This window comes from Blautia acetigignens, assembly GCF_025566865.1.
GTDB classification, from domain to species: domain Bacteria; phylum Bacillota; class Clostridia; order Lachnospirales; family Lachnospiraceae; genus Blautia_A; species Blautia_A acetigignens.
The window spans coordinates 1-115,343 of sequence record NZ_JAOQJM010000007.1; the positions used below are offsets into that span (position 1 = coordinate 1).

General features: G+C 44.3%; 98 protein-coding genes, 2 pseudogenes and 1 riboswitch (1 of these 101 running past the window's edge). Of the genes and pseudogenes, 25 read left to right on the top strand and 75 right to left on the bottom strand.

Annotated features, from left to right (window positions below; all coding sequences use genetic code 11):
• From OCV70_RS09975 to OCV70_RS09985, 3 genes are all read right to left on the bottom strand, one after another.
• Positions 1-287: hypothetical protein (locus tag OCV70_RS09975; RefSeq protein WP_262579671.1), on the bottom strand; the 287-nt coding region annotated here is incomplete at its 3' end.
• A gap of 24 nt (positions 288-311) precedes the next feature.
• A complete protein-coding gene (locus OCV70_RS09980; RefSeq protein WP_195588183.1) occupies positions 312-2,729 on the bottom strand; it encodes an RHS repeat domain-containing protein in 2,418 nt (805 codons plus the stop codon).
• Positions 2,730-3,552: 823 nt separating this feature from the next.
• The gene (locus OCV70_RS09985; RefSeq protein ID WP_243280832.1) at positions 3,553-4,278 is read right to left on the bottom strand and encodes a C40 family peptidase; all 726 of its coding nucleotides are present in this window, start codon (positions 4,276-4,278) and stop codon (positions 3,553-3,555) included.
• A gap of 412 nt (positions 4,279-4,690) precedes the next feature.
• Between OCV70_RS09985 and OCV70_RS09990 the strand changes: the two genes are divergently transcribed.
• From OCV70_RS09990 to OCV70_RS10010, 5 genes are all read left to right on the top strand, one after another.
• Positions 4,691-6,517, top strand: coding sequence for a DUF885 domain-containing protein (locus OCV70_RS09990; protein WP_195588182.1), 1,827 nt, complete (start codon positions 4,691-4,693; stop codon positions 6,515-6,517).
• A 156-nt stretch (positions 6,518-6,673) separates the two neighbouring features.
• Complete coding sequence (locus tag OCV70_RS09995) at positions 6,674-8,140, top strand: CapA family protein (protein ID WP_021924555.1); 1,467 nt, start codon at positions 6,674-6,676, stop codon at positions 8,138-8,140.
• A gap of 349 nt (positions 8,141-8,489) precedes the next feature.
• The gene (locus tag OCV70_RS10000; protein ID WP_195588181.1) at positions 8,490-9,836 is read left to right on the top strand and encodes an SPFH domain-containing protein; all 1,347 of its coding nucleotides are present in this window, start codon (positions 8,490-8,492) and stop codon (positions 9,834-9,836) included.
• A gap of 89 nt (positions 9,837-9,925) precedes the next feature.
• Entirely contained in the window at positions 9,926-11,011 is a 1,086-nt protein-coding gene (locus OCV70_RS10005) for a TFIIB-type zinc ribbon-containing protein (RefSeq protein ID WP_021924553.1), read from the top strand.
• Positions 11,012-11,024: 13 nt separating this feature from the next.
• Positions 11,025-11,834: a TPM domain-containing protein gene (locus tag OCV70_RS10010; RefSeq protein WP_021924552.1), complete on the top strand. Its 810-nt coding sequence runs from the start codon at positions 11,025-11,027 to the stop codon at positions 11,832-11,834.
• A 138-nt stretch (positions 11,835-11,972) separates the two neighbouring features.
• Here the strand turns inward: OCV70_RS10010 and OCV70_RS10015 are convergent, their stop codons facing one another.
• Complete coding sequence (locus tag OCV70_RS10015) at positions 11,973-13,328, bottom strand: uracil-xanthine permease family protein (protein ID WP_021924551.1); 1,356 nt, start codon at positions 13,326-13,328, stop codon at positions 11,973-11,975.
• A complete protein-coding gene (locus tag OCV70_RS19750; protein WP_317259461.1) occupies positions 13,300-13,482 on the bottom strand; it encodes a DUF6783 domain-containing protein in 183 nt (60 codons plus the stop codon). Before OCV70_RS19750 ends, OCV70_RS10015 begins: the two co-directional genes overlap by 29 nt.
• On the opposite strand from OCV70_RS19750, the gene OCV70_RS19755 reads away from it, so the two are divergent.
• Together OCV70_RS19755 and upp are read left to right on the top strand one after the other, a co-directional pair.
• The gene (locus OCV70_RS19755) at positions 13,402-13,584 is read left to right on the top strand and encodes a DUF6783 domain-containing protein (RefSeq protein WP_317259466.1); all 183 of its coding nucleotides are present in this window, start codon (positions 13,402-13,404) and stop codon (positions 13,582-13,584) included. The two genes, OCV70_RS19750 and OCV70_RS19755, sit on opposite strands and share 81 nt — an antisense overlap.
• Positions 13,585-13,706: 122 nt before the next feature.
• Positions 13,707-14,336 carry a uracil phosphoribosyltransferase gene (gene upp, locus OCV70_RS10020; protein ID WP_117853043.1) on the top strand — a complete coding sequence of 210 codons (630 nt, stop codon included), beginning with the start codon at positions 13,707-13,709 and terminating at the stop codon, positions 14,334-14,336.
• Between the two features lie 72 nt (positions 14,337-14,408).
• On the opposite strand, the gene OCV70_RS10025 is transcribed toward upp, so the two are convergent.
• The 4 genes from OCV70_RS10025 to metG form a co-directional block, all read right to left on the bottom strand.
• A complete protein-coding gene (locus OCV70_RS10025) occupies positions 14,409-15,182 on the bottom strand; it encodes a TatD family hydrolase (RefSeq protein WP_021924549.1) in 774 nt (257 codons plus the stop codon).
• An 8-nt stretch (positions 15,183-15,190) separates the two neighbouring features.
• Positions 15,191-15,694 (bottom strand): MogA/MoaB family molybdenum cofactor biosynthesis protein, encoded by a 504-nt coding sequence (locus OCV70_RS10030; RefSeq protein ID WP_117852991.1) that lies wholly within the window; start codon positions 15,692-15,694, stop codon positions 15,191-15,193.
• Positions 15,691-16,185 carry a cyclic pyranopterin monophosphate synthase MoaC gene (gene moaC, locus OCV70_RS10035; RefSeq protein ID WP_021924547.1) on the bottom strand — a complete coding sequence of 165 codons (495 nt, stop codon included), beginning with the start codon at positions 16,183-16,185 and terminating at the stop codon, positions 15,691-15,693. The genes OCV70_RS10030 and moaC overlap by 4 nt, the downstream gene beginning before the upstream one ends.
• 101 nt (positions 16,186-16,286) lie before the next feature.
• Positions 16,287-18,245: a methionine--tRNA ligase gene (gene metG / locus OCV70_RS10040; RefSeq protein WP_195588175.1), complete on the bottom strand. Its 1,959-nt coding sequence runs from the start codon at positions 18,243-18,245 to the stop codon at positions 16,287-16,289.
• A gap of 655 nt (positions 18,246-18,900) precedes the next feature.
• Here metG and OCV70_RS10045 point away from each other — a divergent pair.
• The 4 genes from OCV70_RS10045 (at position 18,901) to OCV70_RS10060 (ending at position 22,805) form a co-directional block, all read left to right on the top strand.
• The gene (locus OCV70_RS10045) at positions 18,901-19,302 is read left to right on the top strand and encodes a Fur family transcriptional regulator (protein ID WP_195588174.1); all 402 of its coding nucleotides are present in this window, start codon (positions 18,901-18,903) and stop codon (positions 19,300-19,302) included.
• A gap of 116 nt (positions 19,303-19,418) precedes the next feature.
• Positions 19,419-19,964 (top strand): NADH peroxidase, encoded by a 546-nt coding sequence (locus OCV70_RS10050; protein ID WP_021924709.1) that lies wholly within the window; start codon positions 19,419-19,421, stop codon positions 19,962-19,964.
• A 206-nt stretch (positions 19,965-20,170) separates the two neighbouring features.
• Positions 20,171-20,243: riboswitch (Fluoride riboswitch) on the top strand.
• A gap of 53 nt (positions 20,244-20,296) precedes the next feature.
• Positions 20,297-21,493 carry a cation:proton antiporter gene (locus OCV70_RS10055; protein ID WP_195588173.1) on the top strand — a complete coding sequence of 399 codons (1,197 nt, stop codon included), beginning with the start codon at positions 20,297-20,299 and terminating at the stop codon, positions 21,491-21,493.
• A 112-nt stretch (positions 21,494-21,605) separates the two neighbouring features.
• Positions 21,606-22,805, top strand: coding sequence for an iron-containing alcohol dehydrogenase (locus OCV70_RS10060; protein ID WP_262579672.1), 1,200 nt, complete (start codon positions 21,606-21,608; stop codon positions 22,803-22,805).
• An 83-nt stretch (positions 22,806-22,888) separates the two neighbouring features.
• On the opposite strand, the gene OCV70_RS10065 is transcribed toward OCV70_RS10060, so the two are convergent.
• From OCV70_RS10065 to OCV70_RS10085, 5 genes are all read right to left on the bottom strand, one after another.
• The gene (locus tag OCV70_RS10065; protein WP_195588167.1) at positions 22,889-23,905 is read right to left on the bottom strand and encodes a D-alanyl-D-alanine carboxypeptidase family protein; all 1,017 of its coding nucleotides are present in this window, start codon (positions 23,903-23,905) and stop codon (positions 22,889-22,891) included.
• Between the two features lie 274 nt (positions 23,906-24,179).
• Positions 24,180-26,627, bottom strand: a complete 2,448-nt coding sequence (locus OCV70_RS10070; protein ID WP_243280831.1) for a glycoside hydrolase family 3 protein — start codon at positions 26,625-26,627, stop codon at positions 24,180-24,182.
• Positions 26,628-26,659: 32 nt separating this feature from the next.
• Complete coding sequence (locus OCV70_RS10075; protein ID WP_117852970.1) at positions 26,660-27,502, bottom strand: carbohydrate ABC transporter permease; 843 nt, start codon at positions 27,500-27,502, stop codon at positions 26,660-26,662.
• Positions 27,499-28,455 carry a carbohydrate ABC transporter permease gene (locus OCV70_RS10080; RefSeq protein WP_021924715.1) on the bottom strand — a complete coding sequence of 319 codons (957 nt, stop codon included), beginning with the start codon at positions 28,453-28,455 and terminating at the stop codon, positions 27,499-27,501. Before OCV70_RS10080 ends, OCV70_RS10075 begins: the two co-directional genes overlap by 4 nt.
• A gap of 92 nt (positions 28,456-28,547) precedes the next feature.
• Complete coding sequence (locus OCV70_RS10085; protein ID WP_470256012.1) at positions 28,548-29,873, bottom strand: carbohydrate ABC transporter substrate-binding protein; 1,326 nt, start codon at positions 29,871-29,873, stop codon at positions 28,548-28,550.
• Positions 29,874-30,076: 203 nt separating this feature from the next.
• Here OCV70_RS10085 and OCV70_RS10090 point away from each other — a divergent pair, with 203 nt between their 5' ends.
• Positions 30,077-30,817: a helix-turn-helix domain-containing protein gene (locus OCV70_RS10090; protein ID WP_195588165.1), complete on the top strand. Its 741-nt coding sequence runs from the start codon at positions 30,077-30,079 to the stop codon at positions 30,815-30,817.
• 80 nt (positions 30,818-30,897) lie between these two features.
• On the opposite strand, the gene OCV70_RS10095 is transcribed toward OCV70_RS10090, so the two are convergent.
• The 21 genes and pseudogenes from OCV70_RS10095 to sdaAB all read right to left on the bottom strand — a co-directional run bounded on the left by OCV70_RS10095 (position 30,898) and on the right by sdaAB (position 55,740).
• Positions 30,898-33,678 (bottom strand): GH36-type glycosyl hydrolase domain-containing protein, encoded by a 2,781-nt coding sequence (locus OCV70_RS10095; protein ID WP_195588164.1) that lies wholly within the window; start codon positions 33,676-33,678, stop codon positions 30,898-30,900.
• Positions 33,679-33,713: 35 nt separating this feature from the next.
• On the bottom strand, positions 33,714-36,131 hold the full coding sequence (locus OCV70_RS10100; protein WP_195588163.1) for a glycoside hydrolase family 94 protein: 2,418 nt from the start codon (positions 36,129-36,131) through the stop codon (positions 33,714-33,716).
• Positions 36,132-36,312: 181 nt separating this feature from the next.
• Positions 36,313-37,005: a 50S ribosomal protein L1 gene (rplA, locus tag OCV70_RS10105; RefSeq protein ID WP_173767444.1), complete on the bottom strand. Its 693-nt coding sequence runs from the start codon at positions 37,003-37,005 to the stop codon at positions 36,313-36,315.
• Between the two features lie 56 nt (positions 37,006-37,061).
• Positions 37,062-37,487, bottom strand: coding sequence for a 50S ribosomal protein L11 (gene rplK / locus OCV70_RS10110; protein WP_117852954.1), 426 nt, complete (start codon positions 37,485-37,487; stop codon positions 37,062-37,064).
• A 68-nt stretch (positions 37,488-37,555) separates the two neighbouring features.
• Positions 37,556-38,071 carry a transcription termination/antitermination protein NusG gene (gene nusG, locus OCV70_RS10115; RefSeq protein ID WP_117852952.1) on the bottom strand — a complete coding sequence of 172 codons (516 nt, stop codon included), beginning with the start codon at positions 38,069-38,071 and terminating at the stop codon, positions 37,556-37,558.
• 16 nt (positions 38,072-38,087) lie between these two features.
• Positions 38,088-38,312, bottom strand: coding sequence for a preprotein translocase subunit SecE (gene secE, locus OCV70_RS10120; RefSeq protein WP_117852949.1), 225 nt, complete (start codon positions 38,310-38,312; stop codon positions 38,088-38,090).
• Between the two features lie 25 nt (positions 38,313-38,337).
• On the bottom strand, positions 38,338-38,487 hold the full coding sequence (rpmG, locus tag OCV70_RS10125; protein WP_117853039.1) for a 50S ribosomal protein L33: 150 nt from the start codon (positions 38,485-38,487) through the stop codon (positions 38,338-38,340).
• Positions 38,488-38,842: 355 nt separating this feature from the next.
• Positions 38,843-39,829: an ABC transporter ATP-binding protein gene (locus OCV70_RS10130; RefSeq protein ID WP_117852947.1), complete on the bottom strand. Its 987-nt coding sequence runs from the start codon at positions 39,827-39,829 to the stop codon at positions 38,843-38,845.
• Positions 39,829-40,797: an ABC transporter ATP-binding protein gene (locus tag OCV70_RS10135; protein ID WP_117852945.1), complete on the bottom strand. Its 969-nt coding sequence runs from the start codon at positions 40,795-40,797 to the stop codon at positions 39,829-39,831. Before OCV70_RS10135 ends, OCV70_RS10130 begins: the two co-directional genes overlap by 1 nt.
• A 159-nt stretch (positions 40,798-40,956) precedes the next feature.
• Positions 40,957-42,537: an ABC transporter substrate-binding protein gene (locus OCV70_RS10140; RefSeq protein ID WP_262579674.1), complete on the bottom strand. Its 1,581-nt coding sequence runs from the start codon at positions 42,535-42,537 to the stop codon at positions 40,957-40,959.
• 157 nt (positions 42,538-42,694) lie between these two features.
• Positions 42,695-42,817 (bottom strand): annotated as a pseudogene (locus tag OCV70_RS19760) (DUF6783 domain-containing protein); the annotation flags it as partial.
• A 38-nt stretch (positions 42,818-42,855) separates the two neighbouring features.
• Positions 42,856-43,725 carry an oligopeptide ABC transporter permease gene (gene opp4C, locus OCV70_RS10145; RefSeq protein WP_021925640.1) on the bottom strand — a complete coding sequence of 290 codons (870 nt, stop codon included), beginning with the start codon at positions 43,723-43,725 and terminating at the stop codon, positions 42,856-42,858.
• A gap of 20 nt (positions 43,726-43,745) precedes the next feature.
• A complete protein-coding gene (locus OCV70_RS10150; protein WP_262579675.1) occupies positions 43,746-44,702 on the bottom strand; it encodes an ABC transporter permease in 957 nt (318 codons plus the stop codon).
• Positions 44,699-45,997 carry an L-cysteine desulfidase family protein gene (locus OCV70_RS10155; RefSeq protein ID WP_262579676.1) on the bottom strand — a complete coding sequence of 433 codons (1,299 nt, stop codon included), beginning with the start codon at positions 45,995-45,997 and terminating at the stop codon, positions 44,699-44,701. The genes OCV70_RS10150 and OCV70_RS10155 overlap by 4 nt, the downstream gene beginning before the upstream one ends.
• Positions 45,998-46,060: 63 nt before the next feature.
• Positions 46,061-46,798: an SDR family NAD(P)-dependent oxidoreductase gene (locus tag OCV70_RS10160; protein WP_021925637.1), complete on the bottom strand. Its 738-nt coding sequence runs from the start codon at positions 46,796-46,798 to the stop codon at positions 46,061-46,063.
• 17 nt (positions 46,799-46,815) lie between these two features.
• On the bottom strand, positions 46,816-48,750 hold the full coding sequence (locus tag OCV70_RS10165) for a thiamine pyrophosphate-binding protein (protein ID WP_186900828.1): 1,935 nt from the start codon (positions 48,748-48,750) through the stop codon (positions 46,816-46,818).
• Between the two features lie 15 nt (positions 48,751-48,765).
• A complete protein-coding gene (locus tag OCV70_RS10170) occupies positions 48,766-51,414 on the bottom strand; it encodes a LicD family protein (protein WP_262579677.1) in 2,649 nt (882 codons plus the stop codon).
• A 2-nt stretch (positions 51,415-51,416) separates the two neighbouring features.
• A complete protein-coding gene (locus OCV70_RS10175; RefSeq protein WP_262579678.1) occupies positions 51,417-52,748 on the bottom strand; it encodes an adenylyltransferase/cytidyltransferase family protein in 1,332 nt (443 codons plus the stop codon).
• A 32-nt stretch (positions 52,749-52,780) separates the two neighbouring features.
• Positions 52,781-54,004 (bottom strand): acyltransferase family protein, encoded by a 1,224-nt coding sequence (locus OCV70_RS10180; protein WP_262579679.1) that lies wholly within the window; start codon positions 54,002-54,004, stop codon positions 52,781-52,783.
• A gap of 106 nt (positions 54,005-54,110) precedes the next feature.
• Positions 54,111-54,992 carry an L-serine ammonia-lyase, iron-sulfur-dependent, subunit alpha gene (gene sdaAA, locus OCV70_RS10185; RefSeq protein ID WP_021925632.1) on the bottom strand — a complete coding sequence of 294 codons (882 nt, stop codon included), beginning with the start codon at positions 54,990-54,992 and terminating at the stop codon, positions 54,111-54,113.
• Positions 54,993-55,080: 88 nt separating this feature from the next.
• A complete protein-coding gene (gene sdaAB, locus OCV70_RS10190; RefSeq protein ID WP_117852923.1) occupies positions 55,081-55,740 on the bottom strand; it encodes an L-serine ammonia-lyase, iron-sulfur-dependent subunit beta in 660 nt (219 codons plus the stop codon).
• A 318-nt stretch (positions 55,741-56,058) separates the two neighbouring features.
• Here sdaAB and OCV70_RS10195 point away from each other — a divergent pair, with 318 nt between their 5' ends.
• From OCV70_RS10195 to glgD, 3 genes are all read left to right on the top strand, one after another.
• Entirely contained in the window at positions 56,059-56,289 is a 231-nt protein-coding gene (locus OCV70_RS10195; protein ID WP_243000239.1) for a hypothetical protein, read from the top strand.
• A 111-nt stretch (positions 56,290-56,400) separates the two neighbouring features.
• Positions 56,401-57,543: a glucose-1-phosphate adenylyltransferase gene (locus tag OCV70_RS10200; protein WP_117852920.1), complete on the top strand. Its 1,143-nt coding sequence runs from the start codon at positions 56,401-56,403 to the stop codon at positions 57,541-57,543.
• 1 nt (position 57,544) lies between these two features.
• Positions 57,545-58,660 (top strand): glucose-1-phosphate adenylyltransferase subunit GlgD, encoded by a 1,116-nt coding sequence (gene glgD, locus OCV70_RS10205; RefSeq protein ID WP_117852917.1) that lies wholly within the window; start codon positions 57,545-57,547, stop codon positions 58,658-58,660.
• Between the two features lie 111 nt (positions 58,661-58,771).
• Here glgD and OCV70_RS20165 read toward each other — a convergent pair whose 3' ends face one another.
• Positions 58,772-61,198 (bottom strand): HD domain-containing phosphohydrolase, encoded by a 2,427-nt coding sequence (locus OCV70_RS20165; protein ID WP_262579680.1) that lies wholly within the window; start codon positions 61,196-61,198, stop codon positions 58,772-58,774.
• A 279-nt stretch (positions 61,199-61,477) separates the two neighbouring features.
• On the opposite strand from OCV70_RS20165, the gene fliB reads away from it, so the two are divergent.
• Both fliB and OCV70_RS10220 read left to right on the top strand, forming a co-directional pair.
• Positions 61,478-62,623: a flagellin lysine-N-methylase gene (gene fliB, locus OCV70_RS10215; RefSeq protein ID WP_262579681.1), complete on the top strand. Its 1,146-nt coding sequence runs from the start codon at positions 61,478-61,480 to the stop codon at positions 62,621-62,623.
• A 63-nt stretch (positions 62,624-62,686) separates the two neighbouring features.
• Positions 62,687-63,289: a GNAT family N-acetyltransferase gene (locus OCV70_RS10220; RefSeq protein ID WP_117852908.1), complete on the top strand. Its 603-nt coding sequence runs from the start codon at positions 62,687-62,689 to the stop codon at positions 63,287-63,289.
• A gap of 16 nt (positions 63,290-63,305) precedes the next feature.
• Here the strand turns inward: OCV70_RS10220 and OCV70_RS10225 are convergent, their stop codons facing one another.
• The 10 genes from OCV70_RS10225 to OCV70_RS10270 form a co-directional block, all read right to left on the bottom strand.
• On the bottom strand, positions 63,306-65,111 hold the full coding sequence (locus tag OCV70_RS10225) for an amylosucrase (protein ID WP_173767458.1): 1,806 nt from the start codon (positions 65,109-65,111) through the stop codon (positions 63,306-63,308).
• A gap of 199 nt (positions 65,112-65,310) precedes the next feature.
• Positions 65,311-66,804 carry a glycoside hydrolase family 32 protein gene (locus OCV70_RS10230; RefSeq protein WP_021925623.1) on the bottom strand — a complete coding sequence of 498 codons (1,494 nt, stop codon included), beginning with the start codon at positions 66,802-66,804 and terminating at the stop codon, positions 65,311-65,313.
• Between the two features lie 71 nt (positions 66,805-66,875).
• A complete protein-coding gene (locus OCV70_RS10235; RefSeq protein ID WP_021925622.1) occupies positions 66,876-67,736 on the bottom strand; it encodes a carbohydrate ABC transporter permease in 861 nt (286 codons plus the stop codon).
• On the bottom strand, positions 67,736-68,617 hold the full coding sequence (locus tag OCV70_RS10240; RefSeq protein ID WP_021925621.1) for a carbohydrate ABC transporter permease: 882 nt from the start codon (positions 68,615-68,617) through the stop codon (positions 67,736-67,738). The genes OCV70_RS10235 and OCV70_RS10240 overlap by 1 nt, the downstream gene beginning before the upstream one ends.
• Positions 68,618-68,774: 157 nt before the next feature.
• Positions 68,775-70,037, bottom strand: coding sequence for an ABC transporter substrate-binding protein (locus tag OCV70_RS10245; protein WP_117852903.1), 1,263 nt, complete (start codon positions 70,035-70,037; stop codon positions 68,775-68,777).
• Positions 70,038-70,441: 404 nt separating this feature from the next.
• A complete protein-coding gene (locus tag OCV70_RS10250) occupies positions 70,442-71,428 on the bottom strand; it encodes a LacI family DNA-binding transcriptional regulator (protein WP_021925619.1) in 987 nt (328 codons plus the stop codon).
• A gap of 191 nt (positions 71,429-71,619) precedes the next feature.
• On the bottom strand, positions 71,620-72,162 hold the full coding sequence (locus tag OCV70_RS10255) for an HdeD family acid-resistance protein (RefSeq protein ID WP_262579682.1): 543 nt from the start codon (positions 72,160-72,162) through the stop codon (positions 71,620-71,622).
• Complete coding sequence (gene ftsH, locus OCV70_RS10260) at positions 72,159-73,988, bottom strand: ATP-dependent zinc metalloprotease FtsH (RefSeq protein WP_021925617.1); 1,830 nt, start codon at positions 73,986-73,988, stop codon at positions 72,159-72,161. Before ftsH ends, OCV70_RS10255 begins: the two co-directional genes overlap by 4 nt.
• Positions 73,985-74,434, bottom strand: a complete 450-nt coding sequence (locus OCV70_RS10265; protein WP_117852901.1) for a hypothetical protein — start codon at positions 74,432-74,434, stop codon at positions 73,985-73,987. The genes ftsH and OCV70_RS10265 overlap by 4 nt, the downstream gene beginning before the upstream one ends.
• 161 nt (positions 74,435-74,595) lie before the next feature.
• Positions 74,596-76,017 (bottom strand): aspartate ammonia-lyase, encoded by a 1,422-nt coding sequence (locus OCV70_RS10270; protein WP_021925615.1) that lies wholly within the window; start codon positions 76,015-76,017, stop codon positions 74,596-74,598.
• Between the two features lie 183 nt (positions 76,018-76,200).
• On the opposite strand from OCV70_RS10270, the gene OCV70_RS10275 reads away from it, so the two are divergent.
• Entirely contained in the window at positions 76,201-77,136 is a 936-nt protein-coding gene (locus OCV70_RS10275) for a LysR family transcriptional regulator (RefSeq protein WP_186900855.1), read from the top strand.
• Between the two features lie 36 nt (positions 77,137-77,172).
• Here the strand turns inward: OCV70_RS10275 and OCV70_RS10280 are convergent, their stop codons facing one another.
• From OCV70_RS10280 to OCV70_RS10290, 3 genes are read right to left on the bottom strand one after another with little or no spacing between them, the layout of a single operon-like run.
• Positions 77,173-77,709 carry a TetR/AcrR family transcriptional regulator gene (locus OCV70_RS10280; protein WP_173767420.1) on the bottom strand — a complete coding sequence of 179 codons (537 nt, stop codon included), beginning with the start codon at positions 77,707-77,709 and terminating at the stop codon, positions 77,173-77,175.
• Between the two features lie 33 nt (positions 77,710-77,742).
• Positions 77,743-78,345 carry a hypothetical protein gene (locus tag OCV70_RS10285; RefSeq protein ID WP_173767418.1) on the bottom strand — a complete coding sequence of 201 codons (603 nt, stop codon included), beginning with the start codon at positions 78,343-78,345 and terminating at the stop codon, positions 77,743-77,745.
• Positions 78,346-78,397: 52 nt separating this feature from the next.
• Entirely contained in the window at positions 78,398-78,928 is a 531-nt protein-coding gene (locus OCV70_RS10290) for a YwqG family protein (protein WP_173767416.1), read from the bottom strand.
• A 322-nt stretch (positions 78,929-79,250) separates the two neighbouring features.
• Here OCV70_RS10290 and OCV70_RS10295 point away from each other — a divergent pair, with 322 nt between their 5' ends.
• From OCV70_RS10295 to OCV70_RS10310, 4 genes are all read left to right on the top strand, one after another.
• The gene (locus OCV70_RS10295; RefSeq protein ID WP_117852862.1) at positions 79,251-80,906 is read left to right on the top strand and encodes a carboxylesterase/lipase family protein; all 1,656 of its coding nucleotides are present in this window, start codon (positions 79,251-79,253) and stop codon (positions 80,904-80,906) included.
• Positions 80,907-81,182: 276 nt separating this feature from the next.
• Complete coding sequence (locus OCV70_RS10300; protein ID WP_021925768.1) at positions 81,183-82,844, top strand: carboxylesterase/lipase family protein; 1,662 nt, start codon at positions 81,183-81,185, stop codon at positions 82,842-82,844.
• 252 nt (positions 82,845-83,096) lie between these two features.
• Positions 83,097-83,753 carry a thiamine phosphate synthase gene (gene thiE, locus OCV70_RS10305; RefSeq protein WP_021925769.1) on the top strand — a complete coding sequence of 219 codons (657 nt, stop codon included), beginning with the start codon at positions 83,097-83,099 and terminating at the stop codon, positions 83,751-83,753.
• A 10-nt stretch (positions 83,754-83,763) separates the two neighbouring features.
• Positions 83,764-84,423, top strand: coding sequence for an HAD family hydrolase (locus tag OCV70_RS10310; RefSeq protein ID WP_173768513.1), 660 nt, complete (start codon positions 83,764-83,766; stop codon positions 84,421-84,423).
• A gap of 41 nt (positions 84,424-84,464) precedes the next feature.
• On the opposite strand, the gene OCV70_RS10315 is transcribed toward OCV70_RS10310, so the two are convergent.
• The 9 genes from OCV70_RS10315 to OCV70_RS10355 form a co-directional block, all read right to left on the bottom strand.
• A complete protein-coding gene (locus tag OCV70_RS10315; RefSeq protein ID WP_173768511.1) occupies positions 84,465-87,698 on the bottom strand; it encodes an AAA family ATPase in 3,234 nt (1,077 codons plus the stop codon).
• Complete coding sequence (locus tag OCV70_RS10320) at positions 87,695-88,846, bottom strand: exonuclease SbcCD subunit D (RefSeq protein WP_173768509.1); 1,152 nt, start codon at positions 88,844-88,846, stop codon at positions 87,695-87,697. The genes OCV70_RS10315 and OCV70_RS10320 overlap by 4 nt, the downstream gene beginning before the upstream one ends.
• A gap of 69 nt (positions 88,847-88,915) precedes the next feature.
• Positions 88,916-89,836: a DUF4186 domain-containing protein gene (locus OCV70_RS20315; protein ID WP_330385716.1), complete on the bottom strand. Its 921-nt coding sequence runs from the start codon at positions 89,834-89,836 to the stop codon at positions 88,916-88,918.
• A 21-nt stretch (positions 89,837-89,857) separates the two neighbouring features.
• Positions 89,858-90,322: a hypothetical protein gene (locus tag OCV70_RS10330; protein ID WP_173768507.1), complete on the bottom strand. Its 465-nt coding sequence runs from the start codon at positions 90,320-90,322 to the stop codon at positions 89,858-89,860.
• A complete protein-coding gene (locus tag OCV70_RS10335) occupies positions 90,323-90,784 on the bottom strand; it encodes a DUF3990 domain-containing protein (protein ID WP_173768505.1) in 462 nt (153 codons plus the stop codon). It lies immediately after the preceding gene.
• A gap of 193 nt (positions 90,785-90,977) precedes the next feature.
• A complete protein-coding gene (locus OCV70_RS10340) occupies positions 90,978-92,141 on the bottom strand; it encodes an RNA-guided endonuclease InsQ/TnpB family protein (RefSeq protein WP_173768621.1) in 1,164 nt (387 codons plus the stop codon).
• On the bottom strand, positions 92,071-92,727 hold the full coding sequence (locus tag OCV70_RS10345) for an IS607 family transposase (RefSeq protein ID WP_195588310.1): 657 nt from the start codon (positions 92,725-92,727) through the stop codon (positions 92,071-92,073). The genes OCV70_RS10340 and OCV70_RS10345 overlap by 71 nt, the downstream gene beginning before the upstream one ends.
• Before the next feature lie 623 nt (positions 92,728-93,350).
• The gene (locus OCV70_RS10350) at positions 93,351-93,560 is read right to left on the bottom strand and encodes a hypothetical protein (protein ID WP_117852847.1); all 210 of its coding nucleotides are present in this window, start codon (positions 93,558-93,560) and stop codon (positions 93,351-93,353) included.
• A 299-nt stretch (positions 93,561-93,859) separates the two neighbouring features.
• A complete protein-coding gene (locus OCV70_RS10355) occupies positions 93,860-95,542 on the bottom strand; it encodes a phospho-sugar mutase (protein ID WP_195588308.1) in 1,683 nt (560 codons plus the stop codon).
• Between the two features lie 305 nt (positions 95,543-95,847).
• Here OCV70_RS10355 and thrH point away from each other — a divergent pair, with 305 nt between their 5' ends.
• Positions 95,848-96,453 carry a bifunctional phosphoserine phosphatase/homoserine phosphotransferase ThrH gene (gene thrH / locus OCV70_RS10360; protein WP_195588309.1) on the top strand — a complete coding sequence of 202 codons (606 nt, stop codon included), beginning with the start codon at positions 95,848-95,850 and terminating at the stop codon, positions 96,451-96,453.
• 86 nt (positions 96,454-96,539) lie between these two features.
• On the opposite strand, the gene OCV70_RS10365 is transcribed toward thrH, so the two are convergent.
• The 8 genes from OCV70_RS10365 to OCV70_RS10400 form a co-directional block, all read right to left on the bottom strand.
• A complete protein-coding gene (locus OCV70_RS10365; protein WP_117852839.1) occupies positions 96,540-97,538 on the bottom strand; it encodes a LacI family DNA-binding transcriptional regulator in 999 nt (332 codons plus the stop codon).
• Positions 97,539-97,677: 139 nt separating this feature from the next.
• A complete protein-coding gene (rbsD, locus tag OCV70_RS10370) occupies positions 97,678-98,079 on the bottom strand; it encodes a D-ribose pyranase (RefSeq protein ID WP_117852837.1) in 402 nt (133 codons plus the stop codon).
• Positions 98,080-98,147: 68 nt separating this feature from the next.
• Positions 98,148-99,194: an ABC transporter permease gene (locus OCV70_RS10375; protein WP_117852834.1), complete on the bottom strand. Its 1,047-nt coding sequence runs from the start codon at positions 99,192-99,194 to the stop codon at positions 98,148-98,150.
• Between the two features lie 19 nt (positions 99,195-99,213).
• On the bottom strand, positions 99,214-100,752 hold the full coding sequence (locus OCV70_RS10380; RefSeq protein ID WP_021925123.1) for a sugar ABC transporter ATP-binding protein: 1,539 nt from the start codon (positions 100,750-100,752) through the stop codon (positions 99,214-99,216).
• Positions 100,753-100,766: 14 nt separating this feature from the next.
• Entirely contained in the window at positions 100,767-101,354 is a 588-nt protein-coding gene (locus OCV70_RS10385; protein ID WP_021925122.1) for a DUF2291 family protein, read from the bottom strand.
• A gap of 85 nt (positions 101,355-101,439) precedes the next feature.
• A complete protein-coding gene (locus OCV70_RS10390; RefSeq protein ID WP_186900849.1) occupies positions 101,440-102,423 on the bottom strand; it encodes a D-ribose ABC transporter substrate-binding protein in 984 nt (327 codons plus the stop codon).
• Between the two features lie 329 nt (positions 102,424-102,752).
• Positions 102,753-103,643 (bottom strand): ribokinase, encoded by an 891-nt coding sequence (locus OCV70_RS10395; protein ID WP_117852827.1) that lies wholly within the window; start codon positions 103,641-103,643, stop codon positions 102,753-102,755.
• 180 nt (positions 103,644-103,823) lie between these two features.
• The gene (locus OCV70_RS10400; RefSeq protein WP_186901843.1) at positions 103,824-104,459 is read right to left on the bottom strand and encodes a Crp/Fnr family transcriptional regulator; all 636 of its coding nucleotides are present in this window, start codon (positions 104,457-104,459) and stop codon (positions 103,824-103,826) included.
• Between the two features lie 162 nt (positions 104,460-104,621).
• On the opposite strand from OCV70_RS10400, the gene OCV70_RS10405 reads away from it, so the two are divergent.
• Positions 104,622-106,412 (top strand): flavin reductase, encoded by a 1,791-nt coding sequence (locus tag OCV70_RS10405; protein WP_173768283.1) that lies wholly within the window; start codon positions 104,622-104,624, stop codon positions 106,410-106,412.
• Between the two features lie 49 nt (positions 106,413-106,461).
• Here the strand turns inward: OCV70_RS10405 and OCV70_RS10410 are convergent, their stop codons facing one another.
• From OCV70_RS10410 to OCV70_RS10425, 4 genes are read right to left on the bottom strand one after another with little or no spacing between them, the layout of a single operon-like run.
• Complete coding sequence (locus OCV70_RS10410; RefSeq protein WP_173768281.1) at positions 106,462-107,487, bottom strand: U32 family peptidase; 1,026 nt, start codon at positions 107,485-107,487, stop codon at positions 106,462-106,464.
• A gap of 36 nt (positions 107,488-107,523) precedes the next feature.
• Positions 107,524-108,357 (bottom strand): TrmH family RNA methyltransferase, encoded by an 834-nt coding sequence (locus OCV70_RS10415; RefSeq protein WP_195587818.1) that lies wholly within the window; start codon positions 108,355-108,357, stop codon positions 107,524-107,526.
• Entirely contained in the window at positions 108,354-109,763 is a 1,410-nt protein-coding gene (locus OCV70_RS10420) for a hypothetical protein (protein ID WP_207743321.1), read from the bottom strand. The genes OCV70_RS10415 and OCV70_RS10420 overlap by 4 nt, the downstream gene beginning before the upstream one ends.
• Positions 109,764-109,766: 3 nt before the next feature.
• Positions 109,767-111,935 carry an alpha-galactosidase gene (locus OCV70_RS10425; protein WP_195587822.1) on the bottom strand — a complete coding sequence of 723 codons (2,169 nt, stop codon included), beginning with the start codon at positions 111,933-111,935 and terminating at the stop codon, positions 109,767-109,769.
• 412 nt (positions 111,936-112,347) lie between these two features.
• Between OCV70_RS10425 and OCV70_RS10430 the strand changes: the two genes are divergently transcribed.
• Positions 112,348-113,187 (top strand): AraC family transcriptional regulator, encoded by an 840-nt coding sequence (locus OCV70_RS10430; protein ID WP_195587824.1) that lies wholly within the window; start codon positions 112,348-112,350, stop codon positions 113,185-113,187.
• A 49-nt stretch (positions 113,188-113,236) separates the two neighbouring features.
• On the opposite strand, the gene OCV70_RS10435 is transcribed toward OCV70_RS10430, so the two are convergent.
• From OCV70_RS10435 to OCV70_RS10455, 5 genes and pseudogenes are all read right to left on the bottom strand, one after another.
• The gene (locus OCV70_RS10435; RefSeq protein ID WP_021926119.1) at positions 113,237-113,416 is read right to left on the bottom strand and encodes a hypothetical protein; all 180 of its coding nucleotides are present in this window, start codon (positions 113,414-113,416) and stop codon (positions 113,237-113,239) included.
• Positions 113,413-113,673: pseudogene (locus tag OCV70_RS10440) on the bottom strand (hydrolase); the annotation flags it as partial. The gene OCV70_RS10435 and the pseudogene OCV70_RS10440, both read right to left, overlap by 4 nt.
• Positions 113,674-113,698: 25 nt before the next feature.
• Positions 113,699-113,926 carry a purine biosynthesis protein PurH gene (locus OCV70_RS10445; protein WP_186901830.1) on the bottom strand — a complete coding sequence of 76 codons (228 nt, stop codon included), beginning with the start codon at positions 113,924-113,926 and terminating at the stop codon, positions 113,699-113,701.
• A 216-nt stretch (positions 113,927-114,142) separates the two neighbouring features.
• Entirely contained in the window at positions 114,143-114,490 is a 348-nt protein-coding gene (locus tag OCV70_RS10450; RefSeq protein WP_186901829.1) for a molecular chaperone Hsp90, read from the bottom strand.
• A 145-nt stretch (positions 114,491-114,635) separates the two neighbouring features.
• A protein-coding gene (locus OCV70_RS10455) for a M20/M25/M40 family metallo-hydrolase (protein ID WP_195587826.1) crosses the window boundary here: on the bottom strand, positions 114,636-115,343 show its 3' portion. The gene runs 555 nt beyond the window's last position; only the last 708 of its 1,263 coding nucleotides appear in the window; its start codon lies off the right edge, out of view — the gene reads right to left on this strand; it ends in the stop codon at positions 114,636-114,638.

The following is a 115,343-nucleotide window of genomic DNA, read 5'->3' on the forward strand; positions in this document are numbered from 1 at the left end:
CTTTCCCCCCTTACTACCCCAATGTCTCCATAAGTAATCACTTCGAGCTCTTTCCATTTAAAATTCCTTTTTACTCCAAACCAAGATACGCTTCCCCCTTCTTGATTTAGTTCTACCATTCTTAAATGAGGTAAAATAGAAAAAAACATTAAACCAAATAAAAAAATAAGACAAAATATTATCCAAGGATTTTTCAAACTGATTGGAGGATATGCAAATGTCGCTATTATCAGAGGAATTAGTACAATTCCATCTGCAATAAATGGTTTTTTTGATAAAATTTTCATTCATGCCTCCAATCTGAATTACTTCTATACAGAATATGCATTAGAAGGTCTATAAGTTTTTTTAGGTCTTTTTTTCAAAACTCCAGCGGAAGTTTTCCAAATATTATAATTAACAGAAGTACCAGTTCTTCCATCAAAATACCGTCCTTGCCCTATCTTTTTTTCCCAATAATTTTGGGATACAGAATTAGAAACTCCAAGGGACACGCTGGCTGCAATCGAGCTTGCTCCAACCCCATAAGTTGCTCCCCATGCAATAGCTATAGACTTTTCACAAAACTCAGATGAATCTGCGAATCCAGTTAAATTACTTATAAATACTGTAGTCAGGAAAGCTGTACTAGCATTACCCACAGTAGCTAACACTGAGTCTCCTCTCTTATAACTGTAAACACCTGCATAAACAGCACTAATAACGCCCCCACCAATGGCACCTATTATTTTCAAAACAGCTGGTTTCTCTATGCTTCCTAAACCGCCAGCCACAGCACCAGCAAAGCCAGCAACAATCATATCTGTAACAGTATATTCCTGCCCTGTTACAGCAGCAGCTATGCCTCCCGCCAAAACATTCATAGCAGCTCCAATTACAGCTCCAACTACAATATCCCAGCATTGTCCATCGCCATCAACTCTCGTGATCGGATTATCATCACAGTATGTATACAGGTTCTTCTCACCCAGCATATCGAGATTGTCCCTTAAAACCTGTGTGTCATCCGCGCTGATGAACCTGCGGATCGCAGGATCGTAATAACGGCTGCGGCAGTAATATAGGCCGGTCTCCACGTCATAATAATATCCCTTATAACGGAACGGGTTTCTTGCTCCCACCTTGTCTTTTAAGGTTCCTTCAATCTTAACTACCTGTCCCCAGCTGTCATAGGTATATCTTACAACGACCTTTCCGTCCTTGTCAAGAAGACCGATGATGTCATTCTGGGCATTTCTAAGGTACATATAGATCTCACTCTCATAGGTCAGCGCGATCACGTTTCCTGAGGAATCATAACGGTACCAGAGCGTTTTCTCACTTCCTGTCCTCTCTGAGACAAGCAGGTCACCAGCATAGCACATCTGGGTGACAGCACCGTCCACAACTTTCTTGATCCGGTGTCCGGCATGGTCATAGGAATACTGGATATTCTTTCCATTTGATACTGATGCAAGGGCATTTCCCAATGTCCAGGTATACTTGGTATTTCCCTTTGTGAGCATGTTTCCGGATGCGTCATAAGTCATCGCAACGCCGTTCCATTTGACCAGTTTATCCTTCCATACAGAATCAAAGGTTCCTGTTTTTGTCACAGAGGCGGAAGCTGGAAGGGTTCCTGATGCATAGGCATATTCCTTTTCACTGACCAGGTTTCCTCCAATATCGTAAGCATAGGTGACTGTCTTGTTCAGGATCTGGTTGTTCTCACGGATCAGACGGTTCAGTTCGTCATACTGGTAAGCCACGGTTTTGGTCGTTCCACCGGATGCATTGGTATCGCTTACCTGATACTCGGTGATGTTCCCGTTCTGGTCATAGGCATAACCGTAATTGCTGCCTCCGACCTGCAGGGAAGACGGCAGGCCGTTTTCCCTGGTACCGCTGCTGCTGTATTCGTAGATCGCACCGCTGATGGCTGCAGGGGTATGCCACAGCTGGTTTGCAATACGCCCCAGCGGATCGTACTCTGTTGTCCGGTAATAATTCTTGGATGCAGACGCGGTGGTCTCCCTTCCGTCCTTATCGTAGCTGTAGGTTGTGGCAATTCCATAAACTCCTGCCCCATGATACATACGGGTCATATTATTATTGACATCATACGTATATTCATAGTAATTGTCCGCGTTATCCCTTGCACGCATCAGGCGGTCCAGGAAATCATAATCAAACTCATAGCTCTTTCCGGTCATATGATTGGTCACTTTTGCAAGGTTTCCACTCCGGTCATACACATATTCATTCAGCTTCTGCTCGCTGCCGGAAGCCGGCTTGTAATAGCTCAGGAGCACACGGTCCTGTCCATCATAGGTAAAACGGACAGAATCACCGTTTGCATAAGTGGTCTTCAGCAGGTTTCCGTTGGCGGCTTCGTATTCATACCCGATGATCTGTTTTCCTGCTGCAGATTCTCCTGTAAGGTTTCCGAATGCATCATACGCAAAACCATAACTGAACCCATTGTGGCTGATCCCGGTAAGCCTGTCCTTTGTATACGTATATGTATTTTTAACCGTACTTTTGGTTCCGTTCTGGGTCACATCATGGGAGACAGAAGAAAGACGGTTTGCACTGTCATAGCCATAGGACAGTTTATTTCCCCTGGCATCTGCCCCTTCTGAAAAATTATCCGTATTGTGCACAACAATGTATTCTGGATTATTTGTCTTGTAAGTATTATGATCTGATAGATAAGATGTGTTGATTTCCTTATTTTCACCTCTGATCAAAAAATACGCCGGGAAGCTGTTTTATATGGATGCAGAGGACGCGGAGCAGGAAATGAAGCTGGCATTTCCAGCGAGTATGTGATAGACTTTTATTGTCCATTTGGACCGCCTCCTTTGATTTTGAGTTTGGCTTGCGACACCATTCTCATCATATCACAGGAGGCTTTATTTTGTTATCCTCACCGCTTCCACCTACTCCATTCTCCCCAGCATAGCTGGGGGATTAGGCTTTTCATTTAGTTGTCTCACCACTATAAACTGTGAAGAGGCAGTCGGACTCATTCGAATACTGCCTCTCTCACAGCATTCTTTTTATCAGATAATTTATGTTTTATATGCCGAATTGTGATATTTCCCGTGAATATTCAATAATATTTTGATTTCAAAAAAGTCAATACCTTTTTCCCGATTTTTGTCGAAAAATCAATTTTCATAACAATAACCAAAACATTTGTTTCTCTCCTCATTATGTAAATCAACTCATCCACATGCTTTTCCATGTGGATAATGTGGATAACTTTGTGTATAACTTGATTTTTCAACGTTTTTCCAGATTTCAAAAAGTGGAAAACTTTTCCCACACAAATTCACCTATCCACATTTCAAAAAAGAATTTGTGCAATCTGCTAATTTCAACATATTTCGACACTCAACCCTTAAAAATATCGTATTTACAATATCCGGCAAAATACAGACAAATCCCACTTCCACACACATTTTTCCCCTGTAATAGTATGATAAAAAAAGGACCAGGAAATTCATCCCAGTCCTATAAGCGTATTTATTTAAACAGGCTCTGCCCAAAAGCAATGCCCCTATTTTTTTATTCCCCATAAAATCCGTCTGATTCAATATAAGTTCCCACACCAACGGGAGTTTCATAATCATAATTGGAAATCTTTATTCCGGACGCGGATGTGCTGGCGTGGATAATCTGTCCGTCGCCGATGTACAGCGCTACATGGCTGATTCCGCTTCCATAGAATACCAGGTCTCCCGGCTCCAGATCCGCTACTGACTTCTGAACGGACTGATAATACTGGTCTGCTGCCACTCTTGGTAAAGAATATCCAAACTGTGCAAACACAGACATTACAAATCCGGAGCAATCCGCACCGTTTGTCAGGCTTGTCCCGCCATAAACATAAGGATTTCCCTCGAACTGCAGAGCGAAATCCACAATCTGCGCTCTCAGTTCTTCCTCTGTTGGTCCACTCTGTGCCTCTTCCTCAGTTTCTGAGTTATCCACACTCTCCTCAGCAGAAACATCTGTATCCACATTTTCCGAGCTTACCTCTGCACCTGTATCAGCACTTACAGCAGTACCGCTCTCAACAGTTTGCTCCGCATTCTCGGAATCCACACTTTCAGCAGTCAGCTCTGCACTCTCGTCAGCATCCGCTTCCATTGCTGCCACAAATTCCTCTCCTGCCTTTTCCACCGCTTTCTTTGTTGCGGCAAATACCGCCTGTGGAAAAATCACCTGGGAACATACCGTTACACATACGGTCACGCCACACAGAATTTTCTTCATTTTATTTTTTAACATTCCTTCACCTCTCTAAACTAATAAACCATATTCTGGTACATCATAAATTTAGTAACCGCCGCAATGACTGGGCTCATTTTCCATATACCGCATTATCGCCGGTTCCCGCAACGCACTACAGCGACCTCCTGCATTCCTGCGATAATTGTTACATTTTTATTAAGTCTACGTAACAGATGTGTATAATATCACACAAAATTTCCCCCGTCAATTTTCACGCCCGCCGCATTGCCTCTCCCCTTTTCGTGAAATCCTCCAATCATTTCCACCCTTCACTTTTTTAATTTGGTAAATCCCACTACCACGGACACAAAATCCTCACACCTGAACCCCCAGCGGCCCAAATAAAGCGCATACTTTACCGAAAATCTCAATAATATAGTAAAAATCCCTCTGGCAGGGAGGATTCCCCATGTTCTCCACCCTCAAAAAACTGGCGCATTCCCGGCAAAAAGCCCTCGTGATTGCGGCCCTTTCCTTTATATTTTCCGCCTGCATCGTCTTTCCATGGCTCTCTCGCCATGTCATATCCGAGAACGCCCGCTTCGAAAATTTTACTGAGTCCATCTTCGAAAAAGAGGTCTCGGGAAATGCCCTGAATCTCCATTATTCCCTGGCCGATCCCGAAAAACAGGGCATCTCCCGTCCCCTCGCCTCCCTTGGCACCCTCTCCACCGACAACACCAGATCCATTGCCCAGTCCAGACAATACGAAGAAAAGCTGAAAACCTTTTCCACAGCCAAACTTTCCCCTGCAAACCGCCTGACCCTTGACATGCTCCTGCTCTACTACCACACCCAGGCCTTTCTTGGGGAACATTATCTTCTGGAGGAGCCCCTTGGCCCCAGCCTTGGCATTCAGGCCCAGCTTCCCGTCCTCCTGGCAGAATATAACTTCTATAATAATCAGGATATCACCGACTACCTGAATCTGCTCACCACCACAGGGGATTATTTCCAGAGCATTCTCGCCTTCGAGCGGGCAAAATCCGATGCTGGATTTTTCATGAGTGACGAAACCCTTGACCGAATCCAGACGCAATGCCGCTCCTTCATCCAAGATCCAGACTCCAATTACATGCTTGAAATTTTTTCCCAGAAACTAAAAGACTACGGAAAGCTTTCCGAAAAAGACCAGAAACAGCTGAACCAGGCACACCGCCAGATTCTCAAAGAAAAAGTCCTTCCCGCCTATCAGAAGCTGATAGAATGCCTGGAGCAGCTGCGCGGAACCGGAAAGAACTCTGGAGGCCTGGCCAATTTTTCCGGTGGAAAAGAATACTACCAATATCTCCTGCAAAGCAAAGTAGGCATCTATCTCCCTGTAAAACAGCTGGAGCAGCGTCTTACCCAGCAGCTTTCCGCAGACTCCAGGGAAATTTCCCTTCTATTAAAAAAATATCCGGATCTGTTTTCCCAACAAAGCCAGAATACAGACCTGCCTGCTATGGAACCCGAGACCATCGTAAATCTCCTTCAGGAAAAAATCCGACAGGATTTCCCGGAAACACCGGCTGTCGGCTTTGAAATCCGCACGGTACATAAATCTATGGAGGAATTTCTCAGCCCGGCTTTTTATTTGACACCGCCTATGGACACAGGCTCCCCGAACGTCATTTATATCAACAACGGCCGTTCTATCAGCAATCTGGAGCTTTTCACCACGCTGGCCCACGAAGGCTTTCCGGGGCATCTTTACCAGACTGTATATTTTGCCCGCCAGAATCCGGCGCACATCCGCTATCTTATTGACTCCGGCGGATACGTGGAGGGCTGGGCAACCTATGTGGAAAGTTACGCCTACGATTACGCCGCCCAGTATCTTTCCCGGGAAAATACGACGCAGGAATCCCAGAGGCAAGCTGCATCCGAAGCAATCCCCTCTGCTGCCCTTACTCGCGCCGCATGGCTGAACCGAAGCGTAAACCTGTGCATCTATTCCCTTCTGGACATTGGAATCCACTACCGTGGCTGGACTCCCTCGCAGGCAGCCCGCTTCCTGAATGCTTTCGGCATCCGGGATGCCTCCGCGATTTCGGAAATTTACCGATACATTGTGGAAACGCCCGCTAATTACCTGAAATACTACGTGGGATACCTGAATTTCCTGGATCTGAAAGAAGAGCAGCAAACGCTTCTTGGCGAAGATTTTGACCTGAAAGCATTTCACCAGCAGATTCTCGCCATTGGCCCGGTACAATTCCCGGTTCTAAAAAAATATATCAACCAGGCACTTTAGAGCGTGTTTGAAATAATCTTGCTGGTACACGAATTGTCAAACGCAAAGTCCTGTAACAATTTTTTAAAATTTTATGGAATACCTTCTTTCTTTAAGCATAATAGTTTGTTATAATAAACTCAAACTTTACAATTAATCATTCAAAGGACAGAAATTATGAAAAAAAGAGACGATCTTCCATTAAATTATAAAGAACGGCTGAATTCCAGGACCAGCTTCCTGGTGTCAGCAGCGGTTCTGGTTGTCCTGTGCCTGATTTTTAATCAGATGGACTACGCCATGATCCGTCAGCCCGCAGCCCAGGCGAAAAAAGCGGCAGAAGCCCAGAAACAAAAGGAAAAGGAAAACACAGTCGCTGCAGCGGAAACCACCACTGCCACAGTACTTGCAGTAGGCGACAACCTGGTTCAGCCAAGCCTTCTTTCCTCCGGCCAGTCCGAAAGCGGTGCCTGGAACTATGACAGCGTTTATGACAATCTCCGCTCAGACATACAGGCGGCAGATATTGCCATTGTCAATCAGGAAACACCATTTACCGCAAACCATGATGCCGTCAGCGGCACTGCCCCATATGCAACCCCAACCGAGATTGGCGACGCACTTGTAAATGCAGGCTTTAATGTGGTTACCTCTGCGACTGCACTGATCGATGACAATGGAACTTCCATGTTAGATGAAACCCTGAATTACTGGAATACCCTGCAGCCGGATGTCACCCTTGTAGGAATCCACGACAGTCAGACCAGTTCCGCGCCAAAGATTGTGGAGATAAACGGAATCAAGATTGCTTTCCTGGACTACACGTTCCCATCCTACAGCAGTCAGTCCGATTCCAGTCAGGACTCTGAAGAAGACACAGAAGGTACCGACACTGCATCCGCAGATTCCAGCACCGCTTCTTCCGGTTCTATGATAGATACCTTTAACACCACAGCCGTGGCAGCTGCCATCCAGACAGCCCGTGCATCTGCAGACTGCGTGATTTTCTCTGCAAACTGGGGCAAGACAGAAGAACCAATGCCTACCGAATATGAAAAAGAATGGGCGAACTTCCTGATGGAGCAGGGCGTAGATGTGGTAATCGGCACCAACCCTAACGTGCTTCAGCCATACGGATATCTTACCGATGACGCCGGACACAACATGCTGATCTACTACTCCCTGGGCAACTTTGTTACCGGACAGGAAACTTTGAAGCAGCTCCTTGGAGGCATGGCTACCTTTACCATCCAGAAAACTGTAGAAGGCGACCAGACCACCATTGAAATCCAGGATGCTGCCCTGACACCGCTGGTTATGCATTACAGCTATGACAATAAGGAATACCGACCATACAAGCTTTCCGAATACACAGACGCCCTGGCATCTGCTCACAGTGTCCGGGAATCCATCGGAGATGAATTTACCCTTGAGAACCTTCAGACCAAATATGACGAGATCATGTCCATGAACGTGACCCCATCCACCAAGACTACCCTTCTGGATGTCACCTTTGATTCTGACGGCAACATGTATGACGCTTCCGGCAACTATGTGGAGGATACCGATTCCATCACTTCCTCCCAATATTATCAGAACCTGAGCAGTTCTGGCGACAGCTCAGAAGATTCTTCCGAAGAATAAAAAATACCTAATATTAGTATTTCAAATGCAAAAAATCTACAGTACTATGCTTATAGGCTGTAGATTTTTTTCTACTGTTCACGAGTAATGTTCCGCGAGGTGTTTTTTGTGAACAAAGTTCACAGAAAACCCGAGACTTGCGGCGCGAAATCATGCAAAGCATGATTTCTGTGCATCGCGAAGCGCGTTGCTGGGCACGGAGTGAACAGTAACGATTTTTTTCTTTTTCCGTCTTATTATCACGAAAACCTGTCATTTTTCACATGTCGCTTATGTTTTCTGACAAAATCATATAAACTCTAAGTAAGAATATAGCCAGACCATATCAAAAAAGAAAGGGGTTACTATTATGGGACTTATTAAAGCAGCTCTTGGAGCAGCAGGCGGTACACTTGCAGATCAGTGGAAAGAGTTTTTCTACTGCGATGCCATCGACAATGACGTTCTGGCAGTGAAAGGCCAGAAACGCACCTCCAAACGCTCCTCCAACACCAGAGGAAACGACAACATCATCACCAGCGGCTCCGGAATCGCAGTTGCAGACGGACAGTGCATGATGATCGTAGAACAGGGCAAGATCGTGGATATCTGCGCAGAGCCTGGCGAATATACCTACGATGCATCCACAGAGCCCAGCATTTTTTCCGGCAATCTGGGCGATGCCATTATGAATACCTTCCACACCATCGGCAAACGTTTTGCCTACGGCGGTGACACAGGCAAAGACCAGCGCGTTTATTATTTCAATACCAAAGAACTGGTGGACAATAAATTCGGCACACCGAATCCGATTCCATTCCGCGTGGTAGATCAAAATATCGGTTTGGATATTGATGTATCCGTGCGCTGCAGCGGCGTTTATTCTTATCGCATTGCAGACCCGCTTCTCTTCTATTCCAATGTTTGCGGAAACTTCGAGCAGCAGTATGACAGAGAGCAGATCGAGAGCCAGCTGAAAACAGAGTTTATCTCCGCTCTTCAGCCAGCATTTGCAAGCATCTCCCAGCAGGGAATCCGTCCAAGCGCCCTTCCTGCCCATGCAATGGAGCTTTGTGATGCCATGAACCAGGCCCTTACCCAGAAATGGAGCCAGCTTCGCGGACTTGTGATCGTCTCTGTTGCCATGAACCCGATCACGCTTCCTGAAGAAGATGCCAAGATGATCAAAGACGCACAGCGTATGGCAATGCTGCGCAATCCTGCTATGGCTGCTGCCACACTTGCAGGCGCCCAGGCAGACGCTATGAAAACAGCAGCAGGCAATTCTGCAGGCGCTATGACCGGATTTATGGGAATGAATATGGCAAATATGGCAGGCGGCTTCAATACCCAGGATCTCTATAACATGGGACAGCAGCAGGCAGCCCAGGCACAGCAGGCGGCTCCTCAGAGTACTCCATCTGCCCAGCCTTCCGGTGATCAGTGGAAGTGCTCCTGCGGTGCTGTTGTTTCCGGCAACTTCTGCCCGGAGTGCGGCGCTAAGAAGCCTCAGGCTCCTGTAGCAAATACAAGCTGGACCTGTTCCTGCGGTGCTGTCAATACAGGCAAATTCTGCACCAACTGCGGTTCTCCAAAGCCTGCTATGAAGCCGCGCTACCGCTGTGACAAGTGCGGATGGGAACCGGCAGATCCCACCAATCCGCCGAAATTCTGCCCGAACTGCGGCGACCCGTTTAATGAGAACGACATTCAGTAACTGACCATATATGTCCCGTAAAAAGATGGGATACTCCCCAGACTCTTTTACGGGACTGATCCTATTTTTATCCGAGAGGAGATGAAATATTGTCCGATATCCTTGAATATAAATGCCCTTGCTGCGGCGGAGCCATTGAGTTCAACAGCAAGCTTCAGAAGATGAAATGCCCTTACTGCGACACCGAATTCGACATGGAAACCGTTAAGGAATTTAATGAAGCTGCCGCCAGCCAGCAGGCCGATGACATGACCTGGGAAAATGCTTCCGGCACAGACTGGAAGGAAAACGAAACTGACAAAATGTCCGTCTACGTATGCCAGTCCTGCGGCGGTGAGATCGTTGCGGACGAAAGCACAGGCGCTTCCAGCTGCCCGTTTTGCGGCAACCCGGTAGTAATATCCGGTAAATTCTCCGGTGACCTGCGTCCAGACTTTATCATTCCCTTTAAGCTGGACAAAAAGGCTGCCAAAGAAGGCCTGAACAAGCACCTTCACGGCAAGATCCTTCTTCCCAAGGTTTTCAAAAAAGAGAACCATATTGACGAGATCAAAGGCGTCTACGTGCCATTCTGGCTTTTTGACACAGACGCCACTGCAGATATCCGCTATCATGCCACCCGCACCCGTTTCTGGAGCGATGATGAGTATGACTATACGGAAACCAGCCACTACTCTGTTTTCCGCGCCGGAAATATCGGTTTCGACCAGATTCCTGTAGACGGCTCTTCCAAGATTGACAATGACCTTACAGAATCTCTGGAACCTTATGTAATTTCAGAAGCTGTAGATTTCCAGACACCTTACCTGGCAGGCTACGTTGCTGACAAGTACGATGTCTCCGCAGAAGAATCTGTAGAGCGTGCCAACCAGCGTGTGCGAAGAGCTGCGGAAGACGCTTTTCGCTCTACAGTAAACGGATATGACACCGTCACACCGGAAGATTCCCATATCCAGCTTCACGGGGGCAAAACCCACTACGCCTTGTTTCCTGTGTGGCTGCTTTCCACCACCTGGAAAGGAAATCATTATCTGTTCGGAATGAACGGCCAGACTGGCAAATTCGTTGGAAACCTACCTGTAGACAAAAGTATTTTTACCAAATGGCTCCTTGGTCTGACTGCTGGTTTTTCTGTAGCCGCCTATGTGATCGCATGGCTGGTTCATACATTATAAGGAGGGATGCGCCATGAAAAAACAATCTTTTGCAGTTATGCTGGCTGCCGCCCTCAGCGTGGGAAGCCTTTTTCCTGCTGCCCTGACTGTTCAGGCAGAGACCGATGATAATTACGAATTTCTTCCCAGGGTTTATGACGCGGCCGACCTTCTTACCGATGAGGAAGAGTCCCAGCTTCTTGACAGACTGGATTCCTTAAGTGAGGAATACGATTTTGACGTTGCAGTAGCTACGGTACAGTCCACAGACGGCGTGGCCATGAACAAATTTACCGACACCTTCTATGATGACAATTATTATGGACTAGGTGATGATTACGACGGCATCCTCTTTATGGTCAGCATTGGCGACCGGGAATGGCACATTACCACTCACGGCTATGGCATGACTGTTTTCAATCAGGATGGCCTGGATTATCTGAAAGAAAAGGTTCAGCCGGAATTAAAGGACGAGGACTTTGCCGGAGCCTTTAACGAATTTGCCGACCAGTGTGAGATGTTCCTGGAACAGGCAGCCACGGAAGAGCCATATGATGCTTCTACCCTTCCCAAAGAACCATTTTCTCTTATGTGGATTCCCATCTCCATTGCCATTGGCTTTGTTCTGGCACTGCTTTGTACCATGGGAATGAGGGCTCAGCTGAAGTCCGTGCGCAGCCAGGAAAGCGCTGTAGACTATGTGCGCAGCGGCAGCATGGATGTTACACGGTCAAACGATATTTTCCTTTACAACACCGTTACCCGCACGGCCAAGCCTAAGGATGACACCTCCGACACAGGCGGTTCCGACAGCAGCCACGGCGGCACAGGAGGAAGCTTCTAAAAATACATACGCTGTGCTGGCAGAGAACAGGCTTCCCGGCCAGCACCATACAAAAATCCTCCGCAAAAGTCCGATCATCATCCAGACTTTTGCGGAGGCTTTATAAAATTGTTATAATTACTGCTTATGTTTCTTTAATCAGTCGTCTTCATATTCTTCTTTTTTCTTTCCGCTCTCGAATACATAATCATTTCCCGGAAGAACTGCGTTCAGAACGATTCCAACGATTGCTGCCAGTGCAAGGCCTGTCAGAGTGATGTGAGCGCCTGCAATTGTAAAGGTAAGACCATCAGAAACACCCAGTCCGCATACCAGGATAACGGCTGTGATAACCAGGTTACGGGAACGTGTCAGGTCAACCTTATTCTCAACTACATTACGTACACCGACTGCAGAGATCATTCCATAAAGGATAAAGCTGATACCGCCGATGATTGCGGACGGAAGGGAGCTGATCACCTCTGCCATCTTAGGAATGAAACTGAGGATGACTGCATAAATAGCTGCCAGACGGATTACCTTCGGATCGTATACACGGCTCAGTGCAAGAACGCTTGTGTTCTCACCGTAAGTGGTGTTGGCAGGTCCGCCGATCAGGGCTGACAGGGAGGTTGCAAGTCCGTCACCAAGAAGTGTGCGGTGAAGTCCCGGATCCTCGATGAAATTGCGGTCAACAGTTGCGGATATAGCAGAAATATCACCGATGTGCTCCATCATAGATGCAATCGCGATAGGTGCCATTGCAAGGATTGCAGTGATATTAAATTTGCAGAGGAAGAATTTCGGAACACCTACGATCGGTGCGCTTGCAACGCCTGCAAAGTTCAGGATGGCGCTTCCGTCTGCATTTGTCATGCCCAGTGCATTCATGATCAGGGCAGCTGCATAGGATACCACAATACCCATCAGAATCGGAATGATACGGAACATGCCGGTTCCCCAGATATTGAAGAAAATAACAGTTCCAAGGGCGATCAGGGCAAGTACCCAGTTCTGGGAAGCATTGCTGATCGCGGATGGTGCAAGGCTAAGTCCGATGCAGATGATGATCGGGCCGGTTACAACTGGCGGCAGATAACGCATAACACGTTTTACGCCGATAGCTTTTACGATCAGGGCAAGTACCAGGTACAGAAGACCTGCTACAAATACACCGCCGCATGCGTATGGAAGCTTCTCTCCATAGGACATGTTTGCGAAAATTCCGGTATCAAGCTCTGCAACTGTAGCAAATCCGCCAAGGAATGCAAAGGATGAACCAAGGAATGCCGGAACCTTCAGCTTGGTAAGTACGTGGAACAGAAGTGTTCCGAATCCGGCGCAGAACAGGGTTACCTGGATGGATAAGCCTTCGCCGTGAAAATAGTTGTTTACCAGGATCGGTACCAGAATGGTAGCGCCGAACATGGCAAACATGTGCTGGAGTCCCAGAATCAGCATCTGCGGAATTCCCAGCTTCTTGGCATCATAAATGCCTTCTACTCTGAACTTCATAATAAAGCTCCTCCTTTTCCCTAGAGCGTGTTTGAAAAATCATTCCCGCAATCTGCACGCCCCACTTTGCGGTATATTTTGCCCGAATTCGGTTGCCGTAGCCCGCTACGGCGCCCTCATCCGGACAAAATCTCCCACAAATTGTGACGCACATCTTGCAGAAAGCCTTTTTCAAACACGCTCTAGTATTGGTATAAGAAACGCCAATACAACTTATACTAGTATAAGGGATGCGACAAGTTTTTACAATTATTGACTTTCTGCTTAAAGTGCGGTATCATTTTACCAGTATTCCCATAGGGGAGTTTGTTATTGCATAGGGCAATGACAAAGTTTAGCACACGACGGAGGTTTTTAATCATGTCAAATTTTTCAGATATGGACAATGTTTTTATTATGGATCATCCGCTGATCCAGCATAAGATTTCTATTCTCCGCAACAAAGAGACGGGAACAAATGAATTCCGTAAGCTTATTGAAGAGATTGCAGTTCTTATGGGTTTTGAGGCACTTCGTGATCTTCCGCTTGAGGATGTAGAGGTTGAGACTCCTATTGAGACTTGCAAGACTCCCATGATTTCCGGTAAGAAGCTGGCTGTTGTTCCTGTTCTTCGTGCAGGTCTTGGTATGGTGAACGGTATTACTACTTTGGTTCCTTCTGCCAAGATCGGTCATATTGGCCTTTACCGTGATCCTGTTACTCATGAGCCTCATGAGTATTACTGCAAGCTTCCGGATCCTATCGATCAGCGTCTGATCGTTATGGTTGACCCGATGCTGGCTACTGGCGGTTCTGCTATTGCAGCTGTGAATTTCATTAAGGAACATGGCGGCAAGAGCATTAAGTGTATGTTTGTGATTGCGGCTCCTGAGGGATTGAAGAGACTTCATGAGGTTCATCCGGATGTGCAGATTTATGTTGGTCATCTGGACAGAGAGCTGAATGAGAGAGCTTATATTTGTCCGGGACTTGGTGACGCGGGAGATAGAATTTTCGGCACCAAATAAGATGTGAGATTGCAAAAGGGCTGGAAAATACGGCAAATAGATTGCCTGTTTTCCAGCTCTTTTTATTTGATATTATTTAAATAGCAATTTCTTCGCATTCTCCTCCGTTACTGCAATGACTTCCTCCGGGGTGATTCCTTTAATCTCGGCGAGGGCGGCGGCTACGTAGGGGAGGTTGAGGGAGGAGTTGCGTTTGCCGCGGTGGGGTTCGGGGGACATGTAGGGACAGTCGGTTTCCAGAACAATTTGGGAAAGTGGGGCCATGGCGGCTACTTCTTTTAGTTTTTTGGCATTTTTGAAGGTGAGAACTCCGCCGATGCCAAGGTACAGGCCCATTTTCAGGTATTCGGCTGCGATTTCCTTACTGTAGGAAAAGCAGTGGATGATTCCGCCGGACATATCTTTTTTCATGTAGTCACGGACAATGTTCAGGGTGTCCTCGGCTGCGTCGCGGCTGTGGATCATGAAGGGAAGTTTTTCTTCTCTTGCAATGTCCATCTGGGCACGAAACATTTCCTGCTGGCGCTGATGTTCGGATTCTTCTTTGTGCCAGTAATAGTCCAGGCCGATTTCCCCGATGGCAACCATTTTCTCCATATGGGAAAGTCTGCGGATCTCGTCCAGGGTGTCCTGGGTCATAATTTCCGCATCGTCCGGGTGAACGCCCACAGCTCCGTAAACAAAAGGATAGGCTTCCATCAGCTTCAGGGTTCCGTCAAATCCCCCTGCGGAAGCGCACACATTTACAATACAGCCCACTCCCCCATCCTTCATAGAGGAGAGGAGCTGATCCCTGTCTTCGTCAAATGCCTCGTCATCATAATGTGCATGTGTATCAAAAATCATAGTTTACCTCAATTCTGCAGCCTCATAGTTGCGCAGTTTCCAGCCTCTCCGGTCATAATCTCAATGCCGTGGTCTAATGCCCCGATAATATATTCCAGGCTTTCCTTTACTGCTTTGGGGCTTCCAGGAAGATTAATGATCAGGGTCTGTTTGCGAATTCCCGCTGTGGCACGGCTTAACATGGCACGGTTTGTAATTGTCATGCTGTAAGCGCGGATGGCCTCCGGGATTCCCGGCACTTTTCGTTCCGTTATATCTTCGGTGGCTTCCGGCATCACATCTCTTGGGGAAAAACCTGTGCCGCCTGTAGTCAGAATCAGTTCGGCCTGGTTCCCATCTGCAATTTCCGCCATTCTTTTGGAAAGCATGGAGCGGTCATCTGGCAGAATGTCCATAGACACTACCTGATAACCTTCTCGTTCTACGATCTCCTTAATCGCCGGGCCGCTTAAATCTTCTCGTTTTCCCTGATATCCCATGTCGCTGGATGTGATAATTGCAACTCGCTTCATGTGTTCATCCTCCTTTCAAATACAAAATCCCCGCTCTTGCCGCCGGTCTTCTCCACCAGATGGATGTCCGTCATCACCATGTGCTTATCAATTGCCTTACACATATCGTAAATGGTAAGTAAGGTCACCTGTACACCAGTAAGCGCTTCCATTTCCACGCCGGTTTTGCCGTCTGTTTTCACAGTGCAGAAGGTGCGGATGATTCCTTTTTCTTTTTCCAGTTCAAAATCCACGGTGCATTTGGTGACGGGAAGGGGGTGACACATTGGCACCAGGTCGGAGGTGTGCTTCACAGACATAATTCCTGCAACTCTGGCAACCCCCAGAACATCACCTTTGGCTACGGTACCCTCTGTCAGACGCTCCATAATTTCTGCGCCAACCTGGATAGAACCAGTGGCAACAGCAGTTCTATGGGTGACTGGTTTATCCGATACATCTACCATAACAGCATTACCGTTTTCGTCAAAATGACTCAGTTTATTTTCCATATTTATTCCTTGTATCCAGATAGCATAATACCAGGAGCAAAAATCACCTTCCTGCCCCTGGCACTACAATTCTATATCCTATTATATGATGTTAAAAACAATTAGCAGATTTCAGATCCTGCAGGCATGTTCTTCTCCGGGCTGACTACGCATACATTTCCATCTGCATCTTCTGCGCAGAGGATCATGCCCTCGCTTAAGATTCCAGCAAGCTTAGCAGGCTTTAAGTTGGTTACTACCATAACCTTCTTTCCAACCATTTCTTCCGGTGTATAGTAAGCTTTGATTCCGGATACGATCTGGCGTACCTGGCTTCCGATCTTAACCTGGGAACAAAGAAGCTTCTTGGATTTCTTCACTGCCTCGCAGGCGATAACCTCACCAACCTGGAACTGAAGCTTTGCAAAATCATCAAATGTGATCTCCGGCTTTGCCTCAATATCCACAACCTTCTCTTCTGGTTTCTCTTCCTTCGGCTCTTCTTTCGGAGGATGAAGCTCATTTACTTTCTCCATCACTTCCTTAATGTCCATACGTGCAAAAAGAATCTCCGGCTTGTCTGTTACTTTGTTTCCAGATGGATAGAGCCCAAATGTCTTCAGGTCCTCAAGAGTTCTCTCGGAAGCATTCAGCTGACTAAGGATTCTCTTGGTTGTCTCAGGCATGAAGGACTCAAGAAGTGTAGTTCCCATGCAGATGCCCTCAACCAGATTGTAAAGAACCGTTGCAAGACGATCCTGCTTGGACTCATCCTTTGCAAGTGCCCATGGCATTGTCTCGTCGATATATTTGTTGCAGCGTTTGAAAATTGTAAATACTTCTGTAATGGCATCTGCCACACGAAGCTTCTCCATCTTGGCATCTACCTTGGCTGGTACGGAAAGGATGAAGTTCTTCAGATCATCATCTACAGGCTCGGTTACGCCTTTGTTCTCTACTACGCCGCCAAAGTATTTATTGGACATGGAAATGGTACGGTTTACAAGGTTTCCAAGTGTATTTGCAAGCTCGGAATTCATACGCTCTACCATCAGCTCCCAGGTGATCACACCGTCGTTGTCAAATGGCATTTCGTGAAGTACGAAATAACGGACAGCGTCAACACCAAAGAAGTCTACCAGCTCATCTGCGTAGATAACATTTCCTTTGGATTTACTCATTTTGCCATCGCCCTGAAGCAGCCACGGATGGCCAAATACCTGCTTCGGAAGAGGCAGATCCAGAGACATCAGGAAAATCGGCCAGTAAATAGTATGGAAACGGATGATATCTTTTCCAATAAGATGAAGGTCTGCCGGCCACATCTTGTTAAACAGATCTTTGTTGTCGCCATCGCAGTCATAGCCGATTCCGGTGATATAGTTGGTCAGGGCATCAAGCCATACATATACAACATGCTTCGGATCGAAGTCTACCGGAATTCCCCATTTGAAAGAGGTTCTGGATACACACAGATCCTGAAGTCCCGGAAGAAGGAAGTTGTTCATCATCTCATTCTTACGGGATTCCGGCTGAATAAATTCCGGATGGGTTTTAATGTGCTCGATGAGGCGGTCTGCGTATTTGCTCATTTTGAAGAAGTAAGCCTCTTCCTTTGCAGGCACGCATGGACGTCCACAGTCCGGACATTTGCCGTCTACAAGCTGGGATTCAGTGAAGAAAGACTCACATGGAGTACAGTACATTCCTTCGTACTCTCCCTTGTAGATATCTCCCTTTGCATACATTTTTTTGAAAATCTTCTGAACCTGTTTCTCATGATTTTCATCTGTTGTACGAATGAATTTATCATAAGATGTATTCATCATATCCCAAATATTTCTGATCTGACCAGATACGTTATCAACGAATTCCTTAGGTGTAACTCCGGCTTCTTCTGCCTTAAGCTCAATTTTCTGACCATGCTCGTCAGTTCCTGTCTGGAAGAATACGTCATAGCCCTGCTGTCTCTTGTAACGTGCAATAGCATCTGCCAGAACAGCTTCGTAGGTATTGCCGATGTGCGGCTTGCCGGATGTATAGGCAATGGCTGTAGTAATGTAATATTTTGGTTTACTCATTGTATTTTCTCCTTCTTTTCACGCAACCTTGCGGAGTGTTTTTTATATAATAGAAATATTTCGGAGTAATTCCTGTTACATATCCTATTACATAAAAAAATCGCCCTCTCACATTCTGAGAAGACGAGCTATTCCCGTGTTACCACTTCTGTTCATTCCCGCCTCACGGTACAGATATTTATAAAAACCAGCGGATTTTCACAAATATCTTCATAACAACCGCCGGAGCTTACATATCTACGGGAACCTTACCGGGTACTTCCATACCCTTCCGCTATAACAGGCGTTCCTGTCGCAGCCTACATCTCTTCAGCTACGCCCCTCCAAAGCCATCTTCCATCTGCTCCATACACACCCCTCTCAGCCTGCGGAAATTATACTATACATATCCTGGGGGATTCTCTGTAATGCGGTACACAAATGTACTCTCTTTCTCTATGGGTTTGAATTATAACAAGGGCTGGCACATTTTTCAAACACGCTTTAACACCCTTGTATTTTATATGTAGAAGCGTATCACATTTTATAGATTTTGTAAACCCATTTTCCGCTGAATAAATACACACTCTTCTCATTTTGCTCTTGACAAATCAGAAAATATAGTATATATTAGTATCAGTAATAATTACTATTGTTAAGAGAAAGGAGAAAACAGATGGCCACATTGAAATACAGCCGCCAGAGAGAATCGATCAAGGAATTTCTTGCAGGCAGAACCGACCATCCTACAGCTGATTTTGTATATGAGAATATGAAGCAGATCTATCCAAATATCAGCCTTGGAACCGTATATCGGAACCTCTCTCTTCTCGCTGATCTGGGTGAAATACAGAAGCTTTCCAGCTTTGGCGGAGCAGACCGATTTGACGCCCGCACCACGCCCCACTGTCACTTCATGTGCACCCGCTGCGGCAGAGTGATGGATGTTTTCAGCGAACATATTGACAGGAGTCTTGAAGATATTGCCGCTGATTTTAAAGACGGTCAGATTTCTGATTATAAAGCAAGATTTTTCGGAATCTGCAATGATTGTCTCAGCAAAGAAGACACTCATTGAAAAAAATTTTTCAATAACTCTTGACAAACAAGAAGCAATATGTTATCTTAAAACAGTAATGATTACTATTATTAAAAACTAAATAAAATTTATATAAAGAAAAGGAGAATTTAATTATGGCTAAATGGGTATGTAATGTATGCGGTTATGTTTATGAAGGTGAGAACGCTCCTGAGGTCTGTCCAATCTGCAAGGCTCCAGCTGAGAAATTTACTAAGCAGAGCGAAGAGATGGCATGGGCAGCTGAGCATGTTGTAGGTGTTGCGAAGGGTGTCAGCGAGGACATTCTTGCAGACTTAAGAGCAAACTTCGAGGGCGAGTGCTCTGAGGTTGGTATGTATCTTGCTATGGCTCGTGTAGCTCACAGAGAAGGCTATCCGGAAGTTGGCCTTTACTATGAGAAAGCAGCTTTTGAAGAAGCAGAGCATGCAGCTAAATTTGCTGAATTATTAGGCGAAGTTGTTACAGACAGCACCAAGAAGAACCTTGAAATGCGTGTAGCAGCTGAGAACGGCGCTACAGCTGGTAAGACTGATCTTGCTAAACGTGCGAAAGCAGCTAACCTTGATGCAATTCATGATACTGTTCATGAAATGGCAAGAGACGAAGCAAGACACGGAAAAGCATTCGCAGGTCTGCTTAAGAGATACTTCGGAGAATAAGAAAAGCGCATAAAATAAGGCTTTTTGCAAGGGGGAATCACGAAAGTGGTTCCCTCTTTTTTCGCGGATTATGTCATTTTTAGTGTGGAAACTAGGTGCAACTAACCTACTTTTTGCTCTTTAAAAACGTCCAAATGTGTCCCTGGAAAAAGTGTACTTTTTTACCTCTTGCCATATGTTTTCCAATGTGCTATTATACTTTCAGCAATAAAAAGGGGAATGAATGTCTCCCCGGGATCATCCCGAACCGCTTATTAAGCTGATGACTTCTGTGATAACTATGATCGCAGGGGGCATCAGCTTTTCTGCGTATAAAGGAGGAAATGATAACAATGTTAACTTCACTGGCCTTTATTTTTCTTATTGGTCTTTCGCTGGCGGCAATCTGCCAGAGGCTGAAGCTTCCCCGTATTATCGGGATGCTGATCACAGGTATCCTGCTTGGACCGTATGTGCTGAATGTGCTGGATTCTTCCATTCTTTCTATCTCGTCGGAACTTCGCCAGATTGCGCTGATCATTATTCTGCTGAAGGCAGGGCTTTCCCTGAATCTTGCAGACCTGAAAAAGGTCGGACGCCCGGCTGTTATGATGGCATGCATTCCTGCCACTTTTGAGATTCTTGCTTATATTTTGCTGGCACCTTATTTTCTGGGGATCACAAGGCTGGAAGCGGCCGTAACGGGGGCTGTGATGGGTGCTGTATCGCCTGCAGTGGTTGTGCCGCGAATGGTACAGCTTATGGATGAGAAATACGGAACTGCCAAAAGCATTCCGCAGATGATCCTGGCTGGCGCTTCCTGCGATGATATTTATGTAATCGTGCTTTTTTCCACATTTTCTACTATGGCACAGGGCGGCAGTGCACATGTACAGGATTTTATCAACATTCCGGTATCCATTGTTCTGGGAATTGTACTTGGAAGTGCTGCCGGGTATCTGCTTTCTCTGTTTTTTGAAACGGCATATGCACATAGCCATATGGTGCGCAACAGCATGAAAGTAATTGTAGTTCTGGGTGTTTCTTTCCTGCTGATGTCCATTGAGACCTGGCTGAAACCAGTTGTTTCCGTTTCCGGGCTTCTGGCCGTGGTAAGCATGGCCTGCGTACTGAAGCTGAAATGCACAGCATCTGTTTCTGCCCGTCTTTCCCAGAAATTTGGGAAACTGTGGCTGGCTGCGGAGGTTCTGCTTTTCGTATTGGTTGGAGCTTCTGTGGATATCCGTTACACCTTAAAGGCTGGTCCGGCTGCACTTGCCATGATTTTCGCTGCACTTCTGATCCGTACCATCGGCGTTTCCCTTTGTGTCGCCGGAACTGATCTTAACTGGAAAGAACGGCTTTTCTGCTCCATCGCCTATCTTCCCAAGGCCACTGTCCAGGCTGCTATCGGCTCTGTTCCCATGGCTATGGGACTGTCCTGCGGACAGATCATACTTTCTGTGGCTGTGCTTGGAATCTTAATCACAGCACCCCTGGGAGCGATTGGGATGGACTGCAGTTATAAGAAACTGCTAGAGCGTGTTTGAAAAAGGTTAAAACGCCAGGTTTGTAAAAGTAATAGATATTTTCCAAATCCTGCTATATAATGGGTTCAGAATTAAAACCATTAATTATGCAATTCAATGGAGGAATTTTCTTATGATAAATTTTGATTTTTTCGCTCCCACTAAAATCCTGTTCGGGGCAGGCCGTGAAAGTGAGGTTGGGAAACAGGTTGCGGCTTTTGGCGGGCATAGGGTTATGATCGTTTATGGAAAAAAGGGAGGACATATTGAAACTTCCGGGCTTTTGGAGCGTGTGCATAAGAGCCTTCGTGACGCAGGACTTTCTTATGTAGATTTGAACGGCGTTGTACCAAATCCACGTCTTTCCCTGGTAAAAGAGGGAATCCGTATTGGACGGGCAGAAGACATTGACTTCCTTCTGCCAATTGGCGGCGGCAGCGTCATTGATACGGCTAAGGGAATCGGTTACGGAATCGCCAATGATTTTGATATGGAAGACCTTCTTTACGGGCGTGTAAAAACAGATAAAAATCTGCCAATCGGCGTTGTTCTCACAATCGCTGCTGCAGGCTCTGAAATGTCTTCTTCCATGGTTCTTACCATTGAAGACGGAATGATGAAGCGTTCTTACGGTCATGACTGCTCACGCCCCAAATTTGCTATTATGAATCCGGAGCTTACTTACAGTCTTCCGACTTATCAGACAGCCAGCGGTGCGACAGACATTATGATGCACACTATGGAGCGCTATTTCACTCCTACAGACACAGATACCAGCCTTACAGACCGCATTGCAGAAGGACTGTTAGTCTCTGTCAGGGACGCTGCACAGACCGCTGTAAAAGAACCTGAGAATTACGATGCAAGGGCTACTCTTATGTGGGCAGGCAGCCTTTCCCATAATGGGCTGACCGGGGCTGGCAGAGTATCTGATTTCGCCACACATAAGATTGAGCATGAGCTGGGCGGTATGTTTGATGTAGCTCACGGGGCAGGCCTTGCTGCCATCTGGGGAAGCTGGGCAAGATACGTATACAAGACAAATCCGGGAAGATTTGCGCAGTTTGGCGAGAAAGTTTTCGGAGTTAATATTTCCCCAACCAGTGATTCTGATCTTACAGACACTGCCGCTCTCGCAGCCATCAACGCCTGGGAAAACTGGTGTCACTCCATAGGCATACCAACCTCCCTCACCGAACTTGGTATTCAGCCAACTGATGAACAGATTGAAGAAATGGCAGAAAAATGTGTTTTCGGCAGAAATGGACATATTGGCTTCTTCCAGCCGCTAAATAAGGAAGACATTGCAGCAATCCTTAAAATGGCGAGGTAACAGCTGCATCTATTGAAAAATCATTTCTACACCCCATAGCCACAAATAGGACAGCCCCGCAAAAAGGCTGCCCTATTTTAAATTTACTTTTTTTCCGCCACTGCTTCCCCAAGTCGATTATAAAGGGTCTTCGCATCCTGAATGTGCGGAATTCCCGTGGCATCTGCGGCTGCGCCTGCCGTAACCAGTATATACTCTCTGTCATAAATCTGAGCGAAGCTTGCCAGGCAATGTCCTGCCTCAGAGGTATAGCCTGTCTTGCCGCCCAGGACTTCTCCGCCGATAACACTGGTATCTGACATATTCTTAAACATAGTACTATAATAAGTAATCCCATCGGGATGCACATTTGTACCGGGAGTGGAATGGAAATGACTTTCAATCACATCACAAAATGTTTCATTATGCAAAGCATACCTAAGCAGCAGTGCAATGTCATAAGCCGTGCTGTAATGCTCCGGATCATGAAGCCCTGTGCAGTCCACGAAATTGGTGTTCTTCATTCCAATGGTTTTTGCCTTCTGATTCATCTTCTCCACAAATGCCTTTTCTGATCCAGACACCTCATCTGCTAACGCCAGACAACACTCAGCTCCTGACGGCAAAATCACTCCATACACCAGATCCCGGATCCGAACCTCCTCCCCAGGCTGAAAGCCCGCCTGTGTGGCATCCTGCCCGTTTAAGGTATAGAAAATGTCTTCACTTAGTGTAATTTTTCTGTCCAAATCAGAAAATGTCTCCAATGCCACAATTGCCGTCATAATCTTTGTCATTGAGGCCGGATAGATCCGTTCCTCTCCATTTAGATTGCCGATTATCTTTCCGCTTTTTGCGTCCATCAAAATTACATTTGAGCTATTCACGCCCATCACATCCAATTTCTTTACAGGCGGCCCGTCAAAATACCCTGCAAGTCCGATTACTCTGGCCTTCAGCCCTCTTTCCCAGCAAAAAGCGCCTGCCAGCAAAAGCAAAATTATAACTTCTATTAACGCACTCACCAGAATCCGCCGTCTCTGCTGCTTTCTTTTCTTTCTGCTCCTGGTATTTCTTCTCTTCCCAGAATCTCTGCCGCTTCTACCCCTATATTCTGCCACAGCAAAGCACCACCTTTCCTCTAGAGCATGCAGGTTGCAGAAATGATTTTTCAAACAGGCTCTAGATATACTTCCTATCCTACCACACCTTCCTCTATAATTTCTATAAAAAACTTATGTTTTCCACCCATAATCATATCTTCTGATAACAGACTTGAATAAACATATACTCAATGATCACCTAAAGAATAACTAAAAAATCGCTGCAATGTCTGTCTCTTCAGGCATTGCAGCGATTTTATCTCCTAATCTGTTAATAGCAGTAATATATTTTTTATAACTTTTCAATCAACTGTAAAATTCTTCTCGCACACATACGGATTTCTTCTTCGGAAAGCTTGCCGCTTCTATATGCTTCCAGAATATTTCTGTGATCATTTTCATTTCCTGGCATGATAATATCATTTCCAGCAGCTGCACATTTCCATGGAATACTTCCATCCTCGGGCACTGTAGTATTCCAGTCTGACATGATCACGCCGTCAAATCCCCACTCATTGCGTACAATTGTGGTACATAGATCCTTACTGTTTGCAGCATGTATTCCATTTACCAGGTTATATGATGACATAATTGCTGCTGGTTTGCTTTCTTTTACTGCAATTTCAAAACCACGGCAGTAAATCTCACGAAGAGTTCTTTCAGAAAGATGTACATCTACCCCCATACGATTGTCTTCCTGATTGTTACATGCAAAATGCTTAATGGTCACGCCGCATCCGGCTTTACTTTGAACTCCTTTGGAAACAGCTGCAGCCAGGCTACCTGCAAGAAGCGGGTCCTCGGAATAATATTCAAAATTTCTTCCGCACAGAGGATTTCTGTGAATATTCATCCCTGGAGCCAACCACAGATTTACGCCGAATTCTTCCATTTCCTCTGCAACAGCTACGCCGAATTCTCTTAACAGTTCCTGATTCCAGGACTGTGCCAAAGCGGTGCCAACGGGAAAAGCTGTACAATACTGATAATACATATCTGCATTTTCATGAGGCTTTTGTGTTATCAGAAATCCATTTTCCAGAGATCCAAGAACACCAATTCCATAAACAGAATCTGTCTTGCGGTCCACCTCATAGCTTCTCTGCAGCCGGACACCAGCGGGTCCATCTGCCATAATCAGTACCGGAACCCCATATTTCTCATAAAGTGCTTCTGAGGTTTCGCCAGCAGAACCGGGCACCTTAATTCCTGCTGCTCCCAGATTGCTGCTAATGCCCCCTGTGTTTCCGCATAAAAGCGGAATCATCTCTTCCACAGGCAGCTCGTCTGCAAGGGATTCCAGTGTCTTTTCACAGCATTCTTGCTTTTCTTTTTGGGTTTTCCCAAAAACTCCAGTCAGGCATAAATCTTCAAACTGTACAGACGGAATATCATGATTTCCAGCTTTCTTCTGCGTTTCTTCTGAGTTTACAATGTATGATCTCTCCAGGACTCCGGTTAACTCTGCTGCCGTTTCCAGCTTCCGGGTCTTCTCCAGAACAGTATCCCCGTTCACTTTTACAAGCGCTTCCAGTTTCAGATTGTCCGAACTGTTTCCAATCCACAATTCATAGTTTCCGGCTTCTACGATCCAGGCATGATCCTCTTCAAAAAAGCTTGCAAGGGCTTTTCCCTCAATCAGGATCCTTACCTGCTGTTTTTCTCCGGGCTTTAATACATTTGTTTTTGCATATCCAACCAGACGATGATGTTCTTTCTCCAATCTGCCATGAGGAAGCACAGCATAAATCTGCACAACTTCACTTCCCGAAAATCTGCTTCCAGTGTTTTCTACAGATACGTTTACCTCAATCTTGTCCTGATCGATTTCAATACCGCAGAACTGAATTTCAAAATCCGTATAAGAAAGGCCAAAGCCAAAAGGAAACAGCGGCTTGACGCCAAAGCTGTCAAAATACCGATAGCCTATATAAATTCCTTCTTTGTATTCTTCCAGTTCCAGATTTCCATTCAAATAACTGAAATTTTCTGCAAATGGCATATCTGCATATTTTTTTGCCCAGGTTGTGGTAAGCTTTCCGCTTGGAACCGCTTCTCCAAGAAGAATACGGGCAACCGCACGTCCGCCTTCCTGTCCAAGCTGGGAAATATTAAAGATACCTTTTATCCACTGCGTTTTTTCCAAAATGTCTGTAAGCTCTACAGGGCCGCCTGCATTTATAAGGAGGATAATAGGTACCTGTCTGCTGTTCAGAAAAAGGATATCTTCCTCTTCTCTCTCACTAAGATAATAATCACCTTTTTCCAGGCGGCGGTCTTTTCCCTCACCGGAAATGCGGCTGATCACATAAACAGCGGCACTTGCCCCCTCAATATCTTTTTCAGATACAGGACGCCCCTCCGGCATAATAAACGGATTGGAGGCATACGCATCAAAAGGATTATCTACATGCTTTGCTTCCTCAAGAATCTTTTCTTTCCATATAAGTCTCGCTTCCTGATAGCGATGTTCATAATTATCCAGCCAGTCCCTGCTGGTAATCTGAATTCCGGATTCTGCCATTCCTTCGTAAATGGTAATATTCTGTCTGTTATTTACATCTCCGGAACCAATTCCCCCTTTGACGGTTTTATCTGCACCGCTTCCCAAAAGGGCAATCGGTGCAAATAATGGAAGGGGAAGAATATTTTCGTTTTTCAGCAGAACTATGCATTCTTCTGCCGCAAGCTCAGCAAAAGAGCTATGGCTCTTCTCGCGTTCAGAAATTTCAGGATTCATAGTCCCGCTGCGTTTAAACCTGGCAAATGCCATTATTCCTTAACTCCACCAAGGGTAACACCTGCAATAATATATTTAGAAAGAAGCAAGTATACAATAATGATCGGCACAATGGCAACTGTGATCATCATGTAGATTTTACCCATATCAAAGTTCATATAATCGGCTCCACGAAGGGTAGCAATCAAAATCGGCACTGTCATTTTATTCTTGGACTGGATGATCAGGGCCGGTACAAAGTAGTTATTCCAGGAACCAACAAATGTGAAAATTGCCTGAACCGCAATGGCTGGTTTCATAATCGGAATCACGATACGGTTAAAGGTATGAAATTCTCCGGAGCCGTCAATTCTGGCTGCCTCTACAAGAGAAAGCGGCAGAGAGGACTGCAGGTAGCTGTACATGAAATAGAATACAGCCGGGGAAGCAATAGACGGAATAATCAGCGGCAGAAGGGAATCATATAATCCCATCTTTGTAACCAGGCGAAGGAAGCCCATTGCAGTTACCTGAGTAGGCATTACAAGGATTGCCATAATAAATGTAAATGCTGCTTTTCTTGCCTTAAACTCATAAGCATAAAGACCATATGCAGTAAGGGAAGAAAAATAAGTACACAGCACTGCACTGCATCCAGATACCACTATACTGTTTAAAATACCGCGGAACATAGGAAAGCTTCCATCATTTGCCACATTTTTCAGGTTTTCCAGAAAATTTTTTCCAGGAAGGGCAGAGAAGCCTTTCTGCAGATCTGCATGAGATCTGGTTGCATTAATAATCAGTACGTAAAAGAAAAACAGACACATAAAGGACAAAAGAATCAGTACGATATGTGCGAAAACTGTTCTGAAGCTACTTCCTGTTTTTTTCATCCTCTTAATCTTCTCCTTTCTTCTTTAGCACGTTTCTTAGCTGCTTTTTTGGATCCATCCGGATCATTGTCATTTGTCATACGGTATACAAAGAAGCACAGGATACCGCTGACAATAAACAGGTAAACAGATAATGCACCGGCCATACCATAGTTCTTACTCTTCAGGTGGCTGTTCAGGAACATGATCAGTGTCATAGAAGTTCTATCCGGATTACCCTGTCCGTTTGTGAGAATCTGAGGTACATCGAACATCTGAAGACCACCGATAATGGAAGTAATCAGTGTATAGGAAAGAATCGGGCGGATCAGCGGCAGTGTAATATAAAAGAAACGCTGAATGCTGTTGCAGCCGTCCAGATCAGATGCCTCGAATACATCCATGCTAATACCCATAACTGCAGCCATCAGCATAATAGTTGTATTGCCAAACCACATCAAAAAATTCATAAATCCAATCAGAGACCTTGTACCAAATACAGAACCCATAAAATCAATAGGAGCCTTAATCCAGCCAAGAGACATAAGAATGGAATTCACAGGTCCGTTTGTGGAAAACATGGTAAAAAACAAAAGGGCAAATGCAGATGCCATAATCAGGTTTGGCAGATAAATAACAACTTTAAAAAACTGTTTTCCTCGTATTTTCAGACGTGCATCTGTAAACCAGGCTGCCAGAACCAACGCAATCACAATCTGCGGCACAAATCCGATCAGCCACAGAATCAGAGTGTTTGCTCCGTACTTAAACATATCGGATTTCAGCAGACTGATGTAATTTTCCATACCAATAAAATTCGGTCCGATTTCCTTGATTCCGGAACGGAAATATTCAAAGAAGCTGTAGCGAACTGTATCAACCAACGGAATTAAAGAAAAAATAAAATAGATTATAAAAAAAGGAAGAATAAACAGGTAACCCCATTTTCCGTAATTAATGCTTTTTTTCTTCATAACTGCTCTCCTTTACATACAATCCGCAGGCGAAGAAGCCTGCATAGTTCGATTCTCCGCCTGCGTTGGATTGCCTTACACGATATCCACTTTTATTCCGGCCATATTACCTCAGAAATCTCAGGATAACGCTCTTTAATAGCAGTCTCAAAGTTTGCCTTTGCTTTATCAAAGTCAACATTTCCCTGGAAATAATCACTGAAGGAGTTCTGGATAAGCTCTACACATCCCTGATCATATGCAGAAAGCGGTGCAATCTTAATGTTCTCTGCAACAGGTGCAAAATATGCAAATGGGTTCTGTCCGCCAAGGAACTCAGAAGAGAAGTTTGCATCATCAGTAGCTGCTTCTGCCATACCACTCTTTGTATTTGTGAAGTCTGAATAATCCTCAGAAATCTTTAACAGGTTGTCTTTGTCTGCAGTCATAGCAAGGATAATGTCTTTTGCATGCTCTGGATTATCAGTACCTGTTGCTGCATGAATGTAAGAACCGCCCCAATTGTATTCCTGCGGAGGATTTGTAACTGCCCATGAGCCTGCATCGCCATCCCAGTTTGGACTTAATGTAAAGTCGATTCCCCATGCCGGAAACAGAAATGCAAATACTTTTGACTGGGAGCCCATAGCTTTGTTCCAGTCATCGTTCCACTGTCCTTTTACAGTCGAGTTAAGGTAACCTGCATCCAGCCACTCTTTTGAATCATTTACCCAATCCATAATCTTCTGGTCAACTGTAATGGTTGTCTCACCAGGCTGTACCCAGGACTGTGCGATGCTGTTTCCATATAAACGGAAGGTATCTGCATAAGAAGAAAATGTGTAGTAACCTTTCTCCTTCAGTTGAGCAGCAGTCTCTTTCATTGTATCCCAGTCTTTTACTTTCTCGCCTACTTCTGCCGGATCATCTGTTCCAAAGACTTCTTTTGCAATATCACGACGGTATACCAGGGTTCCTGGGCAGCACTGCCATGTAGAACCTCTCTGTACTCCGTCAGAGTCAGAAGCAGTTGTTCTTGTGAAATCGTACTGATCTGCAAGATCTGTATCCGGGTCAATTCCAAGATCTGTAAGCGGCATTGCTACATCAGCATCTTTATCTGTATATTTGAAAACATAGTCTGTTTCTGACAGGAAAATATCTACCTTATCATCTGCAGAAGCATCAGCCTGGTTTAACAGTGCCTCGTCAAGTTTCTGCTGGTAAACACCATCCTGATTTGGATTTATGATCCAGTGGATCTCAGTTCCGTCCTTTAAGGTTGTAACGGTTCCGTCACTGGATGTAGACTCAACTTCCGGATAAATTGCTTCCAGACGGGTACGGAACTCATCATTCCAGGAATAGATGTTGATAACCTTTCCTTCTTCAGATTCTGCATGGCATACAACAGTTGCACTCATGCCGGTGACTGCCATAACTGCTGTTAATAACACAGCTACTGCTCTTTTTTTCATATAAATTTTCCTCCTTTTTAAGCATTTTTTAATGCTGTATCTCTTTGGTAAAATAAATATATCATTTTTGTTTTTGACATTATATTATTTCTCTTAACAAAATATCAGATTCGTGTCATAATATAAAAAAATGACACATTTATTTCTATCCGGGAGGGCTTTACATGACAATGTCTAAAGACTGGTATAATACCGAATTTGAAGAAAACGAACTGGAGTCCAAGCACCGTCCGCCTTCTGTTGAATATTCCTTTTATACAGCTGTGAAAACCGGTGACATGGAAACAGTTCTCCAAAACTGCAATGCAAATTCTTTTACTCATCTGGAAGGAACGGGCATACTTTCCAGAAATGCGGTTACCAATCTTAAATACCACTTTGTAGTTACTGCAGCCATGCTCACCAGATACTGCATTGACGGCGGAATGGAATCGGAACAGGCCTACCGCCTCAGTGACTTTTATATTCTGAAAATGGACTCCTGCACTACCCAGCAGCAGATTGCAGACCTTCATCATATTATGGCAAAGGATTTTACCGGGAAAATGGCTCTGCAGAAAAAAAGCTCTGTGCTTTCCAAACCTGTCATGCAGTGCGTAGATTATATTTATACCCATATCAAAGAACGTATTACCATCGAAGATCTTGCCTGCTACACCGGTCTTTCCCAGAATTACCTTTCCAGGGTGTTCAAGCAAAATCTGGGAATTTCCATCAGTGACTACATACGGGAACAGAAAATAGAAAAGGCAACCCACCTTCTGCGTTATTCGGATAAATCCGTAGTGGATATTGCCAACTACCTTTCCTTTTCTTCCCAAAGTCATTTTATACAGGTATTTGAGAATTTCACAGGTCTGACACCCAAGAAATACCGGGATAAATATTATAAATCCATGTGGTGATCTGACCGCCATTTCTGCAGAAAATTATTGGGGACGGAGTTTTCCGGCTTAAAAAGCCAGAAAACTCCGTCCCCAATGGTTTATTTTAGAATAATATTGATTTCATGTACTTTTTCCAGTTCCAGTTTTTCAATTTCCGAACGCATCAGACGAGCCTTCCGTCCTGTTTCTGCCAGAAGCGTTATTCCGTCACAGAACGCTTCTCTAATCTGTACTTCATTCCATTCTTTTTTCTCTCTATTAAAGATATGGATGGCAAATTTCTTTCCGGCAAATTCCATTTCCAGAGAAGCCTTTCCTTCCTGGTCATACTGCTCCGGCATAAGTGCAGGTGCGATTACCATGTCTCCCAGCTGACCTTTTACACCAAAAACCTCTGTAATCATAGTCAGCATATACCAGCTGGCAGCTCCGGTAAGGTATGCATATAACCCCCGTCCCTGATTATCAAAGTATTCAGGAATTCCAGGATACATTTTACTGCGGTCAAAATCCATTGCAGTATCCAACAGTGTCCGAAGAACCTTATAGCCTTCTCTGGCATGACCGGTTTTATACAATGCATTTGCATACATAACTGCCATATGGGAAAAGACTGCACCATTTTCCTTTTCGCCGTATGCAAATCCAAACATTCTTCCCAGATCAAATTTTTCTTCCTTGAAATCTGTGTTCAGACGATAGCCACCAGCGTTCCTGTCATACAGATATGCATCTGCACCTTTGCAGATTGCCTGTATCTGCTGATTTGTGGCAGTACCGCTCATAATGGCAAATACCTGACCGGTAAGCATCATCCGCACGCTGTTCTTCGCACAGGCGTTATTTCCAGCTTCGTCTGGAACTGCACTGTATTCTACCTTTCTTCCGTGGTTGTCATAATATCCGTTAAACCATCCCTTGTCCCCATCCTGAATCCATTCGTTTTTCCGGATGTTTTCCATCAGCCAGTCTGCTTTTTCTTCCAGATTTCTGCACACCTTTTCCAGGGAAAGCACAACCTTATTTCCGCTTAAATTATGGGCACTCAGATCTGTATACTGTTTCAGGATCTGCAGTTTTTCCTTCGGACTTTCATACAACTGTTTTCCATAAGCAAACAGACATTCCATTTCTTCAGCAAGCTCAATCTTATTGATTCCCTGAACACGTTCCAGTTCCCTTAGTACGTGAGCAATCTCCTTCAGATTTCCTGCATAAGCACAGGTAAAGGCAACACTCTCGCCCTTTTCCCAGGCCATATCCATGGCATCATTCCAGTCTGCTCCATGCAGGCGCATTTCGTTATGCTCTCCCACGTCAAAGAAAGCGCAGAGATTCTGCAGAAGGATATGCTCCAGAACAGTTCCATAATACACTTCCGCATTGTCTGTTTTCTGCCAGTTACCATAGCTGCTGTTCCACTCCTGGTCATGATCGGTTCCGCGTTTTGACTGAAAGTCCTTAAAATATGGAATCTTTTCAAACAGAATATCAAAGTCCCCGGTCTGATCCAGATATAATTTTGTAGTTACAAATGGCCAGAAGCTGTGATCCATCCACACACGGGTAATGTTATTCCTGTCTGCAATAAATTCACCCTGACTGCTTCCGATAATTGTGGCATTTGTCCCATCAATACGAACCCCACCATAATTATCTACGATCATCTGTCTTACATCCGAAGGCTCCATGATCAAAAGCGCAAGACAATCCTGCCACAAATCGCGCCATCCACGGCCGCCCTTCCCATAATCATGATAGGGAAGGAAGGAACAGCCGTAAATTCTTCTGAGAATCGGCTGGAAGCAGATCCATTTCAGATAATTATCCACATCACTATTTCCAGTTTCAAATGCTACATTTACCTTTTGAATCCAATGTTCTTTTACTTCTTCAAGCATTTTTTGCACCTGAAGCTTTGTTCTGCAGCCGGAGGTCAGCAACGCAATACTGTCAGATGTTTTTGTGGTGCCGCTTAACAAAATGTAGCCAGCTGCTTCTTTTGGCTTCAGCGTTTTTCTGCTGAACCGGAGACCGCCCACTGCCTCTTTTCCTTGGATTTTTGTTCCAGCGGTTTTACCTGGCTTATTTGTTCTGACAGCTTCCGGATTTAGGAAAGTGCCCCCTTCACCAATAAAAGCCTCTACGGTAGGGTAAAAGCTTTCCGGCTTCTCTCCATTCTCAGCAGAACCATATACAAAATAAGTAGTGTTATTTTTCTGGTGTCCGCGCTCATCAAAAGACAGAACCGGCTTCACTTCTACTCCATACTCAGTTGTCTGAATCCGATGGAGCAGGGAAGTAACATGGCGGTGATCACGCAGGTTATCCGCACTTCTTCCATACACAGGAATTACACCAATTGGCACGACCTCTACATCTTTATCAGAAATATTTGTGATTTCCACATATTCTACTTCCATATCACCGGAAATAGTGACAAAAGAGGTTACCTCAGCTTGAAGGCCATATTTTTCTGATCTGCGGGAAAGCTTCTGCCACATAAAACCGGCTTCCAACACGCTTTCTTCCTGTTTCTCTGTAAATTTTTCAAATTCCTGTTCTGCTGAATTTCCGCAGACAGACCAGCAGCCCAGAAGCTGTGGATTTATCCCCCGAGAAAGTTCATTCGTCTCATCAGAAGCCTTATATACCCGGCACCAGAAGTTTCTGGTATTTCGGTTATTATGCAGGTTCTCAATACTTACAGGTTCAAGAAGAAAATGATTCTGATCTGTTTTGCTATCTCCTCCAAGATTAGGGGTAATACTGGATTTCAGCCCTTTTTCTCCTGCCAGCGGCAGATATAGTCCACTATAATTTTCCGGATTATGAATGATAAAGGTTCCTTTTTTATCCTGAAATTCTATATGTTTCATCTGAGTTTCTCCCTTTCTGCCAAAATATATCAAATTTAGGAAAGATACAATTCAATCTCAGTTTCAGTAGTCAGCTTATCCTGCGGAATATAGTTGTCCTTTAATTCCTCGCCATTTACTGTAAGCTTCTTAAATCCGCTTTCTGCATGTCCCGGATTTTTCACTTTAATATGCAGGTGACAGCCACGGAAGTCCTTTTCAACCTCAAAGCCATCCCATTCTTTCGGAATAGACGGCGCAATGCGAAGACCATAGAAATCAGGACGCATTCCCAGAATACCTTCCACGCATCCCACCATAACAGTAGATGCAGTTCCGGTAAGCCAGTGCACATGAGAGCGGCCAAAATTCGGGCTTGCTTTTCCCTCTGTAAACTGACCATAGCAATATGGCTCAAGTCTGCGGATTTCAGCTTTATCATTCTGTGCAGCCGGAGCATTTTCCATGAAGTAGCCAAATGCTCTTTCTCCATGTCCCATTAATGCTTCCGCAAGAATGATCCATCCCTGCGACTGGGAAAAGATACCTGCATTTTCTTTTGTTCCTGCATTATAAATTACTGCCAGTGCACCGTCAAAAGCATGTGCATGATATGGCGGATCCATAAGAATAGCTCCATACTCTGTATTCAGTCTTTCATAAACCTGCTCAAGTGCCAGTTCTGCCTGTTCCTTTGTTGCAAGACCGCTGATCACTGCCCAGCTCTGAGGGTTCAGCCACATATTTGCTTCCGGGTCTATACGCTGTCCGATTACTTCACCTGCTTCTGTAAATCCGCGGATAAATCGGTCCTCATCCCAGCAAAGCTCTTCGATCAGTTTGCCAAGCTCCTCCTGGCTTTTTTCCAAATATGCAATATAAGCCTCATCCTTTTCGTATGCTGCAAACTCTTTCAGGATAGTCATTGCATAATAAAACTGCAGAGCTACAAATGTAGATTCCCCATCTTTTCCAAGTCTCAGGCAATCATTCCAGTCTGCATAAAGACCAGCCGGCAGTCCATGCTTTCCAAGGTGCTCCATTGAGAACTGAATGGCACGTTTCAGGTGCTCATATACAGTTCCTTCATCTTTATTTGCAAAGGGGATTACTTCATCAATAAAATCTACGTTTCCTGTCTCTGATACATATTTATATACAGTTGGGAACAACCATAAAGCATCATCTGCACGATATGCAGGATGACCTGTTTCCTGTACATAAGAAGCATCATCCGGTGTATCCTCATGTCCCGGATTATGGGTAAACTTAACAAGCGGAAGTCCGCCGCCATTATCCACCTGTGCGGAAAGCATAAATCGAATCTTATCTGCCGCCATTTCCGGAGCCAGATGAATCACCCCCTGGATATCCTGTACTGTGTCACGGTATCCATATCCGTTGCGCAGACCGCAGTAAGTAAAGGATGCTGCTCTTGACCAGATAAATGTCATAAAGCAGTTATATGCATTCCATGTATTGATCATGGTATTAAATTCACTGCTTGGAGTTTTAATCTGAAAGTGGGAAAGCTTTTCATGCCAGTAATGGATCAGTTCTTCCAGCTCTTTTTTGCAGATCTGCTGGCAGTCCTTATCATAACGGGCTGTAATTTCTGCGGCCTCGTCATCATTTTTCATGCCAACGAGGAAAGCCAGCTCTTTCTTTTCTCCCGGGGCAAGCTTCACTACAGCAGTCAGTGCGCCGCAGCTATTCTCATTGTAGTTTCCCTCACAGTTTAGTTTGCCTTCCATAACCCCTACCGGATTTCCATATCCGTGGTATCTTCCCAGGAACGCTTCTTTTTCACCGCACCAGGAATCCACCGGCACACCAGCTAATCCCAGGAAACGATTCGTTACATCCTTATTATCAACCTTTTCACCCTCATCAAGACGATCCAGATTTGCATGGATCATCTGACGAACACGGTTTCCTCTGAAAACAGTGCGTGTAATATACTGGGAATACTGCAGGTTTACCTGATCCTGTTCATAATTACTGTTGTTGGTAAATTCCGCATATCCAGTCACGCTGATCTCACGTTCCCGGTCAGAACAGTTCTCTACGCAAAGACTCCATACCTCATGGGACTGTCCCAGTGGTACATAATATCGAACCTCAGAATGGATTCCGCTATAATCAGTCAGCATCTTGGTGTAAGCTGTACCATGATGGCATTCGCATTTATATTCCTCCAGAGCCTTTCCTACCGGCTGCCAGGATGTTGACCAGAAATCCTTTGTTTCATTATCTCTCAGATAAATATATCTTCCCGGCTCATCAAACTGGTTAAAAACATAACGTAAAATTCTTCCGTTAGCTCCAGATTTTGCAAAGCTGTATCCACCTGCATTATTAGACACGATTGCACCATATTCCGGATCTCCTAAATAATTTACCCATGGCGCCGGTGTATCTGGTCTCGTGATCACATACTCCCGTTTCTCATCATCAAAATATCCGTAGTTCATACCTGCACACTCCCTCTTAGCCCTTATAACGGCTGCTGTTTTCTCATATCATACCTCATATAATGAAAAGCATATACAAAAACTCACTATAAAATATCAAAATCGTGACATAGGAAGACAGTTCCCCGCCCACGCAAAAAGAGCACCCACCTTACGGTGAATGCTCTTCTCATTTCATCTATTAAGCTAATTTGATCGGGTTGATCTTCACACCAGGTCCCATTGTCGGAGCGATAACAACGCTCTTTAAATACTGTCCTTTCAGTGTGCTAGGTCTAGCCTTTGCAATAGCTCCAATCAGCGTCTGGAAGTTGTCGCTTAACTGCTCCTCAGTAAAGGAAGCTTTACCGATCGGCACATGGATAATGTTTGATTTGTCAAGACGATACTCAATCTTACCAGCTTTGATATCATTAACAGCTTTTGTAACATCCATTGTTACTGTACCAGCCTTCGGGTTTGGCATTAAACCTTTCGGTCCAAGTACACGACCAAGACGTCCAACAACACCCATCATGTCTGGAGTTGCAACAACAACGTCAAAGTCAAGCCATCCTTCGTTCTGGATCTTCGGGATAAGATCCTCAGCGCCTACAAAGTCAGCGCCTGCTGCCTTAGCTTCCTCAGCCTTCGCATCCTTAGCAAATACAAGAACGCGAACTTTTTTACCAGTACCGTGCGGCAGAACAACTGCTCCACGGATCTGCTGATCTGCATGACGTCCATCGCAGCCTGTGCGGATATGAACTTCGATAGTCTCGTCAAATTTAGCTACAGCAGCTTTTTTAACTAAGCTGATAGCTTCGTTAGTATCGTATAATGTTGCGCGGTCTACTGCCTTAGCAGCTTCCACGTATTTCTTTCCTCGTTTCATTTCTATAACCTCCTGTGGTATTTGCGGGGAAAAGCCCTCCCACTTACTATTTGTGATTAATCAACTACTTCAATTCCCATACTTCTTGCAGTACCAGCAATCATGCTTGCTGCTGCTTCGATGGATGCTGCATTTAAGTCTTTCATCTTAAGCTGAGCGATTTCCTCAACCTGAGCCTTTGTAACTTTAGCAACTTTTGTTTTGTTCGGTACGCCGGAACCGGATTTGATGTTTGCAGCTTTCTTAAGAAGAACTGCAGCCGGCGGAGTCTTGGTTATGAAGCTGAAACTTCTGTCTGCATAAACAGTGATTACTACAGGAATGATCATACCATCCTGATCAGCTGTTCTTGCGTTGAACTCTTTTGTAAACTGAACGATATTTACACCGTGCTGTCCAAGAGCCGGACCTACAGGTGGTGCTGGAGTTGCTTTACCAGCGGGAATCTGTAATTTGATATATCCTGTTACTTTCTTTGCCATTTTCGGCACCTCCTATGTGGTATTGGCGGGGGTATGTCCCTCCCACGATATTGTGTTACCTTTGTCTGTTACATTTTCTGAACTTCTGCGAAACTGATCACAACCGGTGTTTCGCGTCCAAACATCTCTACATTGATCGTTACAAGCTGCTTCTGCGGATTGATCGCAGTAACAACGCCTGTAGTCTCTTTCCAGGCTCCGCCTGTTACTACAACAGTATCGCCCTCAGCGAAATCTACGCGGACAGTCTCATCTTTGATGCCCAGCGGTTTCATTTCTTCTTCTGTGAGCGGTACAGGCTTGGATCCCGGACCAACAAAACCAGTCACTCCACGTGTATTCCGGACAACATACCAGGTATCGTCGTTCATGACCATGTTGATAAGAACATAGCTTGGGAACATTTTTCTCTGAACCTGTTTGGAAACGCCGTTACGCATCTCCACAACGTCTTCCAGAGGAACCCGTACTTCCAGAATCTGATCCTCAAGATGTCGGTTTTCAATTGTCTTCTCAATGTTGGCCTTTACCTTGTTCTCATAACCGGAATAGGTATGGACAACGTACCATTTTGCTTCTGACATACAATCACCTTTGTCCTTATTTGATTAAAAGATTAATGCATTCCAGAATGCCTGCATCCATCACACTGATGATCACACCGAGAATTACGGTTATGACAATAACAACAACTGACTGTTTCATCAGTGTCTCGCGGTCTGTCCAGACAATTTTATTGAACTCTGCCTTCAGCCCCTGGAACCAGGATTTCTTAGATTCCTTAGCCTTGGCGGTCTTGCCTGCAGATTTCTCTTTTTCTTGCATAGCCTAACCTCACAATCTAAAGTGACTATTTTGTTTCCTTGTGCATTGTGTGTCTCTGGCAGAACTTACAATATTTCTTGGTTTCCATTCTCTCAGGATGGTTCTTTTTCTCCTTGGTCATATTGTAGTTACGCTGCTTGCACTCTGTACATGCTAATGTAATCCTAACGCGCACAACTTCCACCTCCAGTGTTTTCATTTGCATGGTCTTAAATCCAGCCTCTTCGGTGTATCCGCCACCATTTTTCGGCATAAAAAAAAGACCTAACTTCCATGTCGCTTGTACAGTTTACCACACAGCAGACATATCCGTCAAGTCTTTTGCATATAATTCTTATGTTTTTTTATGGCATTTCGTTACTGTTCACTGGTAACATTCCGCGAGGTGTTTTTTGTGAACAAAGTTCACAGAAAACCCGAGAATTGCAGCGCGAAATCATGCGAATGCATGATTTCTGTGCATCGCGAAGCGTGTTACTGATCACGGAGTGAACAGTAACGGCATTTCTGCCGCCCGCTTCGCCTTATTATCACATTAATTCTTCAGCTCTGTGACAGGCCACCTGATGTCCTTTTTCCATCTGGCGAAGCACTGGAATTTCCTGTTTGCAGCGGTCTGTTGCGTATGGACAGCGGGTATGGAACTTACATCCTGAAGGCGGGTTGTAAGCGCTTGGCACATCCCCCTGCAGAATGATGCGTTGGCGTTTCTTTTTCACATCCGGAAGCGGAATGGCGGAAAGAAGCGCTTTGGTATAGGGATGCATAGGATTGGAATAAAGCTGGGCTTTTTCAGCAACTTCTGCCACACTTCCAAGATACATAACTGCAATGCGGTCGCTGATGTGGCGGACCACGCTTAAGTCATGGGAAATAAACAGATAAGTCAGATTTTTCTTCTGCTGCATATTTCTCATCAGATTCAGCACCTGGGCACGGACCGATACATCCAGAGCGGATACCGCCTCGTCACAGACAACAAATTCCGGATTCAGGATCAGTGCCCTTGCGATTCCAATTCGCTGTCTCTGTCCGCCGGAGAACTCGTGGGGGAAACGGTTCAGGTACTGTTTGTCAAGTCCAACCTCCTGAAGGATCTCTTCCACCATTTCCCTGCGCTCTGCTTTGGTGCCGATCTTATATACCTCAAGAGGCGCACTGATCAGATCGTAAACCGTCATTCTTGGATTCAGGGAGCTGTATGGATCCTGGAAAATGATCTGCAGCTTCCGGCGCATTTCCCACATTTTTTTCTTGTCATAGGTAAGAATGTCTTCCCCGTTATAAAGTACCTGTCCTTCTGTTGCAGGAATCAGGCGGAGAATGGTTCTGCCAAGAGTGGATTTTCCGCAGCCGGACTCTCCTACCAGACCCAGGGTCTCTCCTTTATTTACAGTAAGGCTTACATGGTCTACCGCTTTTACCTGGGCTGGCTGACGGTTCAGAAGACCTTTTTTCCCTGTAAAATATTTGGATAAATTTTTTGTTTCCAACAAAATGTTCGTGTTCTCGCTCATTATTTCTCACCCTCGTATCTGAAGCAGCTTACCAGAGAATTCTCTGCGTGGTAAACGCCAGGTTTTTCTGTCATGCAGCGCGGATTTCCATAAGGACATCTGGGAGCAAATCTGCAGCCGGACGGCATGGCATCCGGTGCAGGCACGGTACCCTCGATGGTATTCAGCATTTCCACATCCTCGTCAAGTCTTGGAATGGAATTCAGAAGTCCCTGTGTGTAGGGATGCTTCGGTCTTTCAAAAATATCCTCAATGCTGCCGTATTCCACAGCCTTGCCTGCATAAAGCACAAGCACATCATCCGCAGTCTCTGCAACTACGCCCATATCGTGGGTGATGAGCATGATCGCGGTTCCCATTTTTTCCCGGAGCTCGCACATCAGCTCCAGGATCTGTGCCTGGATGGTTACGTCCAGCGCTGTGGTGGGCTCGTCCGCGATCAGAAGGCGCGGCTCGCAGGAAACAGCCATGGCGATCATGACTCTCTGGCGCATACCTCCGGAAAGCTGATGAGGATATTCCTTCATTCGTTTCTCCGGTGCTGCGATCCCAACACGTTTCAGAACATCCACAGCCCTTGTCCAGGCTTCCTTTTTATTGCAGTTCTGGTGAAGCATGATCGGCTCCATCAGCTGGTTTCCAATGGTCAGGGTAGGATTCAGGGCTGTCATAGGATCCTGGAAGATCATTGCAATATCATTTCCCCGGATCTTACACATTTCCTTCTCCGGAAGCCCTACCAGTTCCTTTCCATCCAGCTTAATGCTGCCGCCGGAAATCCGGGCGTTGCTGCCAAGAAGCTGAAGAATGGACATGGAGGTAACGCTTTTGCCGCAGCCGGATTCTCCTACGATTCCAAGGATTCTGCCTTTTTCTATGGAAAAGCTTACGCCGTCAACGGCTGTATTAATGCCTTTTTTGGTTTGAAACTGTACCTGTAAATTCTCTACGGAAAGCAAAGATGCCATAGTTGTACTCCTTTTTTCTTATTACTGTAAGTGAACCATCACTTTTCTGTTCCTGAAATCCGCCAGATATGAGAATCACCTTTTCAGCCGCCACATTCTCACGCCTGGCGGGTTTCAGGAACATAAGCCATAAAGGCTTATGTCCTTTTCCCCTGTTTCTTATTCTTTATCCCACTCCCAGGAAGACCAGTTCAGTCCGTTGAAGTCTGCAACATTCAGGTTCTTCATGCTCTTATTGTAGGCAGTGAGAAGGTTCTTTGTATATAAGTATCCCATAGCTGCTTTTTCCACAACTTTTTCCTGATACTCGTCAAAGTATGGTTTTCTTGTTTCAAAAGTAAGCTCAGCATTTCCCTTGTCGATAAGATCTGAAAGCTCTGTGTCCTGAAGCTGGCAGAAGTTGCAGGAGCTTCCCGGATAGATCATCTCACGGCTTTCACTTGGATCCAGAGTTCCGCCGGAACCGATAATTCCAAGATCATGCTCGCCGTCTAACATGCGACTCATCAGTGTTGCAAAGTCCATCTGCTCAATCTGTACCTGCACACCTACGTTTGCGAAATCCTGTACGATCAGGGCTGCACATCTCTCTGTGATGCTGCTTCCGGAGGAAATGAAGAATTTCAGTGTCTGTCCTGCCGGGAAACCAGCCTCTGCAAGCATTTCTTTTGCTTTTTCAGGATCGTACTGAACCTGTACTTTATCATTATAATATGGGCTTACCGGAGCGATCGGAGTCATGATCGGAGTTCCCTCACCCATAAGAAGACCATTTACCAGTACATCACGGTTAATTGCCATATTCAGTGCCTGACGAACTTCCTGAGTCAGATATTCCTTCTGAGTATTGAAGATCAAGGTAGAATATGAAGTGGTAGGAATAGACTCTGTTACCAGATTATCCTGGGATTTGGCTGTTTCCCAGTCATCTGTCAGTACGGAACCAAATCCAATCATGTCAAGCTCACCGTTCATAAGACCGGAAAGAACGTTTGCAGACGGTACCACACGGATAATAAGACGATCAATATTCGGAGCTCCAAGATAATAATTTTCATTCTTTGTAAACTCCATACGCTCGCCGTTAATCTCACTGTCATAGATAAATGGACCGGAGCCAACCGGGTTTGCCCAAAGATCAGGAGCATTGATCTCTTCTGCTGTTTTACCCTCAAACACATGCTTCGGAATGATGAAAACAGTGTCTATATCCTGAAGGAAGGTATCCGGGTACATAGCCTCTTTTAATTTGAAGGTTACTTCGTATTCGCTATCTGCAGTTACTTCAATAGAATCCTCGGAAAGCTCTGCACCGGACTCATCTACACCTGCAATATATTCCAGATGATAACGGCTCTTTGCCTCTACAGAAGGATCTGAATACATCTGATAGCTAAATACAACATCCTCTGCTGTTACAGGCTCGCCATCAGACCATACTGCATCCTCATGAAGCTTGAAGGTTACTGCATCACTGGCATCATTTACTGTCCATGACTGGGCAAGACGTCCCTCGATGGTGCCGTCTGCGTTTGTCTGTGTCAGACGGTCATAAATCTGGTCACAAATAAAACGGGTGTAATTGCTGGTGGTGTTCAGCGGCATCATGGTATCCCATGCCTGATCCATTGCTGCAGTTACCACTTTTTCTTCTGTCTCAGCTGCTGCCGGAACGGCATAAGCTGCAACCATGCTTCCAGCAAGAAGAAGAGCTGCCGCTTTTTTCATGTTGAGTTTCATATGTTTCCTCCTTTTTTCCTTCAGTCAGGGCTTCTGCCGCTGTCCGCATTGCGTTCAGCAACTGTTTTTCCCCGGCATATGTATTATAAAAGTCTCTGCCAGAGCATGTTTGAAAAAGGCTTTCTGCAAGATGTGCGTCACAATTTGTGGGAGATTTTACCCGGATGAGGGCGTCGTAGCGTGCTACGACAACCGAATTCGGGTGAAATATACCGCAAAGTAGGGCGTGCAGATTGCAGGAATGATTTTTTAAACAGGCTCTAATGTGCCATAAGCCCATGACAGCTTACTTTTATTTCATAAGGTGTGTAAACTATATTACAGCTTGATCTTCGGGTCCAGGGCATCGCGGATACCGTCACCCAGGAAGTTAATGCTCAGTACTGTGATCAGAAGGGCAAGTCCCGGCGGGAGCCAGATCCATAACTTCTGGGAAAGCACAGTGATGGACTGTGCGTCATAGAGCATATTTCCCCAGCTTGCTCCCGGCGGCTGCACGCCCATTCCCAGGAAGCTTAAGGATGATTCGGAAAGGATGGCGCTTGCCATCTGGAATGTGATCGCGATCAGAATCGGGGCAAAGGAGTTTGGAAGAACATACTTTGTCACGATTTTGAAATTAGAAGTTCCAATTGCTCTTGCAGATTCCACGTATTCTTTTTCCGATACAGAAAGTACATTGGCATAGATCAGTCTGGCAAACTGTGTCCATCCCAGAACACCAATTACGCAGGTTACAGACCACACAGATGGTCCCAGAACTGCAACCAGTACCAGGATCAATACAATTGACGGGAAAGACATGAAAATATCTGCAATTCGCATAATAATTGCTTCTGCCTTTCCTCTCGCATAACCAGCCACCAGTCCAAGGGGAACGCCGATGGCACAGCTGATCAGCGTGGAAACAAAACCAACCAGCAGAGAGGTTCTTCCGCCATACATCAGACGGGCAAAAACATCTCGGCCAATAGCATCTGTTCCCAGAATATGTGCCCCGCTTGGTGCCGCGGAAAAGGCGGTATAGTCAGATGTGTAGGGATCCAGGTTCAGGATAATGGGGAGAAAAACCACCATCAAAATCTCCAGAATGAGAACCACCAGACCTGCCATAGCCATTTTATGTTCTTTCAGTTTATCAAGTACCTCGGAAAGATAGCTTACATTTTCGTTTTTCTGTTTTTTCATTTCTTTTCTTCTATCCTCCCTTATTTATAGCTGATTCGCGGATCCAGGATGCCGTACGCCACATCAGTAAGAATGTTTGCGATCAGAACTGCCGCCGCAATCATAACGGTAACACCCATAATAACCGGATAATCTCTTCCGTTGATGGCAGTTACCATAAGGGAACCGATTCCTGGCCAGCCGAAAACCTGCTCCGTTACGACTGCTCCTCCTACAATAGAAGGAATGGACATGCCTACTACTGTAACAACCGGAGTGAGGGCGTTTTTCAGGGCGTGCTTCATGATTACCTTCCATTTTCCAAGACCTTTGGACTTGGCGGTACGGATGTAATCGTCCTGCATAACCTCAAGCATACTGCTTCGCATATGCCTTACCCAGCCTCCGATCTGCTGGAAGGAAAGCACCAGGCATGGCAGGATCATATGCTTCATCAGATCTCCAAAGGTACGTGCTCCGCTGGAACTGTACATTCCACCAGATGGCAGAATCTGGAATACAATAGCAAACAGGTAAATAAATACCAGACCAACAAAGAAGTTGGGCGTTGCCATCATCAGCATGGAAAGTCCGCCGGAGAAATAATCTCTTTTTGAGTTCGGCTTGGATGCCGCAAAAATTCCAAGAGGAATCGATGCCACCAAAGAAAGCAGAATAGAGCTTGCAGCCAGGATTGCAGTGGCTGGAAGTCTCTCCAGGATCATTGTGGCAACCGGCCTTTGTGTACTGTAGGAAAATCCAAGATTTCCTGTAAGCAGCTGTTTCAGCCATGTAAAATACTGAACGATCACCGGCTGATCCAGTCCCAGTGCCACACGTTTACGCTCCAGCTCTGCGGGAGTGATTCCCGGGTCTGCCAGAAGCGCATCCAACGGAGAACCTGGTGCAAGGTTCAGAATGAAATACGCCAGTATGGTGATTCCGAAAAAAGTGGGAATGGCGATCAGTATTCTTTTTAATATGTATTTCAATCTCATAATGCTTTCATCTCATCTCCTTTTCCAACCATGATCCGGATGATTTCCTTGTCCGTCTCGCACATTCCTTCTTTTGCAAGCTGACCTACATTCCGGATGGTATTTTCTACGCCGTGGGTGACGATTCCGTCCCCGCCATAAAACTGCTGTCCCTGTATGTACATTTCATAGCCCATGATTCCAGCATCCACAGCTGCGGAAATTTTGGCTGCACAGGATGCCTTGGCTCCGTCGCAGATGATTCCGGAAACGATTGCCAGGGAATTGACGATGGTGTGGGCGATAACTTTATAGTCCCCGCCGTAAAGATAAGCAATTCCGGCACCGCTTCCGCAGCCTGCACTTACCGCACCGCAGTAAGCGGAAAGGGTTCCAATTCCGGTTTTCAGGTGAATGGTCACAAGATTGGACAGCACCAGGGCACGGAGCATTTTGTCATGGGAAACCTGCAGTTCCTTTGCAAATTCAATAACCGGAATGCTGGCGGTCATTCCCTGATTGCCGCTTCCCGAATTGATCACTACCGGAAGCTCACAGCCATTCATTCTGGCATCTGAGCCTGCTGCCGCCTTGGCTCTGGCGCGGATCTTGATGTTATCGCCGTAGGTGTGCAGAAGCACTTTTCCGATATTGGCACCGTAATTGCCGCGCAGGCCTTCCTCGGAAATGGCCATGTTGTAGCGGATCTGGCGTTCCAGAACTTCCCGCACATCTTCCACATCTACTGTGTTGGCGAAATCAATGATGTCTTCTATATTTAATACAGAATGATCCGTTTTAATTTCTTTCTCTTCTGAACAGACGTCTTTTGTGAAAATGGGCTGTCCGTTTTTCTCTACAAGAATAATGTTGGTGTGATTGTCTATGATCCGCACGCGGGCATTTCCGTTCCTGCCGGAAACGGTCACATCAATTTCAAACACATGACCGGAGGAAGCTGGCGTGATTTTCAGCTTTACCTGATCCATGTACGTCTTGATTTCTTCTTTCTGTGCTGGTGTTACCCCGGCGATTACTTCCAGAAGAGCCTGCGCGTCTCCTGCGATCACGCCTGCACACAGTGCAGCTGCGATTCCGCGCATTCCGCCTGTGTTTGGAACGATTACGCTTTTTACGTTCTTGATAATGTTCCCGCTTACCTGGATGTCCAGCTCATCGGGCAGACAGCCAAGAGTTTCTCTTGCCACTGCTCCTGCGTAGGCGATGGCGATTGGTTCCGTGCAGCCCATTGCGGGAATCAGTTCTTCTTCCAGGATTTTTACATAATCCTGATATTTTTCATCACTTTTCAGCAATGTTTTGTCCTCTCTTTCAAACGGCAATGGTGATACTTTATCACATCATTGTTTTAAAATCAATTAAAAATAGTCATATCCGCCATGAATATCTACGATGCTGCCGTTCATGTATCCATTTTTCAAAATTTCGTATGCCATATCTGCTACTTCGGAGATTTCGCCGAAGCGGTGGAGAGCAATTTTGCGGTTGATCCGCTCATAGCTTTCCGGGGTGCGGTTTTTGTGCCAGCTGGTTTCAATGAAGCCGGGGGCGATGGCGTTTACGCGGATCTGCTTGGGTTCCAGTTCTTTGACCAGGGATTTGGTAAGAAAATGGATGGCAGATTTGGTTACTCCGTAGACCAGAGAGGAGGAGTAAGCCTGCTGTCCGGCGTAGGAGCCTGTGAACAGGATACTGCCGCCTTCTCTTATGATGGGGCGGAGTTCTTTTACCAGAAATACAGGGACGGACAGGTTGGTGTTTACGATTTTGCTCCATTCTTCGAAGGTGTAGTCTTCGTATTTGGCATAGGTGCTGATGCCCACGTTATTTACCAGCCAGTCTACGTGGTCGGTTTCTTTTTTGATCCGGGTGACAAAGTTCATCATCTGATCATAGGAGGACATGTCGGCCTGGATCAGACGGAGTTTCTTCTGGTCAGCTTCGGACTGGGCATGGAGAAATTCTTCGGCTTGTTTCTGATTGTGCCCGAAGCTTACGTATAGAATATCATCGGCTCCCGAATTGGCCAGGATCTTCTCCGCGATCCCCCTGCCAATTCCGGATGTGCCGCCGGTGATTATGGTGACTTTACTCATGAAAGCGTGTCCTTTCTTTAAAGACTCATCAGTCTGTTATAAATCTCCTTTGGAATGTATGGCTGCTGGTTGTGGATGGGCTCCCCAAGGCAGGTTTTTGGGTAGGCGTAGGTTCCAGGCTCCAGAAGGATTTCAAGAAGGCGTGGGGCAATTGTGCTGCAGAAGAAACCGGCAGCATTATCCTTCACTGCTTCTGCTTCCATACAGGTACTGGTCAGACCGTATGCTCTGGCTACTTCTGCAAAGTTACAGGAAGAGAATCCGGTTCCTTCTGCAGTGTCTGCATATACCTGCTCAAAGTAGTCACGCTGCAGGTGGCGGATCATTCCAAGAGCGTGGTTGTTCATTACGATCATGGTAATAGGAAGATTCTCACGCTTCACCCATTCTAATTCCTGAATATTCATCTGGAATGCACCGTCTCCACAGATGCAGGCTACTGGCTTTCCAGTGGCGTAATGGGCGCCGATGGCTGCAGGAAGGGCATAGCCCATGGCACCATGTCCGCCGGAGAAAAGAAGCTTCTGGTTCTTCTGGTTGTGGAAGGACTGATAGCTCCATACCATGTGCTGTCCCACGTCAATTGCTACTGCGGAAGTGTCTGCAAGCAGATCACTTAAATCTGCGATCATACGGTTGGGATAACGTTCCGGAATTGCGTCGTCCACAGCTCTTAAAGAACTGCGGATGTCTGTACACACAGAAAGCCATTCTGTGAAATCAAGGTGTGCCAGATTCCAACTATGAATTTCTGCCTCACCAGTTCTGTTTATTGAAACGCCTGTTTCATTTCCTGTCCAACCAGCTAACATATGAATCACATCTGCTGCGTCCACGCAGAATTTCAGTTCGTTCGTTCCGTTTTCGTGAATGTTTCTCCGCAGATTATAAGAGTCAATATCCGCACGAATAATCTTCGCGCCTTTTGCAAACTCATGCACCTTGGTGCCAATCTGGCGGGTGCAGAGGGAAATGCCAAGACAGATCAGAAGGTCACTTTTGGCATTGGCGATCATGTTGGCGTAGCGGTGGCCGTAAGCGCCGCCGATACAGCCGAAGTTCAGCGGATCGTCCCAGGATAGTGCGGACATTTCCAGCACGCTTGTGATTACCGGGATCTTCCACTGGCGGGCAAGGGCAAACAGTTCTTCGCGAACTGCCTTGTCGCTGACGCCGTGGCCCAGCATGATTACCGGGCGCTTCGCTTCCTGAAGGGCACTGCGGATGGCAGCTGCGCATTCCTTCACATCAGCAGATACATTAAATAACGCAGTCTCTGCAATTCCGGAATTTTCGATTTTCGCCCCAGATTCCTTTGATCCTATTTTTTCTGAGCGCATATCCATCTGGCCCAGCTCTTCCATCTCTAATTTTTCCGAATTCACATCACCCAGGTTTATATTTTCCAGGCTCATCTCATAAACCGGGTTCTTCACATCCCCGCGCTGAATGTTCATGGGAAGGTCAATCAGTACGGGTCCCTTTCGTCCTGTATTCGCAATATGCCATGCTTTGTTCAGTTCTTTTACAATATCTTCATCCTCACGGATCTGCACTGCATATTTGGTCACAGGTCTGGTCATGGCCACAATGTCGATTTCCTGGAATCCCTGCTGCCTCAGCCCGGGGATTCCGGAGTATTCATAGGTGTTCAGCTGTCCGGTAAGAAAAATCACCGGAAGGGAATCAAAATATGCGTCTGCAATTCCAGAAATCAGATTCACTGCACCGGGTCCGCTGGTGGCATAAGCGCAGGCACATTTTTCTCCTGCCTGGGCATATCCGCAGGCAGCAAAAGAAGCGCCCTGCTCATTGTAGCTGGAATGACTTCTGGTATTGGGATTTTTCTCAATGGAATCTACCAGATGGGCGATCATGGTTCCCTGATATCCGAAGAAATCATGAATCCCTTTTCTCTGAAGAAATTCCACAATATAATCTGTTACTTTCATTTGGTCTGCCTTTCTTTATTTCCAGTATTTTTCCACTTTCTTTTTCAGCTTCACATTTCCGGTTTTCTCCAGCACATCCACAAAAATATGCTGCAGTTCCTCGTCCGGAACAAAAACCTCATCCGTTTCCATGCTCTTCACCGTTGCCTCTGTATACCGGGCAAACATCTTCTCAAGAGCCGGATAGTCTTTATTCTTATATAAATTAATGATACAATCTTTGTTTTCCAGGTATTCTTTCTCAAGAGCGATCTTGGACGCGCAGAATTTCACATAATCCCAGCTGCGGTCCAGATAGCTTTCTTTTCTGTTTTCCTGCTCCGCGGTCTGCGGCACCGTTTTTTCCAGGTGATTCTCCTTTGCGATCTTCAGATACTGACTATTTCCGGCCAGTTCCTTCACAAGCTGCTGCAGCTCCTCTGTGCTGCCATATCTGCCCAGCCAGTGATCCAGATATTCGGAAGCATCCAGAACCTTTGCGTATGCCGCAGCCCGTTTGCTGCCTTCCAGAAGATCTGCGAAAAAGATCCGGTAAAGCTCAATGTTCACATAACCTTTTCCGCCGCAGTCCACTGCTTTCTTATAATTGTCAAAGGCCGCATCTGTCTGGCCCTGTTTTCTTTTGATATCACCGATCAGCTTATATACCTGGGCACGTTTCTCCTTGCGGATCTGGCAGTCCTTGGCTTTCTCCGCCAGCCACTCCATATCACCAGTCTCTTTGGTAAAAATAAGATCTGTGCGAATCTGCGCTAGTTCTTTGGGATAGCCCAGACGCTCCCATGCTCTGGTCAGGGCAGCTCTGTAACGTTCCTTGCCCTTCTCCGCGCCAGACGCACCCCTTCCATCCTTCTGAATCTGTTCCATAATTTTCTCAGCCACGGCTTCCATCTCTGTATAGGTCTTCGCCGTGCTGACGCGAACCAGGTCATAGCACTCCTGAATCCGCAGATTTCCCGGCAAAAGCCTGCCCCAAAGCTCAATCAGCCTCTTTGCCCCGTCTTTTTGTCCTGCGTCCAGAAGCATCTGACAGGTATTGACGGTTTCCTTACAGTATGGTGTCAGGAACTGGTCCAGTTCATGCAGAACCACCTGATTGTCCGTGTGCTCACGGGCATCTGCGAAAATTTCCAGCGCATCCGCACATTTTCCCAGCATCCATTGCAGTTCCCCTTTGTATTTCAGGAAATATCCGTCCTCCGGGAAAATACGCAAGGCTTCATCCATATAAAGCTCCGCTTCCACCCGCTCAATTCCATTGCGGGCATGTTCCATAAGGAAGCGGCTCTTCAGTTTCATAAAGCCCGGAACCTTGGGATAGCGCTCCAAAAGCGGCTCCAGTGCATCCTCCGCCTCCTGGAAATGCCTGCACTCATAATCAGATACTGCTTTTTCAAAAATCTCCAGATTTGCCTTCAGCTGTGCCGCTTCCGGGGAGAGCGCACCTGTCTGTTCCCGAATCTCCAGCAGTCTTTTCGCTCTGCCGATCTGCTCCTTATACACAAGCGTAAGCACTGCCGCATAAAAATTCTCCGCACCAATCTCCATCAGCACAGGATGATAAAATTCATAAAGCCCTTTAAGAGCTTTTCGTCCAATAAACTCTTCGCTCAACTGTACCTTGTAATATTCCGAAAAAATTTCGCTTAATTTCTGGAAATCCGGCTGTTCCAGAAGGCTCTTTATGCTCTGTCCGCACTTCTGGATCTGGTTTTCCAGCGCCATTTTCGTGTCACTTCCCAGAATCTGAGCATTGTTCTCCCTCAGCTGATGTTCCTTTTTGGCACTGGACAAAACGTGTACTTTTTGTCCGGTACAGGATCTCAGAAGCTTTCCCTTGCGGATACCTGGCATATAATCCTTGCGAAACTCCTGATCTGACAAACCCTCTACCTCAGCCATTTCCTGGGATTCCGGCTTTTCATAATCTGAAAAACAGGACCATTCATCTCCATACCATTCTATGAGATACTGGCAGATCTGCCCCGGCACCATTACCGGAATGCCCTGGAAATCTTTTTCTTTTGCAGGAAAAAGCATATCCTTTTCCAAAAGGAAAGGAACCTCCCCTGAGCGCACCGCATAGCGCGGGCATTCTTCTGTTTCATGCACCTGCAAATTCTCTTCCAGCTTCTTCAGCACGCGGTCTTTCCCCGTAACCTGACAGGAAAGAAGCCCCCGTTTATAGGCAGCCCCGGAAATTTCCCATCGGTCGCCGTACACCTGCCCCGGGTCTGCAAGATCTGCATATACCATCAAATCGGCACAATATTTCTCATATTCTTCCTTATCCGCTGAAACAGGGTCCAGCAAAAACACATCAATGCGTTCTCCTGCACATCCGTTTCCCATAATCTGATGCCTGCGCAGGGCACAGCGGTCCGTAGATGCATATGCCGCACCAACACTGCCGAAGCTGCTGTCACTTTCCAGGCACAAAAGAGTGCGGTTTGCCTCAAGCACAGTTCCTGCCAGATTCATCAGCTTATGCCAGTCCTCTGCCGGCATATAAACAGTCACCGTATCGTCTCCCGGAAGGAAGCCGCCTCTTTGCATCACGCCAAGAGCCGTCTTTTCCGCAGTCACGTATTTCAGATCATTTTCCCTGCAGATCCGGGCAAACTCGCCCAAAAGCTGCAGCAGACGTTCCTGTTTCTCTGTCATTTTTATCCCCTCTGATTTATTATTTCCAGAATGTCCGCCAGCGTCTCAGATTCCTCATTAAAAAGGCGGGTACACTCTGTTCTCTCGTCACTAATCATAATCAGCAGTTCCTGCAGAAGGTACCGAAGCCCGTTGCCCTCAAAGTTAAAGCAGTATCGTTTCAGTCCCTTGCTGTCATCAATCTTCGCTTCGAAATATCCGGTGTTCCACCAGTCATTGGGAATGGTCACACGGCCTTTGGTACCGATCACCACAAACTCATCCTCCACATCTACTGTAGTACCGATTTCAATGGTGGCAAGGGCATCTGGATACCGCATGGTGATCATATCATAAATACAATTTCCCGCTTTATCCTTCACCACATTGGATTTTACTTCCAGATAATTTTTCCCAAGGATCTTGATGATCGCACACAATGGCTGCACCGCCGTCTCCGAAAAGCTTCTGCCGCCTTCAAAGTGATCCTGGGAAATGGAACATTTCACACTTACGATCTCACCCACAAGAGCACTGTGGGTCTGCCATACCAGCTGATTAAAGGCACGCAGATAAACCAGCGTAATCTTCTCAACCAGCAGCACCTTGTTCTTCGCAGCAAGGGCGAAAAGCTCCTTCAGCTTCTCCTTGTTCCCAGTCATAGGAGCATCGCTGATCACATGCTTTCCGCTCTCCAAAGCTTTCCTGATATAAAGCTCCCGCTTCGCCTGCTTTGTCTTAATGTATACAATATCTACCTGGGACAAAAAGCAGTCAAAGCCTGGCTCCCACTCGCTGGTCTGGGCTTCCACGCAGTAATAGGAATCCAGCTCGTATTTGTCGCAGAAGGACCTGGCCGCATCTTCATTCTCGGAAAAAACACATTCTACATGAAGACCGCTGACATATTTCGTCTCCCATACAATACCACTGTCCTCATCGTCATCTGTAACCACGCCTACCGTGTAGGTGCTTCCTTCGCCCCGAAGTTTGGTGCTGGAAATGTTCTTGGTCCGCTCCAGATACTTCACATCGCAGTAATCCTTCAGATAATCAAATTTGCCCCGCCAGTCAGAGCCGAGCACAAGCAGATCCACCTTGTACTTAATAATATCACTGAGCTTCTGTCCCTGATACTCTTCTATGATAATCTCGTCTGCAAAACCGGTGCGCCGCACGTTTTCAATTCTTTTCAGAAGACTGTCACGCACATTCAGCTTGCCGCGCTCAATGTCATAACTCTCGCTGGTTACGCCCACGATCAGATAATCGCCCAGCGCTTTGGCTCTTTTTAAAATATTATAATGGCCCTCGTGAAACAGATCAAAGGTTCCATAAGTGATCACTCGCTTCATAATATTCTCTCCTGTCAAAGAAAGACAATCCGTCAGGACTGTCCTTCTTCATGTTCTCCATGCTCTTCATACAATTCATGTTGCTCATACTCTTTATGTTCTTCACTGTCTTCTGCGTCCAGCATGGCGGCAAGCTCATCAATTGCCATTCGCCGTTCTGCAAGCTTTGCAAATTTATCTTCCTGATTTTTGTTGTCGTACTCATCTTCCAGTACTTCTTCGTCCTCCTCTTCTTTCTTTTCTCTTTTGAAAATAAGGAAGGTAAGCAGGCTGAGCACATTATTATACAGCCAGTTCACTGGCGGACATCCCAGAACCAGCACAAATATCAAGGAGACGCCAAGTAAAGCCCACACATTCAGCAACTGCGGAATATTCAGGAGCAGAAGCCCGTTCATCACGATCATGATCGGATAATGGAAAAAATAAATTCCCATTGTGTTCCTTCCTATAAAAATGAAAGGATGCTTCTTGTCCGGCATCAGTACCAGCAATGCGAAAATAATAATAAAGGAAATCAGGTACATCATTCCCCTTACTACCATTCCTTCCACATCGTCCATGCCGCTTCCCAGATAGGAATGATTTCCACGGAAAATGGCTACCGGAATATTGTTGCCGATCATGTAATTGGTGGCAACAAACAGAAGGATAAAAGCAAACAGCGGTATTACGATCTTGCCTTTAAACTTACGGATTGCCCTGGTGTATTCACTTTTCCACAAATAGCCCGCTGCAAAGAACGGGAAAAATACTACGATTCGGGACGCTGATAAAAAGGTACTGAACTCTGCCCTGGTTCCTGCCCACAGTGCAAAAACAATGCTGAGAGGCACAATAAAACGGATTCTGCCAAATGCCTCAATGGTGAGGCGGTAGGCAAACAGCGCCAGCACATACCACATAACGGTTCCGGATGGTCTGAGCAGCTCGAAATCCATGCGGTTTCCCAGCCAGATCTGTGACGCCCATGTGAGCGTGTAGCCCAGAATATAGGGAATCAGCAGGTTCTTCACGTTCTTTAATACGTCCTGCGGCTTCTTGGAAAGATATCCGGAAACAAAAATAAAAGCCGGCATGTGGAATATGGTGATTCCGTACCAGATGAAGCGGACGACTTCGTCCTCTTTCACCAGCTGGAACGCTATAATATGGTTAAAAACAACAAGAAATATCAGCAATATCTTTATATTATCTATCAGATACGAATATGGGATTTCCTGTTCCTTCGTATTTTCTTTCGAATTCTTTCTCATTTCCGTCACCCTGTAAAAATTTTATGAATAAAGGATAACATACTTTTGTAATTTTTGGAACAGTTTTTTAACATTTTGCAATATTTCCCTGTGTGCTTTCCCGGTTTTACTCCCCAAATACCTGCCCGTGCAGCATTTTTCCGGTTGGGGTGGCGGCAAGGCCGCCTTCGGCAGTTTCCTTCAGGGCGGCAGGCATAACATCTCCCACCTTTTTCATAGACCAGATTACTTCATCTGCCGGAATGGCACTTCGGATTCCTGCAAGGGCAAGCTCAGCTGCCACGAAAGCGCCAGCCACTCCGGAGGCGTTTCGCTTGATGCAGGGAATTTCCACAAGGCCTGCTACCGGGTCACATACAAGGCCCAGAATATTTTTCAGCGCTGTGGCAATTGCAGAACCGATCATGTCCGGGGCACCGCCAGCCAGTTCCACGATTGCAGCTGCCGCCATAGCGGAAGCAGAGCCGCACTCTGCCTGGCAGCCGCCCTGGGCTCCTGCAAGGGAAGCATTATTGGCGATTACCATTCCCACTGCGGATGCAGTAAAAAGGGACATGACGCATTCCCTCTCTGTAAGCTTGTACTGCTCCTGCATGGTCAGCACTGCTGCCGGCACGATTCCGCAGCTTCCGGCTGTAGGCGCCGCCACGATTCTTCCCATGGAAGCATTTAATTCCGATACTGCAAGGGCACGGTAGAGAGCGCCGCCAAGAAGAGGGCCGGTCAGGTTTTTCCCCTGTTCTACGGCAGTACGCATGCGGTAGGCATCGCCGCCGGTAAGTCCGCTGGTACTTTTCAGGTCCGGGGCGCTTCCTGGCTGGATGCAGGATGCCATAACCTGATAATTCTGCCGCATTTTTTCATATATTTCCTGCTCCGGCAGCTCCATCTGCTCTGCCTGCTGAGTAAGGACCAACTGGGACAGGCGGCAGTTATTTTCTTTAGCTGCATTTAACAGGGCTTCTATTGAATGGTAGTTTAATTCCACGATGAGGGTCTCCTTTTCATACGATTCCGCTTAAACCTTCTGCAAAATATGCTACAAAACAAACCATACAGATTGCAGAAATGATTATTTAAACGCGCTCAAGCAAAGTACTGGAATAAATATTTTCCAGCTGATTGATCTTCTCATTTAAGTCCGGGCCTAAGCAACTGTCGCTCTCGATGGTCATGACTGCCAGACCTCCCTTGGCTTCCCGCGCCAGATGGAAACTGCAGATATTGGCACCATATTCCGCCATGATCTCGGTCACGGCCGCAATGGTTCCAGGCGCATCTTTATGAAGAACGATCAGCGCCGGATTCTGCCCGGTAAGGGAAACCTCCATTCCATTCACTCGGGTGATCAGAATATTACCTCCGCCGATACTGCTGCCCCGCAAAGACACCTTTTCCCCGTCTTCGGCTGTCAGGGTGATTTCCGCCGTATTGGGGTGGGCATCTTCCAGTTCTCCGGTTTCAATCTGAATTTCCAGGCCTTCCCGCTTCGCTACATCCAGGGAAAAACGAATGCGCTCGTCATCGGTCTGCATCCCCAGGATTCCTGCCACCAGTGCCTTATCCGTTCCGTGTCCTTTATAGGTTTTCGCAAAGGAACCGTGCAAAAAGATATGCGCCTTCACCGGAGTTTTCCCAAGCAGAGCCCTGGTCACAAGACCAATTCTGGCTGCCCCTGCTGTGTGTGAGCTGGAAGGACCAATCATAACAGGACCTAAAATATCAAATACGTTCATAATATATCCTTTTCTGTTGTTTTTTATAAAACCTTATAGTTATAATTATAAATGAAATAATACTCCGGGACAAGGCATGATTTTACCTGAAATTCCTTCTGTTTTTACATTTTTTCACATTTCAACCGGATGATCGTTGTATTTCTCAAATTCTTTTTCCATTTGCTCCAGAATTCCATTTCAGTTCCAAAATATTCGTGGTAATTTCCCCCTGAGTATTTGCAGTATAATTTTTTTCTGATATACTGTTTTGTATCGGATCACATTCTTAGCTCGAAACAATAAACACCTAATCAGACCCGATAGGAGGATCAGAATATGGCAATCAACCCAATGAAATTACTGGAATTAAAAAATCTCTGGAGTGCCTTTACCAAACGACATCCCAAATTTCCTCAGTTTCTTTCAGCTGTACAGCAGGCCGGAATCCCGGAAGGAACTATAATCGAAGTACAAATCACCTCTCCTGACGGCAAAACCTTTACTTCCAACATGAAAGTAACCTCAGAAGATATAGATGCTGTGAAAAGTTTACAGAATTACCAATGAAAATTTAGCTAAATTTCATCTGATTTTTACGGTTTTTTTGCACAAAAAAATTGAATTTTTTGTGTAAAGATTGTATAATATATCTCAAAGAAATGAAAGTGAGGGTTCACCATGAAACAGAACAGTATGTTAGCAATGATTCTGGCTGGCGGCCGTGGCAGCCGTCTTCACGATCTTACCAACAAAGTGGCTAAACCGGCAGTTTCCTATGGCGGGAAATACCGTATCGTTGACTTTCCCCTCAGTAACTGCGCCAACAGCGGCATTGATGTAGTCGGCGTACTGACCCAGTATGAGTCAGTAGAACTGAACAGCTATGTTGCAGCAGGCAGACGTTGGGGACTGGATTCCAAGGACAGTGGCGTATATGTACTTCCGCCCCGTGAGAAAGCAGATGCCGGACTTGACGTATACCGCGGAACAGCCGACGCGATTTCCCAGAATATCGATTTTATAGATCAATACGCTCCAGAGTATCTTCTTGTTCTCTCCGGCGACCATATTTATAAAATGAACTATGACAAGATGCTTGCTTATCACAAAGAGAGACAGGCAGATGCTACAATTGCAGTTATTGAAGTTCCTCTTAAAGAAGCCAGCCGTTTCGGTATTATGAATACTGACGGCGAGACAGACCGTATCACAGAATTTGTTGAGAAACCACCTGTACCACAGAGCAATCTTGCTTCTATGGGTATTTATATTTTTAACTGGAAGCTTCTTCGCAGGCTTCTCCTTGCAGATATGAAGAATCCGGAGTCCAGCCATGACTTTGGTAAGGATATTATCCCTACTCTTCTTGGCGATGACAAGAGGCTTTTTGCTTACCGCTTCAAAGGCTACTGGAAGGATGTCGGAACTATTGATTCCCTCTGGGAGGCAAACATGGATCTTCTCAGCCCAGATAATGAGCTTGACTTAAGTGACCGTACATGGACTATCTATACAGAGGATGTAACTGCCCTTCCGCAGTATATCGGTACAGAAGCCAAGATTCAGAATGCATACATAACCCAGGGCTGTATCATTGAGGGTGAAGTTACCAATTCTGTTATCTTTACCGGCGCAAAGGTAAGGCCCGGTGCCAAAGTAATTGACAGTGTACTTATGCCAGGTGCTGTTGTGGAAGACGGCGCTGTTGTAGTACGCGCTCTTGTTGCCAACGGTATTACTGTAGGCAAGGGTGCTCTGGTAGGAAGTGCAGACAGCGAGCACATCGAGCTTATTGCGAAACGTGTAAAGGGGGCTGAATAATATGTATAAGGCATTTGGAATTGTAAACTCATCATCCAAAAATATCAGAGTAGAGGGACTTGAAGACTACCGTCCAATCGGAGCATTCTCCTTCCTGGGCAGATATCGTGTTATCGACTTCCCGATTTCCAATCTGAGCAACAGTGACATCGACCGTATCCAGATTTACGTACAGGAAAAACCTCGTACACTTGTTTCACACATTGGTACAGGCCGTCATTATAATATTAACTCCAAGAGCGGCAGACTGCAGATTCTTTTCTCTGATACTGCCAAGAGAAATGACATCTATAATACAGATATCGCAGCTTACTATGAGAACCTTGAATGCATTGAAGCAATGCATCATGAATATGTTGTCATTACACCGGATTATATGGTATACTCTGCTGATTTCTCCACACTGATCGCGCAGCACATTGATTCAGGCGCAGATATCACCTTACTGTATCATTCTGTTGACAACGCTAAGGAAGCTTACCTGAACTGTAATATCCTGAATCTGAACAAACAGAGGGGTGTTCTCTCCATTGAGCCAAACCACGGCAATGCCAAGAACCGTAATATCTTCATGGATACCTATATCATGAAGAAGGATCTGTTAGTAGATCTGATCAAAAAGGCAAGAGCCACTTCTTCAGCCTTTACATTGACAGATATTATCAATGAGCTTCACAATGATCTGGATGTCCGCGGAATTTCCCATCGTGGATTCTTCGCTTCCATCACCGATTTCCAGAGCTACTACGATGCAAATATGGATCTGATCAACATCAAAACTGCTCAGACACTGTTTGATTCAGAGTGGCCGATCTATACACGTACAAACGATTCCTGTCCGACTCATTATTATGGCACGGCAGAAATCCGCAATTCCGTTGTTTCCAATGGCTGCCAGGTTGAGGGAACTATTGAGAACTCTATTCTCGGTCGTGGCTGCATCATCCACAAGGGTGCTGTTATCAAAAACAGCGTTGTACTTGCAGGCGCAGAGATTGGAGAAGGCGTACATGTAGAGAACCAGGTTGTAGACAAGCTGGCTAAGATTCTTCATGTGAAAGAAGTTGTTTCTGACCCGGCACTTCCGGGATACATTAAAAGAGGCGACATAATCTAAATGAAATTCTGACATAATTTCCTCTTACATAACAAAAATTGCCAGAGTCATATATCTTATGACTCTGGCAATTTTTTATTCACATAATGAAGCCCCAAAACAGCTATTAAATCAGATTCGCACCTGATCAAGAAGCTCATCCACCTTTCCTGGACGGCATACGCCTGAAACATTAAGCTCCAGCTTCACGCCAGGCAGTTCCATAAATACCAGGGATTCTACATTTTTGCGGATATCTTCAAGAATTTCCTCAAATTTATCATTAGAAATATCTGAAAATACCATCACAAAATTGTCCCCTGAATATCTCAGTGCATCTCCGTTTTCTCCAACAGCATCATGGATTACGCCGGCAACTCTGCGAAGCACATCATCTCCAGTCTGGTGCCCGAAGTTCTCATTAATTCTCTTAAAGTCCTTTATATCTGCCATAGCAACCGCCGCAACAGCTTCCATTCTGCAAAGCTTCTCTGTGTAATAGAATTTATTATATATACCGGTCACCCGGTCAAGATACATATTTTCTTTATGAATACGAACAGAACTAAGGATCTCTTCCTTGGAATATCCCTGAGGAACAAAGGTGTCATCTATTTTAACCACTAGTTCCAGGCAGCACGGCTTCCCTTCAATTTCCACATACATGGACACAACCTGAAAAGCCTCATTGTCTGCCGCTTCGATTTTCATCTTACGCTCTTTCGTACGCACACAAGATGCTGAAATGCAATTACTGCAGCCCTCTTTACAGTTCCATACTGCATAACAGTCAAATTCTGTTTCCCATATTCTTCCATCCTTCTCTACATGAATCATTTTTCTGGTAATCGGATTCACATAGCGGACCAAATCAAAGGTAATCTGCAGATACTGAAGAAGAACCCAGGCCTCTTCTCCGGAAACCGTAAATCCCTGCGCCTTGAACCTGTCATAAAAATTAGAGAAAGCAGCACTGCGTCCATGCTTTATAGCAATGTCTTTTGCATCACTTACAACACTATAATCTGCATCAATATCTGTTAGCTTGCCAACCACGCCAGTATATTCATTATTCTCTTCAGAAGCCCATATTACCTTGCAGTCACAGCGGTAACGTTCCGGAGTCCTGCCATCAAGAAAACGGATATCGCTGACCACATGCGGCATCTCTCTGGTTGCCTCCCTGATTTTCTTTGTGAGGCGATTCAGAGAACCTTTCTCAATAAGTCCGCCAAGAGCATCATTGGACAGCGGAGAAAGTATCGGCTCCGTAATCCCGCTTCTTTTGGTCCCGGCTTTGTTCATATTCAGAATCGGTGGAGAAGCAGTGTATGTAAAGATAATATTATCAGAATTTTCTGCCAGAAAAGCAAGACTCTGTCTCTCATATTCTAACTGCTGAACAATTTTCTCAGAAGATTCCAGTTCAAAATCATGAAAACGATTCGCTATGTTCACCATATTTGTACCGTCATAGCGATGAGAATGGGATTTCAGGCTCATCTCCCGCTTCAGGGCACCGGAAATATCCAACAGGCACTCCAATAGAAGCGGATTAAATGCACCGCACTGTCCTGCCAGAATCATCTCAATCGCTTTCTCGTGGGAATAAGCCGCCTTGTAGCATCGTTCGCTGGTAAGCGCATCATACACATCAGCCAGAGAAACAGCCTGAGCAGAAATCGGTATTTCATCTTCCTTTAATCCATCCGGATAACCGCCGCCGTCATAACGCTCATGATGCCAGCGACAGATTTCATATGCTGTCTTCACAAGAGGTTCTTCCTTCTGTTCAAAAGGAAGCTGATCCAGCATATTGGCTCCGGCCATAGAATGCCCCTTCATAACAGCAAATTCTTCAGCAGTCAGTCTGCCCGGCTTGTTCAAAATCTCATCCGGAATGGTAATTTTACCAATATCATGAAGAGCAGATGCCGTACTGATCAGCCCGATTTGCTCTTTGCTGATAGCATAAGGGTTTTGTTCTTTCTGTACCAGATGTCGCAGAAGCATGTCTGTGATCACCTGAATGTGCAGAACATGAAGCCCGCTCTCGCCATTACGAAATTCTACAATATGAGAGAGAATGCTAACCATCAGCTTGCTGATCTTCTCTCTTTCGTAAATTTGATCCGTTACAATTCTTGTCATTCGGCGCTGCTTTGCTCCCAGCAAAATCGCATTGGCAGAACGCCGGCGAACCATATTTCCATCAAAGGGCTTGCCTATAAAGTCGGTCACTCCCAGATCATAGCCTCTCTTAATATATGCCGGCGAATCCTCTGCCGAAATAATAATTACCGGAATATAATCAATCCAGTGTTCCTTGTTCATATATGCAAGTACTTCAAAGCCGTCCATCTGAGGCATAACAAGATCCAGAAGCACCAGAGAAAGCTCTTCTGCGTGCTTCTGCAGATAATCTACCGCCTTAACACCATCATTAGCCTGCACAATATCATATTCATCTTCCAGAATTGCAGCCAGAAGATCTCGATTCATCTCAGAATCATCTGCAATAAGAATCTTCTTTCTTCGCTGTGTTACCATTTCACTCATGTATATATTCCTCTGCAGGTGTGGTTTACCCCCCCCCCCCCCGTTCTATTCTCAAATTTTACAGCATTTCATAATTCCGGATACTATCAGTTTCCGGCATCCTCGCCTCGTCCAACAGCTTCAGATAGATATTTTCAGTTTAACAGTCCACTATATTAATGTCAACAACATTCCTCACAAAAAATCCAGATTCTCTCATACTCTTGCACAATCCTACACCTTATTTTATAATAGCGATGCATATCTGTTTATACCAATGATAAAAACAGGAGGATTTCCATGCAAATTACAAGACCTGATTATTATAAAGAATTCATCTGCATTGCAGATGTCTGTCCCGATACCTGCTGTGCAGGCTGGCAAATTGTCATTGATGAAAAAAGCCTGAAGAAATATCGCCGTGTAAAGGGGCCTTTCCGGGGACGGCTTCACAATGACATTGACTGGAAGGAGCAGGTTTTCCACCAGTATCACAGACGCTGTGCATTTTTAAATGAAAAGAATCTCTGTGATATTTACAGCGAAATCGGAAAAGAAATGCTGTGCGATACCTGCCGAAAATACCCCCGGCATATTGAAGAATTTGAAGGACTTCGGGAATATTCCCTTTCCCTTTCCTGTCCGGAGGCTGCACGCATCCTTCTTGGAAAAAAAGAAAAAACCACCTTCCAAACTGCAGAGGTTCCGGTACCTGAGGAAACCTATGAGGATTTCGATTACCTGCTTTTTACGGCACTTATGGATACCCGCGACTTCTTTCTGGAAATTGTACAGAACCGGCAAATCCCTATGAAGCTTCGTCTTCAGAAAATACTGGCTGCTGCCAGTGACTTCCAGCGCTGCCTGGACAAAAATGAACTTTTTAAGTGGGAAGATATCCGCCAGCGCCATAAAGCGTCCGGATTCGGAGAAGGTTTTTCAAACAAAGTAAAACAACATATAAATCAAAAGGATACACCAGAGCAGCTGTTTAAAAAAATGTGGAAAACGATTGTTCCGGAAATGGAAGTTTTAAGACCCGGATGGCATGATTTTTTAAATAAAGCCTTAAGTGCTCTTTACGGAAAATCTGCTCCAGCTTATTTGGAGCACAAAGACGATTTCTCAAAAGCCTATCCGAACTGGAATATTCAGGAAGAGCAATTACTTGTGTACTGGATTTACACCTATTTCTGCGGTGCAGTTTATGATGAAGAAATTTTTGCCAAAATAAAAATGGCTGTAATCTGTACCCTGCTGATTCACGAGCTTGATATTGGCACTTATCTGAAAAACGGCCGCATTTTTTGTCTGGGAGACCAGATTTCCATCTGCTACCGATTCTCCAGGGAACTGGAGCATTCAGACCTGAATCTGAACGCTCTTGAAAATCTGCTTGCTTCAGATAAGCTGTTTTCTCTGGAAAATATGCTGAAAATATGCTGAAGCCATATAGCTTTAGCATATTCAGCCTTACAATCTTTATGCAAACCCAAGGAGGAATTCACCATGTCTGCATCCAAGATTACCATTCGCCCTGCCACGCCGGATGACGCCGAGGCACTGCTCTCTATTTACGCTCCTTATGTAGAGCAGACTGCAATCACCTTTGAATATGAGGTTCCGTCAGTCGAAGAATTTCGGGATCGAATCGTACATACCCTAAAGCTGTATCCCTATTTGGTTGCCCAGCGGGAAACCAGCACCAACAGCGACGCTTCCACAGAAATCGTAGGCTACGCCTATGCAGGTCCGCTCCATGCGCGTGCTGCCTATGCCTGGTCTGTGGAAACCTCCATTTATGTAAAAAAAAGCGAAAAAAAATCCGGGATCGGCAAGGCACTTTACTCCGCTTTGGAGAAAGTCCTTGCCGCCCAGAACATTACGAATGTAAATGCCTGCATTGCCAGCCCGGAAACAGACGATGAATATTTAAACCATAACAGTATTCAGTTCCACCAGCACCTTGGTTATTCCATGATAGGTGAGTTTCATAAATGCGCCTACAAATTCGGACGGTGGTACAATATGGTCTGGATGGAGAAGATGATCGGCAGCCATCATCAAGAGCAGCCGGCAATGATTCCCTTCCCGGAAGTCACGAAACTTTAGAATTCCCCTTCAGGCTTTATTTTTTCTTCAGCCAGAAGAAACCATAGGCCGGTACATTAACCCCTGCTGCTTCCATTTCCTGACCTGTGATCAAATCCTTATACAATCCGTCACGCTCATTAATCCAGGCTGTCTTGTCATATTCACTAAAATTAAACAAACCGTAGATTTTCTCGCCCTCAAAATAGCGTCCGATACAAAGGATGCTATTGTCCCAGGTCTCTACTGTCCAGGTATCTGCATTTGTCATAAATGCTTTTTCATTCTTGCGGATCTTCTCCAGCTGATTCAGTCGTCTGTTCAGCTGGCCTTCTACGGTTCTTGGATTATCACTTTTTGCCGCCAGTTCCCAGTTCATCACACCTCTGTGAATGTAACGGGAATCCGGCGCTTTGTGCGGATCCAATTTGTAAGAATAATCATTCACCTGTCCAATCTCATCACCGCTATAAATAACCGGAATTCCAGACTGCATAAACATATAGGCATGAAGCATTACATCCATCTGGATTGCCTTTTTCATAGCCACTTTGTTCTTCTCGAATCCAGCTTTCTCAATTCCACACATGGATGCTGTCGTTCCACAGAATCTTGCATCTCCTGTAACCGGATCCTCATTATAAAGAACACCACGGCTATTGCTCTCCCCCGCAAAGCCCTGGAAATAATCATTCAGATATTTCTTATGAGAGCGCTCTTCAATTCCCTCCTGGCTAAGAGTTGCATAATCCAGCCCCCATCCAATATCATCATGACAACGCAGATAGTTCAGAAATACATAATCCTTAGGCAGGCTGTTCACAATGTCCAGCTGCTTCTTCAGCAAACGAACATCTCTGGTTGCAACTGTATGCCAGGTAGTTGCCATTGTGGTTACATTATAAAGCATATGGCATTCCGGCTTCTCCACGGTTCCAAAATATGGAACAACCTTTTCCGGCTCCATAACAACCTCTCCCAAAAGCAGAATTCCCGGGCACACAATCTCACTGATCAGACGCATCATGCGCACAATAGTATGTACCTGTGGAAGGTTCCGGCATGGGGTGTTCAGTTCTTTCCATATATATGGCACCGCATCGATTCGAATAATATCAATACCTTTATTTGCAAGGAAAAGGAAGTTGTACATCATTTCATTGAACACACGGGGATTTCTGTAATTCAGATCCCACTGATACGGATAGAAGGTTGTCATTACGTAATGTCCGATTTCCGGCAGCCAGGTAAAATTACCAGGCGCTGTGGTAGGAAATACCTGTGGTACGGTTTTCTCATAAAGGGACGGAATATACGGATTGTCGTAGAAGAAATATCTGCTCATATATTCTCCATCACCCTGACGGGCTTTTTTTGCCCATTCATGATCCTCTGAGGTATGATTCATAACAAAATCCATACATACGCTTATGCCTTTTTCATGGCATGCACCGGTAAGCTCCTCCAGATCCTCCATTGTTCCAAGCTTTTCCTGAACCTTTCGGAAGTCTGCCACTGCATAGCCCCCATCAGAGCGGCCCTCCGGTGTATCAAGGAACGGCATCAGGTGAATGTAGTTTACATTGTTCTTTTCCAGATAATCAATTTTGCTTTCCACACCCTTCATGTTTCCGGCAAAATTATCAATATAAAACATCATGCCAAGCATATCATTTTTCTTGTACCAGTTCGGATCTGCCTCGCGTTTTAAATCCAGGTTCTTCAAAGTATCTGTACGCTCCTGGTAAAACGCCTGAAGCTGACCGCATAATTCTGCAAACATAGAGCCATTTCCATAAAGCTCCATGTACAGCCAGCGCAGCTCATCAATCTTCCTCGCCATACGGTTATCGAAAATCCCCTGTGTGTCAGGCTTAACTGCTTTTTTTTCCTTCACTGCTGATACTGTTTTTTCTGTTTTTATCTCTTTCGCTGTTGGTACTGTCTTTGCAGCAGTCTCAGCTTTTACTGTTCTTTTCTTTCTTTCCCTCTGGTTCACGTTCTTTTCCTCCTCATATCTGCCATCAGATCATTTTCCTGATTTATTTGCGCAGTTCATACCGGGTAACATCCATTTCCACCTTACCATCTGCAAAGAAGGAAATTCCATCTGCTTCCAGATCTGTATAAAGGGTAGCTGTAAGCACATGCTCTCCATCATTTACAAAAATCTCTGCACTGTAGCGATCCAGGATCAGACGAAGCTTCAATTCCCCATTCTCGCTGTTCACAAGACTTCTTCTCTGATGAATGATTGCTCTCCTGGAACCGGAGAATTTACGGTCAATTTTCAGTATAGATTCATAAGGACGGAAGCTTACTGCAGTATGACAGGTTTCATTCTGAGCAAAACGAACTGCAAATTTCTTATAAATATCCTGCGCATCTCCAGGACGAAGTGTGATCTCCATATCCACACATCTGCCGGATACACCGTCCAGACGGATTACATCCTCAAAAGCAACATTTTTGTACTCCACTTTGTTTGTGCGGAGGTTCTCCAATTCACGGACAGGTTTCTGGATCAGTCTGCCATCCTTAATAGAAAGCTCTCTTGGAAGACTCATCTGTCCAAACCATTTGCCCTTTGGAATTCTATTATTCGCACATGTATCCCAGTTCTGCATCCAGCCAATCATAATTCTTCTGCCGTCCGGTGCTTCCACTGTCTGCATTGCATAATAGTCGATACCATAGTCTACTGCCTGGTCCTTTTCCGGGATAAAGGTCTTGGTTTCCTCATCAAATTTACCGATAAGGCAAAGAGTTCCATCTCCATTGTGATACTCAAAGCCTTTAGGAAGCATATCCTGCGGACTTATCAGCACCACATCTTTTCCATCCAGTGTAAAGAAATCCGGGCACTCCCACATTTTTCCGAAGCTGCCATCATTAGAAAGCATAACGGATTCAAATTCCCAGTTATATCCATCTGCACTCTTATAGAGAAGAATACGTCCTCCTGTACCATCCATTCTGTTATTTACCATCACACAGCGATACGTGCCATCCTCACATTTCCACATTTTAGGATCGCGAAAATCAAAAGGACTGCTGTTCTTTGGCATATCTTCCACAGTCAGAATCGGGTTTCTCACATCCTTCTCATAGTCCATTCCATCTCCGACTGCAAGGCTCTGTGTCTGGATATCACGGACACTGCCGTCCGGCTGCGCTTCTTTACGCACACTGGTATACATAAAAAGCTGCTGTCCATCCGGAAGCTCAAGGGCACTTCCTGAGAAGCATCCAACATAATCATATGGCATATCCGGAGCAATAGCTGCCGGAAGGTATTCCCAGTGCAGAAGGTCCTCACTTACCGCATGTCCCCAATGCATTGGGCCCCACTGAGAATCATATGGATAATACTGGTAAAATAAATGAAATTTGTCTTTATAATAAGAAAAGCCGTTAGGATCATTCATCCAGCCAACTCTTGGAGATAAATGAAATTCCGGTCTCTCCTGGGCTGTAATATTCTGTGCCATTGCTTCTTCATATCTTCTGGCATCTCGTAAAGTCTGACTTGTCATATTTTTATCTCCCTATAGTAGTTATGGGACCCAAAAATATCGCTATCATTGGGCCCCATGTGTATTCGTTGTTAACCTTTGACTGCTCCGGAGGTAACCCCCTCAACAATGTAACGCTGCAGGAACAGATATAATACCAGGATCGGAAGCATTGCCAGAAGGAGGGCCGCCATTACCAATCCAAGGTCTGTTGAATATGTACCATAAAATGCCTGTGTGGCAATCGGAAGTGTGTACAGCTCCTTACGTCCAAGAACAAGGCTTGGAAGAAGGTAGTCATTCCAGAATGCCATTGCATCAATAATTGCTACTGTTGCGATGGTTGGTTTCAGAAGCGGGAATACAATTTTCCAGTAGGTCTGCCATCTGGTACATCCATCAATAAGTGCTGCTTCTTCCAGTTCCAAAGGAATGCTGGTATGAATAGCTCCGTGGAACATGAAGGTTGCCATGGAAAGTGAGAATCCGATGTGCATAAGAATCAGGGTGATTCTGCTGTTCAGCACACCAAAGATACCGCCGTATAAGGATACCAGAGGAATCATAAGTACCTGGAACGGAATAACCATAGAAGCAATCATTAAGGAAAACAAAAGTCCGCATGCTTTCCATTTGTTACGAACAATTACAAACGCTGTCATTGCTGAAAGCAGAATTGTAAAGATTGTAGAAATTGTAGTGATCATCAAAGAGTTTGTGAAGGATGTAGCAAAATTCATCTTCTTCATGGCATCTGTAAAGTTGGTCAGAATAAATCCATGAGAACCAATCAATGCTAACGGATCTGCTGTGATATCACCTTTGGTTTTAAATGCATTGATGATAACCATAATAAATGGGAAGATGAAGGCAAGAAACAGGATGACCAGCACTGCCATTGTAATAAAATGGGTGACTTTCTTTTTCTGAGCTGCTTTTTTGTTTTCGTCCATTATGCTGCCACCTCCCCTTTCTTACCAATATAAACCTGAGTAACACCTACTATTGCGCAGACAACAAACAGAACCAATGCCTCTGCCTGGCCAGTACCATAATTTTTATAAGAGAACGCCTGATTGTATACGTGCATTGCTGCCATTACTGAAGAGTTGAAGGGTTCACCCTTTGTCAGGGAAAGGTTTACATCGTATACCATAAAGCATCTTGTGATTGTAAGGAATAGACACTGTACGAAGGATGATCTCATAAGCGGAATCGTCACGTTCAAGGTTGCCTGAGTCTTAGTACATCCATCAATCTGTGCAGCTTCCATAAGGCTCTTGGATACGCTCATGAATCCAGCTACATAGATCAGCATCATATATCCGGCATACTGCCATACAGATACTATGATCAAGCAGGCCATAGCACCGTTTGTGGTAGCCAGCCAGGAGGTGGAAAGCGCTCCTACGGAAAGAGATTTTCCAAGTGCAACAAACGCACGGTTAAATACGAATTTCCAGACATAACCAAGTACGATACCACCAATCAGGTTTGGTACGAAGAAGCCTGCGCGGAAGAAGTTCTGTCCTTTGATTCCGCTGGTCAGAAGGTATGCAAGGAAAAATGCTACTACGTTTACCAGAATTACGGCAATAACTGAATAAATTAATGTACGGCCAAGTGCCTGCCAGTAAGCTGCATCCTGGAATGTAGCAATATAGTTTGCCAAACCAACAAATGGTTTCTCTTTTGAAACACCGTCCCAGCTTGTGAAGGTAAGATATAATCCATAAATAAACGGAAGGATTACAACTGCACAAAACAGAACAGTGGAAACGCCAGCAAACATTAAATACTGTTTTACTTTATATTTCATGGTGTTTCTTTCCATGATCACGATCCCCTTTCCCTTTTCTTTTTCCCCTTTTCCCTGCTTTTTTGGTGCTTAGCCTCAAAGAGGGAAAGAGACCGCACGCCGCATGACACAGGCGTGCAGCCTCTTGAAGGGGGTGGCATATTTCTATATTGAAACAGAACTATGAAGCTTTTTAGTGTTCTACAGGAGTAGTGTTCTGCCAGTAGTTCTCAAGCTCAGCTGCGAACTCTGCTCTGTCAACCTGTCCTGCAAGATATTTCTGGAAGATTGCACCGCACATGGAGATGTGATCATCCGGAAGGTAGTTGTAGTTCGGAATCAGAGCACCTTCATCTGCATATTTCTTAACAGATTTTCCAAGTGGATCGGAAACTTCTTTCTCATTGTTGGAGAATGCCGGAACAAGTGCACATGTCTCTGCGATGAAGCTCTGTCCTTCATCGGAATCAGCAAGCCATGTAAGGAAATCCTTAGCTGCCTGACGCTGCTCATCACTTGTAGCATCGGAAGAATCAATCATCATAAATTTGGAACCTCCACCAACAAGCTTCTCATTGGAGCCGTCATCTGTGTTCTGTGGTACTGGCATCATTCCCATGTTCTCTGTGTAATCATAAGCATTGATTACAGACCAGTCCCAGTTTCCCCCGAACAGGAATGCGATCTGTCCTTCTGCAAGCATCATCTCAGTTGTCTCACGCTCTGCAGCAATTGCAGAATCTTTAGCGTAGTTGTTCTCCATCATCACATCGAAGAAATCCATAAGAGAATTGAATTTCTCATTGTTTGCAAGATCAGCTGTTCCTTCATGAAGGGATGTGATAAATGCTTCTACATCCGGCTGCTCTTCATAGATCTCAGCAAGGAAGTGAGCTGCAAGAGACCAGTCCTCTTTCATGATTCCGGTAGGTGTCTCCATACCGCCTTCTTTAAGCTTCTCAAGAAGCTCTTTGAAGGAGTCCAGTGTCTTGTAGTCATCCGGATTGAAGGTCTCACCTGTGATTGCTTCAATTGCATCTGCGTTGTAAATAAGTCCACGTGCCTCAAGGCAGGTTGGGAAGCCATTGATCTGTCCGTCTACGCCGATTGCATAATCTGTCTCGTTAACCCAGCTCTGATCACTTAAGTCGATTGCATGGTCTGCTGCCAGTGAATAGATGTCTTTCGGATCTACCATAGAAATTGTGTATGGATCGTTTGCAGAATATCTGGTAGCCAGATGTGCAGATACTGTATCACTGTTGTAATAAACCTCTACGCCAACTCCTGTCTCTTCTGTGTACTCAGCAGCCTTCTCTTCGAACTGGCTCTGAATCTCCATTTTGGAGTTGAAAATTGTGATGTTCACATCATCTGCCATAACCGGTACAGCTGCGCCTGTCATCATTGCTGCTGCGGTTGCCACTGCGATTGCCATTGAAATACGTTTTTTCATTTCTTTCTTCCTCCTATTTTTTACGTTCTCTTTGACGTGTTCTTGATGATTGTATGATAGCATTATGGTCTAAATATGTCAAGCGGTTGTCATATATTTTTTCTGTTTTAAAGTCATTTTGTTAGAGTTATACTATTTCATCATTCCGTTTTTGTGCATTTTTACATGCTAATTTTGGTGGATTAAATTTAATTTTATATTTTCTTTGTTTTTTTCAAAATTTAGCATCTTTTTTATCGCAACCGCATGTCATTTTAACTTTCTACAAAACCATTAAAGGCGTTCTTTCCTCAAAAATAAAAATATCAGATAATAAACTTCCCGTAATATAGAAGTCTAATATCTGATATTTAATACTTTCATAATTCTTCTACCAACAGCAAATAAGCACTGCGGAGCATGAATCAGGTTGTTCCGCGCTCAACCAGGGTCACAGGAAATACCGTCTTGGTAGGAACCACCTTCCCCGCATCAATCTGTGCAATGGCAGAGACAGCCATTTCTGCCATCTGTTCCACCGGCTGGTGAATCGTCGTAAGACCCGGACTTGTAAACTGCGCAATATTTACATCATCAAAGCCTACGATTTTCAACTGCTCCGGTACCTCAATACCAAGATTACTGCATGCCTGCAGCACATGTGCACCAATTACATCCGAGCTTGCAAACACGCCATCCACATCTGGGTGCTCCATAAGTGCCTTCCGCACAAATTCATAGTATTCAAGGGAATCAAAAAGCCCCTTATCGGTTACTATAACCACATTGTCAGTCTTCGTTCTTTTACACGTATCCCTAAATGCAACCTCACGAAGATCGCCGGGCATCTGTATATCTACCCCGGCACTCACTCCGCCAATATACATCAGCTTCCGGCATCCCTTTTGGATCAGAAGCTCTGTTGCCATTACTCCGCCCTGGTAGTTATCGCATTCAATCCCGGAGGTTCCCTCATCCATAGAGCGCTCCAGGGTAATCAACGGAAAATCCAGGCCCTTAAACTTCTCAGTCTCAAAGCTGCCGCTGCAAACAATAACACCTGCTACTCTTCCGCTTTTACACATTTCAATGCACTGCTCTTCCCGCTCCTCCTTATATCTGGAAACAAAGAGCATAATGCGATATCCATGCTTCGCCGCCTCCCGTTCCAATCGACTTAACACCTTGGCGAAATAAGGATGTTCAATATTGGGGAGAATAATTCCAATGGTATTGCTCTTCTGCTTGGACAGGGCACGGGCTGTTTCGTTCGGCTGATAATTCAGGTCTTTCATTACCTGATACACCTTTTCCCTTGTTTTGTCACTGATATATCCTCTGTTGTTCAATACTCTGGAAACGGTTCCCACCGTAAGACCAGATGCTTTTGCTACATCCTTAAGTGTTGCCATATGTAAGTCTCCTTTATTGTGTTCCGCAGATAATACAATAATTCAACGAAATATTCTAATAATTTTTCATGTTGTCTCTAAGTTGATTTTATCATCTGGCAACTTGCTATGTCAACCGATAAATACAGGTTGGATTTACGTCAAAAAAACGCAGACACATGCTGTGAGGCTGCGTTTTGGAAAATTATATTTTACATCCATCCGGAGTCCATGTTGCTGCAGGCCATGACGATACTGTCGATTCCCAAAAGGATCAGGTAAAAGCCGATAATGAAGCCTATGGAAAACAGGGCAATGACTGGCCAGATGATCATCAGACAGCCAAGAATGATTCCCACAATGTTCAAAATCATCGTAAAATAATAGAAAAATTTTCCAGCCAGACGAACAAGAGGGAGATGGGTCAGTCTGGATACGGAATGGGCGATAAACCAAATCGGAAGAAGCATAATAGTAATCAGTTCTCCGGCATTTGGGTACATCAAAAGCATCAGTCCGGCAAGAATGCTAAGGATTCCCGAAACCAGCGAAATGGTAGGACCAAAACCAATATAGCGGTCTGTTTTCGCATAAAATACAATATCGGAAATTCCGGTAACTACTGCCAAAAAGCCATAAACCACTGTGACACCATGAATCATATTTCCAGGATTGATCAGCGTATAAATTCCAAGAAGAATCAGCAGGATTCCCTCAATGAGTTCCAGCCAGCCATAACGTGAACGTCTTCTCATTTTTTCTCACTCTCCTCTTTATTCAGAATCTCCATGAATTCCTCTCCTGTAATTGTTTCCTTTTCATAAAGGAACATTGCAAGCTCATCCAGCTTCTTACGGTTATCCATCAAGATCTTCTTCGCTTTTTCATGCTCCCGTTTCACAAGCTCCACAACCTTTTCGTCAATTTCTTTCTGCGTATCTGCTGAGCAGGAAAGAGAAGCATCGCCGCCAAGATACTGGTTGGTAACCGTCTCCATCGCAACCATATCAAACTCATCCGTCATTCCGTAACGGGTGATCATAGCACGGGCGATCTTGGTTGCCTGTTCAATATCGTTTGAAGCTCCTGTCGTAATCTCGCCGAAAACAATTTCCTCAGCGGCACGTCCGCCAGTAAATGTAGCGATTTTGTTTTCCAGTTCCTTCTTTGTCATCAGGTATTTGTCACCAGTCTCCACCTGCATGGTATAACCAAGCGCACCGGAGGTACGTGGAATAATGGTAATTTTCTGCACAGGTGCAGAATGGCTCTGAAGAGCAGCCACCAACGCATGTCCAATCTCATGATAGGAAACCACTTTTTTCTCCTGATCGGAAAGCACTGCATTTTTCTTCTGGTAACCTGCAATAACCACCTCAATACTTTCTTCCAGATCTGCTTCTGTAACTATGGTACGTCCACTGCGGACTGCCCGAAGTGCTGCCTCATTAATAATATTTGCCAGCTCTGCACCAGATGCGCCAGATGCCATACGTGCAATTGTATGGAAATCCACATCATCAGACGCTTTGATTTTTCTTGCATGAACCTTCAGAATTGCTTCACGGCCTGCAAGATCCGGAAGCTCAACCGGAACGCGGCGATCAAAACGGCCAGGACGGGTAAGCGCCGGGTCAAGGGATTCCGGACGGTTGGTTGCTGCCAGAATGATAACACCGTTGTTGCCCTCAAAGCCATCCATCTCTGTCAGCAGCTGGTTCAATGTCTGCTCACGTTCATCATTGCCGCCAACCTGACCGTCACGTTTTTTACCAATGGCATCAATTTCATCAATGAATACAATACATGGTGCTTTTTCCTTCGCCTGCTTAAAAAGATCACGAACCTTTGAAGCACCCATACCTACAAACATTTCCACAAACTCAGAACCGGACATGGAGAAGAACGGCACATTCGCTTCTCCGGCAACAGCCTTGGCAAGCATTGTTTTACCGGTTCCTGGAGGGCCTACAAGAAGAACTCCTTTTGGCATGGACGCTCCTACATCTGTGTATTTCTTTGGATTATGAAGATAATCTACAATCTCAGCCAGATTTTCCTTTGCCTCATCCTCACCTGCCACATCTGCGAAACGAATTCCTTCACTGGACTGCACATAAACCTTGGCGTTGCTTTTTCCCATTCCAAACGCCATTGAGTTTTTGCCGCCTGCCTGCTCCATCAATTTCTTTGCCATGTAGTTTCCAAGAGCGATAAAAATCAGCAGAGGAAGGATTCCGGTTACCAGAAAACTAATAATAGGTGATGTTTGCTGGTCAATATCTTTGGCAAAGGTAGCTCCGCATTTGTACAGTCTGTCTGTAAGCTCCGGGTCATTCATAAGCCCGGTTTTATAAATCTTTTCATTATTTTTGTCGGTAAATACGATCTGGTTATCCTCTACCTCAACCTCACCGATATTTTTTGCATCAATCATGCTCATAAATGTACCATAATCTGTTTCTTCCACCTGATGCTCCATCAAAATAGGAGATACCACCAAATTAAAAACAATCAGTACCAAAAGCACGATGCCATAATAGTAGATCAACGGCTTTTTTGGCGTTTTTACTTCCTTCATGATTTATTTTCCTCCTTCTCTTCTTCCAGTCGCTGAGCCTCTATTGCTTCCAGGGACACCAGCAATGCCCGGTTTACTGCCTGTACGGCAAAATCAAGGGCATATTCCGCAGTGAGAATTTTTTCCTCTGCGCTGGGAAGAAAATTTGCATTTAACTGCTCGCTTTTTTCTGCTCTCAAATCCAGATTTCTTGACTCCAGAACCTTTTCCACTGCTGCTTCCACCTGATCAAAAACATTTGCCAGTCTTGTCACACATCCTGTCTTTGAATAATGCAGCCTGTTTTCCAGTGTGATCCTGCTTTCTGCACATTCCTGGCGAAGATTCTGAATCTGCTGATGCAGTCTTTCTGTATCCATAGTTTCTGCAAACTGAATACGGCTATGTGTCTGCTCCAGTTTCTTATCCAGCTCATACATTTTCACTGATAATATTGGGTGTGCCATCTGAATCCCCCTCTCTTATGGTTTTAACTGTCTAGATCATAGTTCTTATTTTAGTCCAGTCAGACAAAAGTGTCGATAGTCAGAGTTTTTCCCGTGTATAGACAAAAAAGGCAAAGTGTCAAATAACACCTTGCCTTTACATAATAATCGATTTGAAATTTTTAATCTGTCAGATGCTCTTTTCCGGAAATTCCAGGTTCTGTCATCTGTACCGGATCCAGGATTTCATCCATCTGTTCCTCTGTAAGAATGCCCTGCTCAATGATTAACTTTTTCACAGATTCTCCTGTTTTAATTGCTTCTTTTGCTATTTCCGCTGCTTTCTGATAACCAACATACGGACAGATTGCAGTAATGATTCCCACACTATTTTCTACGAAATAGCGGCATCTTGTCTCATTTGCTGTGATTCCGGTAACACAGTTATCAACGAACGTCTGTACTGCATATCCAAGAGTATCAATAGACTGAAACAGACAATAGAAGATAATCGGCTCAAAAGCATTCAATTCCAGCTGTCCGGCTTCTGCAGCCATAGTAATTGTCACATCGTTTCCTATTACATTAAATGCCACCTGATTTACTACCTCAGGAATAACAGGGTTTACTTTTCCCGGCATAATGGAAGAACCATTCTGCTTCGCCGGAAGATTGATTTCCCCAAATCCGGCTCTCGGACCAGAGGACATAAGTCGAAGGTCATTGGCAATTTTGGAAAGAGTCACTGCACAAGCCTTCACAGCTCCCGATACTGCCACAAAAGGATCCAGGTTCTGAGTGGAATCAATAAGATCATAAGCCTGTACCAGTTCCATATCGGAAATTTCACTAAGGTTCGGTACAATTCGGCGAAGATAAGCTTCGTCTGCATTCAGTCCGGTTCCTACTGCAGTTCCACCCATATTCAGAGTCCGCATTTCATCCATTGCCTTATCCATACGTCTGATATCGCGAAGTACAGCTACACTGTATGCTTTAAATTCCTGTCCAAGACGAATAGGAACAGCGTCCTGCAGCTGTGTTCTTCCCATTTTGATCACGCCGTCAAACTCTTCTGCTTTTTTCTCCAGTGCAGTATGCAGCCTCATAAGCTCTTTCTTTAAATTCTTAAGAAGGCGAAGAGATGTCATTTTTCCGGCAGTAGGAATTACGTCATTGGTAGACTGTCCGCAGTTTACATGATCGTTTGGATTTACTATAGAATAATCACCCTTTTTGCCACCGAGAATTTCATTGGCTCTGTTTGCGATTACCTCATTTGCATTCATATTTAAAGAGGTTCCGGCTCCACCCTGAATAGGATCTACAATAAAATCCTCATGAAGCTTTCCTCCAAGAATTTCATCACATGCCTTTACAATTGCCTGTGCAATTTTTTTGTCCAGAAGGCCAGCTTCACAGTTTGTAATTGCTGCTGCCTTTTTGATATAAGCAAGACTGTTAATAATTTCCGGATGCATATTTAAACCTGTAATATGAAAGTTCTCTGCTGCACGTAATGACTGCACGCCATAATATACATCTTCCGGTACATTTTTGGTACCAATTGAATCTTTTTCCGTACGGAATTCCTGCTCGCTCATTTCTAATTTCTCCAATCTTTTTCTGTTTATTTCCTGCGGTTTCCCGCTTTGTTTTTTTACTTGCCCTTATTATAAGTATCCTATATAATATAAGCAAATACTTATATTATTATAATAATTATAATTCATAAATTATAATAACGATACCAGAGGAAAAGGTCTGAAGTTCAGAAAGGAGTATTTATGTTTCAGGGTATGGAATATGTTTATGAGGTCTATAAAGAAAAAAGCTTTTCCAAAGCTGCTGCTAATCTTTTTATTTCCCAGCCATCTTTAAGCGCAAATGTAAAACGAGTAGAAAACCGTATCGGCTATCCCATTTTTGACCGCAGTACCAAACCCCTTGGATTAACCGAATGCGGAAAAGAATACATCCGCTGCGTGGAAGAAATCCTGGGCATTCACAGAAGCTTTTCCGCCTTTATACATGACTGGGATAAGCTGTCCACCGGAAATCTTACTCTTGGCGGAAGCAATCTCTTTTCCTCCTGGATTTTGCCCCCTTTGATTTCTGCCTTTGTAACGTGTTATCCCCATATAAAGATAAATTTGATTGAAGAGAGTACGGCTCAGCTGGCTGAGCTTCTGCAAAAGGGTTCTGTAGACCTGATTCTTGACAACACTGCCCTGAATCCGGATATTTTTGACAGCCGCATTTTTCATGAAGAGCATCTGATTCTGGCAGTCCCCAGCCATTTTCCTATAAATTCCTCTCTGAAGGATTACCAGATAACAGACTTGCAAATACAGAATGGCAGCTTCCTGAATCCTTCTTTTCCAATAGTTCCACTTAAAAGCTTCAAGGGACTTCCTTTTATTATGATGAAAAATGAGAATGATACGGGAAAAAGAGCCCGGCAGATTTGCCAGGCTAATGATTTTGAACCAGATGTTGTTTTAAATATGGACCAGCAGATGACTGCTTATAACATCTGTCAGTCCGGAATGGGAATTTCCTTTATTGGTGATATTATGCTGTCCCGAATCCCACATAATCATAATGTAGTTTATTACAAGCTTCCGGCACAGCATAACAGCAGAAGGATTTGTTTTTACTGGAAAAAAGGACGATATTTCACTAAGGCGATGGAAGAATTTCTGAATATGTCATGTAAATAGGCCAGAATATGTCTACAAATATTTTTTTGCAGCCTTTTACTTAATATTCGCTGTACCGGCTGTAATTCCCCCCACCATGATCTGATAAACTTCATGCACAATCCCATCCAGATTCTTTGTGTCCTCTGGTGTCCAGTCCTGGAGAAGCCCCAGGATTGCACTGCTATGATAACGGAGGAGCAGCTTTAATTCCTGACGGCCGTAATTCTGATAGAGGTTTTCTTCTTCCACGATCTGCTCAAACAGCTCATATGTACCTCGTCTCAGCGTCTGCTCCACTTCCTTGCCATAGTTACTCTCCACACCTCTTCGCACGTCCGGCATGGCGTTAATAGCAAATACAAACAAATATTTCAGCGCAGCTTCCGGTCCGTCTTGCTGACGGGTTTCTTCAAGAAGCCTGTCTACGCCTTTCCCTATGCTCCACTGAATCAGATCCGGAATTCCCTCAAAGTGATAATAGAACGCCTGTCTGGTAATCTGGCACTCTTCCACAATATCCTTCACTGTCAGCTTCTTAACCTTCTTTTCCAGAATCAGCTTTCTCGCTGCACTTGCGATAACTTCCTTCATGTCCATAATCTGCTATTCACCTTCTCTGTAGTATTATTGCTTTGGTTCACCGTCATCCTCTCTTGCCTGCATAGCCGCTCTTTCCCGAATACTCTTCTTTGGAGCCGCGCTCTGCTGTCTGGATTTATCTCTGGCCGCAGGCTTTGCTGCATAAACACGCTCCGGATCCGCCTTTGCCACCTTCCGCAATCTGGTAACTCCCCAAAGCATAAACAATGGCAGCAAAATCGCCGTAAATAAAAAGCCAAAATTCATAAGACCTGTTAAAAACAGATACACCTGCATCATAATTTCTACTATTAAAAGCGAAATAATAATTTTCATAGTAAACAAGCTTTTATCAATGCGGTTGCTGTTCTTTGCAGTTATAAAGCCTGCAATAATCTCATAAATTCCAACCAGCAGGAAGCAAACTCCTGCTACTCTCAGGAAAGTGCTTCCTACGCCGGCTTTTTTAAGAAGCTCTACATATTCTGCCACACCCTTATCTGCCTGTTGTGCTGTCATAAAAAAATTGATTCCATACATCAGTGTAGAGGTGATTGCTGAAAACATCAGGAAAATCCCTCCAAACATCATCGTCATTTTGCCATTAAGTGCCTGGCGCTCTATCTTTTGTTTTTCAAATTGATCCATGGTAATTCTGCCTTTCTTAAATCATTTTGAGAAAATCAGTGCTGTACAAAAGCTATTTACCCGTTGTTCCCAGATAATTGATTCCATCTCCATTAAGCACATCATTTCCAATAAATTCTTTTTTCTCTGAGTCGTAAGTAAAATCGGTTACTCTGTATCTGGCAGTCCGCACATCTCGAACTACGATATGCAGCTTCTCCTGTTCATCTATCCAGACATCTGCCTCCGGCATTCCCAGCTGAACTGTATCATCAAACATTATATAGGAATCTTCACCGGAACTAACCTGTATCAGGAAATGCCCTCTGTCATCCATTGCCAGTTCTCCATCTATAAGCATATCTTCCTGCACAAAGGTCTGAAGCTCCCATTCTGTTTCTTCGTAAATAAACGGACAGGAAGAATATAGTGCCATGCCATCTGATTCGCCTTCTGTCGGACTGATTTTTACTTGTTCTGTTGATGTTTCTTCAACTTCTGTTCCGATTTCTTCTGCTGCCTTTATTTCCTGCTTCTGAAAGCCGATAGTGGAAAGCGAAAAGCCTGCTGCCAGCAAAACAGCTGGTAAAATATACTTCTTCATACTTGCTCCTCCCGCATAAAAATTCAGTTTTTTCGTTCTTTATTACTTTAAATCATATCACATTAGCATCTATATTTCCATTTATTATGCATCGTAAATTTTATCAAATTATTTTTTTCTATCTTCTTTCCCTGCAAAAGAAAGCAAGAAAATTATAGGAAGAAAGAAAAAGAATTATGGTGAGAAGATAAAATAAATGTCATAATAAATTATCAGCAGCGTGAGAGGAGGAAGAAGGCCGTATACGCAGATAGGGAATCATACCAGAAACCTTTTAAATACCACGGAAATTCAGCCAGGAATACGAAAGGAGAAAACGCAAATGAAAAAAAGAATGGTAGTTTTAATGGCATCAGCGGCCATGATGATGTTATCAGGAATGACCGTATCGGCTTCAGAAAATCTGGATAATGTTGTAGATACCAGTTACGGAAAGGTTCAGGGAATCAACAGTACGGACGAAGGGTATGAGAATGTGGTACAGTTCAAGGGAGTGCCATATGCAGCCCCGCCTGTAGGAGACCTTAGATGGAAGGCACCTGTGGATCACGAGAAATGGGATGATATTCTTGTATGTGATACCAATAGGGAAATGCCCATGCAGGAGCTTGGCTTTGTAGAACCAAGTGGAACAGATTTTCACAATAACACAGCACCGGAAATGAGCGAAGACTGTCTGTACTTGAATATTTCCACCACAGAGGAGAACCTGGCAGGTGACGAGAAAAAACCAGTCTATGTATGGTTCCATGGCGGCGGACTGACAGTCGGACATACCTACAGTGCTGAAGGAAATCTGGATGCTTTCGCAGAAAATGGTGTAATTGCAGTTTCTGTAGAGCAAAGACTTGGAGTATTCGGTTATTTATCTCTGCCTCAGCTTTCTGAAGAGCAGGGACAGAGCGGAAACTACGGATTGATGGATCAGATCAAAGCACTGGAATGGATCAAGGAAAATATTGCGAATTTCGGAGGAGATCCTGAAAACATCACTGTTGGAGGTCAGTCAGGCGGCACAACAAAAGCAACAACTATGATAGCTTCACCAAAAATGGATGTTGATGTAGATAAACTGGTTCTTGAGAGCGGACTGAATTATCCTGGAACATTCCAGAGCCAGGAAGATGCAGAAAAGAACGGAACTGCATATCTGGAGGATTTAGGTCTGTCTGCTGATATTTCCATGGAAGAATTAAGAGCTATGGACGGAGAAGAACTGCTGAAATCCGCAAGTGAACATTACCCCGGTCGTATGAATCAGGACGGTCTTTATGTAGCATATCCAAGCATCCAGGAAGCTGTTAATGAAGGTGTGTTTGATGATGTGTCGATTCTTTCCGGTGCAAATATGGGAGAAGGACAGTACTTACAGACACCAACTGCGGATGAATTTTATGCTGCATACAAAGAAAAATTAGGCGATCTGTATGACAAATATGATTTCGAGAATCTTTTGAAGGTTACAGACAATACTGCTATGATTACCAGCCGACAGCTTGGAACATTAGGCTTCGGAAGCTGGAGCGGCGCTAATATCATGATGAATCGTCTTTATGGCAAACTGATGACTGAAAGAACCGATGGAAAAGCGAAGAATTATACTTATCTGTTCAGCCAGGTAACTCCGGAACGCATTACAGAGATAGGAACAGACCGCTCTGCCGCCGAGCAGTGGGCATGGCATTCCAGCGAACAGTTTTATGTCTTTAATTCTATGCGGGATGGTGTACCTGCTTCCAGAGACTGGAGAGACTGGGACTATGAACTGGCAGAGAAGATGAATCAGTACTGGGTGAATTTCATTACCAATGGTGATCCAAATGGAGAAGGCTTAGCTCAGTGGCCAGAAGCAGACGAAAACATGGGCTATATCGACTTCGGAGCAGGTATAACCGTACATTCCGAACCATTAGCACCATTAGAAGAACTGATGGAAGAATTTGCACAGCAGTATTTCCAGGTTCCATTATCAGAATAATAGAAAAACACGCTGAATTAAAAAGTATTTACGCTGCATAGCTGCCATAATTCCCCAATAGGCAACTGTACCCTAATAGTAAACCACAGAACACAAGCTGTGTGGAGCTATTAGGGTACTTTTTGATTTTTCTTATCTCCTTAGAAATCAAAAAAGTTATAGGAAGAAAGAAAAATACTTATAGTGAGAGAATTAAAAAAATGCCATAATAAATCATCGGCAATATAAAAGAAAAAAAGCAATGTAAGTAACAAAGAATACGAGGAGGAAATGTAAATGAAAAAAAGAATGGTAGTTTTAATGGCATCAGCGGCCATGATGATGTTATCAGGAATGACTGTATCAGCTTCAGAGAATCTCGATAATGTTGTAGATACCAGTTACGGAAAGGTTCAAGGAATCAACAGTACGGATGAAGGGTATGAGAATGTGGTACAGTTCAAAGGCGTGCCATATGCAGCCCCGCCTGTAGGAGACCTTAGATGGAAGGCACCTGTGGATCACGAGAAATGGGATGATATTCTTGTGTGCGATACCAATAGGGAAATGCCCATGCAGGAGCTCGGCTTTGTAGAACCCAGCGGAACAGATTTCCACAATAACACAGCGCCGGAAATGAGTGAGGATTGTCTGTACCTGAATATTTCTACCACAGAGGAGAACCTGACAGGTGATGAGAAAAAACCAGTCTATGTGTGGTTCCATGGAGGCGGACTGACAGTCGGACATACCTACAGTGCTGAGGGAAACCTGGATGCTTTTGCAGAAAATGATGTAATTGCAGTTTCTGTAGAGCAGAGACTTGGAGTATTCGGTTATTTATCTCTGCCTCAGCTTTCTGAAGAGCAGGGACAGAGCGGAAACTACGGATTGATGGATCAGATCAAAGCACTGGAATGGATCAAGGAAAATATTGCAAATTTCGGAGGAGATCCTGAAAACATCACTGTTGGAGGTCAGTCAGGCGGCACAATGAAAGCAATGTCCATGATAGCCTCACCGCAAATGGATGTTGATGTAGATAAACTGATTCTGGAGAGCGGACTGAAGTATGTCGGAGCATTCCAGAGCCAGGAAGATGCAGAAAAGAACGGAACTGCATATCTGGAGGATTTAGGTCTGTCTGCTGATATTTCCATGGAAGAATTAAGAGCTATGGACGGAGAAGAACTGCTGAAATCTGCAAGTGAGCATTATCCGGGCAGCATGAACCAGGATGATCTTTATATAGCATATCCAAGTATCCAGGAAGCCATCAATGAAGGTGTATTTGATGATGTATCTATTCTTTCAGGAACAAATATGGGAGAAGCAAAATACCTGGCAACAGCAACTGCTGATGATTTTTATGCTGAATACAAAGAACAGTTAGGTGATCTGTATGACAAATATGATTTTGAAAATCTTTTGAAAATCACAGATAAAACTGCTATGGTTACCAGCCGTCAGCTTGGAACATTAGGCTTCGGAACTCAGGATAGCCGCAATCTTATGGTAAATCGTCTTTATGGCAAGCTTATGGCTGAGAGAACTGATGGAAAGGCAAAGAATTATACTTATCTGTTCAGCCAGATAACTCCGGAAAGCATTACAGAGATAGGAACAGACCGTTCTGCCGCCGAGCAGTGGGCATGGCATTCCAGCGAACAGTTCTATGCATTTAACTCCATGCGGGATGGTGTACCTGCCTCCAGAAACTGGAGAGATTGGGACTATGAACTGGCAGAAAAAATGAATCAGTACTGGGTGAATTTCATTACCAACGGTGATCCAAACGGAGAAGGCTTAGCTCAGTGGCCGGAAGCAGATGAAAACATGGGTTATATCGATTTCGGAGCAGGTATAACCGTACATTCCGAACCATTAGCACCATTAGAAGAACTGATGGGAGAATTTACACAGCAGTACTTCCAGTTCCCAACACAGGAGCAAGAATAATTTAAAAGCCTCATATATTGAATAAAAATAATTAACTGTACCCTAATAGTAAAACACAGCATAAAACCTGTGTAGAGCTATTAGGGTACTTCTTGCTTTCCTGGCAGCTTACCCACATGGTGTAAAAAAATTTCCGCGCACGGTCAACTAAGGCTTTTTCATGGGAATAGTTTTGTGGTATACTGCCTTATAGTAAACAGAACTGGTTTATGTTTTTTTACCATAATTATTATGAAGTTAGGAGATTTTGATATGAACTGTGATAAAAACGATCTTTTACTTTATGGCGTTACAGACCGCAGCTGGTTAAATGGCAGAACTTTATACGAGCAGGTAGAGGATGCCCTGAAAGGCGGTGCCACATTTATCCAGCTCCGTGAAAAAGATCTGGATGCTGACAGCTTTCTGAAGGAGGCTGTGGAAATTAAAGAACTATGTGCACGTTATCATGTGCCATTTGTAATTAATGACAACGTAGAGATTGCAAAAAAAATTGACGCTGACGGCGTACATGTAGGACAGCATGATATGGAAGCATCCAATGTGCGGGCGATTCTTGGACCGGATAAAATCATCGGTGTTTCTGCCCAGACAGTAGAGCAGGCAGTGCTTGCCGAAAAAAATGGTGCTGATTACCTGGGTGTCGGTGCTGTATTTCATACCGGAACCAAAAAAGATGCTAACAGCATCAGCCATGAAACTGTGAAACAGATTTGCGAAGCAGTAAACATCCCAGTTATTGCTATTGGCGGAATTTCCCGTGAAAATGTTATGGAGCTTCAGGGTACCGGAATCTGTGGAATTGCTGTGGTCAGCGCTATCTTCGCAGCAAAAAATATTACAGAAGCCACAAAGGAGCTCAAAGAGCTTACCAAGAACATGATTCAGAGCTGCGAAGCAGATCGCTAGGAGGATACTTATGTTAAAGGGTGCAATCTGGGATCTGGACGGAACACTTCTGGATTCCATGTCCGCCTGGGATCATGTAGGCGAAATTTACCTGCGAAGCCAGGGAATCGAGCCGGAGCCTGATCTTAATGAGATAATTGCTACTATGAGTCTTCAGCAGGCAGCTGATTACTTTATTGATTATTATGGCGTAAAGCAGACTCCTGACGATCTGATCAAGGGTGCTGTCGCAATTGTAGATGACTTCTACCGCTATGAGGCTCAACTAAAGCCTCACGCAGCCAAATTCCTCACACAGCTTCATCAGGCAGGTGTTAAAATGTGCATCGCAACCGCCGCAGAACGATCTCTGGTAGAGACCGTTCTGACTCGCTGCGGGGTGCTCCATTGTTTCAGTGAAATATTTACCTGTACTTCCGTGGGAGCAGGTAAGGACGAACCAGCTATCTATCGGGAAGCTATGAAATTTCTTGGTACTGACAGAAGCAATACTATTGTTTTCGAAGATTCCCTCCATGCACTGACAACAGCCAAAAATGATGGTTTCTATGTGGCTGCTGTTTATGATGAGCACGAGGAACACCAGGATGAAATCCGCCGTATTGTGGATTGCATAATTACAGACTATGACAATCCGGAAGAATTTAACAAATTTATTCAAGGCATTTAGAAAATTTTTGAAAAATCATTTCCTGATTTTTCAGCAGTTCTCTAACTAATCTGCCACCTTACATGACTTCCCTTCTCGTCCTTCGTAACGATTAGCTGGTCTTCAATTTCCTGTTTCAATTCCGTTACATGGGAAATAATACCGATCAGTTTGCTGCCGCCAGCAAGTTCCTGAAGAACCTTTACGGCCTGCTCTCTGGAATGCTCATCTAATGAACCAAAGCCTTCATCTACAAACATTACATCTAAATTAATAGATGCAGAGCTTTCCTGAATCTGGTCTGCCATTCCAAGAGCAAGGGACAATGCAGCCATAAAGGACTCTCCACCGGAAAGAGTACGGACCTCCCGCTCCTTTCCGGTTACATTGGAATATACCATAAGATCCAACCCACGGTTTTTACCTTTGCCGGCATTGGCTGCATCTACCATGCGAAGCTCAAACTGTCCCGCAGACATATCTGAAAAGCGGCGATTGGCTGCATATAATATTTTCTCCAGATAATATCTCTGCACAAAGGTTTCCAGATCCATTCTGTTACCGGACATATTTCCAGACAGCAATTTATACAAAGTTTCCAGCTTGGCATGCTTCTCAATAATCTTGCCTCGCTTCTCCATCTGCGGAGTAAGAATACTGCAGGCATCCTGATCTGCTTTATATTGTTCTTTATATGAATCCAGTTTTTCCTGTGCCAATCTACGTTTTACTTCCGCTTCCTCCATCTGAGCCTTCGCAAGCTCCGGATCTGGTTTCGTTCTTCCGTCAATTGCCTTGCTGGCAGAATCTTTCACTGTCTGCGCCGCAATTTTTTTCTGTTTCCAGGTGTCGGTTTCTTTCTGCAGTTGGTCTGCCATCTGGCGGGAATATTCCTCTGTTAAAGGCTTCCATTCACTCTCTGTCATATCTTTGGCATGCAGCAATTCTGTATAAGAAGCCAGTCTCTCCTGCAAAGCTTTCTGTAATCCAGGCAGTTCATCCATGTAGCGCTGAATCAGGCTGATGCAGTTCACAAAGGCTTCGGAAGCTGTGGATGATTTCTTCTGTGCATCTTCTGCAGCCCTGGCAGCTTCTTTCCATTTCGCCTTGGATTTATCAAATTCCTGCATAGCAGCTTCTTCCGACGGATATTCCAGTGAACTGCTAAGCTGTTTCAGCACATCCTGACTACTCTTTGCAGCAGCGATTGCTTCTGTCAGTTTCTGGTTGGTTTCCTCAACAGTGAGTTTTCCCCGTTTTTTCGTTTCTTCTACGTGACTAAGCTGATTCTGGAGCTTCAGCAAAGTGTTCTGATCTTTTTGAAACTGTGTATACTGTTTTTGCAATGCAAGCTTTCTGGTTTCCAACTGCTGTTTTATGAACTCCAAAGGCGACCGGTCTATTATCTCGGAAATTCCAGCGGCATTCTGCACATTTTCTTCAGCAGCATCTTTGAAAAGCTCCTGCATTCCTCCGCACAGCTTCTCCAGTTTATCCTGGTATCCCTTTTCTTTCTCTATGGCAAGGTCTGCTGCCGCACGGGCTTCTCCTGCAATCTGTTCCTGCTGGCTGCGCAGCCGGGAGGCTTCCTTCTCTGCCAGATCTAACTGCTCTCTGGTAAGGTCGGCATGGGATTCCGATGTGGCACAAGGATGTGGATGCTCCAAAGCTCCGCATACCGGACATGGTTTGCCTGGCTGAAGTTCTCTGGCAAGGAAGCCTGCCTGCTCATCCAGAAAAATTCGTCTCATGGATTCATATTTCTGGTTCTGGCTTTCATAAAGCGCACGGATTTTAATATAGGATTTCTTCGCTTTTTCAGACTCTTTCTTCTGCTTTTCGGTCATTTGAAGCTGCTTTTCTGCATCTTCCAGATCTGCAAAGAGAGCTTCAAGCTCCTGGTTCAGCCCTTTCCAAAGGGCTATTTTCTCTCCAGTATCTGCAAGTGTCTCCGCCTGGGTGCGCCACTCTTCTTCCTTTTTCTCCAGGCTGTCCAAATCTTCACGTGCTTTCTGTGCAGCTGTTTCCGCTGCCTGACGCGTTTCCTGGCTCTCTCTGGCTATAGCCTGCGCTTCGCTAATCCGCTTGCGAAGCTTCATTTCCTTATTTACCCGCTCATATATGGTGGTATAAACTTCTTTCTCTCCTTCAGCAAGTTCCTGCACTTTAGATGCTTCTTCTGCTGTAAGCTTCGCCTGGTTTTCCAGTTGTGGGCTGCGTTCCTGCTGCTCTTTCAAGGCATTTTCATGATTTCGCAGATTTCCAAAGGCGTCCTGACAGCGCAGGTACTCTGCTTGAATCTCATATGCAGTTCGTATGTGCTCAGAAAGAAGCATCTTCTCCTTTATCTGTGCTTCTACGTCTTCGCATGCTTTTAACTCAAAAAGTGCCTCTTCAAGCTGGTTATATAAGCCCTGCAGCTGACTGGCACTGGTATAGGCATCCCTCTTTTCATCCCGAAGCTTAGAAAGAGTATCCAGATCTTTCTGTGCCTCTTGTATACGAGTCCTCAATGTACTGCATAGCTCTGTCAACTGAGTGAGAAACTGGTCCATCACTACAATCTCACCGTTCTGAATCTGCTTTTTCAGTGCTTCCATTTCTTCCCATTTCTCATATTCCTGGGAAATTACCACATGAGCAGTCTCAGTCTGACAGGCAGTCTTAATCTGGGCAATGTCTTTTTCTAATGATCGTTTGCGGTTCATCAGCTCATCTACAATATTCTGATACAGCTCTGTATTAAAAAGCTTACGGAAAATCACCTTCTTATCGTCAGATTTGGCGCGAAGAAGCTCCATAAACTCCCCTTGCGCAATCATAGCTACCTGCATAAACTGGCCTTTATTAAGACCAAGGATTTCGCCAAGCTTGCTGTCCGCTTCTTTCTGCGGATATTCAGTTCCATCTGGCATGATCAAGCTGACAGAGCCTGTCACTTCACGGCTTCCGGTGTTTTTCCCGGCACCTCTTGTAAGACGCTTCAAATGCCTTGGGACACGACGAACTGTATAAAGCTGACGAGTCTCTCCTGTACCTTCAGAAAAAACAAGTTCTACAAAAGGCTCTACATTTAGTTCTACGTATTGACTCTGAAGCACAACACCGTCTTTCTTATTGGTGCTGGAGCTTGCCTCGCCGTAAAGCGCAAATACAATAGCATCAAATATAGTGGTTTTGCCTGCGCCAGTGTCTCCTGTTACCAGAAATAGGTTCTGGTCTGGCTCGCTAAAATCAATCTTGGTCAGATTTCCGTAGGAACCAAATGCCTGCATGGTAAGCTTCACAGGTCTCATTTCGTCACCCCCTGTACAGTATTGATGATGTCCTGAAGAATCTCTTTCTCCTCCTCGTCTGCGTCATTCAGGAACTGACAGCAGAGTTCAAAAGGATTTAAGGTTTTCTCTACAGCCGCATGTCTGGTATAGTCTGCCTGCCGTACCGTTTCCCGGCGTATTTCCAGAAGTCCCGGGAATGCCAGACGCAGACGGTCCTGCATATCGATTACATCCAGGTCTACTTTATCCGTAAGAATAACTGTTACATAATCCCTACAGGTCTGTGCCAGAACCTCCTCAAGGTCACCACGAATCACTCTGATCTGCCGCAATGGCACAAGTGGCAAAATCTCTGTAGTAATCTGATTTTTTTGTTTTATGTCAACCATTATAATTCCTTTGCTCTGTCCTGCTTCGCTGACAGAGCATGCAAGGGGCGTACCGCAATAACGGTAAAATTCGCTTCCTACTTTCATTGGTTTGTGAATATGTCCCAGGGCTGCATAATCAAATTTCTTCAGGATATCAGCGGATACCTGGTCAATATTTCCGATAGTACGAATCTCAGAATCCATTCGTTCTACCTCTTCTGCATTTTCGCCAGAGGGAAGATAGAACTGATGGCTGACCAGAATATTCCTCTGAGTTTCATCAATTTCCTCACGATCAATCAGACGATGAATGGTCTCATTATATGATAGATTATTTCCATTCTCATCAGTTCCTACGATCAACTTCACCATAGAAGGTTTCACAAAAGGAAGAAGATAAAAATTCACAGATCCATATTCATCCTGAAATACTACTTTCTCAATATGGTCTTCTTCGGTCTGCGGAGGCATTCCGATCATGTGGATGCGCTGGTGGGTCAGCACGCTGCGGAAGCAATTGACGCGGGGTGCACTGTCGTGATTGCCGCTGATCATCATAACAACTGATTCCGGTACTGCTGTGCGCAGATTTCCAATAAAATGATCAAATACCTCTACCGCTTCAGCAGACGGAACAGCTTTGTCGTAAATATCACCTGCAATCAAAATTGCGTCCGGCTTTTCCTCCTTCGCTTTCTGGATAATCTGGTTCAAAATATATTCCTGATCTTCTCTGAGATCTCGATTAATTAATTTCAGTCCAATGTGTAAATCGGATAGATGAAAAATTTTCATGGGCAATTCCTCTGTTTAATATTTGATGATAAAATAGTGGGTAAGCATGCTCTATCAAACGAAATATTCCTACTTACCGGTATTTTCTTTTTCAATCCAGGTCATAAGTACATCTACCACATAGTCCTGTTGGTTCTGAGTAAGCTGTACGCCCTGGGGAATTCGGTGCCATTTGTACAGGCAACCGCGGCAACAGCAGCCTGTGGCATGCTGCGCCAGAAATATCGGATGTCCACGCATGGGAGTCTGCTTGCCATCGTTTGGAATCTGGGCAGGTGCCAGCCTCGTACGCACAAAATCCCTGGCGTGACTGCGGATGGTATCCATCCCTTTCTCCTGAATGTACTGCCTGTCCTTCTCTTTCAGATGAAAGCGGCTTCGGAAATTGGAACGGGCCAGCCGTTGGAACAAATCGGAAAAGCGGCCTTGCTGCAGGTATTTCTCATATTCGGAAAGAAGCTCTGCTATTTTTAGGTTCAGGTCTGTGCGGTTGTAGCTCTCATCTTCCAGGCGGAAGTAGAAATCTATATCAGCCTTTGTTGCATGATTTCCGATACGGCTTCTGTCAGAGGCACTGGAATTTCCTGCATATTTACTTCGATAGATTCCTTTCTCTTCTGCATCATCGGATTTCACCAGAAGCTTCACCTGAGCGGCGTGGCGTTTTAAAAGAGGAATGATGCAAAAATATAGATGCTCATCTTCCATGCGGAGATATCCCAGTATCTGTCGTTCCTTGTTCATAAGCTGAATCTGATTGCCGTGGAATGCTCTTGGGTAAAGATATTCTCCTGGCTGCAGGTTGGCAATCCGTGTGCTCTCCACTGTCTGAGGCGGTGCAGCCAGAAACGCCTTAAAGTGGTAAATTCTCTGCCCTTTCCCATCGGTGCTTTCCGGTTTCACAAGAGAATTATGATATTTCCGTTTTATCTCCCGTTCATCATCATCCTGATTAATTCCGAGAAGTTCCTTCGCCTGCTGTAAGTTCATTGCATGCCTTTCTATTGACCGTTATAGCATTTTATTTTCCATATAGCATTCATATATATAGGATGGATTTTCGTAATAGACACTGCTGTTATAATCATCTATTTTCGAACTGATAAAAGAATTGTATACTTTCATTAATGCTTCTACGACATCCACCTTTTCTGTTTCCGCAACCTGTTTTATTAATCTTTTGTACACCTTTCCTATATCCCAATGGGATGGAATGGAATATGTGCACATTCCTACATTATCAAAGGTTCCATTTTTAATATTCGCATCTTCTATATAATCTGTACTCACACGATCGATATTATCGCTGTGATAAATATCCGCCAGATCATAGATTTTTCTGATTCGATTTACACCTAATGTATTTACAACATCGGCCCTTGTATTTTTGGTTTTTCTTGCAATATAATCAATAAGGCTGCACGTATAGAACAAATCATTATCTTCTCGGCTTTCCCTTCCCAGTTGTCCTGCCATTTATTTTACCTCCTCATAGTCTCGATATTGCAGGCACTTTAAAGCTTTCTGCGTGCAAAAATTAATCTGATATGTGGGATACTTAAACTTCGCCATAACCCAAAACTGCTCGCTTGTAATTGTCCCTTCCATATAGTCAGATATGTAATTATATATCTGATCATCGGCCATTGCACCTATTACTATATCAAAATCATGCGGGATTCCACTTCTGCATGCTATAATAAAATTAAGCCATTCATTTGTCATGTCTTTAAATTCCTTGATTTTCAAAGTTGGCCTTAACCGAACCTCATATATAGATACAACTTTGGTATCATATCTTCTTGCCCACCTCTGCGCCTGTTCTTTAATTACAGTACAGTAAAATCCGGTTCCAAAATCCTTTATATTGCGACCTTTACGAATTTCAGGCTGTTTTACAGCCATATATCCGCCATGGTATACCGTCATTAAAGCCATCTCTACCTGCCACTCAAAATGTGATTAAATATGCTCACATCGAGATAATGTAAGTTCTCACGAACATTACTTACTATTTCATCGTGTATGCTTTGGATTGACCGAAATCATATCTACTCGCAAGTTCTTGTACACTCCATAGTCGTAAATTCCCGAAAATAGCCTTCGGTACATACTTACGTTTGCGTTTTAGTTATGCAGCTTCGTAAGTTATCGCATCTCTCAAATTAAGTGCAGCATTGAAATCTCTGTCTTCGACATAACCGCAACTGCATTTAAATATTCTATCTGAAAGCTTTAAATCTTTTTTGACAGCGCCACAGCAGTGACAGGTTTTAGATGATGGATACCATCTGTCTACTACTCGAAGTTCGATTCCATTTTCATTGCATTTAGCTTGAAGCTTTGTTCTAAATTCATAAAACTTCTGTGAAGCAACAGCTTTTGAAAGATGTCTGTTTTTCATCATACCTTTTACATTCAAATCTTCAATTGTAATATAAGATGGTTTGGTTTTTACTATCTCTGCGATTGTTTTATTGATGTAATCAGTACGAATATTATCTATTCTATGATGAAGTTTCTGTACCTTAAGCCTTTGTTTTTGTATATTTGTTTTTTGAGTGGACTCTCCTTTCTTTAAATTTTCATACTTTCGAGAAAGACTTCTCTGTTCTCGAATAAGCTGTTTTTCAAGTTTCTTTAATCTTGCAGATTTGTTAATGTTCTTATAAGTTTTACCATTAGAAACAATGGCAAAATCCTTTAATCCAAGGTCAATGCCAATTCCTGCATTGGAATTATTGGCTATCTTGTTATTTAAAATTTCTACAAGAACAGAAACATAGTATCTGTCAGCTTTCATTGAGACCGTGCCGCTTTTAATCACATATCCGTCTTTAGTTGTTGGAATATATCCTTTTTCTTTGATGCGGACCCAGCCAAGTGACGGAATATTGATTCTGTGCCTTTCGCAACGACAATCTTTTGGATTATTCTTTACAAAATACATCTTTACATCAGATTTGCCTTTCTTTTTGAAATTAGGAAAAGCGCTCTCGTGATTAAAAAATCTTGCAAAAGCAGTTTGTCCGTTATTTACTGCCTGTGTTACTGCTTTTGAATAAACTTCCTTAATCCACGAATACTCTGGATGCTCAGAAAGATATTCATGGTTAAGCCAGACTCTAAACTTGTTACTACTCATAAACTTTTCACCGTTGTCGTAAAGTTCTTTGTTATGAGCAAGATAGAAATTATAAATGAATCTACAAGTTCCTATCGTCTTATGAATCTTGACTTTCTGTTCCTCTGACGGGTTTATTTCCGTCTTGAAGCTCTTTAGCAATTTCCACATCCCTTTCTATTTGTTTTTTATACTTACGAAGTCCGTACAACCTGCAGGAGAACATATGGAGTATTGAAACAATATCCTGCACGAGTTCTTCTTGTGGTGATAGTTCTTCATTGTTCACTACCACGATGGTCGTATTGAACTTCGTACAGAATTTTTCAAACCAGCCGTAACCAAATCTGATAAATCTATCTTTGTGAGTTACGATTATAGTTTTGATTTTTTGTTCCATCACTTCATCTAATAATTCGTTCCACTTTTTACGATTGTAATTAAGACCGCTTCCATAATCTTCAATACACTGGTCTACAATAATACCTTTGGCATTACAAAACTGTCGTAAAAATGTAACCTGGTTTTGTAAATCATCTTTTTGATTTCTTGTAGATACCCTGGCATAAATAACTACCTGACGTTTGTCATCTTCAGTATTTATTCCTTTGAATTGTAGATATTGGTCATAAGTGTAATAACGTCTATCAGTTGGAGTCCGGTTTGCCTTTAGAGTTCCTTCTCTATCCCAACGCTGTAATGTTTTTACAGATACACCTAACAGTTCAGCAAAATCTTTTGGCTTGTAATTTGTGATATTTGATGTGTTCATAATAATTTACTCCTTTGAGTATATTTAAACACATTTAATCACATTAGTCAATAAATCCGATTACTTAGGATACTCTCCTGTTACAAATTATATTTTTAATTTCAAGGGTGTATACTGTCCTTTAAATCCAATAATTTTACGGGCTCTTTTGGGACCCATTTTTAACTTTTAGTATACACGATTTCTCTGGGAAGGGCTATAGATTTCAAATATAAACAGTTGTTGTATTTTCCTTAAGTTTATTTCTCAATGAGTGGGTTATATTGGATTTTGTTATAAATATGGCTGGGAAATAAGTTCCCAGCCAGTTTTTCTGATGTGTTTTGTTATAGATTTTAGCGGATGTGTTCTGCAGGGGATACTGTCTTATCTGGAGTATTTCTTACAGGGTCTTTGGTTGTTAAAATTCTTTCGTAGTTTGAAATTCTTTAGTGCTTTTGGTTTCTTTGGTACTTTAATTTTCTTTCGTACTTCTATCTCTTGTCTTTTGTTGATGTATCTATACTAACATATCTGTCGCATTTTGTCATCTGGCAAATCGCACATATTTTCGATTTTATTTTCGTGTATTTTTATTTTTATAAATATATATAAAAAATCCCACGTAATTACGCCAGCACCAGCACTGCGATTCCGATGACTACAAGCAGCGGCAGGGCTATGTACATCAGGCCAGCCAGTACAAGTCCGATCAGAACTACTGGAAGAAAGATCAGGCGAAAAAAGATCTTCGTAATTCCCCATGTGGCACGGAATGCAAGTCCAATCAGTTTACCGAATACGCCAAACATCAAAAATATAAATAATAACGTCCACATTCATCAGTCACCTCGTTTTCTTTTCGGGAATTATACTATATGTTTTTCCCTTTATTGTAATTAACGAATTACAAAATAAAATCTCTTCACATTATGCAAATAAATAAAGTTATCAGCGCAAAGAATCCCCCTTGCGCTGCTATACGCAAGAGGGATTCCAGAGTCATTTACTAAACTATAGTAAAGCGGACATTCGCAATCCGCTTCGCTACTTGCTCATGAACGCAGTCGCCTCGCGATCTGCGTTCAAGCTATGTTTCTTCTGAACCAAATGCCTTAGAACTTGTTTGAAAACGGTTTTAAGCCATCATCGGCTCAAGTGCCTTAGCCAGTTTCTCTTTTTCAGCTTCTGCCTCTGCAAGGTCTTTGCCAAGAGTTGTATAGTAGATCTTGATCTTCGGCTCTGTTCCGGATGGACGAACTACAACAGTCTCGTTATTCTCCAATTTGTAGATCAGAACATTTGCTGCCGGAAGACCTGTCTCTTCAGGTTTCTTGTAATCAGTAACCTTTACTACCTTGTAGCCTGCAATCTCTGCCGGCGGATTGTCACGGAATTTCTGCATGATTCCTGCCATGGTATCCATTCCGCTAAGGCCTGGGAATTCGAAGCTGTCTACCTTGTTCAGGTAACGGCCGTACTGCGCATAGATTTCCTCAAGTCTCTGCTTCAGGGAGCTTCCAATGCTTCTGTAATATGCAGCCATCTCGCAAATCAGCATGGATCCGATGATCGCATCTTTATCACGTACATATGGTCCTGCAAGGTATCCGTAACTCTCCTCAAATCCGAAGATGAAACGGTCAACTTCGCCAGCTGCTTCTAACTGTGCGATCTGGTCACCGATCCACTTGAATCCGGTAAGTACGCTTCTAAGCTCTACGCCGTAGTGCTCAGCAACTGCATCTGCCAGAGGTGTGGATACAATGGATTTCACTGCAACCGGGTTCTTCGGCATTGTACCCTTCTCAATGCGTCCTGCTGCAATATAGTCAAGAAGAAGAACTCCCACTTCATTTCCGCTTACCAGCTCATAGGAGCCATCCGGGCATTTCATAGCAATACCAACACGGTCTGCGTCCGGGTCAGTTGCAAGCATAAGATCTGCACCTGTCTCCTTAGCAAGCTTCAGGCCCTGCTCCAGAGCTGCGAAAATCTCCGGGTTCGGGTAGCTGCATGTGGTAAAGTATCCGTTCGGGTATTCCTGATCCGGAACGATTGTCACATCTGTGATTCCGATATCCTTGAGGATCTGGGTTACCGGTACAAGTCCGGAACCGTTCAGCGGGCTGTAAACCAGCTTCAGGCCAGCGGTCTTGCAAAGGCCTGGACGAACCTGACGGGACTCGATCGCATCATACAGAGCACGTTTACAGTCATCTCCCACAAAGCGGATCAGGCCTTCCTCAACGCCTTCTGCAAAGGACATGTATTTGGCACCAGTCAGTACGTCTGTCTTCTGGATCTCATCATAAACGATGGCTGCTGCGTCATCTGTCATCTGGCAGCCATCCGGGCCGTAAGCCTTATATCCGTTATATTTAGCAGGGTTATGAGAAGCTGTAACCATGATTCCTGCATTACACTCATAGTAGCGTGTTGCAAAGGAAAGAGCCGGAACAGGCATTAATGCGTCATAAATTCTGACCTTGATTCCGTTGGCAGCCAGCACGCCTGCAGCTGTCTTGGCAAATACATCACTCTTCAGACGGCTGTCATAGCTGATGGCTACGGTCTGTGTGCCGCCCTGTGTCTTTACCCAGTTCGCAAGGCCCTGTGTAGCCTGACGTACTACATAGATATTCATGCGGTTGGTACCTGCGCCAAGAACACCGCGAAGTCCTGCTGTACCAAATTTCAGGGAAACAGCAAAGCGCTCCTTGATCTCCTCATCATTTCCTTCAATCTTAGATAATTCTGGTTTCAGATCTGCATCTTCGAAATCTGCCGCCATCCAGCGTTTGTACTCTTCGTTATACATTTTAACCACTCCTGCCATTGTTATTCTGTTTATTTTGTCTATTATTACTACAGATACTAATAATATACCACATTTTTCTCAATACGGCAATACAACCGAGAAATTTCGACCAGACAATTTTTCTCTATTTTTCCCTGATTTCCAAACATTTTCCCTCCATTCTAATTTAGGTCTGGCACTCCTTACATTTTTACGCTATAATAGGATAATGTGTGAAAGCAAACATAATAACTGACTTCACACGATTCCATTTATTTAAATTGAAAATAGCGACGGCAGCATATGGCCGCAGAATGGAGGAAATTATGGAAATTGTTTGCTTAGATTTAGAGGGCGTACTGGTGCCGGAGATTTGGATCGCCTTTGCCGAGGCTACGGGGATTCCGGAGCTGAAGAGAACGACTCGCGATGAGCCGGATTATGATAAATTAATGAAATATCGTCTGAATATCCTGAAGGAACACGGACTTGGACTGAAGGAGATCCAGGAAACCATTGCCAAAATTGATCCGATTCCGGGTGCAAAGGAATTTCTGGATAAGCTGCGTGCGCAGACCCAGGTTATCATCCTCAGCGATACCTTCTCCCAGTTTGCAGGTCCTCTTATGAAAAAGCTGGGCTACCCGACCATCTTCTGCAACTCCCTGGTTGTAGGGGAAAACGGCGAGATCACTGACTTTAAGATGCGCTGTGAGAAGTCCAAATACACCACAGTCAAAGCACTGCAGTCTATCGGCTATGACACCATTGCCAGCGGAGACAGCCACAATGACCTTGGCATGATCCAGGCAAGCAAGGCCGGATTCCTCTTTAAGAGCACCGATGCAATTAAAGCCGAGTATCCAGAAATCCCCGCTTATGAAACTTATGACGAGCTTTACGACGCAATTATGAACGCAATTCGCGCCTAAGCCAGAAACTTAATAAGTCCTGATTTCTGAGAAATCAGGACTTTATTAGATTTAATTTCTACCAATGCATCATTTTTGAAGCATCCTTATATTTTTTTCACACTCTCCCGCTCAATAAACTGCGTACACATCTGCATCTTAAGTTTGATTCCGTCATTGTCCTTGAGCATATCCCGCAGCCTTCTTACAACCGCTCTGCCCATCTCCTGCTTCGGTACGCGCAGAGTGGTCAGCGGTGGATAGGAAATAGAGGAAAAAGTCAGATCATCAAATCCTACAATAGAAACATCCTCCGGAATCCGGATTCCGAATTCCGCCATAGCCTTCATAGCACCCAAAGCAATCATGTCATTATCTGAAAAAAATGCAGTAGGCAGCTTCGCCTTCTTAGACAGATACTGCTTCATATCCTCATATGCACCGTCAATAGTAGTTGACATGGTAAAAACATAGTCCTTATTTAAATGCAGCCCTGCTTTCTGCAATGCGGTCTGATAACCTGCCGAACGAGAACGGAAAGGTTTAATCCTGAATTTTCCCTGAAGATACCCAATTTCTTTATGTCCGTTTGCAATCAGGTACTCCGTTGCCATACGGGCTGAATCCGCATTATTAATGAGCATGGCATCAAAGCTCATATCCTCTTTCCAGTAATCAATCACAATAAACGGACAGGTCATGCCCCGGATCAGATTAATATCCGAATCCACCATCTCTGTCCCCAGAAGAATCACAGCGGACGCCTTATCGTTCATAATCCATTTCGCCTGTTCCTGATACCCGGGATCCCGCTTGTCCAGATTGCATAGCTGCATCTCCATGCCACAGGCACGGCATTCCTGCTCCACTCCGGAAATCAGCTGAATAAAAAATGGAGAGTCCTCTACCACAGAGCCGTCACGCTTAAACATCACAAATTTTACCTTGCGGATATGATTTTCCTCAAAATAGCCCAGATCCTGTGCCACTTTGAAAATTTTCGCAGATGTCTCTGCATTCACGCCTTTTTTATAATTTAATGCATTTGATACCGTCGCTGGAGAAAATCCGGTGATCTCACTGATTTTCTTCACACTTACTTTCATATTCAAGTCCTCCTCTGTGAGTAAATATCCGCATACACATCTTTTCCTGGCCCCCTGAAAATTTTTCGCCGATTCAAACAAAAAGACGCTGCAAAACTAGGTTCTACCTGTCTTTCGCAGCGTCTTCTCTGATCATGCTTTATGCCGGGAAAGCAACTCCCGCTCTTAAAATTATGTTCGGATAAGGTGTAAACTCACCTGTACGGATCGCAAATTTGCACTGCGCGGACATCTTTTTCAGGTCTACGTGGTCAATTCTGCTCTCCTCAGCCTCAGGAAGGTTCTGCTGAATATATGCAAGAAGCTCCGGATTTTTTTCCTCGATCTCATTTGCAATGGTGTAGGCTTCCACTTCTGTTTCTGCCAGCACAGCATCCATTACCTGTTTAAAGGTAGGAACCCCTCCGCATACAACCAGATCCACGATCTCCACGCCTTTCGGAATCGGCATTCCCGCATCACCGATCATGAACAGATCTTTGTGTCCAAGCTCCGCGATGCAGCGAATCAGCTGGGCATTTAAAATCCCTGATTTCTTCACGTTTCTTCCTCCTGCTTCTTCATTTTACTATAAATCTTTTTGTAAATTTTTGCAATATTTCCAAATGTTTATTTATTCTCATTTCTTGCCTGAAGCGCCATCTTCGCCTGGAGATTTCTCTGTGTCTGATCAATTACAACTGCAAGAATGATAACCAGACCACGGATAACCTTCTGCCAGAACTCAGATACACCACACATTGTCATACCATCGTTGATAACACCGATAACGAATGCACCAACTACAGTTCCGATAATGGTTCCGGATCCACCACTCATGGAGGTTCCGCCAAGTACGGTAGCTGCGATTGCGTTCATTTCCCAGCCATCACCGGATGCAGGATGTGCTGCTGAAAGCTGTGCTGTGTTAATCATACCAACCCAGGCTGCGCAAAAGCCAGAAATCATATAAACAATGATCTTGATCTTGTCCGCTTTAATGCCGGAAAGACGTGCAGATTTCTCATTGCCGCCGACTGCAAGTACATACCAGCCAAATGGAAGCTTCTTCAGAATGATAACAGAAATAACTGCAAGCACTGCGAAAATGTAAACACCAGTAGGAATACCTGCAATGTTGCTTCCAAGAATCTTAAAGCCTGTATTTCCAAGTCCGTCATAGCCTTTGATGTCGGAGAAGGTTGCACCGTTGGAGCGAAGGTTTGCAAAACCACGGCAGATATACATAGTACCAAGTGTAGCAATAAACGGTGCTACACCTAATTTTGTTACAATGAGTCCGTTAACTGCTCCAATCAGACAGCCAACAATCAACATGGCAATTACAATTACCGGTACACTGAAATAAAGTGTTACACCTGCAAATTTCAGAGTGATACCTTCCTGAATCATTCCTCCTGCAAGCATTCCAACCAAGCCAACTACAGAACCTACGGAAAGGTCAATACCGCCGGTAATAATTACAAATGTCATACCAAGTGCCAGGATTCCATACAGAGCCACATGTTTTGCAACCATGGTCAGTGTAGATGCTGACAGAAATGTAGTTCCTTTTACAATGGTAAAAAAGATGACCAGAAGTACCAATACAATAAAGGTACGTCCTTTTAACAGGGTCATTAATAACTGATTATTATTTGATTTTTTGTTATTCATTATTCTGCTCCTCCCCGGTTTACGCATTTCTTCCGGTTCCAAGTCCGGCATAAGATGTACGTACAAGTGTGTCTTCTGTAATCTCATCTCCGGTCAGCTCGCCGGTCTTTTTACCATTGGACAATACACAGATTCGATCTGCGATTGCCATGATTTCTTTTAGCTCAGATGAGATAACAATAATAGAAAGTCCTTTTTCCGCAAGTTCATGAATGATCTCAAAGACCTCTGTCTTCGCACCAATATCGATACCACGGGAAGGCTCATCCAGAAGCAGGATCTTCGGCTTAGTCAAAAGGCCCTTACCGATAACAACCTTCTGCTGGTTTCCACCGGACAGAGACAAAATAGGAAGTCTCTTATCCGCCACTTTAATATGGATATCCCTGATCTGTTCGTCAACTGCCGCATTCTCTGCTTTTTCATCAAGAAACAGACCTTTTACATAATCCTTCAGAGAAGAAATAGATGTATTCTTGCCAATATCAAGAGTCTGAATCAGTCCCTGGCTCTGTCTGTCCTCCGGAACAAGCGCAAAACCATTTTGAATCTGAGTCGCAACATCCTTGATTTTCAGCTTTTTACCTTCATAAAATACATCTCCGGTATGCTCCGGGTGAAGCCCCATAAGGCATTCAAATAATTCACTTCGTCCGGCTCCCAAAAGTCCGTAAATACCAAGAACTTCACCTTTTTTCAGGTCAAGGCTCACATGGTCAAGTGTCCAGCCGCCGCCTTTTTTCGGAAGGCACAGATTTTTAATCTCCAGCATCTTAGGCTGCTTGGAAAGATCAATGCTTCGTTCAAATCGGTGGTACTGTGTATTCTTTCCTACCATATTCTCTACGATCCAGCTAAGCTCAATATCTTTAACTGCTGCATCTGCAACGTATTTTCCATCCCGGAGTATGGTAACATGATCGCCGATTTCCATAATTTCTTCCAGACGATGAGAAATATATACAATAGAAATCCCAGCCTCCAGAAGCTCTCTCATGATTTTGAAAAGAACTTTAACCTCTGCTGCTGAAAGAGACGATGTAGGCTCGTCCATGATCAGTACCCGCAGATCGTCCTGATTCAGATTACGTGCAATCTCTACCATCTGCTGCTGGCCTACACGAAGATCTCCAACCATTGTATCCGGCGGAATCTCATGCTCCAGACGTTTCAGGATCTTTTTGGCACCCTCTGAATGAGCTTTGTCATCCAGGAAAATCCCCTTCTTTTTCTCATGTCCCATAAAAATGTTCTGATACACTGTCATATTCGGGAAAAGAGAAAGCTCCTGATGAATAATTCCAATTCCCTTGGCTCGGGCAGCATTGGTATCCTTAAAATAAACTTCTTTTCCATCCATGTACATTTTTCCGGAAGACGGCTGCTCAATTCCGGCGATCATTTTCATCAGGGTAGATTTTCCTGCGCCATTTTCTCCGATCAAAACATTTACCTGACCTTTTAAAAGATCAAAGGAAACCTGATCAAGGGCTTTGGTTCCCGGATAAATTTTATCAATTTTTTCACAATGGAGAACAACATTCGGATCATCAAACATAATGCTTCCTCCTTTTATTCAATTGTCAGCTCAACTGCTGTAATCGTTACTGCATCTGCACCTGCTTCTGCTCCGCCGGTAAATGTAACAGTCTTGCCAACTACACTTTCGTCGATTTCAAGTGGATCAATAACCTGCGCAAGCGCCTGCTTGTTCAGTTCTTTTCCATAGCTTGACCATTCCGTCTGGTTGGTAAAGCTTTCAAAGTTTTTCAGTGACTGAAGGTCACGGATTGCAGTACTGGAATTCGGTCCGTCTGTACGGACACGGATTTCTTTTGTTCCGGTAAAACCATCCAGTTCCACTACAAGATAATGCTTCGGAGTATCTGTATTATATTCTTTAATTTTTCCTGTTCCTTTTACTGCCGTTGTTTCTGTAATGCCATCACCATTTAACAATTCCACAAGATCCTGTGCTTTTTGGGAAATATCCGCTACAACAGATGACCAGTCTCCTTCTGATTCTGCTGCGGAATCAAATTCCTGTTTACCGGTATAGGAAGCTTCCTCTCCAATCGGAACCACGGTTACTACACCACAGCCGGTAAAGGTTACTGCTGTACATGCGGCCAGAACCGCCAAAATTCTTCTGCTTTTCATAATCATCTCTCCCTGCTTTCTATTATAAAAGGCGGCGCAGACGCACCGCCTTCCATTTTAACCTTTTGACCTTGATTTCGTCCTCTTATTTAGCATCTGGCTCTGTATAAACAAATGCGTTCAGACAATCTGTATTATCAGCTGTGATTGCTACGCAAGGAACAAGCTGTTTCTCTTCTTCCGGAGCTGTTCCTTTAAGGTAAGCGTCAGCCTGCTCAACTGCCATCTCTGTGATCAGTGCAATCTGCTGAAGAGCTGTACCAACCATGTCACCGGATTTGATATAAGCGTTTGCTTCGTCAGATCCGTCAAGACCGATGATCTTAATGTCTTTACGTCCTGCATCAAGACAAGCCTGAACAGCACCGCATGCCATAGTATCGTTACCACAGATGATACCTGTAATCTCCGGATTGGACTGAAGGATTGCTTCTGTCTTCTCGTAAGCTTCTGTCTGATCCCAGTTAGCAGACTGCTGAGCTACCATTTCAAGATCTTCGTACTCGTCAATTACAGAATGATAGTTATCAGAACGAACCTGGCAGTTTGTATCGGACTCAAGTCCAAGAAGCTCTGCATATTTGCCTTCATAGTTCATAGCCTCAACCCATACTTCGGCAATTGCTGCTGCGCCCTGTGCATTATCTGCTACGATCTGTGCTACTGCAAGTCCTGACTGGTTAATTTCACGGTCGATCAGGAATGTAGGAATTCCGGCATCATATGCCTTCTGAACAGCTTCGATTGAAGCATCTGCACCAGCGTTATCGCAGATGATTGCTGCTGCTCCGTCATTGATAGCTGCTTCGAAAAGCTCAAGCTGTGTAGCAGCGTCATCATCATGTGAAGCACATTTCACTTCATATCCAAGCTCTTCTGCTTTCTCTTTTGCAATTACCTGTTCTGTGTTGAAGAACGGATTGGATGTAGAAGGTGTAATGCAATAAATAATGTTGCTTCCGCCACCAGGAAGTAATTCAGCGTTCTCTTCTGCCATTACCGGCACTGTCATTAATCCTCCAACCATAGCTGCTGTCATAGCTAATGCCATTGCTTTTCTTGCTTTCATTAATACGTCCTCCTTAAAAAATATACTCTGTTTTGTTCGTTTTCGCTCCGAACTGTTGATAATTTGATTATAAACATTTATGCAAATATTTCAATATCCTTTTTAGTTTTATATGTTATTTTGTATGTATGCACAATATTTTTCACATTTTTTTAGTTACTTTTTACCATAAAATTGTCTGTTTTATCATTTTCGCTTGTTTGTTTATATAAACATTTATATAAATATTTATATAAATGTTTATATAAAATTTAAGGGGCAGATTTCATCTGCCCCGTTTTTTTCTATCCATATGCTCAGTCAAATTTTATTTTCTATTCTTGTGATTTTTAAAGTATTTCCAATTCTTTTTTCACTTCCTCCGCTTCCGGAATAGACGGAGTTGCACCAGGTCTTGAAACTGCAATAGAAGAAGCCTTAGCAGCCATTCTAAGCGCCTCCTGAATGCTTCTTCCTTCAATAGTCGCTGCAATAAAATATCCGGTAAAGGTATCTCCGGCCGCCGTAGTATCCACTGCTTTTACCTTAAAAATATCCTGAAACACTTTTTCTTTTCCATCATAGTAAATAGCACCATCGCTTCCCAAAGTGAGAACAAAACATGCATCCGGGAACTTCTCTGCCATTGCATCCAGAATTCTGTCTTTATCCTTGTACCCGGTAATCTGCTCACCCTCAATCTCATTAAGCAGGAACAGGTAAACCTTTCCCAGATCACAGGAATTTAATTTTTCATCAAATGGTGACGGATTCATAACTATTTTCATCTTTTTCTCGTATGCCTGGTCAATGATGTAATCCAGCATATTGATCTCATTCTGCAAAATCAGGTAGTCACCTTCACCAAAATCAGCCAGGACCTCATCCACAAATTCCTTCGTCTGCATCTGATTGGTTCCGCCATAGAGAATAATGCAGTTCTGAGCATTCTTATCCACCTGGATCATGGTATGTCCGCCTTTTACAGGAAGTCTGCGGATATATTTGGTGTTTACTCCGGCTTCCTTACATGCATCCAGAAGAATGTCTCCGTCCGTTCCCACAATACCGGCATGGTATACCGGTACACCAGCCTTCGCCAATGCAATAGATTGATTCAGGCCTTTTCCTCCGCTAAACACCTCCAGTTTAGAAGAGTGCTGTGTTTCCCCGCCAACAATAATGTGATCTACTGAATAGACGTAATCCACATTTAATGAGCCATAATTTAATACCTTCATGAAAAAAACCTCCGTTCATTCGTTGTCTCTTTGCAGCAGTTCCGTATTGCAGATTGCTGCGCAGTTACACTGCCTCTGCAATCTTTTCTGTCTATATTATGTTGCACAAATCCACCTGCGTCAACCAAATTTTCACTCAATACAGTCAAATATCTATAATCTGATGCCAGAATACCACCCTTAAAGAATCCTTAACTTCTTTCCCTCGCGCTCAATGATTCCTTCCTCCGCCAGATTTTTCAGTTCCCGCATCATGGCGCTGCGGTCTACACTTAAGTATTCAGCCAAAGTTGTGTAAGACATGGGAAGGATAAAGCTTTCCCCTCTGTTTTCCCCGGCTACGGAATTCAGATATGCCATGATTTTTTTCCTGGTACTGTTTCTGGAAAGCACATAAATCCTGCTCGCCTGTTGGCTGGCGCGCGCTGCAATCATCTGAAGCAAATTACTTACCAGCTGGCTGTGAAACCTGCAGGCATTTTCGCAGCGTTTGATCACATGCTCATAATCAATAAACAGTACCCTGGTCTTTCCTCTTGCGCAGACATAATAATGCTGAGATTCTTCTGGAAGCAAAAACGGCTCCCCAAAAACACTGTCCGTTTCCAGATTGTCCATCATGTACTGATTTCCCTCTTCATCGCAGCAATAAAGCACTGCCTGTCCCTCCAGAAGCAAACCGATTTTTTTCATGGAATGGGCATACTCCATGATCGTTTCGTTATTCTCATAACAAGCCTCTCGCATACCAAAGCACACCTTCATTCTTTCCTGTTCTTCCTGCGTTATATAGGAAAAAAGTGTAACTGCATTCATCTTTCTTCTCCTTCATATTTTATATTTCAAACAGCTTTTACTCTTTTTTATCAGAATACTCCTTTTTGTTGTATTTGCAACAGATTTTTTCATGAAATATGGATATAATACAATCAAGTTAAAAAGCTAACAACTTCCGGTTATAAAAAGGAGATAAAGCGTATGAAAATCACAGATACCATTAAATATGTAGGCGTAAACGATCATCAGATAGACCTTTTTGAAGGACAGTACAAAGTGCCAAACGGCATGGCTTACAATTCTTATGTAATCCTTGATGAGAAAATTGCAGTTATGGATACAGTAGATGCTAATTTCACACACGAATGGCTGGATAATCTGGATCAGGCTCTTAACGGACGCAAACCGGATTACCTGATCGTACAGCACATGGAACCGGATCACGCAGCCAATGTGGCAAATTTTCTTAAGGTTTACCCAGACACAACTGTTGTTGCCAATGCAAAAACCTTCAATATGATCCGCAACTTCTTTGACCTCGACCTGGAGGGTCAGAAGCTTGAAGTAAAAAATGGCGGTACTCTCAGCCTTGGAAAGCACAACCTGACCTTTGTTTTTGCCCCAATGGTGCACTGGCCAGAAGTTATGGTAACCTATGACAGCACAGACAAGGTTCTTTTCTCTGCAGACGGATTTGGAAAATTCGGTGCTCTTGATGTAGAAGAAGATTGGGATGACGAAGCTCGCAGATATTTTATCGGAATCGTTGGAAAATACGGACCGCAGGTACAGAATCTGCTGAAGGTGGCTGCCGGGCTTGACATTCAGATCATTTGCCCGCTTCACGGACCTGTTCTTAAGGAAAATCTTGGCCATTACATTGGGCTGTATGATACCTGGTCCTCCTATACTCCGGAAACAGAAGGAATTGTAATTGCCTATACTTCTGTTTACGGCCATACAAAGAAAGCAGTAGAATTGCTGGCTGATAAGCTTCGCAGCAAAGGGTGTCCAAAAGTAGTTGTTTATGATCTTGCAAGAGATGATATGTCTCTGGCTTTGTCCGATGCCTTCCGTTACAGCAAGCTGGTTCTTGCAACTACCACATACAATGCCAGCATTTATCCGTTTATGCACGACTATATCACACGCCTGGTGGAGCACAATTTCCAGAACCGCACTGTAGGCATTATTGAAAACGGCTCCTGGGCACCTCTTGCAGCAAAGGTTATGAAAGAAATGCTTTCCCCATGCAAAAAAATCAACTGGCTGGACACCACTGTAAAGATTCTGTCTGCTGTAAATCAGGAAAACAAAGAGCAGCTGGAAGCTATGACCGACGAGCTTTGTAAGGAATACATTGCAAAGAGTGACGAGCTTGCAAACAAGAATGATATGACTGCCCTTTTCCGAATCGGATACGGTCTTTATGTGGTTACCTCCAATGACGGCAAAAAAGACAACGGGCTGATCGTAAATACTGTAACCCAGCTTACCGATACACCGAATCGCGTAGCCGTAAACATTAACAAGGCAAACTATTCACATCATGTGATCAAACAGACAGGTGTGCTGAATGTAAACTGCCTTTCTGTAGAAGCACCATTCTCTGTTTTCCAGCAGTTTGGTTTCCAGACCGGTCGAAGCGTAGATAAATTTGCCGGTCAGACAGTTCGCCGTTCCGATAACGGACTGGTTTTCCTGGATAAATATATTAACGCTTTTATGTCTCTGAAGGTAGAGCAGTATGTAGATCTGGGAACTCACGGAATGTTCATTTGCAGCGTTACAGAGGCCCGCGTTATGAGCGATCAGGACACTATGACCTACACCTATTATCAGAAGTATGTGAAACCAAAGCCACAGACCGAAGGCAAAAAGGGATTTGTGTGCAAGGTTTGCGGATATATTTATGAGGGAGATGAGCTTCCGGAGGATTATATCTGCCCGCTGTGTAAGCATGGAGCTGCTGATTTCGAACCAATTGCATAAAATAAATCGAAAAAGGTTCCGGCGTCTGCCGGGACCTTTTTCGTAAATACTATTTTTTCATACCATAAGTTTCATAATAACAATTGCCGCTGCAGCCTTTCTCAAACAGTTTGGCTTTCATTTTATTTATAAAATCAGCTTCATTTTTCGCACAATCCAGGAGCTCTAACGCCTGCTTTAAATTACGGATATCATTCTCCATATAATTCACGTAATTTCCTCTTCCTACCAGCTTCAAGTGTGTGATTCCAGCCCTTTGAAGCTGATAAAGCGCACATAATCCGCATCCGGTTTCGCCGCAAATATAATCCGGCACATCCAAAATATCCTCTTCTATTTCATCTGTTAACACTTCTAAAGCCAGTTCTGTTTTTCCTGCTTTTTTCTTTCCCGGAACATATGGCACCCGGCAAAGATATCCCATTTCATCACAGTGCAGGGAATTACAAAATGCACCTGTAAACTGACACAATTCATTCAAAACAAATGCCTCAAACTCACAGATTTCTGCTTCTTTTCCCGCCTCATACATTTGCTTTGATAACAGATTCTGCTGTTTATTCTTACAGCTTTTAATAACACTTTCCATATCCTCGAAGGTATTTTTTCTGTGAAATATCAGTCTTTTGGGATGAAATTGTGCCACTGCATCCACCATACGCCTATTGATTTCTCCTGTTTCTCCACTGATATGCAAGTCACAGTCCACATTATTTTCCCGCAAGTACACCATCAGTGCCGGATCTGCAATAATATAGCTGTGAAATCCAATTGTCATACAGCATCGAATGATTTCTGCAATTTCCGGGTACTGTTCCGGAATATAGTACAGAGAATTAAAAGTAAGATGAACCGGTTTTCCGTATTTTTTTATCATAGCTGCAAGAATCCTGAGTTCTTCAAAGGCTCCAAGCTGCACATTATAGCAAAGCACTTCACGACGATTTAACGGCAGTACTGTGCCATATTTTTTTGACCAGGAATAGGGGACATATCCACAGAAAAACTCATCTGCTCCTGCTTTTACAAAGCGCTCATATTCATCGATTGAGCCTAATCCTGCTACGATTTTCATAATAATAATTCCTCGTGAGATAGCATTTACTGAATATTATGTTAAATTTTTCTTTCCAAGCTCCCAAAATGCCACTGCACTGGCTGCGGCCACATTCAGGGAATCCACATCGTGAGACATAGGGATTTTCACTGTGTAATCACAGTCTGCAATCGTCTGACCGGACAGGCCATCTCCTTCTGTCCCAAGAATAATTGCCAGCTTCTCTTCCGCCAAAAGGGCAGGATCATCAATGCTGACAGAATCATCACGAAGCGCCATTGCCACAGATTTAAATCCCATCTTTTTCAGGCTGTCCATTCCGGCCTCCGGCCAGGAAATCTTCTTGTCAAAATAGGTCCATGGAATCTGGAAAACAGTTCCCATACTCACTCTGGCAGCTCTTCGATAAAGAGGGTCGCAGCATCCTCCTGTAAGCAGCACTGCGTCCATATGTAAGGCTGCGGCAGAACGAAAAATCGCACCTATATTGGTTGGGTTTACCACATTTTCCAGTACTGCTACTCTGCAGGCATTTTGACAGATTTCCTCTACAGACGGCAGCTGACGCCGTTTCATGGCACATAGCATTCCTCTTGTCAGAGCAAAGCCTGTAAGCTTTATCAGCACATCATACTCTGCTGTATAAACCGGGGTTTCCGGAAACTGCGCCAGAATTTCCTTCGCCGCTCCTTCCAGATCCTTATGCTCCACAAGAAAGGAAATCGGCTCATAGCCTGCATTGACTGCACGCTGAATTACCTTTGGACTTTCCGCTATAAAAAGCCCCGGCTTTGGTTCATAATATCTCAACAGCTGTACCTCTGACAGGCTGGCATATAAGCCAAGCTCCGGCGTATTAAAGTCTTTTATTTCAATCCAATTAGTCATTTTTGCTCTCCTATTACCAGTCTGTCCACGCCGTTTTTTATATAAGCCTCCAAAACTTTTATATCCTTCAAAGCATCCATATCAATACCAAATAAAGAATTATATCTTCCCATCATATGCAAATGCTCCGGATACAAAAGTACATATTCCCTGCAGTATTCCGGACAGTTTTTCATCAGCTTCTGGCGACCTCTTTCACCATTTGCACAAACCGCAAATAACGGACAGTACTGCGACGTATTTGTCTGATAAAAAGGTATATGAAGACTGTTTTTTCCTATGGGAAACAATTGCGTATAACCACAGGTTTCCCATTCAAAGCGGCAGATTCCGTAGGTATTTCGCAGAAAATTCCTATAAAACTGTGCATTCAGGCTATTTTCTTTAAATAATTTTTGATCACCTGTTTTATAGGAAATACGCGGATCCTTTTTTCTTTTATTAAGCAATGTGCCTAAACATGGAATCAGATTTTCCGTCTGATTTTTCAGGATTTCTGCCATCCCCCAGTCATTTATAACCACTTCAATCTGACAATTATGCAGACGGCACCACTTATCAATTTCACACAGTAAGCGAGAAATAAAATCCAGCTTATATTCCCGTATATAAGAAAAAACAAGGGTTATTTTCAGATGTTCTTTTATTGCCTTTTCCATCAGCTTAAACAACATATCCTGTTCCGGAAACAATAGATGACAGAACTGATTTCCAATATATAACCATTTAGGTTTTCGTTCTGACTGCAAAAGCTTTTTGCAAATACCAATACTGTTTTCGGCATATTTCTTAAGAAATTCTGCAAAAGAAAGCCGTAGATAATCAGCATACATTTCCGTATGATCCAGTTCTAATGCCAGCTCTGCATTCAGCTTCTTCCAAATTTCCTTTCCATCCGAAGTTGCTTCTGATACAACAGCCTGCACCTCTTCGTCCCAGATCTGCATCTGCGCTTCCAGACTCTCACACCTTACCTGATCCAGTTCCCCCGGATAACCAGTCATATTTTTTGCCAGCCCACTGTCATCCTCTTCCAGCTTTAAATGAATATATCTGTTGTACTGTCTTAGCAAGCTCTGTACAGCCTGCTTATAGTCCGGCTGATTAACGAAAACCCAAAATTTTTCATAAAATTCAGATGGCTCATCAGTCTCTTTTTTTAGGTCATAGAAAGAAATTTTCACTTCATTATATTCGCCTTTTTCCAGATCATAAAAGCAGAGCCTGAACAGCTGCTGCGGACCTGTCTTTGTCTTGTCTTTTCCGGCTTTTGTATTCCCGGAAGCCATCATTTGGTTTTCCTTGCACAGTCGAAAACCAAAGCCGGTTTCATCTAATTTTGTAATCCTTATCTCCCGGTCTCCTGCAAATCCGGCAAGAAGACCGAACGGAATCATAGATACCATGTGTTACTCTGTCACTCTTTGCAGCATAATCTGATATGCCTCATATTCTCCTTTGGGTGCGGTAAGAAGTATGCCTGCTTCCATAAGAGCTGCACCGGCATAAACCTTTCCCGTTGTTTTTTCCAGATAAAAAGCATCTTCAGCAAGTCCTCTTGGAGTTACATAAGCTGCCACCGGATTTGCTTCTGCAGTTAATCTGACTACACTTACCAGTGCCTGATTCTGATCTTCAGACACTACCATCCATGCAGCAAAATCATCCTGAAACGGATCAGAAAGACGGTAATAATTTCCCTCACGAATCAACTCCTGATGTTCCCGATATTTGGCGAGCTGCATGCGGATTTCTGCTTTTTCTTCCACACTTAAAAGTGCAGGATTCAGCTCATATCCAAAGGTTCCTGACATTGCCGCAACGCCTCTTGTATGAAGGCTTGTCACTCTTCCGGTCTGATGATTTGGCACTGCAGATACATGAGATCCCATAGCTGCCACCGGATAGAAGAAGGAGGTTCCATACTGAATTCTGGTACGATTAATGGCATCTGTATTATCACTGCACCAGATCTGAGGAGTATAATACAGCATTCCTGCGTCAAATCTTCCACCGCCTCCGCTGCAGCCTTCAATCAAAATATTCGGATATTTTGAGGTGAGTTTTTCCAGAAAATCATATACGCCAACAACATAATCATAGGTTACATTAGAAGCATATACATCTGCCATACTACGGTTCATATCCCATTTTACATACTCAATATTTCCCTGATCCAGCACTGCACAAATCTGCTCAAAAACATGGTTGCGAACCTCTTTTCTTGAAAAATCAAGAAGCAGCTGATTTCTGGAACGAATTGGATTTCGTCCCGGAATGGTAATCGCCCAATCAGGATGTTTTCGATAAAGCTCGCTGTCTTCGTTTACCATTTCCGGTTCGATCCAGATGCCGAATTTTACTCCTTCTGCATTTACACGCTCAATCAGTTGGGAAAGAGTTCCCCCTAATTTCTCCTCATTTACACACCAGTCACCTAGAGAAGAGTTGTCATCATTTCGCTTTCCGAACCAGCCATCGTCCATAACAACCATGTCAATTCCCAGCTCTTTTGCCTGTTTTGCAAGCTCCACAATAGTATCTCCGGTAAAGTCAAAGTATGCAGCTTCCCAGCTATTGATCAGAATCGGACGGTTTTCATGAACATATTTGCCCTGACAGATATGGTTCATAATACAGTGATGATACTGCTGGGAAAGTCTGGAAAAACCTTTGTTTGAATAAGATAAAATAACCTCCGGTGCTGTAAATTCGGCCCCTGGTGCAAGAGGATATGCAAACAGTTCATCCGTAAGGCCCATTTGAAGTCTGGTCTGATTATACTGATCCTTTTCTGCCTCACAAAGGAAATTCCCACTATACACAAGCAGCATTCCATAACAGCTTCCGCTATCCTCATTTGCATTTTTTTGCGCAAGGATCACACCTGGATTGTACTGGTGGCTGGAGGTTCCTCTGCGGCTTCCCAGGCGAATACTTCCATGAGAAACCGGTACTCTCTCCATATTTCTTTCCATAGCATGCCTTCCGTAAAATTTAATCAGGTCATAGTCTCCATGAAGGAAATCCAGACATGCAGACTGGGCTTTTCTGATAGTTACAGAAGTTTCCCCTGCATTTTTAATGATCACACTTCTTGTAATAATATCCTCTTTTTCCAGTACGCCGTAAAGGAGATGAATTTCCATATTTGTGTTTGGATCTGCCAGCAGAATTTCCAATGTTTCTGCTTCATTTTCCCCGGCACGTACTGCCGGAAGTCCGGATAAATTGTATTTTCCTTTTGTGATTTTATGACTTACATAGACTGGATCGCAGCACTGGGAGCCATCTGCATTTTCAATATTTAATACAAAATTACGGAAGTCTCCGGTTCCAAGAGAAGGATATTCCTGTGGCAGCGCATCCAGAGAATAGGTTCTGTCCATTTCTGCTGAATACGGATTCCCGGAAAAGCCGCGGTCTGCATAGCTGAGAAGATAGCCCATTTCCCCTGCTGTTCTGGCACCGTAGTACAGATGAAGCAGGTAATCATGCATATCTGCCTGCATCTGATAGGTGGAATGAGCGGTATTAAGAGTGAAAATGCGGGTGGATTCGTTGAATGTGATTGACATGGGTAGGAGCCTCCTTTTTTCTTATCAAGCGGATATTCCAGGTCCGCTTCGCTACTTGCTCGTAACCGAATAACTGCTTCGCAGTTTATCAGAAAGAGCTTGCACTTCAATTCACGTTTAGTATAACATACCAAAATAAGCACTTAAATAGCAATCTTTTTCCTGTTTCATGGCTTTATAGTGCATTTTTGTTGTATAATGAAATATAATATCGCATTAAGATATATATTGCACCTATCCATTGCCTTTGCATTCTCTGTTCTGTACAATTCTACTGTTTTTTCCTCCAAATATCATACTGCCGTTGATTTTCTTCCACAATCTGATCTACTTGTGCAATCTGTGTTTTTTTAACAGTAAGAACGTAGTATAATATTGATACCACAAAACTTCCACAGGAGATTTTCAGCATATGAACAACAATTTCCACATTTTCCCAAGCGAGAACTTCATTGATCTGTGTCTCTATCAATATGGACACGAAAAATGTGCCCCCGGGCATTTATTTGGTCCGGCGACACGGAATCATTATCTGTTTCATTATGTGCTTTCCGGGACAGGAACTCTGATGGCTGCTGATTCCAGAGGAGAAAACCACAGCTACCAGATTCGCAGCGGACAGGGCTTCATGATTTTTCCCGGCCAAATTACTACGTATATTGCAGACGTAAATGTACCCTGGGAATATGTGTGGGTGGAATTTGACGGACTGCGGACTACGGAAATTCTGAATGTCTGCGGCTTCTCTGCCGATTCTCCTGTTTATCGTACCCGTTCTGCTGAGCTGCGGGAAAAAATGGCCAAAGAGCTTTTGTATATTTCTGAGCATTCAGACCAGTCTGTGTTTCATCTGATGGGACATCTGTATCTTTTTCTGGATTTACTGGCGCAGTCAGCTCCTGCACCAAAGCCTGCTGTCAACAGCAAAATGAGTGATTATTATATCAAAGAAGCGATTAATTTTATTGAACAGAACTTCCAGAATGATATTTCTATCGAAGATGTTGCCGCTGTGTGCGGTATTAACAGAAGTTATCTGGGACGAATTTTCCGCACCAGTACCGGCCGTTCCCCACAGGAGTTTCTGATCAGCTACCGCATGACAAAAGCGGCTGAGCTTCTGAAGCTGACGACTCTCTCTGTAAGTGATATCGGCTGCGCCGTAGGGTACGAAAACCCTCTCCATTTTTCACGGGCGTTCAAAAATGTGTATGGGGTTTCACCCAGAGAGTGGAGGAATTTGCATAAGTGAAAATAACGGGTATCACCGTTTCCAGGGATACCCGTTGGTTTTGTTTCTTTTATCCAATTACTTCATACTGCATCATCTCATATTTCAGCTTTGTGCCTTCTTTGATTTCTGCCGGCAGAAGTGCACGGGCTACCAGTTTAAGTTCCGGGGAATCTGCATCGGTTCGGCGCAGATTCGCATAATCTCCATCTATGGAAACCACCTCATAATACCAGGTTTCTAATATCATTTTCCTAATTCCTCCTGTTCTGCTGCCATCTCTGCGTTAATAGTATCTTCACTTGCAGCCATTGCCTGTAAGGTCATGGTCAGAAGCTTCTCCAAATCCCAGCCAAGCTGCTGTGCGCCTCTTTCGATTACCTCACGGGAGCATCCGGCAGCAAAGCCTTTGCTCTTGTATTTTTTCTTGAGAGATTTCAGCTCCATATCCTTGGTACTCTTAGATGGGCGCATCAGTGCTGCTGCCCAGATAAGTCCGGTAAGCTCCTTTATGTCTGTTTACAATGGTCTTTTACATTGGGCAGCGATTTCTTCCCGGCATGTCTTCTCCTTTTACATATCTGGCATTGAACTCCATGTTGATCTGACGGAGTTCCTTTTTGCCTTCAATGTAATCCTGATACATTTCTGCAAGTCCGGCCATGCAGCCATCACAGTTTGCCTCTATGTTTCCCAGGGATTCTGCAACTATTTTTTCCCGCTCCTCGCGGGTTGTCTCTGAAATTAAATATCCAGCCATCTTATACCTCCAAAATAACAGCTCTGTATTATTTTTACCACTATACAACATTAAAGTGAATTTGTACATAAGTTTCTTTTATTTCATTCACACAATTCCGGCAATATTAAAATAAGAGAAAGAATCTCTTCAGACCCTTCCTCTTAAATAAACTTTCCTGTTATCTGCAAGCGACACGGCACTTGTACCACGCACGCCTGCAAACCCTTTTATAAATTATTTCAGGATTTCATCCTTCTTATTCAGCAGTGCCTCGCAAGCTGCGCATGCAGGGCAATCACAGTATTTCTCGCCTGCTTCCTTGCGCTCTTTCGCATGAATCAGGACGTTCTTAACGCCATCTGCGCCAAATACTTTTGCACCCATATCAGACTCTGCGAAAGCAATCAGCCCGTCGATCGGCATGATGTCTGCTTCCAGCTCTGCAACATAAGCTTTAGCAGCCTCTGCTTCTCCCTCTTTTCCAACAGCATCCAGATAATTCTGAGCTGCCTCTTTGATTTCCTTGCAAGCTGACGGTGCTGCCAGCAGATCAGCGGTTAATTCCTGAATTGTTTTTCCCATAGTAAAATCCCCTTTCTGCGATATCGTATTTTCAACATTCCGGGAGAACTTTTCTCCTGGAGCGTGCCCTCAAAAGGCTTTCTGCTAGATGTGCGTGACACTTTGCGAGAATGATTTTTCAAATACATTCTAATTTTATTATAGCTTACTCCTTTGAAAAATCAACGTTAAAGTCGGTAATATGAGGAAGCTGATATTTACGGATTCCTTCAAAACCGGACAGTGCCAGGAGCAACAGCAAATCTCGCTGGGGGCCTTTCCAGGTTTCGGTGTGTTCGTACCATTCGTGGATGGTATGTTCGCCGCCGCCTTTGCCGCCCCAGCCCACAGTAATTGCTGGAATTCCAAGGCTGATGGGAATGTTTGCATCGGTGCTTGCGGCGCCTATGTAGAGGGTTTCCATACCAATCACCTGGTTAGCAACGTTGGCTGCCTGTACGATTTGGCATTGTTTTTCCTGGGTTCCGGCAGGGCGTTTGCCTTTTTGTTCAAAGGTAACAGTAATGCAATCAGAGTCATTAATTCCAAGTCCCCAGCGTGCATTCTCTTCCTCCACGGCTTCCTCTACCGCCTTATGGAACTTAGCGGAAAGTTCCGCTAACGCATTTGCATCCAGAGACCGCATATCTACCAGCATAGACGATTCCTCTGCGATTACATTCACAGAAGAGCCACCGTTTACTACGCCCACGGTGAATGTAGTTTTTGGGGCTGATGGAACCTGAAAATCGCTGATTTTGGCGATTGCGCGTCCCATTGCGTGGATGGGGCTTGGAATGCCGAAGTCGGTGTAGCTATGCCCGCCCGTACCGTGGAACGTTACCAGGTAGCGCTCACTTCCTACTGCCTGATA

Excerpts from the sequence above, each read along its gene's own strand:
- OCV70_RS09985 (WP_243280832.1), bottom strand. The coding sequence starts at position 4,278 with ATGTTAAAAAATAAAATGAAGAAAATTCTGTGTGGCGTGACCGTATGT.
- OCV70_RS09990 (WP_195588182.1), top strand. The coding sequence starts at position 4,691 with ATGTTCTCCACCCTCAAAAAACTGGCGCATTCCCGGCAAAAAGCCCTC.
- OCV70_RS09995 (WP_021924555.1), top strand. The coding sequence starts at position 6,674 with ATGAAAAAAAGAGACGATCTTCCATTAAATTATAAAGAACGGCTGAAT.
- OCV70_RS10000 (WP_195588181.1), top strand. The coding sequence starts at position 8,490 with ATGGGACTTATTAAAGCAGCTCTTGGAGCAGCAGGCGGTACACTTGCA.
- OCV70_RS10010 (WP_021924552.1), top strand. The coding sequence starts at position 11,025 with ATGAAAAAACAATCTTTTGCAGTTATGCTGGCTGCCGCCCTCAGCGTG.
- OCV70_RS10015 (WP_021924551.1), bottom strand. The coding sequence starts at position 13,328 with ATGAAGTTCAGAGTAGAAGGCATTTATGATGCCAAGAAGCTGGGAATT.
- OCV70_RS19750 (WP_317259461.1), bottom strand. The coding sequence starts at position 13,482 with ATGTGCGTCACAATTTGTGGGAGATTTTGTCCGGATGAGGGCGCCGTA.
- upp (WP_117853043.1), top strand. The coding sequence starts at position 13,707 with ATGGACAATGTTTTTATTATGGATCATCCGCTGATCCAGCATAAGATT.
- OCV70_RS10025 (WP_021924549.1), bottom strand. The coding sequence starts at position 15,182 with ATGATTTTTGATACACATGCACATTATGATGACGAGGCATTTGACGAA.
- OCV70_RS10030 (WP_117852991.1), bottom strand. The coding sequence starts at position 15,694 with ATGAAGCGAGTTGCAATTATCACATCCAGCGACATGGGATATCAGGGA.
- moaC (WP_021924547.1), bottom strand. The coding sequence starts at position 16,185 with ATGGAAAATAAACTGAGTCATTTTGACGAAAACGGTAATGCTGTTATG.
- metG (WP_195588175.1), bottom strand. The coding sequence starts at position 18,245 with ATGAGTAAACCAAAATATTACATTACTACAGCCATTGCCTATACATCC.
- OCV70_RS10045 (WP_195588174.1), top strand. The coding sequence starts at position 18,901 with ATGGCCACATTGAAATACAGCCGCCAGAGAGAATCGATCAAGGAATTT.
- OCV70_RS10050 (WP_021924709.1), top strand. The coding sequence starts at position 19,419 with ATGGCTAAATGGGTATGTAATGTATGCGGTTATGTTTATGAAGGTGAG.
- OCV70_RS10055 (WP_195588173.1), top strand. The coding sequence starts at position 20,297 with ATGTTAACTTCACTGGCCTTTATTTTTCTTATTGGTCTTTCGCTGGCG.
- OCV70_RS10060 (WP_262579672.1), top strand. The coding sequence starts at position 21,606 with ATGATAAATTTTGATTTTTTCGCTCCCACTAAAATCCTGTTCGGGGCA.
- OCV70_RS10070 (WP_243280831.1), bottom strand. The coding sequence starts at position 26,627 with ATGAATCCTGAAATTTCTGAACGCGAGAAGAGCCATAGCTCTTTTGCT.
- OCV70_RS10075 (WP_117852970.1), bottom strand. The coding sequence starts at position 27,502 with ATGAAAAAAACAGGAAGTAGCTTCAGAACAGTTTTCGCACATATCGTA.
- OCV70_RS10080 (WP_021924715.1), bottom strand. The coding sequence starts at position 28,455 with ATGAAGAAAAAAAGCATTAATTACGGAAAATGGGGTTACCTGTTTATT.
- OCV70_RS10085 (WP_470256012.1), bottom strand. The coding sequence starts at position 29,873 with ATGGCAGTCACCGGCATGAGTGCAACTGTTGTATGCCATGCAGAATCT.
- OCV70_RS10090 (WP_195588165.1), top strand. The coding sequence starts at position 30,077 with ATGACAATGTCTAAAGACTGGTATAATACCGAATTTGAAGAAAACGAA.
- OCV70_RS10095 (WP_195588164.1), bottom strand. The coding sequence starts at position 33,678 with ATGAAACATATAGAATTTCAGGATAAAAAAGGAACCTTTATCATTCAT.
- OCV70_RS10100 (WP_195588163.1), bottom strand. The coding sequence starts at position 36,131 with ATGAACTACGGATATTTTGATGATGAGAAACGGGAGTATGTGATCACG.
- rplA (WP_173767444.1), bottom strand. The coding sequence starts at position 37,005 with ATGAAACGAGGAAAGAAATACGTGGAAGCTGCTAAGGCAGTAGACCGC.
- rplK (WP_117852954.1), bottom strand. The coding sequence starts at position 37,487 with ATGGCAAAGAAAGTAACAGGATATATCAAATTACAGATTCCCGCTGGT.
- nusG (WP_117852952.1), bottom strand. The coding sequence starts at position 38,071 with ATGTCAGAAGCAAAATGGTACGTTGTCCATACCTATTCCGGTTATGAG.
- secE (WP_117852949.1), bottom strand. The coding sequence starts at position 38,312 with ATGCAAGAAAAAGAGAAATCTGCAGGCAAGACCGCCAAGGCTAAGGAA.
- OCV70_RS10130 (WP_117852947.1), bottom strand. The coding sequence starts at position 39,829 with ATGAGCGAGAACACGAACATTTTGTTGGAAACAAAAAATTTATCCAAA.
- OCV70_RS10135 (WP_117852945.1), bottom strand. The coding sequence starts at position 40,797 with ATGGCATCTTTGCTTTCCGTAGAGAATTTACAGGTACAGTTTCAAACC.
- OCV70_RS10140 (WP_262579674.1), bottom strand. The coding sequence starts at position 42,537 with ATGAAACTCAACATGAAAAAAGCGGCAGCTCTTCTTCTTGCTGGAAGC.
- opp4C (WP_021925640.1), bottom strand. The coding sequence starts at position 43,725 with ATGAAAAAACAGAAAAACGAAAATGTAAGCTATCTTTCCGAGGTACTT.
- OCV70_RS10150 (WP_262579675.1), bottom strand. The coding sequence starts at position 44,702 with ATGAGATTGAAATACATATTAAAAAGAATACTGATCGCCATTCCCACT.
- OCV70_RS10160 (WP_021925637.1), bottom strand. The coding sequence starts at position 46,798 with ATGAGTAAAGTCACCATAATCACCGGCGGCACATCCGGAATTGGCAGG.
- OCV70_RS10165 (WP_186900828.1), bottom strand. The coding sequence starts at position 48,750 with ATGAAAGTAACAGATTATATTGTGGAATTTCTTCAGAGAAAAGGGATT.
- OCV70_RS10170 (WP_262579677.1), bottom strand. The coding sequence starts at position 51,414 with ATGACAGAGAAACAGGAACGTCTGCTGCAGCTTTTGGGCGAGTTTGCC.
- OCV70_RS10175 (WP_262579678.1), bottom strand. The coding sequence starts at position 52,748 with ATGAAGCGAGTGATCACTTATGGAACCTTTGATCTGTTTCACGAGGGC.
- OCV70_RS10180 (WP_262579679.1), bottom strand. The coding sequence starts at position 54,004 with ATGAGAAAGAATTCGAAAGAAAATACGAAGGAACAGGAAATCCCATAT.
- sdaAB (WP_117852923.1), bottom strand. The coding sequence starts at position 55,740 with ATGAACGTATTTGATATTTTAGGTCCTGTTATGATTGGTCCTTCCAGC.
- OCV70_RS10195 (WP_243000239.1), top strand. The coding sequence starts at position 56,059 with ATGGCAATCAACCCAATGAAATTACTGGAATTAAAAAATCTCTGGAGT.
- OCV70_RS10200 (WP_117852920.1), top strand. The coding sequence starts at position 56,401 with ATGAAACAGAACAGTATGTTAGCAATGATTCTGGCTGGCGGCCGTGGC.
- glgD (WP_117852917.1), top strand. The coding sequence starts at position 57,545 with ATGTATAAGGCATTTGGAATTGTAAACTCATCATCCAAAAATATCAGA.
- OCV70_RS20165 (WP_262579680.1), bottom strand. The coding sequence starts at position 61,198 with ATGAGTGAAATGGTAACACAGCGAAGAAAGAAGATTCTTATTGCAGAT.
- fliB (WP_262579681.1), top strand. The coding sequence starts at position 61,478 with ATGCAAATTACAAGACCTGATTATTATAAAGAATTCATCTGCATTGCA.
- OCV70_RS10220 (WP_117852908.1), top strand. The coding sequence starts at position 62,687 with ATGTCTGCATCCAAGATTACCATTCGCCCTGCCACGCCGGATGACGCC.
- OCV70_RS10225 (WP_173767458.1), bottom strand. The coding sequence starts at position 65,111 with ATGGCGAGGAAGATTGATGAGCTGCGCTGGCTGTACATGGAGCTTTAT.
- OCV70_RS10230 (WP_021925623.1), bottom strand. The coding sequence starts at position 66,804 with ATGACAAGTCAGACTTTACGAGATGCCAGAAGATATGAAGAAGCAATG.
- OCV70_RS10235 (WP_021925622.1), bottom strand. The coding sequence starts at position 67,736 with ATGGACGAAAACAAAAAAGCAGCTCAGAAAAAGAAAGTCACCCATTTT.
- OCV70_RS10240 (WP_021925621.1), bottom strand. The coding sequence starts at position 68,617 with ATGGAAAGAAACACCATGAAATATAAAGTAAAACAGTATTTAATGTTT.
- OCV70_RS10245 (WP_117852903.1), bottom strand. The coding sequence starts at position 70,037 with ATGAAAAAACGTATTTCAATGGCAATCGCAGTGGCAACCGCAGCAGCA.
- OCV70_RS10250 (WP_021925619.1), bottom strand. The coding sequence starts at position 71,428 with ATGGCAACACTTAAGGATGTAGCAAAAGCATCTGGTCTTACGGTGGGA.
- OCV70_RS10255 (WP_262579682.1), bottom strand. The coding sequence starts at position 72,162 with ATGAGAAGACGTTCACGTTATGGCTGGCTGGAACTCATTGAGGGAATC.
- ftsH (WP_021925617.1), bottom strand. The coding sequence starts at position 73,988 with ATGAAGGAAGTAAAAACGCCAAAAAAGCCGTTGATCTACTATTATGGC.
- OCV70_RS10265 (WP_117852901.1), bottom strand. The coding sequence starts at position 74,434 with ATGGCACACCCAATATTATCAGTGAAAATGTATGAGCTGGATAAGAAA.
- OCV70_RS10270 (WP_021925615.1), bottom strand. The coding sequence starts at position 76,017 with ATGAGCGAGCAGGAATTCCGTACGGAAAAAGATTCAATTGGTACCAAA.
- OCV70_RS10275 (WP_186900855.1), top strand. The coding sequence starts at position 76,201 with ATGTTTCAGGGTATGGAATATGTTTATGAGGTCTATAAAGAAAAAAGC.
- OCV70_RS10280 (WP_173767420.1), bottom strand. The coding sequence starts at position 77,709 with ATGAAGGAAGTTATCGCAAGTGCAGCGAGAAAGCTGATTCTGGAAAAG.
- OCV70_RS10285 (WP_173767418.1), bottom strand. The coding sequence starts at position 78,345 with ATGGATCAATTTGAAAAACAAAAGATAGAGCGCCAGGCACTTAATGGC.
- OCV70_RS10290 (WP_173767416.1), bottom strand. The coding sequence starts at position 78,928 with ATGAAGAAGTATATTTTACCAGCTGTTTTGCTGGCAGCAGGCTTTTCG.
- OCV70_RS10295 (WP_117852862.1), top strand. The coding sequence starts at position 79,251 with ATGAAAAAAAGAATGGTAGTTTTAATGGCATCAGCGGCCATGATGATG.
- OCV70_RS10300 (WP_021925768.1), top strand. The coding sequence starts at position 81,183 with ATGAAAAAAAGAATGGTAGTTTTAATGGCATCAGCGGCCATGATGATG.
- thiE (WP_021925769.1), top strand. The coding sequence starts at position 83,097 with ATGAACTGTGATAAAAACGATCTTTTACTTTATGGCGTTACAGACCGC.
- OCV70_RS10310 (WP_173768513.1), top strand. The coding sequence starts at position 83,764 with ATGTTAAAGGGTGCAATCTGGGATCTGGACGGAACACTTCTGGATTCC.
- OCV70_RS10315 (WP_173768511.1), bottom strand. The coding sequence starts at position 87,698 with ATGAGACCTGTGAAGCTTACCATGCAGGCATTTGGTTCCTACGGAAAT.
- OCV70_RS10320 (WP_173768509.1), bottom strand. The coding sequence starts at position 88,846 with ATGAAAATTTTTCATCTATCCGATTTACACATTGGACTGAAATTAATT.
- OCV70_RS20315 (WP_330385716.1), bottom strand. The coding sequence starts at position 89,836 with ATGAACTTACAGCAGGCGAAGGAACTTCTCGGAATTAATCAGGATGAT.
- OCV70_RS10330 (WP_173768507.1), bottom strand. The coding sequence starts at position 90,322 with ATGGCAGGACAACTGGGAAGGGAAAGCCGAGAAGATAATGATTTGTTC.
- OCV70_RS10335 (WP_173768505.1), bottom strand. The coding sequence starts at position 90,784 with ATGGCTTTAATGACGGTATACCATGGCGGATATATGGCTGTAAAACAG.
- OCV70_RS10340 (WP_173768621.1), bottom strand. The coding sequence starts at position 92,141 with ATGTGGAAATTGCTAAAGAGCTTCAAGACGGAAATAAACCCGTCAGAG.
- OCV70_RS10350 (WP_117852847.1), bottom strand. The coding sequence starts at position 93,560 with ATGTGGACGTTATTATTTATATTTTTGATGTTTGGCGTATTCGGTAAA.
- OCV70_RS10355 (WP_195588308.1), bottom strand. The coding sequence starts at position 95,542 with ATGTATAACGAAGAGTACAAACGCTGGATGGCGGCAGATTTCGAAGAT.
- thrH (WP_195588309.1), top strand. The coding sequence starts at position 95,848 with ATGGAAATTGTTTGCTTAGATTTAGAGGGCGTACTGGTGCCGGAGATT.
- OCV70_RS10365 (WP_117852839.1), bottom strand. The coding sequence starts at position 97,538 with ATGAAAGTAAGTGTGAAGAAAATCAGTGAGATCACCGGATTTTCTCCA.
- OCV70_RS10375 (WP_117852834.1), bottom strand. The coding sequence starts at position 99,194 with ATGAATAACAAAAAATCAAATAATAATCAGTTATTAATGACCCTGTTA.
- OCV70_RS10380 (WP_021925123.1), bottom strand. The coding sequence starts at position 100,752 with ATGTTTGATGATCCGAATGTTGTTCTCCATTGTGAAAAAATTGATAAA.
- OCV70_RS10385 (WP_021925122.1), bottom strand. The coding sequence starts at position 101,354 with ATGAAAAGCAGAAGAATTTTGGCGGTTCTGGCCGCATGTACAGCAGTA.
- OCV70_RS10390 (WP_186900849.1), bottom strand. The coding sequence starts at position 102,423 with ATGAAAGCAAGAAAAGCAATGGCATTAGCTATGACAGCAGCTATGGTT.
- OCV70_RS10395 (WP_117852827.1), bottom strand. The coding sequence starts at position 103,643 with ATGAAGGTATTAAATTATGGCTCATTAAATGTGGATTACGTCTATTCA.
- OCV70_RS10400 (WP_186901843.1), bottom strand. The coding sequence starts at position 104,459 with ATGAATGCAGTTACACTTTTTTCCTATATAACGCAGGAAGAACAGGAA.
- OCV70_RS10405 (WP_173768283.1), top strand. The coding sequence starts at position 104,622 with ATGAAAATCACAGATACCATTAAATATGTAGGCGTAAACGATCATCAG.
- OCV70_RS10410 (WP_173768281.1), bottom strand. The coding sequence starts at position 107,487 with ATGAAAATCGTAGCAGGATTAGGCTCAATCGATGAATATGAGCGCTTT.
- OCV70_RS10415 (WP_195587818.1), bottom strand. The coding sequence starts at position 108,357 with ATGACTAATTGGATTGAAATAAAAGACTTTAATACGCCGGAGCTTGGC.
- OCV70_RS10420 (WP_207743321.1), bottom strand. The coding sequence starts at position 109,763 with ATGGTATCTATGATTCCGTTCGGTCTTCTTGCCGGATTTGCAGGAGAC.
- OCV70_RS10425 (WP_195587822.1), bottom strand. The coding sequence starts at position 111,935 with ATGTCAATCACATTCAACGAATCCACCCGCATTTTCACTCTTAATACC.
- OCV70_RS10430 (WP_195587824.1), top strand. The coding sequence starts at position 112,348 with ATGAACAACAATTTCCACATTTTCCCAAGCGAGAACTTCATTGATCTG.
- OCV70_RS10435 (WP_021926119.1), bottom strand. The coding sequence starts at position 113,416 with ATGATATTAGAAACCTGGTATTATGAGGTGGTTTCCATAGATGGAGAT.
- OCV70_RS10445 (WP_186901830.1), bottom strand. The coding sequence starts at position 113,926 with ATGGCTGGATATTTAATTTCAGAGACAACCCGCGAGGAGCGGGAAAAA.
- OCV70_RS10450 (WP_186901829.1), bottom strand. The coding sequence starts at position 114,490 with ATGGGAAAAACAATTCAGGAATTAACCGCTGATCTGCTGGCAGCACCG.